The following is a 105819-nucleotide window of genomic DNA, read 5'->3' as shown; positions in this document are numbered from 1 at the left end:
AGATATATAGTTTTAGAAATTTAAGAATTGCTACTGCAGTTCTTTTTTTATTTTTATAAATTTTTATAGCAGGCTATTATAGTTAAGATAGTTGAAGAAACTGTGACGTAGAGAGAATAGTAAAATAAAAAGATAGGGTTTTAAATAAGAACCCTATCTTTTTATTGCTTTGTTACTTTCTTTCCATCAGATATTAAAACTACTGAACCATCGATATCTGTTCTATAAGTTTGTATATTTCTCTTTTTTAACTCTGCAGTAGTTTCCTTATGGGGATGTCCATAATCATTGTTTTTTCCTAAGCTTATAACTGCAATTTTTGGGGAAACTTTATCTAGAAAGGCCTTTGATGAAGAAGTTGAACTTCCGTGATGGCCAACTTTTAATACATCACTACGGATATCATAGTTCTTACTCAAGATTTCCTTTTCACTTAGTTTCTCAGCATCCCCTGTAAATAGGAATTTGGAATCTCCATAGGTTATCTTTATTACAGCAGAATAGTTATTTACGTCTTCGTAGTTTGTGCTATTAGGTGCAAGAATTTCGCACTTTGTATTTTCTCCTAAATCTAAGTTGATGCCAGCTTTAGCTGAATTTATCTTAAGGTTTTTAGATTTAAGAGCTGTAATCATACTTTCAAAGGTTTTAGTATTTGCTGTTTTCTTAGGAGCATAGAACTGGCCTATTTCATATTTTTTTATCACTACATCCATTCCACCTATATGATCTTCATGAGGGTGGGTTGCAACTACATAATCTAATTTTTTTATGTTTTGCTTATTTAAATAGGATATTAACTTATCGGTGCTGTCATTTGGACCTGCATCAATAAGTAGGTTTTTACCATTTACCTGAACTAATATGCTGTCACCTTGACCAACATCTATATAATTTACCTTCATTACATTCTTGTTCTCTATTTTATTTGTATTTTCACTAGAAGGTGAATTGCTGCAGCCTGTAATAAGGGATATTAATATCACTAGTGCTGCAAATATTTTTATATATTTTTTTCTAATCCTCAATTTATACATCTCCTTTTAAGATTTTTAATGTGAATTATGATATAATATACTATTGTAACACTTGTAATTATAATAGTAAACTTTATTACAAAGGAGCGAATGTAAAATGAAATCATTTTTATTTTATTTGAATTTTTTTACATATATCATTAAACTAAACATGAAGAAAAATGAGTTTGAGAAATTAAAGAAGCAAGGTAATAAAAGCGAAATTATTAGCTATTTAAATAATGTTGTTCTTGGCTGGGCATCCCATGTACTAAGCTATGTAAAAGCAGATATCAAAGTAGTGGGAAGAGAAAATATTCCAGAAGAAACCTGTCTTTACGTAGCCAACCACCAAGGATTTTTTGATATACCAATAATGATTCACAGTTTAGATAAAACAGTTGGATTTATTGCTAAAAAGGAACTACTAAAATTCAGGGTTTTAACTTATTGGATGGAGCAGATGCACTGTATATTTATGGACAGAAGCAACATGAGGGAATCTATAAAATCTATAAACGAAGGTGTTGAAAATCTTAAAAATGGACATAATCTAGTTATTTTTCCTGAAGGAACAAGAAGTAAAGGACCAAGTATTGGGGAATTCAAAAAAGGAAGTCTTAAACTTGCTTTAAAATCCGGGGTTCCTATAGTACCAGTAGCTATAGACGGAAGCTATAAACTTAGAGAAGGAAATGAAAAAAGTGCAATAAAGTCAGCAGAAGTTAAAGTGACTATATGCAAACCTATTTATATGGATGAGCTTTCAAAGGAAGAAAAGACAGACTTAGCAGAAAAGGTTAAGGAGATAATTGCAAGTAACATAACCATTGAATAAATAGCTATCTAGTATTTTTAACATATTATGAAAATATTGGATAGTAAAAAAGGCTTACAGCTAAAATAGCTGTAGGCCTTTTTTGGCTAAAAATAAGGGATGTAACTCTAATTGAGGCAAACTTAATCCTGTTAGGCTTTTCTATAATTAAAAAACTAATATGAAAAATATAAATTTTTAATATTAACAATAAAAAATTAAAATTATTTATATATTCTAAGTGATTTTTTCATGTAAATCTATCCTACAAAAGTAGACTAACCTATTCAGAAGATAGTAAAGTGCCAATTATCTTATAAAAAAATCCTATTTTATTATAAAAAGCTCAATTATGAAAAATGACGAAATAAAATTGCAATAATTTAAAGATTTTTATTTGCAAATACAAATCTTAAGTGTTAAAATATAACCGTAGATATGCTTTAAATATGCAATTTTAAGTAGCAAAATAAATATATATGCAATATAATAGAATAAATATAAAAAGGAAAAAGTAAATCTATCTAACATAGTTTTGAAATATATAGGTCTTAATCATGCAAAACTGTCTCGGGAGACATTGAGCCAATAATTGTTTATGATTGGGGGAGAATAAAATGAATAGTACAAAAAAGTTTAATTATGAATATCAATTGCAGAATATTGAAGCTCCAAATTTATATAAGAATATATTTCCTTACTCAGAGGTGCCTAAAGTAACTTTTAATCAAATTCAGCTTCCGATGGATTTGCCAGAAAACATATGGATTACAGACACTACCTTTAGAGATGGACAGCAGTCTATGCCGCCGTATAGTGCCGAGCAGATTATTAGAATTTATGATTATCTCCATAAGTTGGATAACAATTCGGGAATAATTAAGCAAACAGAATTTTTCCTATATACTGAGAAAGATAGAAAAGCAGCACAGGTTTGCATGGAAAGAGGATATAAGTTTCCTGAGGTTACATCATGGATAAGGGCCAATAAAGAAGATTTTAAATTAGTAAAAGAAATGGGGATAAAGGAAACAGGTATGCTTATGTCCTGTTCTGATTATCATATTTTTAAAAAGTTAAATAAGACAAGGGAACAAACTATGGAAATGTATCTTTCTATAGTTGAAGAAGCTTTAAATAATGGGATTCGCCCAAGATGCCATTTAGAAGATATAACAAGAGCAGATTTCTATGGTTTTGTAGTTCCTTTAGTAAATAATTTAATGGAGCTTTCGAAGAAATATAAGACTCCTGTGAAGATAAGAGTTTGTGACACTTTAGGACTAGGTATTCCTTATAGTGGAGCTTCTCTTCCAAGAAGTGTTCAGGGACTTATTCATGGACTGAGAACTAATTGTGGTGTACCATCAGAATGGATAGAGTGGCATGGACACAATGATTTTTATGCAGTGGTAAGTAACTCAACTACAGCATGGCTCTACGGAGCATCTTCAATAAATACCTCACTTTTAGGTATAGGAGAAAGAACAGGAAACTGCCCACTAGAAGCCATGATATTCGAATATATCCAACTAAAAGGTACTTCCAAGAATATGGATATGAGCGTTATAACAGAGCTTGCGGAATACTTTAAAAGAGAAATGAAATATAACATACCAGAAAGAACTCCTTTTGTTGGAAGTCAGTTTAATGTGACAAGAGCAGGTATACATGCAGATGGAATTCTTAAAGATGAAGAAATATATAATATTTTCGACACAGATAAAATACTAGGAAGACCAGTAGTAGTTGCTGTTAATGAGTACTCCGGTCTTGCTGGAATTGCAGCTTGGATTAATACTTATTATAGACTAAAGGATAGTGACAAAATTGATAAGAAGGATCCAAGAGTGGCTGAAATGAAAGAATGGGTAGATGAGCAATACGTAGATGGAAGAACAACAATTATCGGTAATAATGAACTAGAACTATTGGTAGAAAAGCTTATGCCTGAAGTTATAGAAAATAGAGAAGGAAGAGCTAGCTAAAAGGAGGAAAAGGGATGGGACTAAATGTTGCACAAAAAATAATAAAAAATCATATAGTTAAGGGAGAAATGGTAGCAGGGCAGGAAATTGCTATAAAGATAGACCAAACTTTAACACAGGATTCAACAGGAACTATGGCTTACCTTCAATTTGAAGCTTTAGGAATAGATAAGGTTAAAACAAAAAGGTCTGTTGCTTATATTGACCATAATATACTTCAATCAGGACCAGAAAATGCAGATGACCATCTTTATATTCAAACTGTAGCTAAGAAGCATGGAATATATTTTTCAAAACCTGGTAACGGAATATGTCATCAAGTGAATTTAGAAAGATTTGGAGTCCCAGGAGACACTCTCCTAGGCTCCGATAGTCACACACCTACTGGTGGTGGAATAGGGATGCTTGCCATAGGTGCTGGTGGATTAGATGTAGCAGTAGCTATGGGAGGCGGAGAATATTACATTAATATGCCTAAAATAGTTAAGGTAAACTTGAAGGGCAAACTAAAAGAGTGGATTTCTGCCAAAGATATAATTTTAGAGCTTTTAAGAAGACTTACCGTAAAGGGCGGCGTTGGAAGAATATTTGAATACTGCGGAGAAGGAGTTAAGACATTATCAGTACCACAGAGAGCTACTATAACAAATATGGGAGCAGAACTTGGAGCTACTACATCTATTTTCCCTAGTGATGAATTAACTTATGAGTTTCTAAAGGCTCAAGGCAGGGAAGAAGATTTTATAGAGCTTAAGGCTGATGACGATGCAGTATATGATGAGGAGGTAGAACTAGATCTGTCACAGTTAGAACCTATTGTTGCGTGTCCTCACAGTCCTGATAATGTTGTTGCTGTTTCTTTTTTAAAAGATATAAAAGTAGATCAGGTATGCATAGGAAGCTGCACAAACTCCTCCTATGCAGATATGATGAAGGTAGCAAAAATATTAGAAGGAAAAACTGTAAATGAAAAGGTGTCATTAGTTATTGCACCAGGATCAAAACAAGTTTTAAATATGCTTGCAAAGAATGGAGCCTTAGCTGCTATGATTGCAGCAGGAGCAAGAATTTTAGAATCAGCTTGTGGGCCATGTATAGGCATGGGACAATCGCCTGCTACAGATGCGGTATCTCTTAGAACCTTTAATAGAAACTTTGAAGGACGTTCCGGTACAACTTCTGCCAAGGTTTATATAGTAAGTCCGGAAATTGCAGCAGCTTCTGCACTAACTGGTTATATAACAGACCCTAGGGAGTTGAGAGAAGCCTTTGATATAGAAATGCCAAAGGACTTTCTTATAAATGATAACCTAATTGTTCCGCCAGCAGCAGATGGAGAAAAGGTTGAGGTAGTTAGAGGACCTAATATTAAGCCTTTCCCTAAAGCAAAGGCTTTGGAAAATGAGGTTACTGGAAAGGTGTTAACTAAGGTAGGGGATAACATAACTACAGACCATATTATGCCTTCCAATGCTAAGCTTTTACCTTATAGATCCAATATTCCTTATCTTTCTGAGTACTGTCTGACCCCTTCTGATAAGGATTTTCCTAGAAAGGCTAAGGAAAACAATGGAGGATTTATAGTTGGGGGAAGCAATTACGGCCAGGGTTCCAGCAGAGAACATGCTGCACTTGCACCGCTATATTTAGGAATAAAGGCAGTACTTGCTAAATCCTTTGCTAGAATTCATATGGCTAACTTGATAAATAATGGCATAATGCCTCTTGTTTTCAAAAATCTTGAGGATTATGACAAAATAGATATATTAGACGAACTTTTAATAGAAAATGCAGTAGAGCAGGTAGGTACAGGGGTTATTATAGTTAGAAACAAAAGTAAAAATGAAGAATATCAAATGATTTTAAATATTACTGATAGACAAAAGGATATGATAAAAGCTGGTGGACTGCTTAATATGTCCAAAGCCAATAACTAGATAACTTTTATAGCTGGCAATGGACAGTAAGAAAAACCAATTAAAAGCTGTCTGTTGCCAGAAGCCATTAGCTTTATCATAGTTAAATTATAAGTTTTGGAGGGGAAATTATGTTGCATAGAATTACACTTATTCCTGGAGATGGTATAGGACCAGAAGTTACTGCTTCTGCCAGAAAAATTGTAGATGCTTCAGGAGTTAAAATAGAGTGGGATATAGTACAAGCTGGAGCTGCTGTTATAGAAGAATACGGCACACCTCTTCCAGACTACGTGCTAGATAGCATAAAGAAAAACAAAACTGCTTTAAAGGGTCCTGTCACTACTCCTGTAGGAAAGGGTTTTAGAAGTGTAAATGTTACACTTAGACAGACTTTAAACCTTTATTCTAATATAAGGCCGGTAAAAACCTATGAGGGTGTAAAGTCTAGGTATGATAATGTTGATCTTGTTATATTTAGAGAAAATACAGAGGATCTATATGCTGGAATAGAACATATGGTTAGCGGGGATATCGCAGAAAGCATAAAGATTATATCTAAAAAGGCTAGTGACAGAATAGTAAGGGCTGCCTTTGACTATGCCAGAAAGCACAATAGAAAAAAAGTGACAGCGGTTCATAAAGCAAATATTATGAAACTCTCTGACGGTCTTTTCTTAAAATGTGCCAAAAACATAGCAGATGAATATAATGATATAGAATTTGAAGATGTTATAGTAGATGCTATGAGTATGAAACTTGTATTAAACCCAGAAAATTATGATGTTCTTGTAATGCCTAATTTATATGGTGACATTCTTTCAGATATGGCTTCTGGTCTTGTTGGCGGACTTGGACTAATGCCTGGAGCTAATATTGGAGAAGATGGTGCAGTTTTTGAACCAGCCCATGGCTCAGCACCGGATATAGCTGGCCAAAATAAAGCCAATCCATCAGCGGCTATTTTGACAGCAGTGATGATGCTTAACCACATTGGAGAGAGTGAGGCGGCAGAAAAAATTGAAAAGGCATTGGCAGAGACTATAAGAGAAGGGTTATGTTTAACAGAAGATTTAGGCGGCAGTGCTGGAACTACTGAATTTACTGAAGAGGTAATTAAAAAAATGAGTATATAAACAGAAAAAGCAGCATCAGTTAAGATGTTGCTTTTTCTGTTTGGTATTTTATGTATTAAGCATAATAAATATTCCAAATGTTATACCCTTTCATTAAATATAATTAATTTTATGTAGAATATTCCAAGTTCATGTAAAATAATATATAATTGATATAATAGATAGGTATAAGTTTAAGTAACGCATCAGCCCTTTATTATAATAGTAAATGGAGTGTTTATATTGAGAATTAGAACTAAAATTTTTAGTATTATGCTAATGTCCTTGATATTAATAATTATAGGTGTCTATATGGGGACACGGATATATATTATAAGAGATATAAAACATCAAGAAGAAGAAAGTGTGTTTAGCAGAGTTAAGCATGCAGAATATTTAATTGATAGTAGTAGCGAAGAATTAAATTCTATTAGTGCAGATTGGGCACCTTGGGATGACACTTTGGAATACATGAGAAAAAGTAATTCTGAATATATTCAATCTAATATAAACGAATATACCTTTAGCACTTTAAAGATTAATACAATTATTTTTCTGGACAAAAACAATGAAATAAAGTATTCTGCCTTCTTTGACTTGAAAAATAAAAGTGAAGAAGAATTACCAAAGGACTTGTTACAATATATTAAAGATAAAGGCAAGTTAATAACCAATCACAAAGATGTACATAGCGTAATATCTGATAAAATATCGGTAAATGGACAACCTATGATTATTTCCTCAAGACCTATAACAGATTCAAGGTTCAGTTCTCCATCAGAAGGAACTGTTATTATGGGAAAATATATAAATAGCTCTATTATAAATAAAATTGAAAATGTAACAGAATCTAAAATAAGAATAAATAAAATTAATGATTCTAACGGTATAATAAGTGCAGGAAACAAAAGAATTGATTTTAATAAACAAAATGTTTATGTTGAAAAAGTAGACAGGAATAAAATAGTATCCTACTCTATAATTAAGGGGACAGAGGGTAAACCGCTATTCCTTTTAGAAATGACATCTAAAAGAACTCTTTATAATAATAGTATCAGCTCTGTTCATTTCTTTGTTTTCGTTCTTATAGTTTGTACCATAAGTCTTTTTGCGTTAGCTATGATCTTATTAAAGGTGCTTGTAGTCAGACCTTTAGAGACTATAAGCAATGAAGTTAGTAAAATAGATTTAACAAACAGCTTGATTTCTAGAGTTAAGGCTAAAGGTAAAGATGAACTTGGGAAGTTATCCTTTGAAATAAATAATATGCTGGAGAAGATCGAATTAAATAATAAAAAGCTTTCAGAAAGTGAAAAGCAGCTTAAGTTAGTGTTAGAAGGTGCTAATGCAGGTTTTTGGGATTGGGATATGGAAAAGGACACCTTACAGCTTAACGAAAGGTTTTTGTCTATTACAGGTTATTCAAAGGAGGAGGCGCCTTTATCTATTAGAGGTTGGAAAAAAGTAATTCATAAGGATGACTATGAGTACGCTCAGAGTTTTTTCAAAAATAGTATGTGGAGAACTTTAGGTATAAACATTATGGAATTAAGGATTCTTACTAAGAAGGGTGACTATAAGTGGATATTAAATCAGTGCAGAGTTGTAGAGTATACTAAAGACGACAAGCCTAAAAGAATGGCAGGTATAATAACGGATATTGATGATAAAAAGAGGTATGAACAGCAGCTAAATTACCTAACCTACTATGATAAGCTTACAGGGATTTTTAATAGAGGATATTATGAATTTATGATTGAAAAGATAAACAGCAATGGAAGGCTGCCTCTTTCAATTATAATGGGGGATTTAAATGGATTAAAAATAACTAATGATACCTTTGGACATGAAGAAGGAGATATGTTATTGAAACAGTCTGCGGAGGTATTAAAAGAGGTTTGCGGCTCTAACGCAATTGTGTCCCGTTATGGTGGAGATGAATTTATAATAATATCAGAAAACACAAATAAAATGGAAGCAGAGGCAATGTGTTTAAAGATAAAGAACGAATGTCTAAAGAGAAAAGTAGGCTCGATTTATATAAACATAGCTCTAGGACATGCTACTAAAGAGAAAAGAGAACAGGATATAGCTGATATAATTAAGAAAGCGGAAGAAAAAATGTATAGGAACAAGTTGTTAGAGGACAAGAGTTCAAGAAACAGCATTATTTCTTCACTAAGCAAGACCCTATCGGAAAAAAGTTATGAAACAGAAGAACATGCTGAACGTATATATAACTATTGTGTAAAGATATGTGAACTCCTAAACTTAAGTACAAGCAAAGCGGATGAGCTATATTTGTTAGCTAAGCTTCATGATATAGGTAAGATTGCAATAGATGATAAAATCTTAAATAAGAAAGGCAAGTTAACTGAAGAGGAATGGGCTGTTATGAAGACTCACTCAGAAATAGGATACAGGATAGCTTCTTCTAACCCTGATTTAAGGCATATTGCCTATAAAATACTTACCCACCATGAAAGATATGATGGAACTGGATATCCTAAAGAGTTAAAGGGAGATGATATTCCGCTTCTTTCCAGAATAATGACTATAGTAGATGCCTTTGATGTTATGACTCATGAAAGACCTTATAAAAAAGCTGTGTCTGCTGAGGAGGCAATAAAAGAATTAAGGAGATGTTCTGGAACACAGTTTGATCCTAACTTAGTGGAGATATGCATAAAGGCTTTTATGGAAAAAGAGTCTTGCGAAAATTCAGAGGTGATTTAGTTTACTGAATGATAAAAACCCCACCTTGGCAATGCAGGTGGGGTTTTCTTAATTTTCTATAATAGAGAATCTTTTTATTTCATGTACATAAGGTAGCTCCAGTAGTTTGTTTATTTTAGAGCTTAGGAAATCTTCACTTTTACATTTAACTAGAGCAACAACTTCACCGGGATTAGTTGCGTATTTAGAAAATATATGGCAGTTTTCAAAGTCTCCGGCAATGCTGCACATAACCTCTATTCTAGCTTTGGTTTTTATTCTTACAAACCAGCTGGAACTATTATTCCAGTACTTTTGTACAGAGGCTTCCTTTTCGTTAAATCTAAGTACTTTTTTATTTTTGTTTTGAATGATATCGGTGATATCTCCAAATACGGAACTGGCAGTAGGAAGCATTCCGGCGCCTTTTCCTGTAAATAATACTTTTCCAACGGCATCGCCTTCTAATACAATAGCATTTAGTTCATTTTCTACCTTGCCTAGTTGAGAATTATTTTTTACCATAACAGGTTTTACAGCAGCATAAATTTTATCTTCTTCTCTGCTGCTGATAGCTAGAAGTTTTATGTTATATCCATGTGCTCTAGCATATTTAAAGTCTTCTTTATCTATTTGAGTTATGCCCTCTGTGACTATGTCCCTCCAGTTTAGCTTTTCATTATAAGCTATAGTTGAGAGAATAGAAAGCTTTCTAGCCGCATCGTAGCCTAAAACATCTGATTCAGGATTGGCCTCTGCAAAGCCTAGTTGCTGAGCTTCCTTAAGGGCATCTTCATAACTGAGGTCTTCCTTATCCATTTTCGTAAGTATAAAGTTTGTAGTACCGTTTAGGATTGCTTTAATGTTTTTAATTTCGTTTCCGATAAGACATTCCATTAAAGGTTTTAAAATAGGAATACCGCCACCTACACTTGCTTCAAAGTTAAGTGTTACTCCATTTTTGTCAGCTAAGTCTAAAAGTTCTTTGCCATGTTCAGCAATAAGATCTTTATTAGCTGTTACCACATGCTTTTTTAGTTTTAATGCTCTTTTTATATATTCATAAGCGGGATCAATTCCACCCATAACTTCTACTACTATATCCACAGATTTTCTGAAAATATCCTCTATATTATTTGTAAGTAAGTTAGAATAAACTTTTTCTCTATGTTTTTCTATATCTCTAACAAGAATGCTAGATATTTTTAATTCCTCACCGGTAATTTTTTTGAATCTTTCCCTATTCTTCGTTATAAGCTCAGTTATACCTGTACCAACTGTGCCGTAACCTAGGACTGCTATTGATGCCATAAACTCTACCTCCTAATTAGTATTATTGATAAAACTTTTATTTTGCCGAAAAACAAAGAAGTCTTATAGGCTCCCAGCATTATAGTCCGCGTTATTCCAATTACTTTTGATACTATCTAAAAACTCCTTTAAAAATTCTTCGTATTTTCCTGGTTCCAGTAAGAAAGAATCATGTCCGCAGTTTGACTGGACTTCATGGTACTCTAAATTTACACCGCTTAAGCTTAGTATATCTCTGCTTTTTCTAAGTTCACCTATGTGGAAGAGAGTATCAGAGGAGATTGAAGCTAGTAGAAACTTGGATTTTATTCTACGAAGGGCTGCTTCATAGGAACCGTATTCTCTTTTTAAATCAAATAAATCCATTGCTCTTGTTATATAAAGATAGGTGTTAGCATCAAATCTATTTACAAGCTTACTTCCTTGGTAGTTTAGGTAACTGTCTATTTCAAATTCTGCATCAAACCCTTGATAGAAATCTATTATATTACTTCTAGTTTTTCTTCCAAATTTTTTATTCATTAAATCCTTAGTTTGATAGGTGAGCATAGCAATCATTCTTGCTATAGATAAGCCATTGAAAGGAACTGCTGCCTGGTAGTAGTCTCCTTTATTCCAGTTAGGATCAGTTATTATGGCTCTTCTCATAATGTGATTTATTCCTATAGACTCTGTACTTAGGTTAAGAGGTGAAGCTAAGTCTATAACTCCGTCTATAAAATCAGGATAAGATACTGCCCACTGAAGTGCTTGTAGTCCACCCATAGAACCGCCTACTACAGCTAAAAGATGGTTTATATTAAAGTAATCTAGTATTTTCTTTTGGGCATTAACCATATCTTTTATTGTAACAATAGGGAAGGTTATTCCATAAGCTTTGCCTGTTTCAGGATTTATAGATGAGGGGCCTGTGGAACCGCTGCAGCCTCCTAGAATATTAGAGCAGATTATAAAATACTTGTTAGTATCGAATATCTTATCAGCACCTACAAAATCTTCCCACCAACCTTCAGTATCTTCTGGAGCATGCCTAGCTGGATGAGAATCACCAGTTAGAGCATGAGTTATAAGTATACAGTTACTCTTATCCTCATTCAGCTTTCCATAAGTTTCAAAGCATAGAGTTATTGGACCAAAATTTTTTTCGCTCTCAAGGAGAAAGTCTTTCTTTTTAGAAAAGGTAAGATACTCCTTAAAACCTTCCTTTCTATAATTAAATTCATTCAATAGATACACCTCCAAATTTATAAAAAGACAATTGGTAGTAAATATATTAAAGATACTATGCTATTAGGAGGAAACATGGGATACTACCAATTGTCTAGTGGGCTATATTAATTCAAAGTTATAATGTTATAAAGCATTAATTTTATAAAGTTAAGGCCTTATACTTGCTCTAATGCGTCTGAAAGATCTGCAATCAGGTCAGTCACATCTTCAATTCCTATAGAAATTCTTATAAGTTCAGGGCTAACTCCTGCTTCAGTTAACTGCTCTTCACTAAGTTGAGAGTGAGTTGTAGAAGCTGGGTGAATTATTAAGGATTTAGCATCTCCAACATTAGCAAGGTGTGAGAATATTTTCACGTTCTCTATTATCTTTTTACCAGCTTCAACTCCGCCATTTACCCCAAAAGTGAATATAGAACCGGCTCCTAGAGGAAGATACTTTTTAGATAAATCATAATATTTGTTACCCTCTAATTCTGGATAGTTAACCCACTGAACTTTAGGATGATTACTTAAGAATTCCACGATTTTTCTAGTGTTCTCTACGTGCTTTTGTACTCTAAGGGATAGAGTTTCAACTCCTAATATAAGTAAGAAAGAGTTGAATGGTGATATACAAGCTCCTAAATCTCTTAAAAGAGATACTCTTAACTTAGTAATATAAGCAGCAGCACCAACGGCTTCTACAAATTTTAGTCCGTGATAACTTTCGTCAGGCTCTACTAGACCAGGAAATTTTCCATTATCCCAGTTGAATTTTCCTGAATCTATAACTATACCACCTATAGATGTGCCGTGTCCGCCAATGAACTTTGTAAGAGAATGAACTATAATATCTGCGCCAAATTCGATTGGTCTGCAAAGATAAGGTGATGCAAAGGTATTATCTACTACTAGAGGAACACCATGGCTATGTGCAATATCTGCAACAGCTTGAATATCTACAAGGTTTATTCCTGGATTACCTATAGTTTCTATATACACTGCCTTAGTTTTTTCAGTTATAGCAGCTTCAAAGTTTGCTGGATCATCTGGATTTACAAGATTGACCTTAATTCCAAAGTTTTTAAAGGTATGAGTAAATAGTGTGTAAGTTCCACCGTAGAGGGTAGCAGCAGCGACTATTTCATCACCAGCACCTGCGATATTTGTTATAGCGTAAGTAATTGCAGCCATTCCTGAAGCAGTGGCCACAGCACCAACGCCGCCTTCTAGTTGAGCAACTCTTTCTTCTAAGACAGCAGTAGTTGGATTTGTTAATCTTGTATAAATGTTTCCTGACTCTGCAAGACCAAATAAGTTAGCAGCATGTTCTGCGCTGTCAAAAACATAAGAAGATGTTTGATAAATTGGAACTGCTCTTGATTTACTGCTTGCATCTGGTGTGTGTCCTCCGTGTGCTTGAATAGTATCAAATCTTAATTTTCTTGTCATAATAAATTCCTCCTCAAATAATTCATAATTTTGTACTCACACGGAACTTCTATATTTAGAGTTTAACTAAGCAAATTATTTTTACCTCTGCTTAAAAATTTTACGTAAAACAAAAAACTTCTCGTGTTGATGAGACACAAGAAGTTTAAATCCTCATGCTTCTCATCTCTCAGGTTTACTACCTGCTGGAATTAGCACCGTTGAATATACTGTTAATATATTCAGGTTGCCGGGCGTCATAGGGCCAGTCCCTCAGCCTCTCTTGATAAGAAGTTCCGTATTCGATTGAAACTATCATACCAGATATTAGAATGCACTGTCAATATATAAAAAACAAAAGTTTGAATATTAAACTGATGTGAATTTCATAAAGTGTTGATATTCCTTAATTTTCCGTTAAAAAACTTTTTTCTGCAAAAGAAGGGAGGAATAATTATTATATGATAATTATACAACAACTTTATGTGAATTGTTTTTAATCTATGTAATTATAGATCCTTAGAAACCTTATATATCAAGGTTTTATTCTGAAATATGAGCAGTTTCAATGGTTAGAGAAGCTCTAAAGTTTTTGTTGACAAATATAATGAAAAGTATTAATATTAGCATAAAATGTATATAATAAAATTTTCTTATCAAGAGTGGTGGAGGGACTGGCCCTATGAAACCCGACAACCGGCATTCAAAAGTGAATGTATCGGTGTCAATTCCTGCAGAATATTAGTTATTCTGACAGATAAGAATAGTAGTCTCATAATGTTAATTTAAGATTTTTAGAGCTGCTTTTCTTATGGAAAGGCAGCTTTTTTATTTTATAACAGCTGCAAAATCATTACCTAAATACGATAAATAAGGGGGTTTTAAAGTGTTTATAAAAGATTTATTTCTACATAAAAAGTTAACAATATCCTTTGAGTTATTTCCACCAAAACAGAGTGTATCCTTAGATGGAATATACAACACTATTGCAGAGTTAAAAGAGTTGAATCCGGATTTTATAAGTGTAACCTATGGTGCTGGAGGAAGCAGCAAAGACAGGAGTATAGAGCTAGCATCAGCAGTGAAAAATAAATTTGGAATAGAGACAGTAGCTCACTTAACCTGTATAACTTCTACCAAGAGAGAAGTTAAAAATACGTTGGATAAACTACAGGAAAATAATATAGACAATATACTGGCCTTAAGAGGGGATATACCCAAGGATTTTGTATTACCAGAGAACTTAGAGTACAATAGTTCCAAAGACTTAATTTGTGAATTAGCTCAGAGAAAGGGGTTTTGTATATCTGCAGCAGCCTATCCAGAGGGATATATGGGATCTATGGATATAGATAGGGAAATAAAAAGTCTTAGGGATAAAGTAGATTGTGGTGCAGAGGTATTAATTACCCAACTTTTCTTTAATAATAATAGTTTTTATGATTTTAAGGAGAAGTTATATAAGTATAATATTAATACTCCTGTTATTGCTGGGGTTATGCCTGCTGTAGATAGAGATTTAATAAACCGCATTTCATGGATTTCTGGTGCTTCTATTCCTGATAGACTGAAAAAACTTTTAGACAAATATCAGTATTCACCAGAATCTTTGTTAGAAGCAGGTACAGTTTATGCGTCGGAACAGGTCTCTGATTTAGTTGCCAGTGGAGTAGAAGGGATACATCTTTATACTATGAACAAATCAGAAATTGTAAAGAAAATCCTAAAAAGTGTAGAGGAAATTCGTAAGTCTGTAAATTATAAGTCAGTAAGCTCCTTCTAGATAGAACCGTTGCAAGAGGATATTTAGGAGAAAGCAAATCTAAATTAATATATAGGTTTATTAGACACAATTATGGGAAAGGAAGTGGGCAAGATGTCATTAAAAGATAGATTTATGTTTTTTGATGGAGCTATGGGAACTATGCTTCAAAGAGAAGGGCTTAAGGTAGGAGAACTACCGGAAAGTCTTAATATAACTAATCCAGATATTATAAGAAAGATACACCGTCAATATATAGAAGCAGGTTCTGATGTAGTAATTACTAATACTTTTGGTGCCAATGAATTAAAATATAGTAATTCTCAGTTTTTAATAGAAGAGGTCATAACTGCTGGAGTTAAGGTAGCTAGAGAAGCAGCGGCAGATAAGCTTGTAGCTTTAGATATAGGACCTATAGGTCAGATTATGGAGCCTACAGGAAGTTTAAGCTTTGAAGGAGCCTATGAGTTATTTAAAAAACAAGTAATTATAGGAGAGAAAGCAGGAGCAGATCTAATCTTAATAGAAACTATGTCAGATTTATATGAGACTAAAGCGGCAATACTTGCAGCTAAGGAAAATAGTTCTCTGCCAGTATTTTGTACTATGACTTTTCAAGAGAATGGAAGAACTCTAATGGGTACAGATCCTAAAACAATGGTTTTTGTACTAGAAGGACTTGGTGTTGATGCTCTAGGAGTTAACTGCTCACTGGGACCTAAGGAGCTTATGTCTATAGTAGAAGAAATTCTAAAATATTCTTCTATCCCTGTTATGGTTCAGCCAAACGCTGGATTGCCAAGGTATGACGGTGAAAAAACTATTTACGACATAGCACCGGAGCAGTTTGCAGAATATATAAAGACAATGGCAGAAAAAGGGGTAAGAATCTTTGGAGGCTGTTGTGGTACAAATCCGGATTACATTAAAGCAGCAGTGAAAAGTTTACAGGGATTAAAGCCTGCTGACACAAAACCTAAAAATTATACCTCAGTTTGCTCTGCTACTGAAACGGTAATCTTAGATGGTAGTGTTAAAATTATAGGGGAGAGAATTAACCCTACAGGAAAAGCAAGATATAAAGAAGAATTAAAAGAGAAAAGTGTAAAATATATTCAAGCTGAAGCAGTTAAGCAGAAGGAAGAGGGCGCTGATATACTAGGATTAAATGTAGGGCTTCCTGAAATTGACGAGAAGGAAATGATGACTAAGGCTGTGAAGGCAATACAAAAGGTTGTTCAGCTTCCGGTTACCATAGATAGTCCAACTCCAGAAGTATTAGAGGCAGGAGCTAGGGTTTATAATGGAAAGCCTATAATAAACTCTGTTAACGGAAAGGAAAGTACCATGGAAAAGGTGTTTCCTATAGTAAAAAAGTATGGCGGCGCTGTTATTGCTCTTACCATAGATGAAAAGGGAATACCAGCTACTGCAGAGGAAAGAGTAAAGATAGCAGAGAAAATCCTAAAGAGAGCTAAAGACTACGGTATAGATAAAAAGGATATAATCATAGATTGCCTTGCACTGACAGCATCTGCTCAACAGAAGGATGTTCTAGAAACAGTAAGGGCTATAAAGCTGGTAAAGGAAAAACTAGGTGTTAAAACTGTACTTGGAGTAAGTAATATATCCTATGGTCTTCCAAATAGAAAGCTTTTAAATAGAACTTTCCTCTCCATGGCTCTTTATGCAGGCCTTGATTTGCCTATAACCAATACAGGTGATGAAGAGATAAAAGCCACTATTAATGCCTTTGAAGTGCTTTCAAATATAGACAAGGAAAGTAAAAATTATATAAGCAAATATGGAAAGGCTGGTACAAAGGTCAATCAGCTAAATAAGGAAGAGTCTAATTTTGAGGTAAAGAACAATAATTTAGATAAGGACCTAAAAGAAATAATAATAGCTGGAATTGAAGAAGATTCTGTGCAGTGTACTAAGGAGCTTTTAAAGGTTAAAGAGCCTATAGAAATAGTAAACTCATATATTATTCCTGCATTGGACTTTGTTGGAGAAGAATATGAAAGCGGGGAAATTTTCTTACCTCAGCTTATTCAATCTGCAGAAACTGTTAAAAGGTCCTTTGAGGTTATAAAGAAAAGCATTCTAACCAGTGGAACTAGTAACATTGAAAAAGGAAAGATAGTAGTTGCAACAGTTAAAGGTGATATTCATGACATAGGCAAAAATATAGTAAAGGTACTTTTAGAAAACTATGGTTTTGAAGTTATAGACTTAGGTAAGGATGTACCAATTGAAGAGGTAGTTAGAGTGGTAAAGGAAAATAATATTAAGCTTGTAGGCTTAAGCGCCCTTATGACAACTACGGTGGCTAATATGAAAAAGACCATTGAAGCTTTAAAGGAAAGTGGTGATGATTGTAAGGTTATGGTTGGCGGAGCAGTTTTAAATAAGGAATATGCGGAAATGATAGGGGCAGATTTCTATGCTAGGGATGCTAGGGAAAGTGTCAAGATAGCGGAGGAGGTTTTGGGTAAATAGGATAAGTTTATTCATAATAAAATGCAAAGTGAATTTTGTAAACAGGGCTGTGTATTAAGAAAAAATATCTATAAAAGTTCTGATAAAATCCGTTGAACATCATGTAGATAAAAACGAGCAGTGGTATAACTAATTTTAATCTGTTATACCACTGCTCGTTTTTTAACCTAGTTAGAGTTTTTCACAGGGTATAAACCATATAGAAATAATTGAAGTATTAATTAACTTACTATTCTCCTGTATTTATAATTTATTCATTTTTAGAATAAACTAACAAAATTTATAGATAATATATAGCAAAGAATAAAATATGAAAGGATTCCAAGATTAAAGGGAACGGGGCGAGTATAATATGGATATTCAACAAGGTTGCATCCCTATTATGGAGAATATAGATAAAAACATAGATACTGTTAAAACGATTTTAAGCGACAATCAATCCTTGATATATAAAAGATTCGAAAGTGCGGCGGAGGAAAGTATACAATTTTGTTCTATATTTATAAAAAACTTATGTGATACTAAGGAAATAGTGGAGAGTATAATAAAGCCCATAATGTCAAAAGAAATTAGTAGTGCTATTGAAGCGGATAAAAGGATAAATTTTATTCTCCTAAAAGTAATGCTGACACATGATAACAACAAAATAGAAACCATTGATGATTGTATAAATAATCTTGTGAAAGGGAATGCAGTATTATTTATAGAAGGCTGCAAAGAAGCTGTTGTAGTAGATACTTCAAAAAGAAAAGAAAGGGCTATAGAAGAGCCAGAATCTAATAAGGTTTCAAGAGGTCCTAAATTAGGATTTACAGAGTCTATTGATACAAATGTAGCCCTAATTCAGCAAATAATACATAATCAGGATTTAAAGATAAGATATTTAACATTGGGAACACAAACAAAAACGCAAATATGCATAAGTTACATGGAAAATATTGCATCAGATAAGATAGTCGAAGAGGTATTTAAAAGAATAAGAGAAGTAGAACTGGATGGTATTTTGGACTCCTATTATATAGAAAGTTTTATTGAGGATTCACCTCTTTCAGTGTTTCCGACTATAGGATTCACTGATAGGCCTGATATTGCTTGTGCCAAACTTTTAGAGGGGAGAGTTGTAGTAATATGTGATGGAAGTCCACAGATTTTGACTCTTCCTCATTTACTTGTGGAGAATTTTCAAACCAATGAAGATTATTACAAGAGCTATACAATAGCAAGCTTTTACAGGATATTAAGATATATTTCCTTTGCTATAACCAGTTTGACTCCAGCTATTTATTTGGCTATGGTAAATTATCATCAGGAGCTTATCCCAACCAATTTACTTTTTAGCATTATGGCAGCAAGGAATTCCATACCTTTTCCAACAATTTTAGAGTTACTGTTAATGCTTCTAGTTTTTGAAACTCTTATTGAAGCTAGCAGAAGACTACCTCCTAATATAGGGCCAACTGTAAGTATTGTAGGAGGACTCATACTTGGCCAGGCGGCAATTAGTGCAAGATTAGTGAGTGCACCGATTATAATTATGACGGCAGTATCTGGAACAACCAGTTTTTTATTACCTTTTACTACTGGGCCTGTTGTCTTTATTAGATTATTTTGTCTTGCCTTTTCTGCAATGTTAGGATTTTATGGACTAGTTTTCTCACTTATACTGATAACAACATATATGCTTTCTCTTAAGTCCTTTGGAGTTCCCTATACAATGGGGCTTACAACCTTTAGCAGCTATGATGTACAGGATACAATTATCAGGCTGCCTTGGTGGTATATGAAGTACAGAATAAGGATAATTGCAGCTAAAAACCTTGTTCGTAATAGTAGTAAGAAAAAGTTTTCCACGAGGTGATACAATATAATGAAACATAGAAAAAGTATTTTTATATTATTAACTATTGTTTGCAGTGTATTGCTAAGCGGATGCTGGAGTTATAGTGAGATAGACGAGAGATTAGTGGTTGGGACTGTAGGCATAGACTATGCTAAAAAAAAGGATATGTATAGGATAACTATAAGAGCTATAAACGCAAAACCTACTGCCAGTGGTATTGAATTAGTTCCTGTAGTTATATCCACTGAAGGAAAAAGCGTATTTGAAGCAATAAGAAAATCTGCACCTTTATATGGAAGAAAAACTTATTGGAGCCACCTGCAGTCTATTATAATAAGCGATAAAGTAGCTCAAGAAGATGTATTTAAAACATTAGATTTTTTTTATAGAGATGCCGAAGTAAGGCAAGATAACATGCTCTACATCAGCTGTGGTTCATCGGCAGAAGAGGTAGTAAGATTAGAGGCTGTCTTACAGAAGGAAAGACAATTTACCTTAAGGTATGCCATGAGAACACAAAAGTTTGTGGGAACATTTCCTGAGCAGGATTTAGTGGAATTTGGGTCTAAAATTTTAGAGGAGACTATAAAGCCTATTGTACCGATTATTACAATTTATAAAGACCAAGGAAAAGATATGATTAGAATAGAAGGGTCTGCAGTATTCTTAAATCGCAGAATGGTAGGAAAACTTAGCCCCCATGAAACTTTAGTGGTAGTGCTTTTAAGAAATGAATTTAAGAACCCTTTGATGGTTAGTACAATTAATGAAGGGAAAGATCTAACAGAAGCTAAGTTAGCAACTATGGAGATTTTTGACTCAAGAACTAAAATTAAGAGCAGTAAAAAAAGCGATGGTGAAAATATAAGTGTATTAGTGTCTATAGAATTAAATGCAGGTGTTGGTGAGATGAATTACCCTATGAATTATGTGGATGAGAAGTCTATAAAAAATCTTAAAAATACTGTAGAGGCTGATATAAGAGACCGTATTCTTAAAACTGTTAAATTTGTTCAACAGGACTATAAATCAGATGTATTTGGTTTTGGAAAGGCTGTGGAAATTAGTAACCCTAAACTATGGAACAACTTAAAAAATGAATGGGATAAAGAGTTTAGTAAAGTGCCAGTAGAGGTGCAGGTAACGGTTAACATTGAAAATACGGGAAAAGTGGTAAGTACAGAATAGGGAGAGGGATTGTTTGGCTATTACATTTGTTATTATTGGATATGGAATTTTATTTATGATTGATGGTTATCCTGTATTGAAAGAGTATAAACTAAGGAAATTCTTACCCTATGCTATAATTTTCTTAATAGCTTTTATTTCTAGCTGCTTAATTGCACTAGAAATAAGGATACCTAGTCCTTCAGAGGGGATTAAAAAAGTTATAATGGTTATTACAGAGGAGTAAAAGAGTATTATGAGAGAGGAAATATCATCCAAACAGGCAGCAGCTTTAATTTTAGCTTTTATTTTAGATGGAGCAATAATATTTCCAACTGCAATAGAAGCACAAAGAAACTCATGGATTTCTGTAATTATTGCATTAGGAGCAGCATACATACTTTTCATGCTTTATTATAAAATACAATTAATTTATGAAGGTGAAGACCTATATTCAATAAATGAGAAGGTTATGGGGAGGATTCTAGGAAAGGTTATAAATATTCTGTATGTATGGTATTTCTTGCATTTAGGGGCACTTACATTAAGAGACTTCGGGGAGTTTATGAATACATTAACTATGCCTGAAACTCCTAGAATGGCAATTATAATTTTATCCGCATTAACAGCAGTATATATGGTAAAAAAGGGGTGTGAGATTATAGCAGAGTTTTCGTTATTTGCTACCGTAATTACTTTGCTTACTATGGGCATTCTTATTACTCTGCTTATATCAAAGATAAATATATATAATGTTCTCCCCATAATGGCACAAGGTATAAAGCCTGTTCTGCTAGGAACCTGGTCTACGCTTACCTTTCCCTTTGGAGAATGTATTTTGTTTATTACTGTGTTTTCTAAAATAAAGAACAAAAAAGCGTTAAAAAAGGGGTACTTTCTAGGATTAATTTTAGGTGGTGTACTGTTGGTGATAAATAGCTTTTTCCAAGTGTCTATATTAGGAGAAAAAATACTGGGTTTTTTATATTTCCCCTTTTACACATTACTTAGCAGAATTAAAGTAGGAGAGTTTATTCAAAGATTAGAGATAATTGGAGGAGTAATTTTAAATGTTTTCGGAATGATAAAAATTAGCTTATGTCTTTATGCTACTTCTCTAGGAATAAGCAATATGTTTAAAATAAATAACTATAAAATATTATGCCTTCCAGTAGGTTTAGTAATGCTTAATTTATCCAACATACTATATGAGGACATAATGAGTTTAGTTTCATGGACTGCCAAATATTATAAATACTATGCCCTTCCTTTTCAGCTTTTCTTTCCGTTATTAATATTTATAGTAAGTAAAATTAGAAACCGAGTTCCTTAAAAATGTGTAGGAAAAACTAAATAAAAAATGGGGGAGCATTTTTAAATAAGCAAGTTTTACTTAACAATTTTTATATAACAGGCTGTTTATCTATAGTTTTAGTTATTTTTTGTCTCTGGCAAAACGACCATGTTGTTATAACAAATTATGCCTATGAGAATTGAAAAATTCCGAGAAACTTTGAAAACTACAAAATTCCTCATATTTCAGATTTGCACAATAAAAATAATGCCGCCTGAACCTAGTAGGTTCTTGGCGGCAAATTTTTTTCTTGAAAAGAAATGATAGGACTTTCTAAAAAATCATTTCTCCTGCCTTATAGCCCTCAGGCAATTCTTCTTCACTTAAGAATTTGAAATTCTCATCACGTAGTATTGGTAAAAATACTTCGTATGGAATCCTGGAAAACTCACAGCCATAGCTACTAGCTCCGAACCACTTACCCTCTTTACTGCTCAAGTTTAAGTCTCTTGCAAATTTTGTATTGTTTGAGCAACTATGAACTGCTAAATCCCAGTTTTCTTCATCGGCTATTTTCATGAATTTAAGAGTTAATTCCTTACTCCAAATCGGAGATATATAGCCATGTCTTGTAATATACATGTTTTCACCATAATAATTATCTATGTTATTCTCATTTAAATGTAATTCTGCACAATTGATAAAATCAACTTTTGTTTCGAAGATTGCTTGTTTTTTCTTAAAAAATCCTTCGAAAAACTCAGGAGTCATTGGAGTTTCAATACCTACATTTTTAATATATTTTTTCGCTATTCCAATATTTTGAATAACCTTGTCTGAACAATTAGAGGCACCAAGATTGAAACGTATCTCGTCAAGACCAGCTTCACCTAATGCTTTCAATGTCTCTTCAGTAGCTAAAGTGCCATTTGTGTATAGATGTTGATAAATTTCAGCATCCTTAAATTTTCTTATAATGGAATAATATTTTTCAATTTCCATAAAGGGCTCTAAATAAACGTAGGAAACTCCAGTGGGTTTCTGGTGAATGGAAAGAAGTAAATCAATATCCTTTTCATAAAATTTTGTACCTCCTATTTCCCACATACCTTCGCCAACGGGAGAAATATTATCTAGTTCTCCATAATTATAACAGAACTTACACTCTAAGTTACATTTGTTCGTTTTCCTAATTGCATTCAAACCAGTTCCCAATAGGCAAGAACGACATCCCTTTGAGAATTTTCTTTCATTTCCCACAAAAAAAGTTCTATTCTCCAAAGTTTTTAAACTTTTAATTTCTGACATTAATGTATCATTTCTATGATCAACCGCTGCCTCAATTTGTGCAAAGGTAGAGTAAATGATTTCTTGTTGTTTTGTCATTAGTTCCTCATCTTCTGGCAATATTGAAAAAAATTCAAACCACATCAACGCATCTTTCTTTGAGATTTTCATAAAATGTCCTCCTCTAGTTAATCCGCCTAAAGACTTAATTTAAGTCTTCTTGCTATGCTTTTTCACATACTCTTCATCAAAAGACATACATGAAACAATATAATTATATAACAATTGTGTTGTTTTGTATCTAAATAAAGAGTTCAATTTTCAACATTATTCTTTAACATAACCTTGTATCAATTAAATCATCCTTTCTTAAGATTAAGTTTGCTGAAAGGATAGGGATAAAAACTATATTTTTCCTTAGAAAGCTAGTAGTTTTCCCATCTCTATTTTATAATAGATTAGTACTAAAATAGAGAGGAGCACAACTATGAATAATTCTATAACTTTAAAAATAAAGAAAGTAAACCCTGATGCAATAATCCCTCAATTTGCCCATGAAGGTGATGCAGGAATGGATTTGTTCTCAGTAGATGACCTAGACATAAATCCAGGTGAATGCAAGCTTATAAAGACAGGTATAACAATAGAGCTGCCTAGAAATACAGAAGCCCAAGTTAGGCCAAGAAGTGGGTTAGCTTTAAAACATCAAATTACAGTATTAAATACACCAGGAACTATAGATGAAGGTTATAGGGGAGAAATCGGTGTAATTTTAATCAATCATGGAAAAGAGAGTTTTTCAGTAAAGAAGGGTATGAAGATTGCACAAATGGTGATCAAACCTGTACTAACAGTTAAAATCCAGGAAGTCCAAGAGTTAACAGACTCTGAAAGAGGGACTGGGGGATTTGGATCTACGGGATTTTAACAGAAATTACAACATAAATAATTTGAACTCTAGCTCAATTTTTCTTGAAAGCTGAGCTAGAGTTTAAATTCATAACATAAGCAAATAGAATTTAAGGGCTATAATTTTAGTAAAACCTATAACAGTTGTTAATAAAAAATAAATTATATAAGCTAGATTACAGAGTATCTTATAAAGTTATTTTATCGTGGTGATTAACATCTAAAGTTACACTAGCTTCTTTAAAATCAATCTCGTAAAGAGTTAACATATCTCCAGCCTGTGCTATTAACATTTCATAACTTGGAAGCTTTTTAGTAAATTCATTTTTTAAATCAAATATAGTTAAGTTACTTTTTTCAACCTTGGCATTAGTCACTCTAACGTGTTCAGAGTTTTCATCTGGAACTTTTGGCACTGTTGTAAATGCTACCGTATTGTTTTCTAAGAATTCCGATGTTTTAGGATTAGTTTTAAAGGATGCAAAATAAACAACACCTTTGTTTTCTGGATTATAATAAAAGTTTACAATTCTAACATTTGGTATATTATTCACAGTAGTCGCTAGGGCTATATTATTAGTTTCTTCCATTATTCTATTAAATTCTTTTAAAAAGTTCATTTTCATTCTCCTTTGTAAGTTGTTTGAAACTACTATTAGAGTTTCTTATTTAATATAGGATTATTCTATCATATAACCTTGACAGCAGTATGTCAGGGTTATATGATAGAATATAAATTAACAAAGGATTGATATAATTGAAGATAGATAGAATAATCTCCATTATTATGATATTGCTTCAACGCAAAAAAATTAGCGCAGCTAAGCTTGCTGAAATGTTTGAAGTAACTCCCCGAACTATATATAGAGATATAGAAACAATAAATACAGCAGGTATACCTATAATTACTTACCCCGGAGTTAATGGTGGCATTGGAATTATGGAAGAATATAAAATCGATAAGAAACTTTTTACTACTTCCGATATCATAACTCTTTTAATGGGCCTTGGAAGTATCTCCGGAGCAATGACTAAAGACGAAATTACTAATACTCTTGTTAAAGTGAAAGCTTTAGTTCCAGATGAACAGATTAGAGATATTGAATTAAAATCAACACAAATTTCTATAGACCTTACCCCATGGATGGGAAACAAGAATTTGCAGCTCAACCTTGAAAAAATTAAAGAGGCACTTAATGAAAAAAGATTACTAACCTTTGAATATTACGACCGTGGTGGTAAAGGCAGCAACCGAAAAGTTGAGCCATATAGGCTGGTATTAAAGGAATCAAATTGGTATCTACAGGGTTACTGTGATTCCAGACAGGATTTCCGTATTTTTAAACTATCTCGTATTTCAGCCCTTAAGATTCTTGAGGATACATTTACGCCACGGGAATTTCATGGCAAGGCCTTAGGATCTTGGGACTATATAGAGAAAAACATTGTTACAATCAAGCTTTTAGTTGATGAATCCCTAAGAGATAGGATGATGGAATACTGCGGAGAAGAAAATATTCAGTCCTATGGAGATAGTAAATTAGTGGTGAACTTCCCCTTTGTGGAAGATGAATTTGGATATAATCTCTTGCTTAGTTTTGGTGATAAATGTAAATGTTTAGAGCCGACACGTGTACGAGAGGAGATTATTAGAAGGATTAAAGAGTTGTTAAGGATTTATAACTATCAGTAACATAAGAAGATTGCTGATTATATTGTTTTGATTTTTAGTAGATGCTCTACCATAAAAAATGCACCTCTAAATATTAGATTTCTATCTAACCCTGGAGGTGCACTTTATTTATTTTATAAGCTTTACAAAGCGCTTCTTTCCGATTTTCATCACATCGCTGCAAGTTAGTACTCTATCTGTATGACATGATGTCAGTTTTTCACCGTTTAACTGAACTCCATCCTGGGTTAACAATCTTATAAATTCACTTCTACTCTTTACAAAATCCATCTCCATCAGTTTAGGGATAACATCGAAAATAGTATCTTTTCCTGTTTCTATTAAGAGTTCTGGAATGTCATCAGGAATAGATTTTTTACTGAATGCTATATCATAATAGTTAACTGCTTTTGACACATCCTCTGGACTATGATAAAGTGATGTAATAATTTTAGCTAAGAGATATTTAATATCCTTAGGATTTGCACCATTATCTAGTTCTGTTTTGATTTTATCGATTTTATCAGGATGCTCATCAGTAGTTAACTCAAAATATTTAATAATAAGTTCATCAGGAACTTCCATAACCTTCTTAAACATTACCTCTGCAGGTTCGCCAACGCCGATATAATTACCAAGGCTTTTACTCATCTTTTCGACACCATCTAGGCCTTCAAGGATAGGCATAAAGATTGCAATTTGCTGCTCCTGACCTAATGTTTTCTGAAGGGTTCTGCCCATAAGAATATTAAAGGTTTGGTCTGTTCCACCTAATTCCATATCAGCTTTAAGTTCAACAGAATCATATGCCTGCATTAGAGGATAGAAAAATTCATGAATTCCTATTGGAATCTGATTTTCATATCTCTTTTGGAAATCATCTCGTTCTAAAATTCTGGCAACGGTAGTAGTAGCGGCTAACTTGATAACATCCTCAAAGTTAAGTTTAGAAAGCCATTCGCTATTAAAACGAACCTCTGTTTTTTCCGTATCAAGCACTTTAAAGATTTGCTGACAATAGGTTTTGGCATTTTCCTTTACCTGTTCATCAGTTAGAGCCACTCTGCCCTTAGACTTTCCTGTTGGATCACCAATTCTACCGGTGAAATCACCAATGATAATTACTGCACGGTGTCCTAAGTCCTGCATTTGTTTGATCTTACGGAGAACTACTGCATGCCCTAGATGAATATCCGGTGCCGAAGGGTCAAGTCCCAATTTGATAGTTAGAGGTTTGTTCTGCTCCAATGATTTTTCCAGTTTTGCAAGTAACTCTTCCTGGTTTACAAGGGTGTGTACCCCTTTGCAGATAATTCTCATCTGCTCCTTTGCTGTTAGCATATTTAACATCTCCCTGAAAATATTATTTTTAATATTAGCAAGGTCTATAAGAAGATAAAAGTAGGCAATAAAAAACTCGCCCCTTTAGAAAAAGGACGAGATAAAATTCGTGTTACCACCTTAAATTTATAAACAACTCACATTGCTTACCTTATCAAGTACGTCATCATAAGATGAGATACTTTATCACGATAACGGGTGAAGATGCTCCGTCGCAGCCTACTAAGAAAAACTATTCGGTGCGAAGCTCAAAGATGTATTCACAATCGCTAACCATGCACCTCTCATCATACGGTAACTTTCTGTTTGGTATACTGATTGCTACTAGTTCTTATCGCAGCTTTTATTTCTTATACTCCGAAATGTAGAATACCACAAATCTTCGTTATGCAGATATTAAATTATTGAAATTATACTCTATTGGTTGTAATAAGTCAATGGGGTAATAAAGAGATTCTACTAATTGATTTGGGTGTAAACTGTGACATAAATTTTTAAAAATAAATAAAAGTATGTTAGAATAAGCAGTATGAGTTTAAACTATTGAAAATCAATTGTAAGCAGGATTTTAAGAAAGGAACATTGGTAAAATATGAAACGAGAAAGACTAAATGAAATTGATATTTTGAGAGGAATAGCATTTATATTTGTTGTAGTACAGCATACCCTAGGGGGATTTTCTAATATTAAGGGACTTCCATACTCTAGCTATACAGTAATGAAGATTATGTATGTTATGGGTAAACCAGCAGTGCCTATGTTTTTGTTTATCAGTGCAGTAGCTCTTTTTTATGTAAGTTTCAACAACTTTGATTGGAAAAAGTATTATGCAAAAAGAATAAAATACATACTTATACCTTACGTTATATGGTCTGCAATAAATATGATTAAACTTGGGAATGAAGAGAGGTTTAAGGACTTTATAGTTCAGGTTATTGCAGGAAATGGAGCCTTTCATCTTTGGTATATGGGAATGGCCCTAGGACTATATCTTATATTTCCTATAATACTTTGGATTGCTAAAAGAATACATTCTTTAGATATTAAAATTAGGACAAGCATCTTTGTTCTATTACTATGTTTATATTATCAAATATCAAAGTATCAGTCAGTTATTTCTGATAACACAGCCAGGTTTATATTTGGAACGCCTACAGAAGTACAGCAGAGAATTATAAATATATCTATATTATTTTGGTTTATATACTTTGTATTAGGAGTGTACTTAGCTTTAAATTATGGGTATATTAAGAAAAAACTTGTAGAATTTAAGGTTGGTATATATGGAGCTTATGGACTGCTGTTTATATATGCTTATCTAAATGAGATAAATAAAGTGAAATATGTGAGAATACTATCCTTGTTATATATGATAGTTTCTATATTAGCATTTTACTTGATCTCGGTTAAACTTGTAGAAAAAGTTAAGGTTTATAAGTCAATGAAATTTATCGGTGATTATTCCTTTGCTTCATATATGGCACATGTTATTGTTATAAACTATGTTGCCAATGATATTATGATAAGATTCAATACTAGAAATTACCTTATAGTAGGAGTTTTAACCTTAATTATAACAGTAGTAGTAACCCCTGTTTTTATTAAGCTAATTAGTTTTATTCCTTTTTCAGAATATATAACCGGTAGCAAAGTGTCTCGTAAGAAATTCATTATAAAAGAAGAATACTCAAAAACAGCCTAGTGTTTACATAAGTTGTACATCATAATTAAAGGGAATGGATTATTAATTATTCAACTACCCTATAATAATATCTCAGGATTTGGAAAGAAAACTAATGAGAAATAATGGATATACATTCCGTTAATAATGTATAATATTAGTATAAGCTTAAAGATTATTCCAATTAGATAATAAGGGGTAGTAAAAGGCAGGTGAGATGGGATGGTTAATAGTAATATATCACTAGACTTAGGATCTGGTATTAAGATAAAGGGATTAAAATTTACTATAGATGGATACATAGTATTTAGAGATTCCGATGGTGCAACATGGACTGAATATAAACTGAAAAGTAAAGAAAATTTTCAAATACGATGGTTAATTGTTGACAAATTAAATAACCAGTATGCTGTTTATAGCGAAGAGCCCTACAGCAAAGGGTTTCTAGAAGAGAATATTAAAAGTAAGGAATATAAAGAAATAGAAAATAAGTCAGCGAAGGTAGAAGACTATAGAGGAAATGTAGATGTAGATTTAGGGGAAGAAGTATTTTACAAGGAGTACGAGGATATTACAGAAACACTGTTAATATCAGTAGAGAATTGGGGCGGACAGCAGGAGTTTTCAAAGGGGTATTATATAAAGGAAAGAGATATTGAGAAACTAGAAGAAGAACCTATTAATAAGTATAACCCGTCTATACTAAACAGTACTAAGAAAAACAAAATAGATGTAAAGCTTGTATTTATGACGATTTTTGCTCTTATAACAATAATATTAACTCTAAGGTCCTGTGTGTTAAACAACAAGGATAACAGACTATCTAAGTTTATAGCTTCAAACAGTGACTTTAAATATGAGACTTCTATAACTTCGGATTTAGACCAAAGTAAAAAGGCTGATGTGTACTCTGGAAATATGACAGTAGAGGAAGCAGCTAAGCTAATTATATCTGGTCTAGAAGGAAACATAGAGGACGTCCAAGAAAATCAAGAGGATGGTACAGTAGGGTTATTAACAAAGGATGAAATGGCATTAGTTTATACAAGTAAGGACTCAAAGACATTGATACAGGTTAGTTCAAGAGAATATGTTTATTCTAGTAGAACTACAGTGTATAGTGGGAGCAGCAGCACAAATAACTACTACAGAAGCTACTATTATAACAGAGGCTACAGCCAAGATCAAAGCAGGTATAAGGATTTAAAAAATGGCTATAGTGATTACAAGAGTGGTAATTCCTCACCAGATAACAGCAGTAGTAATTACAAGAGTGGTAATTTCTCACCAAGTAGTAGCAGTAGTGATTATAAGAGTGGTAATTTCTCACCAAGTAGTAGCAATAGTGATTACAAAAGCGGAAACTTTTCACCGAGCAGCAGCAATAAATATAAAATATATTCTGACAGCATAAGACAGAGCAGTGTAAACTCTAGGTCATCATCAGGTGATGGAATTAGTTCAGGTAAATAAAGAAAGGGGGGTTATAAATGCATGATATACTAAATACTATAATGTACTGTGGAATAGGAATAGTTTTAATGAGTTTGGGAACTTTTCTAGTGGATGTAGTTATACCTTGCCATTTCCCAACAGAAATAAAAAATAAAAATGTGGCAGTAGGCTATATAACAGCAGGCATATATATTGGAGTGGGAATAATTCTAAAGGGGGCAATAATGTCTCCGGTAATAGGAACTTCAACGGCTACTTTATTAGAAGGAATAATGGGTACAATGATATATTTCTTTCTTGGAATTGCTGCCTGTATCCTAGGATATTTAGCTATGCTGGCAATGAATAAGAAATACAACCTAAATAAGGAGATAGCAGATGGAAATCCTGCGGCAGGGTTGATGGTTATGGGATTGTTTATAGGGTTGTCAATAGTAATAAGTGGTGCTATTTATTAGAAAAATTATAGTGGTTTTAAAGAATTTCATATATAAATAGACATATAGAAATTTAAATTCTTAAAGCGCCTCTATATCCTAAAAACTCGGACATATTTAACTAAATATCAGAGGGTGCAGGTGATACAAGTGAATGAAGTTAAAAAGTTCAATTATAAATTACTAATGTTAACAACCTTAATAATTTCAGGCTGCTCCATTATTTATGAGTTATTGATTAGTTCCGTTAGTTCATTTTTAGTAGGAGACAGTATAAAACAATTTTCCATAACTATAGGTCTATACATGAGTGCCATGGGGCTTGGTTCGTATCTGTCTAAACATATTAAAAACAGACTTTTTGATTGGTTTGTTGTTGTAGAAATAGCTGTAGGAGTGTTGGGAGGGATAAGTACCTTGGTGCTATTCCTCTCAAATATTTATATTAAAAGCTATGAATTAATAATGTACCTAGAGATAATTGGTATAGGCACCTTGGTAGGACTTGAGATACCCTTGTTAACCAGAGTTATAGAAGATAACACAAAAAACTTGAGGGTGACCTTGTCTACTATATTTAGTTTCGACTATATAGGAGCATTAATAGGCTCCATAGCCTTTCCGTTAGTACTTCTTCCCAAGTTTGGATACTTTACTACTGCTTTTTTGATAGGAGCTTTAAATATAGTAGTTTCTCTTGTTATAATTTATGGCTATAAAGAATATATTAAAAACTTAAAAAGTTTTAAAATAATCTCTATAGTATTATTCATATTAATGTTTATCGGAACAATTTTTTCTGATAGTATAGCCAGCTCTATAGAAGGAAAGCTCTATAGAGACAAGATAATTTTATCCAAGCAAACGAAGTATCAAAATATTGTAGTTACAAAACACAAGGATGATTTGCGGTTGTTTATAAACGGCAATATACAGTTCTCCGCCAGTGATGAATATAGATATCACGAGACCTTGGTACATATACCAATGAATGTGGCTAAGAAAACAGAAAAGGTTCTTGTATTAGGCGGTGGAGATGGTCTTGCTGTTAGAGAGATATTGAAATATCCACAGGTTAAAAAAATCACCTTAGTGGATTTAGACAAGGAAATGGTACAGCTAAGCAGTACAAATCCCCATATTGTAAAACTAAATAACCAATCCTTAAGTGATAAAAAGGTAGAGCTTGTATATAATGATGCTTTTAAGTTTGTGGAAGGGAATAAAGAAATCTATGATGTAATAATAGTAGATTTACCAGATCCGAATAATGAAAGCTTAAACAAACTGTATACTAGTGTATTTTATAGATTATGTGGTAATAATTTAGCTAAGACAGGGGCTATGTCGGTACAATCAACAAGTCCATACTATGCAAGACAAGCGTATTGGTGTATAAATAAGACTATTGAAGAGGAAGGTTTTAATGTAATTCCTTACCACGTAGAGGTCCCAACCTTTGGGGATTGGGGCTTTCAGTTGGTAACAAAAGTACCCGTAGATGTTGAAAATATTAAATTAGGTGTAGAGACAAAGTTTTTGAATAGTGAAACTGTAGATAGATTATTTAAGTTTAGTAAGGATGAAATGGTGGATAAGAAAGATATAATGACAAATACCTTAGTAAGACCTCAGCTTTTAAGATATTATTTAGAGGCTGTAAATGTATGGAGATAAATAAAAAATAGTAGCATCCATTTGCGTTGGAGGAGCTACTATTTTTTTATAAGTGCCAGAATAAATGTTAACAATACTAGTAGAAACAAACCTGCTTATTAAATATATATAATATTTATGATTTTACAGATACTCCTCACTTAACTTCATAAACTTATTAATATCTTCTTCCATAATTCTTAAGGAACTTCTCCAGAACTCTATGTTCTTAATATTAATATTCATAAGCTTAGCCACATCTGCAAGGTTCATTTTCCCTGTAGCTTTTAAAAGCTTATCATAATCCGCTATAAAGGCCTCTCCTCTTTTTAAGTATTCTGCATACAGACCTTTAGCAAATAACAATCCAAAAGCATAAGGGAAGTTATAGAAATTATAGTCTGCATCATAGTAATGAGGCTTACATATCCACATATAAGGATGGAGATACTTTTCATCAAGACCATCACCATAAGTATATTTTTGAGCTTCTATCATAATTTCATTTAACTCTGAAGGAGATAAGGAACTGATTTCCCTTCTCTTAAATACTTCACTTTCAAAGTAGAATCGGCTGTATATATCTACAATTATTTGAGCGTAGTCACCTATTTCGCTTTCTAATATGGTAAAGGCTTCTTCTTTCGAAGCATTTTTAACTGCAGCCTTTTTAACTATAGTTTCACAAAAGGTTGAAGCAGTCTCTGCAATAGGCATTGGATAATCGCTGTTTAGAATAGCTTCATCCTTTAAGCATTCGCCGTGATATCCGTGTCCAAGCTCATGAGCAAGGGTAATTACATCATCAAATTTATCTCCATAGTTAAGCATAATTCTGCTTTCACCTATGCTGTGAAGATTAGAGCAGAAGGCACCGCCTACCTTACCTTCTTTAGGTTTTACATCAATCCAGTTATTATCAAAAGCTTTTTTAGCATAGTCAGCGAGCTTAGTGCTAAAGGTTTTAAAGTTTTCATAGACAAATTCCTTACCTTTTTCATAAGGGAATTCCATATTTGATTTACCTATTGGGGCAAAGATATCGTAGAAAGGAAGTCCGTTATTTTTCTGAAGCAGCTCCCCTTTTCTTTTAAAGTATTTTCTAAAGCTAGGAAGGCTCTCCTTCATAGCAGCAAGCATTGCGTCTAGAGTTTCTTCATCCATTTTGGAATTTATTAGTGCTTCTTCTAGGGGAGATTTATAGCCTCTAAGCTTTGATGTTGTTATGACTTCTCCCTTTATTCCATTTAAGCAGGCAGCTACAGCTTCTTCTATTTTTTTATAAGAATCTAGTTCTGCTTCATAAGCCTTCTTTCTTGTTTCCTCATCCTTTTCGTAGGCCATGTTTCTTATAACTGTAAGTGGCAGCTGTTTTTTCTCTCCATTAAGCTCTATATCAACTTTTACTGAGGAAGTTAGCAGGTCTCTTAGTTTTGCCCAAGAGCTAGAGCCGGTGTTTTTCATTTTAGCAATTACAGCCTCTTCTTTATCACTTAAAACATGTTTACTATTTAATTGTATTTCCTTTAAATAAAAGGAGTGTTCCTTAAGTAAAGTAGAATGTTCTATAAGGTTATTTAGGTTGTTTGTATTTCCAATCCACTTTTTAATTTTTGCATCAGCTTCTGCAAGAGAGGCGTACTTTTGCTCTAATATTTCAAGGTTTTTTAATGCTGCGTTGTTGTTAGTTTCAACACTTAAGTTCAGCTGACAAAAGGCAAAAAGCCTGCTAAATAAATCCTCCAGTTGGCTTTTTAGCCTTATAAATTCTTCAAGATTTTTTATAAAGTTATCACAGTCTTTAGTGGAAGTTTCTACCCACTGGATGAAATTTTGTATAGAATTATCACATTCCCTTAAGTCCTCTTTAAAATTTTTACTTTCAAAGGATTCGTAAAGTTCCTTTAAAGACCAATTTAAGTTCATAGAAGTACCTGATTTCTAAAACTATGACAAACTGAATTTTTCATAGTTTTTCGTTCTATTAATCAAATAGAACGGTAGTATCACAGGATTCAACTACTAGGATTAAGACAACCATCTTAAAATCTCGCTTTACATTAAAGTAATGCCTTAAGCCTTCTTTAAGGAAACTCCTTTTCGTTCCTCAAAGGAGTACTCGAAGAGCAAGCGACCACTATAAAATCTATGATTTTGAGTGTCTGCTTAACCGATTCGCACAAAATCATAGATTTTGGCTCTCTGCTTAAGTACTGCAAGATTATGGGTGTTACCCATTCCTCAAATATATTATTCCACCAGAGCCTTTCCTTCTAGGTGTACTCTGGCAGTTCTTATACCTTAAAGGTTGAGATTTATGCTATTCCTAATATTTGTTTCCTATTCACTATCCAAGAATCAGGATTTTCACCTACCTTTCTCTTTATAATTTTATTTATATAATTCCATTTACTCCATTCATTCTTTTGATTAAATAACTCAATGTTATCTATAAGTTTATCTTTTAATATCCTAGGTATTCTTTCTTTAAACTTATAACTTCGTCTAGCTATTACCATGGCAGCACCATTATGGACTTCCATTCCATATTGATGGCAATATTTATATAATCCTATTTTACTTGTATACTGTGGTTTTATTTTAAGTAATTCTATGCCCTCTTTATAACAAGATGTTTCAATCATTGTCAGCAGTTTTGAGTATATAAATCCATGCTTTACTCTTGCGAATTTACGTTGAACATCTTTATCATTTTTGAATTTTAAGTTCTCAATAACTAACCCACAATTATAAGCTTTAGCTATTAAAACAGCTTTCTTAACTAATTCACCACATAAGTTTAATCTTCTATTACTTCTAGCATATAATAGTTCATGTTGTTTCAAGTAAGTATGCCATTTGTAGTTACCTTTGTTATCTATCATAGTTAAGGCAATACTATCTGGATTGGTATCTATACCTATAAGGCCATTATGTCCTGTATATACTTCATCTGATTTTGCTAATCCAAAGGTTATATGGCAATAATATTTGTCTTTTTTCTTAATCATTTCTACTTGATAAGCTTCACCAGTAGCCAAATGATTTAAAAATAGGCTTCTATAATCAGTTCCATTTACCTTACCAGTTTTTTTAGACAACTTTTGTGGCAAATATATAGGAACTTCTATTTTTACTGCTCTATTATTTTTAATTTTTTCAAGGGTAGATATCTGTAGATAACTCATGCCATTATTTATTATTACTCTTAAATTTGGATTACCCTTTTTAGTTTTATCTCCTCTTGAGTATATACGATTATTTCTGCAAGCTTTCCATTCTTCATTAGATATTAGACCCTTGCACCTTTTTAAAAACATTTGTTTAGTTCCAAAAACTACAGGTGGAATAGCATTAGTATGGATGAATTCCTTAAAATAATTAGCTTTTCTTTGTCTTCTATCTAACTTTTTAAGCAAAGAAGTTCGTTTCTTTTCTGATAGACTTTTCTTCCTATCCTTTAAAATATTTTCGATTTTAGTAATCTTTTTAACGTAATTTTCATAATTCATTTTTACTAATTCTTTTTGTGAAACAATAGTTTGCCTTGCACTTTCTACTGCATCTTTTGCCTGTCTTATATTAAGATTAAATTTAAAGGCTACATCTTTTTCTAAATCTCCAATTTTATGACCTTGTAATATTCTCTTAAAAGAGTATCTTATAGCAGTAGAAAATACCAACATCATATTATCTATAATTTTAATTTGATTCTTTGTTTGATTTATCAACAGTGCTTTTATTGTTAGTTTCAATAATTTATCACTTACTTTCCTTTAAATCTCTAATATTCATTTTTATATATTATCAATACTAATGTAATTACTATTTTATCCATTTTAACATAATAATTATTCTGATTCCTAGCGGCATTAATACTGTTTTATTAGAAACATATTTTTAGAAATAAGGTTTTATAAGATACTTGTATTGTATGATTTTTAAAGAAGTACCACAAGAAATAGATTTGACACATGGCAGTTAACTGCTACGCAGCATTATTAAAGTCATCATCTTAAACTATATTAAACGAATAATAATATTAGGGTTAATCTATCAGCTTAAGTCATACTTTGTCATATTTATTAACAACTGTTGCTACCTCCTGATAAAATTAATATCTTTAGTATTAATAAATTCTGTGGCAAATAAATGAAAAAATATTGTTATATATTTTTCTATGGAATATTTTCGACAGTTAAGATAAAATAATATATAATAGATTTTTTTGGAGGAAAATATGAGCGAGAAGATAAGTAAATTTGTACCGGAAATAAAAGGAACTCTTAGAGACAAAATAATAGTTGTTCCAGAAGCTATAAGAGCTGCAAGCGGCATTAAGGTTTTTGGAAAGAGATTAAAGTCTTTTCTATTTACCACAGATGTTGCTGTTATAAAAAACACTAACGCAGATGCCATAATGGCTGTATACCCATTCACTCCGCAACCGGTAATTACAGAAGTTTTAGTAGCTGCTTCTGATGTACCTATTTTTTGTGGCGTAGGTGGTGGACTTACTATGGGAAAAAGAGTTGTTAACTTAGCTCTTGATGCTGAGTTCAAGGGTGCTATGGGAGTGGTAGTAAATGCACCTACATCTAATGAGGTTATAGAAGCAGTGAGGGATACTATAGATATTCCTATTATAGTTACAGTAGCATCTGAAAAAGAAGACTTTGAGAAAAGAATAAAGGCAGGAGCTACAATATTTAATGTATCTGCAGGTAGTAAAACTCCAGAGATTATCAGAAAGATAAGAAGGGATCATCCTAACTTTCCAATAATGGCTACTGGAGGAAAAACTGAAGAAAGTATAAAAGAAACAATTGAAGCAGGAGCTAATGCGATTTCATATACACCGCCAACAACTGCTGAGTTATTTAAAGAAATAATGATTAGATATAGAAGTAATGGATAATGGAGAATGAAGAGTTTAAACCTTCATTCTCCATTTTTTTAGAAGGCTGCTTGAATTAGCAGCATTACAGCTGAGAAGACTGCGATATAACCCATTAGCGGCATTATAAATTTCAGCCACTTGTCGTAAGTTACATCAACCATGGCTAAGGTAGCAAGGATAAGTCCAGTAGGAGTTATAAATGCTATTAATCCTTGTCCATATTGATATGCACTTACAATAACATCTCTATTCAAACCAACAGCGTCAGCAAGAGGAGCCATAATTGGCATAGATAGCACTGCAAGGCCTGATGAAGATGGAATAAAGAAGCCAAGAATTATGAATATTAATAGCATCACAATGACGAATATACTTTTGTTCATTCCTTGAACTGATCCTGATGCTGCGTTAAGGATTGAATCGGAGATTAAACCGTTTTCCATTATTAGGTTAATTGCTCTTGCAACTCCTACAACTAGTGCAACACTTACTAAATCAGCAGCACCGGCAACAAATTTATTGACAAATTCCTTTTCTCCTAGTCCAGAGAGTACTCCAAGGATTATTCCAACAGCTAAGAATAATGCAGTCATTTCAGTAAACCACCATTCTTGAGAGGAAACACCCCAAATCATCACTGCAAAGGCACCGCCAAATATTAAGAGCATTAGTTTACGTCTAAAAGTAAATTCAGGGATTTCCTTATTAGTATGATCTTGCAAAAATCTTTCTTCCAGTTCTTCCTTTTGATCATATATTAGTGATTTAGTTGGATCCTTCTTAATTTTCTTACCATAATTAACTATGTAGATAATAGTTATTATTGTTGCAATAACTAAGCCTATTGTTCTCATTGTAAGTCCTTCGGTAAAGGTTATTCCTGCCGCATTTGAACCGATAACTGATGAGAAAGGACTTACTGTAGCGAACATTGTACCTATGGAAGACCCCATATAAAGGGCAGCTATACAGACAATGGCATCATAGCCTGCTGCCATAAAGACAGGTACTAGTATTGGATAGAGGGCAATGGTTTCTTCTGCCAAGCCAAAGGTTGTACCTCCTAAAGCTATTAATACCGTTATAATAACGATTAATAGAAATTCCTTACCTTTTGTAGCACGGGAGAGGCTTGCAATACCAGCATCAAAAGCTCCGCTGTTATTTAATACACCAATACATCCACCTATAATAAATACAAACAAAATAATATCCACTGTGTCATAAACACCTTTTAGTGGAGCTTGTAGTACATCTATTGGGCCTTGAGGGTTTTGGGCTACCTTTTCATAGGTTCCTGGAATCGCTACAGGCTTACTGATGCTTCCGTCCTCAAATTTTTGCAAATCGACTTTAATTCCAAGTTTATCTAAAGTTCCTTGCTTGCTTGGCATTTCATCTACAGAACCATCTGGTTTTGTTACTGTGAAAACCTTTTTATCTGTATCATACTTTAATTTTGAATAGGAACCAGCTGGCACTATGTAGGTAAGAATAGCTGCCAAAATTAAAACTATAAATAGTACAGTAAAGGCTGTAGGAAAGCCTCTTTTCTTTTTACTCATAATAATTTTCCTCCTAAAATTTAATGATATTGTTTTACATTATATAACTTTTGTGGTTAATTTTCAATAATACTAATTTAAAATGCTAAAAAAGGCAAATAATTGTATTTTTATACAAAAAAATGATGAAAATTGAATATATTAAAATTGGTGATAACAACTTCAATATATATAATGGTTTTTTATGATATTTTTATATTTTTAACCATTATTGTTTAAACATATTTGCAATAATAATCTCATTTTTATACTTTTAAAAATTTTATATTTATACTAATTGATTAGTAAACTTTTTTAAGTAATATGCATAATAATGTATAGAAGACATTTAGAAGATTCCTTTCTGTGTCTAAGTGTAGCTCTCTGTCAGAAGTGATTGCATATCAGTTGATTCAATAACATGTTAAACTAACAGATAAAAAGGTGCATAAAAAAACGAATAAAAATTATAAAAATGTATTGAATAAATATAATATATGTTGTATAATTATTTACAACATAAGAATTAAATTTTGCACTTATTATTTTGAACTTTAAGGGGAAGGGTCGTGAGAATTGTGGAAATAGAAGTAGTTAAAAATACATTACCTATTCTGTTAAAAGGATGTGTAATGACCGTAGAGCTTACTGTTATTACTTTAATTATGGGAACCATATTAGGAGTGTTCCTTGCACTTTTAAAGCTTGCGAAGAATCCAGTATTAAGATGGATATCAAGCTTTTATACATGGATTTTTAGGGGAACACCACTGTTATTACAATTATTCTTTTTCTACTATGGACTACCTTTTATAGGAGTTAAGTTAACGCCCTTTCAGGCAGCAGTTATTGGACTAGGTTTAAATTGCGCTGCATATATGGGGGAGATAATAAGAGGTGGAATTCAGTCTATAGACAAAGGACAGTTTGAAGCAGCCAAGGCTTTAGGTTTTACTTATGGTGATACTATGAAGAGAATAATATTACCACAGACATTTAAGGTAATAATACCACCAGTAGGGAATGAGTTTATTGCAATGCTTAAGGATACCTCCTTGGTATCAACTATAGCTATGGTAGAACTGATGAGGTCTGCCCAACAAATGTATGCAACTACCTTTAAGCCTATAGAGGTATTTTTAACAGCTGGTTTATTATATCTTATTATGACAACAATATTTACAGCAGTTTTCTCATTCTTTGAAAGAAAATTGGCGGTCTACTAGAAATATATCTAATTATTATAGATAGCAAAGAGAATTTAAATATAGATAAGTGATACATCTTATTTTAATAAGGGGGAAGAGATTTATGGAAGGTGCATTACAAAATAATTGTATAGATTTTTCACCTAAGAGTTATATGATAGAGGCTACTAATTTAACTAAAAAATTTAATGATCTTACAGTTTTTGAAGGCTTAAACGTAAAGGTTAAAAAAGGTGAGGTTTTGGTTGTTATTGGACCATCAGGTTCAGGTAAGAGTACTTTCCTAAGATGTCTAAACCATCTAGAGGAAATTAGTGGTGGTAAGGTAGTTATTGAGGGAGAAGAACTTAATCCAAAGGATAAGAAATCAATAAGAAATATTACCACTAAGATGGGAATGGTTTTCCAAAACTTTAATCTGTTCCCTCACATGACAGCAATTCAAAATGTAGCAGAGGCGCCAGTTGTGGTTAAAAAAGAAAATAAAGGTGAGGTATTAGAAAGAGCTAAAAAGCTTTTAACTAAGGTTGGCCTTGAGGATAAAGTAGATTATTATCCATCAAAACTTTCTGGAGGACAAAAACAAAGAGTTGCTATAGCAAGAGCACTTGCTATGAATCCAGATATAATGCTCTTCGATGAACCTACATCAGCACTAGACCCTGAGCTTGTTGGAGAAGTTTTAAATGTAATGAAGGACCTAGCGAAAGAAGGAATGACTATGGTAGTTGTTACTCATGAAATGGGTTTTGCAAAAGAGGTAGCTGACAGAGTTATATTTATGGATGGAGGAAAGATTGTTGAACAAGGAAATCCTGAGCAAATTTTTTCCTATCCAAGAGAAGCAAGAACAAAGGCATTTTTAGAGAAGGTTTTATAATAAGAAGTTTATAACACTTACAAGTGAGTTATATTTGACAAATTAATTATAAAATAATTGGAATTAAGGAAGAGATACTCTTCCCCTTCCAATTAGAAATTGGGGGTAATAGTAATGAAAGATAAAGTTGTTTTAGCATACTCAGGAGGATTAGATACATCAATAATAATTCCGTGGCTAAAGGAAAATTATGATTTAGAGGTTATAGCAGCTTGCGTAAATGTAGGACAAGAAGACAACATGGAAGAGGTTAGAGCAAAGGCTTTAAAAACTGGGGCTTCTAAAATATATATAGAAGAAGTAGTAGAAGAATTTGTAACTGATTATATATTCAAAGGCATAAAAGCTGGTGCAGTCTATGAAGAAAAATATTTACTTGGAACTTCTTTTGCAAGACCATTAATTGCAAAAAAGTTAGTTGAAATAGCACATGCTGAAGGAGCTAAATACATAGCTCACGGAGCTACAGGAAAAGGAAACGACCAAGTACGTTTTGAACTTGGCATAGCAGCCTTTGACCCTACAATAAAGGTAATTGCACCTTGGAGAATATGGGACATAGAGTCAAGAGAAGATGCTATAGACTATGCTAAGGCTAAGGGAGTAGACATACCTGTAACTAAGGCAAAGATATATTCAAGAGATCAAAATTTATGGCATTTAAGTCATGAAGGTGGAGAACTTGAGTTGCCGCAAAATGAGCATAATCAGGGTATGTATCTTATGACAACTCCTCCTGAAAAAGCAAAGGATGAAGTTAGTTATGTAGAAGTATACTTTGAACAAGGAATTCCTACAAAGCTAAATGGAGAAAAGATAGCTCCAGTAGCATTAATAGAGAACTTGAATAAAATTGGCGGAGAAAATGGAATAGGAATAATTGATATAATAGAAAACAGACTAGTAGGAATGAAATCAAGAGGAGTTTATGAAACTCCAGGTGGAACAATTCTTTATGAGGCACACAGAAACCTTGAAAGACTAACTCTTGATAAGCAGACCTTCCACTTTAAACAAATAGTAGCACAGAAATATGGAGAATTAGTATATGATGGATTATGGTTTACACCATTAAAAGAAGCATTAGATGCTTTTGTAGATTCCACTCAGAAAAATGTAACTGGTTCAGTAAAATTAAAGCTATATAAAGGTAATGTAATGATAGCAGGTATAGACACACCATATGCTCTTTACGACGAACATATATCTTCCTTTGGTGCAAGCTCCTATAGTCACAAAGATGCAGAAGGTTTCATAAATCTATTTGGACTTCCATTAAAGATTAAAGCTATGATGGAAAGAAGTAAGGAAGATTAATCATGAAGCTTTGGGGCGGAAGATTTAAAAAGGCTGAAAATAAGCTTATGGAGGACTTTAATAGTTCTCTAAGCTTTGATAGCACTCTTTATTATGAAGATATACAAGGGAGTATAGCACATGTTAAGATGCTTACTAAGTGTAGTATTTTAACAGAGGAAGAATGTGAAACTATAATAAATGGCTTAAATTCAATACTTTCAGATATAGAAGAAGAAAATCTCTTAATAGAGGGAGATTATGAGGATATACACAGCTTTGTGGAAACAAATCTAATAGAAAGAATTGGTCAGGTGGGCAAAAAGCTTCATACAGCTAGAAGCAGAAATGATCAGGTAGCAGTAGATTTAAGGCTCTATGCTAAGAAGAAGGCCTTTGAAGTAGTGGATAATATAGAAAATCTACAACAGGTGATAGTAAAGCTTGGTGAAGAAAATAATTTTTTAATGCCGGGATACACTCATCTTCAAAGGGCACAGGTGGTAACCTTTAAACATCATATAATGGCTTATCATAATATGCTTTTAAGAGATAAAAAGAGAGTATTAAATGCCATAGAAATACTAGATGAAAGTCCACTAGGCTGCTGTGCACTAGCTGGAACAACCTATAATACAGATAGAAGTTTTACAGCCAAGGAATTAGGCTTTAAAAAACCTGTAGACAACTTTTTAGACGGAGTAAGTGATAGGGACTATGTTATAGAATTATTGTCCTGTTTTTCAATAATAATGATGCATTTAAGCCGCCTAAGCGAGGAGTTAATTCTTTGGAGTACAAAGGAATTTGATTTTATTCAAATAGATGATGAATTTTCAACAGGAAGCAGCATTATGCCTCAAAAGAAAAATCCAGATGCTGCAGAGCTTATAAGAGGTAAAACTGGGAGAGTATACGGGGGGCTCATGTCCCTGCTGACAACTATGAAAGGCATTCCCCTTGCCTACAACAAGGATATGCAGGAAGACAAAGAACAGTTCTTTAACTCTTTAGACACAGTTTTAAGCTGTTTGAAGATAATGAGTGGTATGCTCTCCTCTTTAAAAATAAAGAAAGAAAATACTTTCAATGCTGTTAAAAAAGGTTTCTTAAATGCTACAGAAGCGGCAGATTATTTAGTAAATAAAGGTATGCCTTTTAGGGATGCACATAAGGTAATAGGGGAAATAGTGCTTTATTGTGAGGAAAAGGATAAGGCTATAGAGGATATATCCTTAGATGAGCTGAAGAACTTTAGTGGGTTCTTTGGAGAAGATGTTTATGAATTTATTGATTATAACAATACCTTAGGGAGAGGAATAAAGAAAGAACTTAAGTAGCTGCTGGAAAAGAAAATTCAACTTCAGCAAAAAAGAGGAAAACCATCTTGGTGATTTTCCTCTTTTTATTTTCTAGTAAAAGACTATTTAACTTCGCCTCTATCATTATTTCTGTTTCTTCCAAAGAATGAAAGTGCGTATAATCCTGCTATACCAACAAGAGCATAAATAATTCTACTAAATGCTGACATTGTACCAAATATTGAATCCACTAAATTGAAATTAAAGAATCCTATTAGTCCCCAGTTGATAGCACCTATTACAACTAGTATTAGTGCGATAGCATCTAATGTTCTCATACAAACATCTCCTTTATTTTTTTATACAGAAATATTATTTGCATCTTTCAAAAAAATATAAGCAAAAAATAAAAAAAAAGGGAAAAAATTTCCCTAAATATTATTAAGTATCCAATATATTAATATCTATGTTTCTATCTATAGGTTGAAATAGAGATATAAAGGTATCTGTTCTTTGAATGCCATCTATAGATTGAATTTTATTCATAAGTAAATTTTGAAGGTCTGCTATATTTCTGCACACTACTTTTACAAATATGGAATATTCGCCAGTGGTATAGTGAAGTTCTACAATTTCTTTTACTAACTGTAATTGCTCTAAAGCTTCATTAAAGGATTTAGCCTTATCAAGATAAATACCTATAAAGCAGCATACATCATAACCTAGTTTTGAATTATCTATAATTAGTTTCGTTCCCTTTATGATTCCCATGTCCTCCATTTTTTTCATTCTAACATGGATAGTACCACCACTTACGTGGCATGTTCTAGCTATTTCAAGAAAGGGAATTCTTGAATCTTTAATAAGTATATCTAATATTTGAAGATCCAAATCATCTAAACCATGTACTTTTAAACCCATTTTATCACTCCTTGGTAACATTTGTAACATTTCTTTAATTAATATGCACGTATAATATAAATTTACTAATATTATACCAAAAATTTTTATTAATTTAATAAATTAAAACGTTATCAATAATATAGGATTGAACAAAAAACATTAAAAAGAGGTAAATATAAAGGATTTAACAATTATAATCAATATAATTTAATAATATTACAATAATATCGGTAAAAATATATATTTTAGAAAAATATCACCCATAAAAAGTGAAAGGAACTTAAAAATAGATAAATTTACAGGTATATCTTTATGCTGTGCAAACAGCTGATTCACATCGATTTAACAATTCAATTAAAAAGGTATTGATATAAAGGAAAAAGTATATAATAATAGAAGTAATATACATAATCTAAAGGGGGAAGACAAAATGCCATTGTGGTTAACGGTAGTTTTGCAAATTTTATTTTTTGTAGTGATCTTTTTGGTTGTATATAATCAACTAAAAATCCATCTTTTATCAAAGCTTCGTCCAAACAAGTGGTTGATACTAGCATTAGCTATAATATCCTTTTTCTTGCCAACGATAATAGCTTCTTACTATAATTACAATTTAAATGGTACAGTATGGCAGTACGTTCAATCTGCTGTATTTATAGTATTCTTTTTATGGTTCGTAGATTTAAGAAGTGGGGCTATATACAATACTGGAAACAGGAGAGCAAATAACAAACAAAAAGATATTAAAATAAAACCAAAGGCTAAACCAAACAGAGTAAAGAAGAAATAGGGATAATTCTTGGATAAGTAGAGCTTTAAATCTATATTATCCAAGTTTTTTAATTTTCTTGCTACTTTTTGAATCAAACTTTATTTTCATACAATAATGTCGAATAATAATTTTTAAAATAAAGATATTGACTAATTATGTTATAAATGATATTATTTTATTGTAGACGAAGTCGAAATTTATCTAAAACCAGAGCGAAGGGTTTTAGATAAATAAAATTTCTATTAAGCAAATATCCCCTATTAAGCCACATGCTCCCCCATGTTGGCTTTTTCCTTTTTATTATTGATAATTATCAATGGTGGTAAACATAACCATCTTTACGTGCATTAAAATAGACCTGGAAGAAGAACTTCTAGGTCTATTTTGAGGTTTAATAATCTTGAATTTCGTATTGAGTACTAGTCATATTTTGACAATTGTCTGAGCTGAAATCTGGTATAGGCCAGTTTATTTCAGCTGCGTGGAATACTCCATCATTATGTTCATTCTTTTCTACATATTGATCTTCATTACTTGTAATTGTTACAACCTTTGGAGCTGAATACATAACAGCTGCTGGTCCTTGTACAGTTTCTCCATTTTCTTGCTCAAACTTTCTATCCTTTGGGATAAAGAAACCCCGAAACTCTCCATTTCTAGGAGTAGTTTTACCAGGGTGTAAAATGTACCAAGACTTATCGAAGTTACCAGAGTCTGTTGCTCTCGTAGGACCGTACACTATAATATTTTCAGAGGTAGAATTTGTAATTACAGCGCCTTCACCGTCATTTCTCATTTGCTCACTATGTTCTTGCTCAGTCATTACACCTTGATTATGCATATCATAGCCTCCTTATAGAATTATTATTTTATCTTACTCAAATAATTTCTCCATAATTTCTATAAGTAATACTATCTTTAAGGCAAATTTAATTTATCAAATAAGTGATTTTATTAAATTAATGGCAAAAGCATTTATAATAAAAATTATATATTATTTATCTTAAACCTTTTCTTAATGGAATTTAATAAATCCTTAGCTTCAACCTTGCTGTCCTTCTTCATATTTAAGTTATAAATATCAGAAAGTGGAATAAGATAACTACTATTTGAATCTGAGGTTAACAGTCCAAATATTTCAAAGTCACGATCAATTATCAATTTTGTATCTTTAAGATTATTTTTAGATATTAGAGCCTCTAATTGTCCATTAGAGATACTATTAACTTGCCATTTACCTTCAGAATATTTAACATATGCTGTGCCAATGTTTTTATTATCTAGTTTTAATGGGAAAACATATCCCTCGCTTTTTAATAGATTGTCGGTTATTGTATCATTAGTTCCTTTTAAAAATGGTAGTGAAATTGAATAGTACTCTATAGGATCACCTAATGTTATACTATCAAAATTATCACTGGCTTTTAAACCATAAGAGTCTCTTTGTACCATAATGGCCTCTTTAAAATTTTCAATATTCTTCATTGAAATATCTTCTATATTATAAACTCCAGTATCTGTATTACCGGTGTATTTAATATCTATTTTCCTAGTATTACTACGAGATAAGTCGCCGCCAGTAAAAATACATTCTTTTAATGTAAAATCTGAGTTATCACAGAAAGAAGTATATTTTATTGTGTATTTTAAACCATCGGCGGGATCAATATATCCTATATAATTATTACCAGCAGATTCAGTATATGAAAATACTACAACATTACGAGAATGCCCTGTTTTCTTATGTTCCATAACGAATTCTATAGGTCTGCCAGCCTGTAATCTATCCTTAATTAAAGAAAAAGGAGGATATGAGTGATACTCACTACCTGTAACGCCGAAATACTGCAGTAACCTAATATCAATAGAATTTGATTTATATGGTACTGGTTTAGAAAAACTCTCTAAAATATCATCATCATAATAACGATGACCAGTATAATACTCAATAATAGATGCGTTAGCAGCAGCCCAATTGCTGTGATATTCATACCCCCTAGTGTAAACGCTCATACTGAGACTTGAAGAATCAGCATAAACTTGGGTCGCAGAAAAAATTGTTGTCAGCAATATAGTAGTAGAAAGCAATTTCTTTATTTTCATAATATTCCCCCTTAAGTTAATGACGATAGTTTATAGACAAATTGTAATTGTTATTATTTACCTATACTTTATATATTATCATAAATTAACCCACTATTACAAGTTGGTGGAAAATGAATTAAATTGTAGAAAGGTGCATAGTGGTTAATGCGTAAATGTAAAAATATTAATCTCTTGAATGTAGTATCTTGTTGTTTTTTTATTAATTTAATATATAATTAAGTTAACTAGTACAGGTAAAGGGGAGATAACTTTTGAAAGAAAGAATTCTAGAATCCTTCATGGATGTGTTGCCGCACTTAAAGGAGCTAATTCAGCAAGATATAATGACTTCAATAACTGATACTGAAAAGTTTTTAGGCTACTATCCTGGTGATAAAATGAGAATAAATATACGAGTAGGAGATCTAATACCAGATAATGACCCTTTAAGAAAGACTATAATGGAAAATAAAATAATATCTTCAATAGTGCCAAAGGAAGTCTATGGGTTCCCATTTAAATCTGTAACATATCCTATAAGGAATGAACAGGGAATCGCCATAGGAGCAGTAGGCTATGCGATAAATATTGAAAATGAAGTTAAAATCAGTAATGCATCAGAAACTATGTTTAGTGCTATTGAGGAAACAAGTGCAAATATTAATGAAGCTTCTATGGACATTCAAAAGCTGACTAGTATGATCAATGATATAAATGAATCAGCTAAGATTACAGAAAAAAAGATTGCAGATTCAGATAAGGTAATAGGCATGATCAAAAATGTAGCCCAACAAACTAATTTACTAGCTTTAAATGCTGCAATTGAAGCAGCAAGAGCTGGTGAGCATGGAAGAGGATTTTCTATTGTAGCATCAGAAATGAGAAAGCTTTCTCTAACTAGCAAAGAATCTAGTGAAAGCGTATATAAACAATTAAGTGAAATGAAAGAAGCGGTAGAATTTATTAAGAGACAGATAGATAGCATTTTAGAAATAGCAGATAACCAATCTACAAAGTTTAAAGATATTACAACGGCTGCAGAGGAAATAGCTGAGAATGCAGAAACACTTGTCCATTTTACAAGAATAAATGATTAGTTACTAGCAACATTTAATTTGAAAGTAAAGATCTCTTATCAAAAGGAGAGAAATATGAAAGTTGTTGTATTAATAGAAAATACAAAGAATGGCTCAAAGGATTTAATTTGCGAAGAAGGCCTATCTATTTATATAGAAACAAAGGATAGACGTATACTTTTTGATACAGGCAGAACTGGCAATTTTATAGTAAATGCTAAAAGAATGGGGATAGAATTACAGCAAGTTGATGCTGTAATTCTTTCACATGGTCATCATGACCATGGTGGAGGGCTTTCATCATTTTTTCAAATAAATGATAAAGCAAAAATATATGCTAAAAGAGGCGTAGAGAGAGACTTTTATTTCCGCACCATTTTATTCAGTAATAGTATTGGGATTAATAAAACAGTGTTTAATGAGTATTCAGACAGAATTAATTATGTTGATGGATTTACAGAAATAATGGATAATGTATATATTATTTCTGAGATAGAGAAACAATATAAAACTCCAGAAGGTAACAAGTACTTATTTGTTAAATATGGAAACGAAGTAACTAGAGATAAATTTGACCATGAATTAATTATGGTTATTAGAGAGAAGGATGAATTAACTATTTTTACAGGCTGTTCACATAATGGTACAGCTAATATTATTGAAACTGTTAGAAGTAGATTTCCAGGAGGAAAAATCAAGGCAATAGTAGGAGGGTTTCATTTAGTTAGAATTCCTTTAATAAAGATATTAGGTCCGTCACAAGAAGAAATTAATATACTTATAAAGAAAATTCGAGATGAAAATATAGAAAGAGTTTACACAGGTCATTGTACTGGAGAAAAGGCATTTAAGAAATTGAAGGATATTTTAGGTAGTAATATCTCATACATTAGTACTGGAACAGAATTAAACATTTAGTTTTAGGTGTGAATATATATAGATAGAACTCCCCTTGCACTGAACGGAGGGGGAGTTTTTTGCATACAATACCAGAAGTAATATATTTAATTACAAAAAAGAGTGAGTTTTGTATTGACTGTTACCTAAGGGAGTAGATTAACATAGAAAAGAGAGGTGATGATATGTTAATAAGTGAAGTTTGTAGTTTAACTGGTTTAACAAAGAAAGCTATATCTTATTATGAGGAACAAGGATTAATAAAATCTAAAAAGAATAGTAATGGATATAGAGAGTATTCAGTAGATGATATAGTATTATTAAATGAGATTTCTTTATATAGAAAATTAGATATAGCAATTAAAGATATTAAAACAGTGTTAATAAGTAAAGATAAAAAGAACATACTTAATAATATCATTCAGGAGAAGCAGAAAAAAGAAATTCAGATAAAAATGGAAAAAATATATTTGGAAAAAATTATAAATAATAATTTTGATGAAAAAACTATAAAGGAACTAAATGAGGAGATTATAGAAATTGAAAAAAATAATGGAGAGTTTATTAAGCGAGAATTAGCTAGAGTTTTTCCAAGTGGAATAGGAAAGTATTTAGCATATCATTTTGCACCATATTTGAATGGACCTTTAGATACAGCAGAAAAATATAAAGCATGGATTGAAATTGTTGAGTTTTTAGATAATGTTCCAGAACTGGAGATACCTAGAATAGTTGAGAGTGGATATGAAAATACAACAGATGAAATGGCAAAAAGAATAAGTGATGACACAAGAAATGAAATAAATAATATGTTAAATGCTAAAGGTGAGGAATTAAAGTCATATAAGAAAAAAATATTAGATAATATAGATAAGCAAAATGATGAATCATTATTAAAAGTAATGAATCCGTTTTATAAGTTTAAAAAGGAACTTAATGAGTTTTTTAATAGTAGTGGATACTATGATATATTTGTACCTAACATGAAGATATTAAGCAAGGAGTATAGAGAATATCACAAGCAGCTTATTAAGTTAAACGAATTAATGTCTAATGAACTAGGTATTAAATATGATGAAAATATGAGAATAATAAGAATTAAAAAATAGAAGGTTTATTTTCTATAAAAGTCCAGCCATTAAGGAAGCCGATGCTATCGTATTTGGGTCTCCAATATATTATTATACAATTACAGGACAATCAAAAGTTTGGTTTGATCATACATTCCCAATGCTTGGGAATGATTATAAGCCAAAGTATCCAGGTAAAAAGTTAATAACAATATTTACTCAAGGGAATCCTGATCCTAAGATAGGTGCGGAAGGCGTTAAGTTTGCCAATAATATGTTAGAAGAATTAGGCTGGAAGTGACAAAAATAGTTTTAACCTAGTTATATCAATGGTTAGGGCGTTTTTTACAAGTAAAAATACCCTATAGTAAGAATAATATATGTTTAAACAAATTCAACAAGAAGCAAATAAAACTCTCCACTATTTCACCAGACTTTGCATAAGTGTTATGATAATAACATGGAGGTGTAAATAGTATGGACAGGATATATAAAACTGCAGATGTAGCTAAAAGAGTTGGGGTACATTCCAACACTGTACGTTTGTACGAAAAGCTTAAATTAATACCAGAGGCAAGTAGATTGCCAAATGGTTATAGAGTATTTACTGATTATCATATAGAGCAGTTTAACCTTGCTAGAACAGCCTTTAAAGTAGAGGTTCTGCAAAATGGACTTAGAAAAAAGATAATCAATGTTGTTAAGTTATCTGCTAGGGGGGAGCTTCAAGAAGCAATTAACTGTACAAACGATTATATTAATCAGATAAAACAAGAGCAAAAAAATGCAGAAGAAGCCATAGAACTTTCAAGGAAGCTTTTATCAGGTATAGACGTTGAAGATAACAATATATTTTTCACAAGAAAGCAAACTGCAGACTATCTACAAGTTACAATGGATACATTGAGAAATTGGGAGATGAATGGTTTGCTTACTGTTAAAAGAAAGCGGAATGGATATCGAGTTTATACTGAAAGTGATATTAATAGATTAAAGATAATACGCACATTACGTTGTGCTAACTATTCTCTTTCAGCAATTTTAAGAATGATGAATGCCATATCAGAAAGTAAGGAAATCGATATTAGAGAGGTGATTAATAAACCCCAAAAGGATGAGGAGATTGTTACAGCATGCGACAAGCTTCTTACTTCATTAAGTGATGCAGAAAAAAATGCTCATAGTATATTGAAACAATTAGAATATATGAAAAATGAATTTAATATAAACTCTACACTTTAACACCAGACTTTGTGCTGGTGTTATTCTTTTATCGAAAGGAGGGAATAACACATGGAAGCAATAAAAGTTCAAAACCTTTATAAATCCTATGGAGATGTTCAAGTGGTGAAAGATGTTAGTTTAACAGTTAAGAGAGGAGAGGTATTTGGATTGCTTGGGGCCAATGGGGCAGGGAAGAGTACTACTATAGAGTGTATTTTAGGTACAAAGAGTTTTGATGATGGGCAGGTATCTATCCTAGGTATGAATCCTAAAAAAGAAAGAAAACAGCTGTTTCAGAAGGTTGGGGTACAGTTTCAAGAATCTAATTATCAAGATAAGATTACAGTGAAAGAGTTGTGTGAAATAACCCAAGTTCTCTATAGAAATCCATTAGATTACAATAAACTACTAAAGGAATTTAATCTTCAGGATAAGGTTAAAAATCTAGTAAGAGAACTATCTGGAGGAGAAAAACAACGATTATTTATTATACTAGCGTTAATTCCAAGCCCAGAGGTAGTATTCCTAGACGAGCTTACAACAGGACTAGATGTAAAGGCTAGAAGAGATGTTTGGAAATGCTTATTAAATTTAAAGAAGCAAGGTCTTACAATCTTCTTAACATCTCATTTTATGGATGAGGTTGAAGTTCTGTGCGATAAAATATGTATTTTAAAAAATGGAGTTATAGCTTTCCATGGAACTGTAGAAGAAGCAGTATCGCTAAGTCCATATGAAAAATTTGAGGATGCTTATTTATGGTTTGTAGATGAGGAGGAAGTGGAGGATGAAAGTATTTAGAGCAATGCTAAAAACTGAATTAAAGCTATCACTAAGAGGCATGGATATGTTTATCTTTGCAATCTGTATGCCAGTAGTGGTAACTGCTATTCTAGGTGTTATTTATGGTAGTAAGCCCGCATTTCCTGGAGCAGATTTTACATTCCTGGAGCAATCCTTTGCTGCTATATCAACCATTGCAATATGTGCAGGAGGGGTAATGGGGTTGCCATTAGTATTATCTGAATATCGTCAAAGAAAAATATTAAAAAGATTTAAAGTAACTCCAGTCAGCCCTTCTATGATTTTAGTAGCCGAAGGAGTGGTATATACTTTATATGCCAGTGTTTCATTAGTGCTTGTTTACTTAACAGCAAGAATATTTTTCGATTTTCAATTTAGAGGTTCATGGATAAATTTTTTAGGAGCATATGCACTAGTAATGATATCAATGTTCAGTATTGGATTTATGGTGGGAGGAATAGCGAAAAATACTAAAATTGCGGGTGTAATTGCAAGTGTGCTATATTTTCCTATGCTTATATTCTCAGGAGCAACATTACCATATGAGGTTATGCCAACAGTGCTTCAAAGGGTGGCAGATATCTTTCCTTTAACTCAGGGTATAAAGCTTTTAAAAAGTGCCTCACTTAATTTAAACATAAATGATTCAGTAATACCAATTTACATTACCATTATTATACTTACAGTGGTTTGTGGCGGGATATCTATTAAGTTTTTTAAATGGGAATAATTTTTAAGTTTCAGAAGTCCCTATAAGGAAAATCGATGAGAGTGTTTTGGTAAAAAACTAGAGAAGAGTCACTAAGTAGAAATATGCCATTGTTAAAATTAAATAAAAATAGTCATTTATACATCAGAAGCAGGTATGTTAAAGCAATTATATTAGCATATCTGTTTTTTGCTGCAAATATATTAAAAATATTAATTTATATATTTATATTTTTAATTATCATTAATATTTTAATTGATATTTTTAATTTATATATTGAATTTATTGTAATTTGGTATTACAATAAAAATATAGAAAAGGAGAGGATAATTGTGGCTTATAGAGTAATAAGCAAATGTCCAGTATGTAATTCAAAATTAAAAATTGCAAAACTCAGATGCAGCAAATGTAGTACAGTAATTGAGAATGACTTTGAGTTTTCAAAATTCGAATATTTAAATGAAGAATATCTTAATTTTATGGAAGTTTTTTTAAAGTGCAGAGGAAATATTAAGGATGTTGAAAAAGAGCTTGGCATATCCTATCCTACCGTGAGGGCCAAACTGGATGAAGTGGTTTCTGCTCTTGGATATTCTGTAGTAAAAAAGCCTACGGTAGGTAGTAAGGAAATACTTGATATGCTTGAAAAAGGTGAAATATCAGCTGAACAGGCTGTAAATATGATGAAAGAAGATTAAATTTTGAAAGGATGGGTTATAGATGAAGGAAGAAGTTAAGAGAATTTTAAAAATGTTTGAAGAAGGTAAAATTGATTTAGATAAGGCTGCGGAGCTAATTGAAGCTCTTAATAAGTCCGCTGATGTAAAGCAGTTGCCGGTAACAGGAAATTTAGATAAAATGCTTAAAGTTATAGTGCTGTCAGCTACAAAAGATACTGTAAATGTGAACGTACCGGTTAAGTTTTTAAAGGCCATAGGCAATGCTGTTAATAACATTAAGATACCAGGTGTTTCAGATCAAGATGGGATAGATATAAAAATGATTATGGAAGCCATTGATTCAGGCCTTGAAGGAAAGATAGTGGACGTAAAAAGCAGTAATGGAGATATAGTTGAGGTTTCCATTGAATGAGAATTTATGTAAGACTCAATACTAAAAGAAGTTTTAACATTCCAGCCCCAATAGGACTCGTGAAGGCTGTCCTCAGTTTGGGAGTGTCCATTGCAAGAAGGTATATTCCTGTAGAGCAAAGGAAATATATTGATTGCATTGACTTTCAGGAACTTAGAAAGGGCTTTGATGCATTAAAATCTTATAAAGGGTTAAAGCTTGTAGAAGTGAAGACAGAGGATGGTACTGAGGTAATAATAGTCGTTTAAATGTTTTGTCTCCAACTTTTTGTGCAACAAGTTAAGACGTAATCTTCTTTTTTACGGCTTAACTGTAAAAGCTAAATAATTTACTGGAACATTGACATAAAGGACTGCTTATGTGCAGTCCTTTATAAATACTAATATATCAACTTTTGATTTTTCATATTTCATAACATACAGATACTTGAGTATCGAGAACATTTCCTATAAATTTTGCAACTTCCAGGTGTGCAGGATGAGTAAGGTATGCATTCATATCTTCCATTGATGCAAATTTGGTAATTAGAATTATGTCATAAGCTGTTTGGCTGGGGCGAACATTTAACTCAGCTTGTATATCTAAAAGAACTTCTATTTTTCCTTTCATACCTAAGAGAACTTCCTGTGTTTTTTTAATATTTTCAGTATCTCTACTTTTTAATTTTAAAAGTAAGTTGTTTATAATCATTTTTTACCTCCTGTAATATTTAGTATAGTTTGAGCGGATTCTTTTCCGTTCACAAATAGTGTAATCAGGTGAATGCCTGGGTAATGATTACGTGTTGTAAGGTCTGCAAAGCTGTGAGTGCGTGTTCCTGACAAGTGTGCACTACCGGGTACAGTTTTATCCGATAAGAGAAATAGCTTGCGGGAAGAGCGACCATTGGATTTTATAAAGTCAATGCCATATTCTAAACGGATATGTGCAGGGGTGTTCCATGCTATATCTAGTGAATAATTCAATTCACAGCTGTCTCCAATCTTAAGTTCCTCCGGATTAACCGTCAGGGTTGCATTCTTAAACAAGGGGTTTTCATCAGAAAAATCTGTATAACCAAAGAGGCTCATTGCTGTAGAAAGCTCTGTATGAAGTAAGAAAAGCAACAAGTTCAGTTACTTCTTCAGGTTCCGCCAGTTACAAGTACCCGGTTACCCTCAAGTTCTTTGCTTATATCAAATAACGGTGAATTATTTCCCATAATAGAAATACCTCCTTGTTCTTAAGTTATATTACTTACTTAGTATAACTAATATAACTTGACCACAGTGTGTCAGGTTTTAAAACGATATTTATTTACCATGTTATCCAAGCGAGTTGAAATCTCCTTACGAACACTTTCAGGTTCTATCACCTCCAGCATTGTACCAAAAGAAAAAAGATAACTGTAAATCCATTCACCACCGGGCAGGGAAACAATCACAGTATAGGAGCCATCATTGTTTTTTATTATATTTTCTTCTTCAAAATCGTCATATACACGGTAGGCTCCTTCAGGTGATATTTTCAGAGTCAGCTTAACCTGCTCGCTACATGCTTCCTTTAGAGATTTAGTCATAAGCTCCTGTGAACTTTGGTGTGTACAAGACTCTTCAGTGATATGGATATCAGACATACGACTTATTTTAAATGTTCTGAGTGCCATTTTCTGCAGACAATATCCTTGTAGATACCAGGCTTTGTCTCTAAAGAGCAGTTTAAAAGGTTCAACTTTACGGTAGCTTTTTTCTCCATTTATATTGAAATAGGAAAAAGTAATTACCATATGTTCAAGTATGGTGTCTTTAAGAAGGCTGAAAACTTCATTCTGCTTTTTGTCCTTTCCCCAATTAGAAAAGTCTACTTCAATCCAGTTTATATTACTTTTCTTGAAAAGACTGTTCAATTTTGATAGCACATCATCAAGTTCGGGATATTGGACTGCCGACAAGCTTTGAAGAGCCAGCAGAATTTTATCCTGTTCTTTTTCTGAAAGCAGTGATTTATCAAGCACAAAATTATCAAGCAGAGAGATTCCTCCACCTTTACCTTGGCTTGCATATATAGGAATACCTGCTTGGCTAAGTGCATCAATATCCCTATATATAGTCCTCACAGATACTTCAAAATGTTTAGCCAGTTCGCCTGCTGTTACGGACTTCTTTTCAAGCAGAATATATATGATTTGAAATAATCTACTTATCTGCATAACATCACCTCACTTAAAAATATAAATCATATAACTTGACAACACTATGTCATATTATGTGATTTTATTGTGAAAGTATGTTTTAGTCTTCTCATCATTTCCTATAAACAACATAACTGTTTCTAAGATTTTATGTAATGCAGTACATTTCAAATAGTAGATACGTATGATAATTGAAATGTCACCTAAAAAGTTGGTCGTTTTTATAATTAAATCCGAAAAAAGAGCCAGTGATTAAGATTTGTTTGTTAATAATACATGGACAAAAAAGTTCACAAATAGTCCCTATGTAGTTCAAATTTGCTCCATAAAATAAAAACATACCCAACGAGATATTAACGTAATAACCTAGTATATTTTAAGGAGGAAATTTTTTATGAAAACAGGAACAAAAGCAGCTAAGTTTATTGGAAGGTCTTTAATGGCTCTTTCCATTGTTGCAGCATTGCCTGTAATGGCAAGCGCTCATTGTGATACTATGGAGGGACCTACTATTTCAGATGCAAAAAAGGCGTTGGAGAGTAATAACGTTAATTATGCATTAAAATGGGTTCAACCGGAAAATGAAAAAGAAATAACACAGGTGTTTGAACAAGCTATAAAAGCTAAGGAAGTAAGTGCTGAAGCAAAGGATCTTGCTGATAAGAAGTTCTTTGAAGAGCTAGTGAAAGTTCACAGAGCAGGAGAAGGTGCTCCTTTCACAGGTGTGAAACCTGTAGGGACTCCTATTGATGAAAAGGTAGCGGCAGCAGATAAAGCTATTGAAATTGGAGACTTATCGCCATTAGAAGGTATGGTACCTGAGGAAAAAATGCCCGAACTAATAGAGAGATTTGAAGAGGTAATGGCTTTAAAGAATTTTGATGTAAACAATGTTGATGCTGGAAGAGAATATATAGAAGCTTATGTAAGTTTCTTTAAATTTGCTGAAGGTGAAGAAGAAGGACATGCTGCTCATGGTGAAGCTAAAGAGAGTGCACATGCTGAAGCTGGAGAAAGCCAAAAAGTTAGCAATCCGAAAACTGCAGATATGGGAACAATACCATTTGTTGCTACCTCAGCAGTAACAGGACTTGCAGCTCTTGCTCTAGGATTAAAGAAAAAATCTAAATAAACATAACTGTATCAATTACATGAACCTATTCTAGTAGGATTTTGAAAACATAATCCTAATAAGTACTATAATATTTCCTTCCTCGATGTTTATTCGGTGAGGGAAATTTTTTTATAACTAGTAATACACAATAATAAGAGGTAAGGTTATGAATTTAAAATTAAAAATTTTTAAAAGAATACTTTTCATTACGCTGCTTATAGTATTTAGTTATTCTGCTATTATGACAGGGTATAGATTGGTAGATAAATACCGTAATGATAAATTAAATAAAAGCATAACTACAATTTATAATGAAAGCAAAGTAAGTAAGAATGAGGATAAAGGTCAACAGTTTATGGAGCCTCTTTTAAAAGTTAACAAAGATGCTGTAGGATGGCTTAATATAAATAACACTAGAATTAACTATCCTGTAGTTCAGGGTAAGGATAATGAGTATTACCTTAATCATAATTTTGAAAAAGAATCCAGTAATTATGGAAGTATTTTTGTGGATTACCGTAACAAGAATCTTGAAAACTTTGTTAACGGTGAAAAAAATATAATTATATATGGTCATCATATGAAAGATGGAACAATGTTTGGTGATTTAAAGCTGTATAAAGATGAAAAATTCTTTAAGGACAATCAGATTATCAGCTTTAACATATTAGGTGAACAATATAAATGGCAGGTTTTTTCTGCCTACGTAACAGGCACAGATTTTAATTACATAAAAACTGATTTTAAAGATGATGTTGAGGTCAATGAATTTTTAAAGAGTATAAAAGAGAAATCTTTGTATGTAAATGACACAACTCTAAATTCAAAGGATGTAATTCTTACATTGTCAACTTGCAGTTATGAGTTCGAAAATGCTAGATTTGTAGTACATTTCAAGTTGATTAAATAGGTTGAAACTAAACTGTAACATAAGTTACAGATATTTTTATGGAATATGATATTATAGTAAAGATAACAGATTGAAACTGTTATAGCAGTTAATCGTATAGAGAATAAAACATATATTTAATCGTGGAGGTTTTATATGGAAAATAAAAAAGTTCTTGTTGTAGATGATGAAGAAAATGTATCAGAACTTCTTAAGCTATACTTAGAGGCAGAGGGATTTGTAGTAGAGACAGCAGGTGATGGGTTAAAGGCTTTAGAGTTAGCTGGGAAATTCAAACCAGATTTAATTATATTAGATATTATGCTTCCTCTTAAGGATGGATGGCAGGTGGCTAAAGAACTAAGAAAAGATATGGATACACCTATAATAATGCTTTCTGCAAAGGGAGAAGAATCAGATAAAATTCTTGGACTTAATTTAGGTGGTGATGATTATGTAACTAAGCCTTTTTCACCAGGGGAAGTAGCAGCAAGAGTTAAGGCTATTTTAAGAAGAGTGAGGAACGAGGAACAAGAAAAAGATATTTTGAACTTTCCATATCTTATAATTGACTTTTCTAAATATGAAATTATTATTAATGGGGTTAAAATAGTAAGCACTCCAAAAGAAGTTGAAATGCTATGGTTATTGGCAAGCAATGTTGGTAGAGTTTTTACAAGAGATCAGCTACTAAATAAAATTTGGGGTTATGATTACCTAGGTGATTCACGAACTGTTGATACTCATGTAAAAAGGTTACGTCGAAAAATGGAAAACAATCATCCATACACCTATATACAAACAGTTTGGGGAGTAGGGTATAAATTTGAGGTAGTGAAAAATGAAGAGAAATCTATTTAGTAAACTTTTTTTAACTTATCTTTTATTAATATTACTTGCTATTGGAATAGTAAGTTCACTATTTTATGTTTTCTTTAATAACTATTACTATGGAATTAGAGAACAACAGCTTCTTACTCAAGGGAAAGAAATATCCAAAGTTGTAAGTACTAACATAAAAAATAAGGATTTTGCTCAAATTGATGAGACAATAAAGGTTTATAATAAAATCAATGTTTCACGTATGTGGATTGTTAACAAAGAAGGAAATATTATTAGTGGTCCAAGTAAGATTGATAATCCTGATAATGAATGTCCGGAAAGTGAGGAGATAAGAAGAGCACTTAATGGAGAAATAGTTATAAATCGTGGGAATATAAGATATTCAGCTGACCCAGTTCTGTCTGTAGCTTTGCCGATATATGTTGAAGGTAATATAGGAGGAGCGGTGTTTGTTTGTAATCCACTTTCAGACATTAATAATAGCATTTCTCAAGCTCTAAAAATTGTGATTCTTGCTGGTGTTATAGCAGTTATTGTTTTAGCTTCAGTAAGTTTTTTTATATCAAGAAACATTACAAAACCTATTAAAGAAATAACAGAAATATCTTTGGAAATGGCTAAAGGCAATTTTACTCAGAGAGTTAAATTTACTTCTAATGACGAAATAGGAAAATTAGCTGAAACATTTAACTATATGACAGTAAAGCTAGATAAAACCTTAAGAGACTTAGAACAGGAAAAAGATAAAATGATTGAAATGGAAAGGATGCAAAGAGAGTTTGTAGCAAATGCATCTCATGAACTTCGCACTCCCCTTACTTCAGTGAGAGGATATATTGAGGCAATTCTTGATGGAGTTATAAATAAAAAAGAACAGGAAAAGAAATATCTCAGGATTGTTCTTAAAGAAACATTAAGATTACACAAGCTAGTAAATAGTCTTTTAGATTTATCTAGGATGGAAGCTGGACATGTTAAGATAAATAAAAGACAGTTGTCTATTAATGAGGTTATTGAAAAAGCTGTTAATAGATTAAAACCATTAGCTGAGGAAAATGATCTTTCTTTAGAACTAGAGAAATCAGCGGATTTACCTAAAGTAATAGGAGATGAAGATTTAATAGAACAAGTAATTATTAATTATGTTACAAATGCTGTAAGATTTACTCCAAAGAGCGGAAGAATATTAGTTAAGTCAGATATAAGTGACGGTAAGGTTAATGTACATGTTATAGACACAGGCATAGGAATTTCTCCGGAAGAATTACCTAATGTTTGGAAAAGGTTTTATAAAATTAATGATGCAAGACCTTTATCTAAAGAAGGGTCAGGTTTAGGACTATCTTTAGTAAAAGAACTAATGGAACTTTTAGGAGGTAGGGCATGGGCAGAAAGTTTCCCAGGAAAAGGTTCTATTTTTAGTTTTAGTTTACCTGTTAAAGAAAGGCAGTGAACGAAAAAGTTCACAAATAGTCCCTATATAGTCCAAAATAAATCTTTAAAATAAAATCATACTTAATCAAGTACAAAACTAAAGCTTTGTGCTAAGGATTAAATTATATTTTTATGAAGGTTTAAGGCCAGTAAGAACTCCTATAGATGAAGTAGTATTGACAGCAGATAAAGCTATTGAAGTTGGAAACTTATCTCCATTGGAAGGAATGGTACCTGAAGAAAGAATGCCCGAACTAATAGAGAGATTTGAAGAGGTAATGAATCTAAAGAATTTTGATGTAAACAATGTTGATGCTGGAGATTTACAAAAAATCACTACTTAACTTTATATTTTTAAGTAGTGATTTTTTATTGAATTACTTGGATATTAATGGATAAGCATTCTCTTTTTAGTAAAGCTCCTAATTGTATCAGTAAAGGCTAATGCTTTTCCTCCTAGCTGCAGCCAGTAGTAGATCCACAGTCCAAGCATACCATGCAGGTTCCGTTTCTCACCATTCTAGTGCTGGAGCAGGTAGAGCAAGTAGAACCATAAACTCTTTCGCCATCTACCTTTTTAGTTTTAACCTCGCCGTCCTTGGAAGTTAAAGAATCTACTGCAGCCTCAGTATTTGAACCTATTGTATCTTCATTATAATTTTCAGGCTTAACCTGACACCTTGAGAAATCTCCAAGCTCAATGTCAATAACCTTACTTATTAAATCTGAAATGGATGATACATATTTTATATAAGGGTGCTTTTGTACAAAGCCATAAGGCTCATATTTTTGTCCTCTTAACATTCTAGCTATATCTTGAGGAGCTACATGATATTGAAGCATTACAGAAATTGACTTGGATAGTGAATTTAGAAGTCCTGTAATTATTGTACCTTCTCTATCCGTTGTTATATATATTTCTGATATTTCACCATTTTGGCGTCTATTCACTGTAGTATAAATCTTAACATCATCAATTTGAGCAGGATGAGTAGTACCCTGACGAATGCCTACAGGTTTATCCCGTCTTGAATACTTTACTCCCTTTTGCAGCTCTCTAGTTTTAGCAAGAAGCTGCTGATAAGTTAGATTCTCAAGTTTTGTATCATTGTTATCTCCTAAGCTGGTATTTAAAGGTTGAGCTGCCTTGGAGGAGTCTCTATATAAGGTTATTCCCTTTACCCCATGCTTCCAGGAAGATAAAATTACTTTTTTAAAGTCTTCTACTGTTGCAGTTTTAGGTAGGTTTACAGTTTTAGATATAGCACCAGATATTAATGGTGTTATTGCTGCTACCATAAGCACATGACCCATTGGTGCTATGTATCTTTCACCACTTCCACAACGATTTGATGTATCAAATATAGGAAGATGTTCTTCTTTTAAATGGGGAGCACCCTCTATTTTGCCATCTAAAATCTTTTCATAACTAAACCCATTTTCATTTACTGTTTCCTTTTCAAGAACGTAATTCAAAATGTCTTCTATTTGATCTTTAGTGTAGCCAAGCTTCTTTAGGGCTATAGTTATAACAGGATTTATAATTGTCATAAATCCACCGCCAGAAAGCTTCTTATATACGATATGGCTGAAAAATGGCTCTATAGATGTAGCACCGCAGTCCATAGCAAAGGATATAGTTCCTGTTGGAGCTATAACAGAAACTTGAGCGTTTCTAAATCCAGCTTCACTACCGGATTGAAGAGCCTTAACCCAAGAGTCTTTTAAAGCGGAACTTATATAATTCAATCCTTCTCTATTTAAGTTCTCATGGTCAACCTTTATAGGTTCGTAGTTTAAACCTTCAAATTCAGGGTTAAACCTAGCGTCCTTAGCCTTACTTAGGAAATCTAAGTTAACTCCAGCTGCCCTAGCATGATTTCTTATAACTCTCATCATGTGAGGCTTATTTATCTCGAATTTTGCAAAGGAGCCCACTTCTTTAGCCATAAGTGAGGATACATAGTAAGAATAACCGGTAAGAGTACCAATTAAAGCTGCAGCCAAAGTTCTAGCTTCCTCTGAGTCATAAGGGTAGCCCATAACCATGAATAAGGAAGCTATATTAGCAACTCCAAGTCCTGTTGCTCTAAACAGGTAGGTTTTTCTTGCAATATCAGCAGTCGGGAACTGCCCCCAGTGAATTGATGCTTCAAGAATTAACTGAGTAAGACCTATAACATGTAGGTATCCTTCTACATCAAATTTATTAGTATTTACATCATAAAATTTATATATGTTGATAGAAGCTAAGTTACAGGAGGAGTCATCTAAAAAGGCATATTCTCCACAAGGATTTGTAGAGTTAATTTTGTTATAATCTGCATTTACAACACCATCCTCTCCCGCTGGACAAGTATGCCAAGCATTAAAGGTATCATCAAACTGTGGAGCAGGGTCAGCACAGTTCCAAGCAGAGGAGTTAAAAGCTTCCCATATATCAGAAACCTTAGCAGTTTTATTTACCTTTGAATCAACTCTTCCTTTTAGATCTATTGTTTCATCGGATTTTTTTTCTAAGTCCTCAACCTTTTTCATAAAGTAATCTGAAAATCTTATAGAATTATTGCTGTTTTGTCCTGATACAGTTTCATATGCTTCTCCGTCTATATCAATATCATACCCCATCTTTCCAAGGGCTCTTACTTTATTTTCTTCTTTTGCTTTCCAGGTTATAAAATCCATGATTTCAGGATGATCTACATCAAGGCATACCATTTTTGCAGCTCTTCTTGTAGTGCCACCAGACTTTATAGCGCCTGCATTTCTATCAAGACCTTTTAAGAAACTCATAAGTCCTGAAGATACACCGCCGCCGGAAAGTTTTTCACCTTTTCCTCTTATACGAGAAAAGTTAGTACCAGTACCAGAACCGCCTTTAAAAAGCTTTGTTTCTGTTACATACTGCTCCGATATGGAATGAGGACCTAGAAGCTTATCCTCAATAGATAATATGAAGCAAGCTGAGGCTTGAGTTCTTGAATAGTTATCCGAACTTTCTACTACCTTTCCTTCCTTCTCATCAAAATAAAAATGACCTTGTTTAGTACCTTTTATACCATAGGATTGAGCAAGACCAGTGTTAAACCACTGAGGGGAATTAGGTGCATACATTTGGTTCAATAAAGTATAAACGGCTTCATCGTAAAAAATGGATGCTTCTTCTTCTGTTTTAATTATTCCCTCATCCTTTAGTGACTGACACCAAAAATTAACCATTCTATCTGCTATAGATCTCATACTGTTCTCATAGCCAGTTTCACTTGGAACTCCAGCCTTTCTGAAGTATTTTGAAGCTATAATATCGCAGGCATTTTGAGAATAATGTTCTGGAAACTCCAATTCTTTCATATCAACTAATACTTTATCTGTTTTATGGTCTTTTAAAAATACATCAACCTTTTTCCACTTAAATAAATCGTAAACTGTTTTATCGCTATGTATTTCTAATTCTTTTGTATAATATCTTTTAAATAAACTCTTTATAGAATCCAATAGAAGTCTACCTCCCTGTATGTAAGTATTTACAACAATCACTATATATAGTAGTGTAGTTAATTTCTGCACACTATATATAGTGTCTTTATTATTATAAAGCAGATTTAACAGAAATTCAATGAGAACTACTAATATACATTTTGAATATAGGCTTTAGAAATTATACGGCTTTTGATAAAAAATGTAAAAGGTATATTTACGACTTTATAAGGGAAATATTTTAATGTAATAATTAGAGGAAAAATACTGTATTGTTTTGCAATAAAATGTAGAAAAATTATTAACTCACTTAATGTGCTATGATAAAGTAACAACGTTGTTTAATTTTATACAAAGAGGAGGATTCAAATGCAAAAAGAGGCAGGTTTAAAGAAAGAGATGGGACTTCTAGTGGCCACTACTCTGGTAGCAGGCAACATGATAGGTTCCGGCATATTTATGCTTCCAGCAACCTTAGCTAATGCAGCTGGTCCAGGTTCTACTCTTTTGGCTTGGGCACTTACAGGGATAGGTTCTATATTTTTAGCACTTTCCTTTGGTAATTTAGGATCTAAAATACCTAAGACAGGAGGGCCTTATGAGTATTCAAAAATCGCTCTTGGCGGTTTTATGGGCTTTTTAAATGCATGGCTTTATTGGACAGCTTCTTGGATTGGTAATGCTGCAATAATTACCTCTATTGCAAGCTATACGGCGACGATGATTCCTGCTATACATAATAATGGTCTCTATGCATTTTTATACACAAGTGGTATCTTATGGATATTTACAATATTAAATATTGTAGGAGTTAGGCAAGCATCTTTTTTTCAAACAGTTATAACCATATTTAAGCTATTTTTATTTATGTTTTTCGTCGGTGTTACTGCTTATCATTTTAATCCAGAGTTTTTAACACCGGCATTTCCAGAAGGGAAAGGAATAAATACCCTTCCAGCAGCAGCAGCGGCAACTTTATGGGCATTTACAGGCTTTGAAACTGCCACAGTGACAGCAGGTGAGATAAAAAATCCTGAGAGAAACATAAAATTAAGTACGATTTTAGGAATTTCTATTGCTGTTATAACTTATATGCTAATAAGTTTCTTTGCTATGGGAGCTATGCCTCAAGAAACTTTAGCAAAGAGTACTTCGCCAATAATTGATATATTAGCTCAATATTTTGGAAATGGTATTACCAAAGCTTTATTATTAGCTTCTATAGTAAGTGTACTTGGTTCCGTTGTAGGCTGGCTTTTAACAACAGCGAGGATGTCCTATGCAGCTGGAGTAGACAGAGTTTTTCCAGAGATATTTGCTAAAGTTCACTCAAAGTACAAAACACCCCATGTTTCATTGATAATAAATGCAGTGCTTACAAATATACTTTTATTAATGAACTATACGCAGTCATTACTTTCCGCTTTTAATTTCATGATTTTATTAGCAACGCTATCCTATCTTCCAGTGTATGCAAGTACTGCTGCAGCAGAGATAATTCTTTTGGTAAAAAGGGAAAAAGGCTTTAATGTTTGGAAGTTCATAAAAAGTTCTATTGTACCACTAATAGGGTTTACTTATTCTGTATGGGCTATTTATGGTTCCGGTGCAGAAACAGTATTGTATGGTTTCTTGCTTATGTTATTTGGAGTTCCTTTCTACCTATATATGAGACTAAAGGATGAAGAGGGACTTAAGGATATAAGAAATTTTAACAATAAAAATGTAGCATAATTTGTAAGTAACATTTATGATATAAACCTAAAATAGAAATTTATAAAGGCTAGATGAATTTATTTTTCATCTAGCCTTTTAAACCTTTAAATTGAAAGAAGTCCTAATATAGTAGATTTATTATGAATTACTAATTGACCATTATTACTAGAGGCGATTTCACCTATGGACAAGGCTCCTTGAACAGTGTATTTAAATTTGCTTTGAATATTTGTGAGCTCTTCTTCAAAACGCTCCTCCAAAAACATTGCACGGGAAATACAGTCGAATAGTAGAGGAATATATTTTTCAGGTGCATTTGAAGCACAATTTGTTGCAATGTCTAGTGAGGAACTTAAAAGTGAATTAATATCTCCCTTAAGTATGTATAAGTCACTATCTTCAGGTATATCTGCCACACAAATAATTTCGTTATCTTCATTTAAGGCTATAGGATCTCTTACAACTAGGTTAGTTTGTCCTCTTTTTACAATTCCAAAGGGGTGATCCTTAGCGTAAATGAAAAAGTCTGATTTATAAAGAGTAATTTTTTCTTCATCTTCAATTATATCTCTATATACATCGAAGGCATTATAACTATCTAATTTGCAAAGTATATTAGATCTGGATTCGGTTATGTGAAAAGGTCCTTCAAGCTTATTCCAACCATGATTTACTGCAATTTTAACTGGGGATTTTATAATACAAACATAAAGTACATCTTGAAAGACTCCTTTATTATTGAATATGCAAGGTCTTTGTGTTAAATCATAGTATCCAGCTCCACCGCCAATATAACTAACATTATTCCCTAATTTATTATAAACAGTATTTGTTAGGTCTTTCATTTGACTTGATAAACCGTCTACTAAAACTAATGCCGTACAATCTTCTAGAGTATTCACATCTAATTTAAATCTCATTAAATAAGGAAGTACTATAGAAGAATAGAGAGGTTGATATTTTTCAATGATAAAACCATTCTGTAAACTTTTGTCTCCAACGAGAAGTCTTGGATATATGCCTCCAAAAAAGTTTATGTCTTCTTTATTTAGGTATTCTATTAATTCATTTACATAAATTGATGATTTTTCAGCAGTTAGTATCATTAGCTCTTCACCAGGTATTACAGATAAGTCTTTTACATACTTTTTTAGTTCATCTAACGATTTTAAATACAAGATATAACCCCTCCGATTTTAATATTTATTCTATAAATGCTAGCATATCTTACTAGTTTTTATTTTTAGTATTTTTACCAAAGTATACTAGTAAGTTATCATAAAAGCAGTATATAATCAATTACTATTGGTTTTATTTCACATAAAAATTAGTTATAATTTTAATAGTAGGTATAAAGTTTAGTTATTAATTTAATTTGGTTGAAAGGTGGGAAAGATATGATACGTAACTTTAAGGAAAATAAACCAGAAGTACATGAAAGCTCTTTTGTAGCAGATACTGCAGAGGTTATTGGAAAGGTTACTCTAGAAGCAGATGCTAGTGTTTGGTTTGGAGCAGTAGTGAGAGGGGACAGCAATTCTATTTATATAGGAAAGGGCTCCAACATACAGGATAACAGCACTGTTCATGCTAATATAAAAGGTACTCCTACAGTGGTAGGAGAATATGTAACTGTAGGACATAACGTAATTTTACACGGATGCAAAATCGGTAATTTTTCATTGATAGGTATGGGATCTATAATATTAGATGGAGCTGAGATAGGCGAAGAAGTTATGATTGGAGCAGGAAGTTTAGTAACTGCAAATAAAAAGATTCCTTCAGGAGTTTTATGTATGGGATCACCAGCCAAAGTTATTCGTGAGCTTACTGAAGAGGAAAGAATGTCTATTAGAGAAGCAGCACAGCATTATATAGATGAAGCTAAAGAGTATAAGTAAAATAGTTTTAATTTAAAGTAAACAGTTAGAAACCCAAAGTTCTAACTGTTTTTTATTTAAAATAATTAGGGATTTTCTACTCAGATAGTCACCTAAATGTAAGTGCTAGTATAACATAATATTGATAATTAATTTTTAGGTGGTTTATTATGCCGGTTTATAGATTAGGTTCTAGAGGAACAGAAGTAATGGAAATACAAGCAGTTTTAAGTAAGATTGGCTATAATCCAGGACCAATTGATGGGGTGTATGGAAGGCAAACGGAAGAAGCGGTAAGGCAGTTTCAAAGGGATAATGGGTTAACTGCTGATGGAATTGTAGGCCCAGCTACTTATAATGCTTTAGAGAGATTTATGCTTGGATATGATGTTTATACTATAAGACCTGGAGATACTTTGTATGATATTGCTAGAAGGTACTATACTCAGGTATATAAAATAATAGTAGCAAACCCAGGCATAGAGCCCTTTGCTCTTATTCCAGGCAGTACTATTATTGTTCCCTATGGTATTGATGTGGTAGATACAAACATTAATTATACCTATGAGATTTTAAGAAAAGATTTAGATGGACTTAAGGCTAGGTATCCATTTATCACTGTTGGAGTTGCAGGAAAAAGCGTACTTGGAAGAAACCTTTACTATATAAGACTTGGTACAGGACCAAATCAGGTTTTCTATAATGGGTCTCACCATGCATTAGAGTGGATTACTACTCCTCTGTTAATGAAGTTTACAGAAAACTTTGCTAAGGCTTATTCAGAGGGTCGTAGTATAGGCGGATACAACATAGCAGATATATGGAATAGAAGTAGTATATATATAATGCCAATGGTAAATCCAGATGGAATTGACTTGGTGCTGAACGGCTTGAAGAGAAGTAATCCTTTCTATAATGATTTGATAAAGTGGAATAAAGGCAGTACAGATTTTTCGCAAAATTGGCAGGCAAATACAAGAGGAGTAGATTTAAATCATAATTATAATGCATCCTGGGAGTTATCAAAGCAGGCAGAGGCAAGTTATGGTGTATTTGGACCGGGACCTACCAGATATTCTGGTCCTTTCCCTGAATCTGAACCAGAAACTAAAACTGTAGTAAACTTTACAAGAAGTCATAACTTTAGGCTGGTACTTGCATACCACAGCCAGGGAGAAGTTATATACTGGCAGTATGGGGCACTTACTCCTCCTGAAGCTAGAAGAATAGGAAACCTATTCTCACAGGTAAGCGGCTATGCCCTATCAGAAACAACAGGAATAACCTCTTATTCAGGATATAAGGATTGGTTTATTCAAGAGTATAGAAGACCAGGGTACACTATAGAAGTAGGCAGAGGAAGAAATCCACTTCCGATAAGTCAGTTTAATAAGATTTATAGGGATAATGAGGAGTTACTACTGTTAGCAGCAGTAATTTAGAGGTTAGAACTCTTTTAATATTTATTTTTAACTAGCCGGCGTTATTTTGCCGGCTTTTTGTGCTAGATTTGATTTGAAATCTCTATTTTAAGGTTTATAAACTATAGTAACTATGGCAATAATAGTATATAATAAGGAGCAGTAATTACGATAATGGTGAAATGTAAGGAGTGAAAAATAAATGATAAACATAGGAGAATTTAATACTGTAAAAGTATCTAGAAGAACAGACTTTGGATACTATTTAGATGCTGGTACTGGAAGACTTGGTGACGATGTACTTTTACCCAACAAAAGTGCATTAGGTAGGGACTTACAAGAAGGAGAAGAAGTTAGAGCATTTATATATAGAGATTCAAAGGATAGAATAATAGCAACCTTAGGAGAGCCTCTAGCTCAAGTTGGAGATATAGCTTATTTAAAGGTAGTAGCTAAGAGTAAGATTGGTTCCTTTGTAAGCATTGGGTTAGAAAGAGATGTTCTTATTCCTTTTAAAGAGCAGAAATATGACATAGAGGTTGGAAATGGTTATCTGTTTTACATATACCTAGATAAAACTGGAAGAATAGCTGCAACCACGGATATTGATAGATATTTAGATACTCTAGATACAGAAGATCCAGAAGGTATACAAAAGAATAAATACAGGGTTGGAGATGAAGTTACAGGTGTGGTCTATGGCTTTCAAACAAACGGTAGTGCAATGATAGCTGTAGATAGAAGTTATAAAGGAGTTATACTAGTTAATGAATACTTTTCAGAGCTAAAAGAAGGCCATGAATTAAAATTAAGAGTAAAAAAGATATACGACGATGGAAGGCTTGGTCTTACTCCTAGAAAAAGAGCTGTAGAGGAAAGAACAGAGCTTCAAGAGCAGATATTAAATTATTTGAAGAAGAATGGTGGATTTATGACTTTTAATGATAAAAGCTCTCCAGAAGATATAAAGAGGGTATTCCATCAAAGTAAAAACTACTTTAAAAATGCATTAGGTGGACTAATGAAACAAGGATTAATTGTACAGGATGAAGAAGGAACTAGATTAAAGTAGTAAAAAATATATAACTTAGGCAAGATACAGCAACAACATATACCATTCTTTTAGTGAGATAGATTACTTAAAATTGAATGGATATATGGAAAATTTTAAAAAGGATATAAGTTCTATATAATACAGAAAATAAATGTAATAGACTTTCTGGAGGTGAAAAAATGAGAAGGAAAGCAATTACATTTATTTTTTTTATTGTAATATTATTTACCGGCAGTACTGCCTTTGCAGGTCACCACGAATGTGAAGTGCATTTTATAGATACTGGGCAAAGTGACTGTATTTTAATAAGAAGTCCCAATAAAAATTATTTGATAGATACAGGTGCACCTTACTATAAAAATAGGGTAATAGAGTATCTAAACAAAAATGGAATAAATCATATTGAAGCAATTATACTTACCCATTATCATGATGATCATTATGGTGGATTGTTAAAAATAGTAGAAAGTAAAAAGGTAGCTAAGGTTTTTCTTCCTGTTCATCAAAATGAAATGCAATATGATTTGTATAAGAGCTTAGTGCAAAAAGGAGTAAAGGTAAAATATATAAGTAGAGACTTTAAACTAAAACAGGGTAAGGTTAACTTAAAAGCTATTGCACCTTTTAGGGAAGATAAAAAAATAGAGAATAATAATTCTTTAGTACTGCAGGGACAAATAGATGGTATAAAGTATTTATTTGCAGCAGATTGTGAAAAGGCAGAGGAAGAAGATATGATTAACAGCGGAGAGCTTAAAGAGTGTGATGTTTTAAAAGTACCTCATCATTCTTTAAATACCAGCAGCACCGATAAGTTTTTAAATAAAGTAAAGGCAAAAATTGCAGTAGTTACCTGCAATGGTGTAGGAACTCCTGATTTGAAGATTTTAAAAAGAATAAATAGCAAGGGTACTACCATATTTAGAACAGATTTTCATGGAAATGTAGTTGTAAAAAATGGACTTATAAGAGGCTCAAAGGATGGAATTAATGTGAGAATTGAATAAGTACAGTGGCCACCTACATAACAAAATTAAAATCTGTTTTGTTAAGTAGGTGGCAGTTTACAGTTATTTCGTATTTTCCATAAGAATATATTGCTATTGCATAAATTGTCTAATAAAATAGAATAGTGTCTAAAAAAGCATGTTGCAACTTTATCAGGGGGAACAAAGGATGAAACTAAAAGGTTTTCTAGGAAAAAATATTCGAAACAAAATTATAGCGGCTATTGTTACCTGTTCAACTATGGTAGCCATTATAGTTGGAGGAATTAGCATAGTAAAAAGTAGTAGGATTATAAAAGATCTAGCTAAAAAAAATCTTTCTTTAGTAGCAGAAAACAAAGAAACAGAGCTTAATGGAACCATTGAAAATGTGGAAAACTCCGTTGAAAACCTAGCAACAACTATAAGTTCTTCTGTTGATATAGAAAGGTTAGATTTAGACATAAACTATGGCAAGGAATATGAAAATAGTATAAAAAACATAGTAAAAGGTTTTGGACAAACTACCAACGGAGCACAAAGTGTGTATTTTTATATTAACCCAAAGCTTGCCAAAGGGGTATACGGTGCATGGTTTGTAAAAGACAATGACAATAGTGAATTTAAGGAACATCCACTGGAGTCCCTAGAAGAATTTTCACAGGATAACAATGACATGGAATGGTACTATAAGCCTATCAAAGAGAAAAAACCAATATGGATTGACCCTTACGTTGATTCAAAGCTTAACATATCAATAACATCATACATTATTCCAATATATAAGAATAATGTTTTAGTTGGTGTAGTAGGAATGGATATTAACTTTGATTACTTTCGAAAAGAAATAAAATCAACAAGTATATATGACAGCGGGTATATTGCTTTAGTAAATAAAAATTATGATTTTTTAGTAGAACCATCAATTAAAGAAGTAGAGAGGATTAGTTTGCTTAGTACAATAAAGGCTAAACTCTTAAAGAAAGAAGTAAATAAAGATGTGGATACTGTAACTAAAGCCTCAAAAAATCAAGAGGGAAATAATAATTTTGCTAAAATAGATAATGGAAGCCTAAAATTCCTAACAGAGGAAATTAATAAAAACAAATCAGGAATAGTTGATTATAAGTATCAAAATAATAATAAAATATTAGTTTATACACATCTAGTTAACGGATATATTATGTTAGTAGACGTTCCTCAAAGGGAAGTACTTAAGCAGATGAATATTGTAATTTTACTGGTTATCTTATTTATTATCATTGGTATAGTGGCAGCTGTAATAGTTGCTAGGATTGTAGGAAAGGTAATTGCTAATCCTATTATGGAGGTTACAGAACTTATAGATAAAACTGCAAAACTAGATTTAGTTTATGATGAAAGTTTTGAAAAATTGTCTTACAGGAAAGATGAGATAGGAGTAATTGCAAAATCAACAGGGAATATGAGAGCTTTTTTAAGAAATATAGTAGAGACTTTAGTAAATAACTCTTCTAAGGCAGCAGAGTATTCTAATAATTTAGCTTATGCAATGAATGAAACAACTAAATCATCTTCTGAAATATCAGTAGCTACAAATGAGTTAGCACAAGGTGCTTGTAAGCAGTCGCAGACAGCTCAGCAGGGATTAGGTAAATTAATGGACCTTGCAGAAGATATTGATAAGGTAGTAAATAGTTCCAATAAGGTAAGAGAGTATGTATATAAAACAGATAATATGACTAAAGAAATGTCAGAGTCCGTTGATAACTTAAAACATAAATTTCAAATCAATAATAATATTACTAAGGGTGTTTCATCCAGCATTGGGTTACTATCAAATAAATCCGGCTCCATAAGTAATGTAGTAAGCACCATAAAATATATTGCAGAACAGACCAATCTGTTAGCTTTAAATGCAGCAATAGAAGCAGCTCGTGCTGGAGAAATGGGGAGAGGATTTTCAGTTGTAGCAGAGGAAATAAGAAAGCTAGCAGAGCAAACCTCCCTATCGACAGAGGATATTGGAAAAATTATAGCTGAAATTCAACAGGATATAATAGATACTGAAAGTAAAATGAATAGGGCTAATATAATTTTAGGAGAATCTAATGAAGCTCTTGAGAATACAAGTGATTATTTTGAAACAATAGACAAGGAAATAAAAAATATCTTCGGCGAAATAAATTCTCTTGCAGAAAGTATAGAAAAAATAGATGAAAGTAAATGTAAAGTTGTAATCTCTGTTGAGGAAATATCATCAATAACAGAGGAAGCAGTTGCTGCGGCAGAGGAAGTTTTTGCAACTATAGAAAATCAGGGTATAGTAATTAGCAGTGTTTCGGAAACTGCAGAAGAATTAAAAGGTATTGCAGTAGATTTGCAGAGACTTACTGGAGAGTTTAAAATTAAATAAATAACTGCCCTTGTTTCTTTACAAAAGTGGGATGAAAAGTCGATAAAATAAGGCTTTTCATCCCACTTTTATACATTCTATAATTCATAGTATGCTCATGGAATAATGGGCAACGTATATAAGCTATATAAATAATTCACATGATTTATGAACTAGTGGACTTAACCTTATTTTTGCTTTTATACGTATAAACTGTGAGATATTTTATCTGTAGAGCAATATGCCTGCAATACCGGCAATCACAATAGTTAAAATAGGATGCACTTTTTTAGATAAAAGGATAGCCATTATGAAAATACCTATAATAATACTCTTTATATCATGATAAGATTCTTTAGCAAGAGATAAGAAGGCAGATATAATAAGACCTATTAGTGCAGGGCGCATTCCAAGGAGCACTGCTTTCATAGTTTTCGATTCCTTGAATTTAATTATATAGTGGGTAGCGATAGAAACAAGAATAAAGGAAAAAGCTGTTACTCCAATGGTTCCAGCGGCGCTGCCAAGAAATCCTGAAACTTTATACCCTACAAAGGTAGCAGAGTTTATGGCAATAGGGCCTGGTGTCATTTGAGAAATGCCTATTATATCGATAAAATCCTTATAACTAATCCATTGTCTATGAGTAACGATTTCCCTTTCTATTAAAGGAAGCATAGCATATCCACCACCAAAGCTAAAAGCACCTATCTTGAAAAATGACCAAAATATCTGCAACATAGTATGCATTTATTTCACCTTCTTCCTGAAGAATATGTAACCGTACAGACCAGATGCAACTATGACTAGTACTGGATGAATATCTATAATGGTAATACAGACAACGGTTATAATGACTATTAGTAAGTTTGTATAATTTTTATCCACTGATTTAGAAAGACTAACTACTGCGATTAAAACTAGCATTGGCACTGCAGCCCCTATACCTTTGAATACTAAATCCACATAGTAGTTAGTTCTAAACTGCATAAAAAAAGAAGCTACAAGCAGTATTATGAAAAAGGAAGGCAGAACAGTCCCTAGTAAGGCTAGTATAGCCCCTACTGCTCCCCCTATTTTATAACCTATAAATATAGAAGTATTAACTGCAAGAGCACCTGGAAAAGACTGAGCTATAACGAGAATATCTAAAAACTCATCCTTTTCAATCCATTTTTTGTTTTCTACTACTTCTGCTTGAATTAATGGAATCATTGCATAACCACCACCAAAGGTAAAAGCTCCTATTTTAAAGAAGCTGGAAAACATAGATAAAAGCTTTTTCAAGCAAATCACCTCATTTTATACTTTTAAATTATATATAACTAAGTTATAGAATTTTTTGCATAATATTACTTTATATCATAAGATTAAAAAAGTAAAGAAGACTGAGTTTTCATCAGTCTTCTTTACTTAGTCATTTTGAAATTTTGGAGGTTTTAAGAAAAAAGGTTGTTAACGCTGATCCTCTGGAAGTATTGAGCCTTTATAAAGAGTAAATTTGGCATCATATTCTTCCTTTTTTCTATAAAGCATTTCCTCATTAGATACTTGATTCTCTAGAGTCTTTCCTCCTGAAACATCCTGTTCAGTAGCAAATTCTTCATTATAATTATTTCTGTTGTTCTTTGTGTTTTCCATTAATACTCACCTCAATAAGTAGGGTGTACAAATTAAGAGAAAATATAGCAGTTATTTTTATACTAATTAAATAAAGACTTACATATTTACCTTCAATTAAAAGGAGTATTATTTCTCAAACTGTGCAAACTTATAACATAAAGTTAAGTTGTAAAAGCAACATTATAATTTGACTTTAGAAAAAATAGATTAAGATGGATTAAATAATAGGTGGATAAAAGGAGGAATGTTATTATGTCAAACAGAAGTAACAGAGTATTAGTACCAGAAGCTAAAGCAGGATTAGACAGATTTAAGATGGAATCAGCTAGAGAGGTTGGAGTAGACTTAAAGGAAGGATACAATGGAGATATAACTGCAAGAGAAGCTGGTTCAGTAGGTGGTAACATGGTTAAAAAGATGATAGAAGCTTATGAAAAAGGATTAGTATAGTTTGAATTTACAATAATAAGGTCAGATAGATTAAGTCTATCTGACCTTCATTTTTTAAGTTGTTTTTCAGAAGAAAAAATATTTAACTATAACTAATAATAATACGAATATTTATATATAGATATTTCATAAGAAAATTAGTACAATTTATATACATAATGAAGTATGGAGGTAGGGTTATGGAAATATCCAGAGTTGGAAGAAGTGCTTCTGTTCCTTCTGAGAAAAAGAATTTATCTGTAAAAAAAGACTTTTCTCAAAGCTTTAATTCACAGATGCAGAAAAAGTCAGAAGAGCAGCTTAAGGAGATGTTTGATAATATAAAAAAGAAAGGAAATAGATTAGCTATAACTAAATCCTATGTTGATGTAAAGGCCTATAAAAAAATGATAAAAGAGTATTTAGATTCTGTTCTAAGCTTTATGTATGGTGTTAAAAAAGATATAAGTTTCTGGCAGACACAGTATTTTATAACTGTAGATACCATTGATCAAAAGCTTGAAGAACTTACCCAAATGCTTGTAAATGAGCAAAAGGATAACCTAAACGTTGCAGCAACTATCGACGATATATCAGGGCTTTTAGTTGATATTTATAAGTAATAATGACTATGGAGGGAAGTGATTACTTCCCTCCATATCTAAAGTCCATTTTATCTGCAGAGCCTTCCACCTCCACATGCACTTCCAGTTCCAATTGGCTATTAAGCAGTACATTATCTATCTTTTTTTTAGGGTATTTTCTAGAAAATTCTTCTTCTATATTAAGGATATCTAAATTCTTCTTTTTATATTCTTCATATATTCTCGTACATTCTCTAGATATATTTTTTTCTGCATTATTACTTATTTTATTAAGTTTATCCTTTGAAAATATAAGTTTATCCTGAGCCTCTCCAATGCTGGTTCGTGTATTAATTATCTTTTTTAAATGGACTGTTTTACCATCATAATTTATCTTGGTAATTGTTTTACTATTTAATATTTCAAGAGTTATAAATTTGTTAGGAGCATCTGGATTAGTAACCTCCAGTGTGCCTCCCTTTATGTTATCCATTAAAAAGTTATAACCTTCTCCTTGACGTCTGTCTAACATATCTACTAGTTTACAATCACGGAGTATAGCTGCATCAGAAACCTCTATTTTATCCTCTGGCTGATCTTTTTTTATTGCTATAGTAGTAATAACTGCAATGTTATTACGGGTATACATTTTATTTAGGAAATCATTAAGTCTCAGAACAACTCCCCTAGATGAAGCAGATATATTATAAATTAAGTCATGTATAAATAAACCAATATACTCCTGTTCCTTTAGCTTAGAATTTAGCAGGCTTTTAGGATCACCTTTGAAAATTGCGATATCAGCTCTTATAACTAGCTCTTGGTCTCTATCAAAAAAGTCTATAAAGTTTTCTAAACCTTTTTCGGCAGCTTTTTCAGTAAAAATAATACCTCTATTTTGGGTATAGTTTAGTTTGTAGCTTGAAGATAGATTTATATCTCTTACTATTTCAAAGATAGTCTTACCTGTTCCTTCAAATAGCACTCTTTCTCCTTTTCCAGAAGAACCTTGACCACCTCTGCTTGGTTTGAAGGCTTCTATATAAAGTATAGGATCGCCATTACCATCTATATCTACGATAACAGCTGTTACGAAAAGGACCTTATCTATATCTCTATAATTAAAGCATCCACTAAATAAAACTGTGGTAAGTATAAGAAAGCATAAGAGAATTTTTTTCATTTTTTATCATCCTTATATAAAATATTTTTAGATATATTTTTAAGGTCTTTTCTCATAAATAAGTCTTTATACTTAAAGTCATTGGAGGTACCAAAAGGCATAAAGTAAGGATAACCACAGCTATCTAAGGAAGCAATGTGAGCAATTAACATAAAAAAGGATGCAAAGAACCCCATTAGCCCTAGCAATGAGGACAATATTGTTACAATAAAAATCCATAGGTACAATCCAGAGTAAAGTTTAGGTATTAAGAAGGAAGATATTGCAGAAAGAGCAACAACTATTACTGTACTCTGAGAGGCAAGGCCAGAACCAACTGCAGCGTCACCTAATATTAAAGCACCTACGATACTCATTGCCTGACCTATTGGTTGGGGAAGTCTTATACCAGCCTCTCTTAACAACTGAAAAAAGAAGGCCATTATGAAAACCTCTAGTACCAAGGGAAAAGGAACATCTGCTCTGGAAGAAGCCAGCCTAAATATAAATACTAGTGGAATTAGGGCAAAGTGATAGGAGTTTATTGCTATATAGAAGCCAGGCAATAATACTGCTAAACAGAAGGCTACTAACCTTATTAATCTTGTTGCATTAGTATAATATTTGTTTAAATAGTAGTCGTCTGCCATTTGAAAGTTTTCAAAGAAAAAATAAGGAACTGTTAAAGCAAAAGGACTTCCATCTACTAATATTACAACTCTGCCTTCAAATATCTTTGAAGCAGCAATATCAGGTTTTTCAGTATAGCCTACAGTATCAAAAAAAGTACCTTTCGCCTTAATACTTTCTTCTATATAATTTACATCTAATACAAAATCTATCTCTGTATTATTTATAGTTTCCTTTATATGTTTTACTAGAGTTTCTGGTGCAACATCCTTAAGATAAGCTATCATAACTATGGTATTGGATTTTTCTCCAACATATAGGCTTTCAATTTTTAAATCAGGGTTCTTAATTTTCCTTCTTATTAGTGAAATATTGTCAACTATGGCTTCGTTAAAACCTTCTCTAGGTCCTTTTATAACTGCTTCTGTTATTGGCGTAGTAATACTTCGTTTACTAAAACCTTTAGCTTCACAGTATATTACATCACATATAAAATCAAAGAGGATAACCACGTCACCAGATAGTATGTGAATTAATGCTTCATCCTTAGATTTTATCTCTCCAACAGAACTGCTGTATATTACATCCTTTTTTATAAAGTCAATATCTGCCTCTATATTTTCCTTTCTTATAAAAGGAGCAATTATAGTATCACTTATAAGTTTACCGTTACAGAGATTATCAATATAAAACATGTGTATAATCCCTTTATTACAAAGGACTTGTCTGTGGTTTAAGTCAATATTGTCTTTTAGCTTATCTAGTATATATTCTAAATATTCATCCATAACATCACCCATTTTAGTATTTGTTATTTTGAGGATAACATTCGCTATTTAGTAAATAATATGGCTATGACAATATTTAGCATAAGGAGTGAAGGTAGCCTATGGATAAAATCAGTCACAAGCACTTGCTCTTTATAATATGTGCTTCTGGTATCGTTTCACTAAAAACCTACCCAGGCATATTTATGAAAAATGCGGGAAGAGACAGCTGGTTGGTAGTGGCAGCAGCTGGATTAATTATAATTATCAGTTGCGATTATGTTATGAAGGTATGGTCAAAGAAAAAGTGTAGTAGTCTAAAGGAGGTATTTGAAGGGGCACTAGGTAAGAGAGTTGGAAATCTTTTTCTGTTTCTATTTGCAATCATGTTATTTATAACAATGGTAGAATGTGCTGCTGTAGAAACTAGTGTTATACATACTAATCTATTTATTGAAAGTCCACAATGGTACATATTATTTTTTGTATCTCTGCCAGGTTTATATATAATTAAAAAAGGTAAAAACGCCGCAATAGTTGTGATAATGATAGCTATAGTTATTTCTATAATAAACGGTATTAATTTATATTTTTTAACTGCACCCTTTAAGGATTATAGAAGGTTATTTCCAATTATGGAGAATGGAATCACCTATGGATTTATCTTAGCAGTAATTAAGGTTATAGGGCTTTACAGTTCTATTTTTATAGCTATAGCTTATTTAAAGGAAATAAAAAGCACCAAGAATTTAAGACGATGTGCCTTTATAAGTAGTGCTTTTGTAGTACAAATGATTATAGCATCTACAAATGGAATAATTACAACCTTTGCCATAGAGAGAGGAAATTTGCTTGTATACCCTAAACTAATTCAAACACAGTTAATATCTTATTTTGGCTTTATAGCCAGTGGTGAATTTTATGTAATATTTCAGGTTTTAGCGGGATGGTTTGCAAAGTATATTGTAACCTTTTTTGCTTTGATAAATGTACTGAAGGAGCTAAAAGCAGAAAAGTTATATAATATGGATTTTTTACCCTATAGCATTACCCTTGTGGTCTACGCTGTTGCCTATTATGAAAGTGAAAATTTAATTAGATTATTTAATTTTTTAAACTTCTATAGCTTTTTATGTTTAGTAGGCTATCTTATTATGCCTTTAGCCATATTTAGTATATTTGCATTAAGAAGGAAAAATAAAAGCTAAGGCATCATTAAAAAGTTTACAAAATGTTATTAAAAACTAAATAATTACTACATAAATTTACTGTAGCATAGTATTATGCGCTGAATGAACTTTATATAAAGTTCTCCCTTTTACAAAAGGCACTAGTGTTTCACTAGTGCCTTTACAATTATTGCCAAAGCTTATAACTTGCGTCTGACGGCATTCGCCAGTCTCCTCGAGGGGAGAGACTTACAGTACCAACCTTAGGACCATCAGGAATAGCTGAACGTTTAAATTGTTGAGTAAAAAATCTTTTTATGAAAATATCAAGCCATTTTTTAATGGTATCTTCATCATAGTCATTTTTAAAGGCTTCCTTTGCCAAAAATAGTATCTTCTCAGGTGTTTCACTTTGTCTTACGAAATGATACAAGAAAAAGTCATGAAGCTCATAAGGTCCTACTATGTCTTCTGTTTTTTGGGCAATATTTCCTTCTTTATCCTTTGGAAGAAGCTCAGGGCTTACAGGAGTATCTAATACATCCATAAGTATATCAGAAATATCTTTTTCCACTTCTTTTTGGGCTACATAGCGAACTAAGTATCTTACTAAAGTTTTAGGAATTGAACAATTTACACTGTACATGGACATGTGATCCCCATTATAAGTGCACCAGCCTAAGGCCAATTCTGACAAATCACCAGTTCCAATTAAAAGACCAGCTTCTTTGTTTGCTATATCCATAAGAATTTGGGTTCTTTCTCTAGCCTGAACATTTTCATAGGTTACATCATGTTTTTCCACAGGGTGGTTTATATCTTTAAAATGCTGAAGACAGGCATCCACTATATTAATTTCTCTAAATTCTGTGCCTAGGTGTTTACATAGACTTACTGCATTATTATAGGTTCTGTCGGTAGTTCCAAAGCCTGGCATAGTTACAGTGACAATATTTTCTCTAGGTATATTAAGCATATCAAAGGTCTTTACAATAACCAAAAGAGCTAAGGTGGAATCAAGACCACCGGAAATACCTATAACTGCTTTTCTTAAATTTGTATGAGTTATTCTCTTAGCAAGGGCTGCAGTCTGTATGTTAAATATCTCTCTACAGCGTACCTCTCTTTGAGCCTCATCAGAAGGTACAAAAGGATGTTTATCAACATACCTATCAAAGCTTGTAATTTTTGTATCGCTGAATTTAAAGTTTATTTCTAAAGCTTCAAAAGGAAGTAATTTTACACTATCTCTAAAGCTTACATTCTTTAATCTTTGATTATTTAGCCTGCTTACATCTATAACAGAAGTAATAATCTCATTTTTCCTTTGGAATCTATCATTATGTTTTAGAAGAACGCCATTTTCTCCTATAAGTAAATCTCCACTGAAAACTAAATCTGTAGAAGATTCAAAAACTCCAGAGGAAGCGTATATATAAGAGGAAATGCATCTGGCACTTTGGGATTTAACTAAATCCTTTCTGTAATCTGCCTTACTTACAATTTCGTTAGATGCAGAAAGATTTCCTATTATATTAGCACCTATCAAGCTTAAATAACTGCTTGGAGGAATTACAGTCCACAAATCTTCACATATTTCAAAACCGAATTTAAAAATTCCACTAGTGAAGATTAGATTTGTGCCAAAGGGAATATTTTCTTGGAAATATAAATCAGTTCTTTTGCTAATTATATTTATTCCATCGGTAAACCATCTTTTTTCGTAAAATTCAGTATAATTTGGTATGTAGCTTTTAGGAACTATTCCAAGAATTGTTCCTTTAAAAATTATATAAGCGCAATTATACAGGCAGTTTTTGTGCACAAGAGGAGCTCCCACTGCTATAAGTAAGTCCTTTTTTCTTGAATAAATGCATAAATCTTCAATAGCCTCTAAGGACTTATCTAATAAGAGCTTTTGAGTAAAAAGATCAGCACAAGTATAGGCAGTAACGGATAATTCTGGAAAAACTACTAATTTAGCTTCCTGCTCTAAAGCTCTATTTATACATTCTTTTATATTTTTTACATTGAATTCTATGTCCGCTACATTTACTACAGGACATGCAGCAGCCACTTTTATAAAGCCATCTGTTGACAAAATATCATCCCCTTAGTATGTAATATATATTAAACAACCATAATAGATTTTACTATTAATGTATCATTATTTAATTCAATTATCGAGTATAAAGTAGTAATTGTCAAATTATAGATTAATATAATAGAGACATCTATAGACTTTATTTTTGCAAGTAATATTATATGGTATACGCATTATTAAAAATAAAGTTCTTAATCAGTATTTAGTCATAACAGCATAGAAGATATATCTTATGCTATAAAAGTGGATGGGTTATAATGTAAATAACTATAAATGCAAGATAATAAAAGATAGTCCTTAAAAAAGTGTATAAATTCATGTTATATGGTATTAAATAACCTTTATTGTGATTAGTTACAACTTTATTTATTACAAGACATGCTGTATGATTATTATATAGATTAATCTATTAAGAAAAATTATATCAAGGTCTAAGAAGGAGAAGGAATCATGGAATACTTAAAAGATTTAGCTACTTCTATGCCATTTCAAGTCTTAGGAGGAATTGCACTTATATTACTTGCTGGGCATATAATGATTAACTATAATGATGCCTATTGGGGAAATAAGGATAGTGATGGAAATTATAAAAAGTAGTGATTTAGTTTTAGTATAGTGTAGTAATTAGTTAGTGGTGGAGTTCATAACTTATTTAATAAAGGAGGGGATCTTATGATTAGTTCTATAATTCTATGGCTCATTGTTGGAGGAGCAGCATTAGCTATAGATATTGCTACAAGTTCTTTTTTATTTGTATGGTTTACTGTGGGAGCTATAGCAGCAATTATTATGCAGACCCTTGATTTTTCTTTTATAGCACAGCTTATAACCTTTATAGTTGTCAGCGGAATATCAATGGCAGTGGGCTATCCTATAGCAAGAAGAACTATAAAGAGCTCAGTTAAAAGAACTCCAGTTAGAGAGGAAACTTATGTTGGAAAGATACTAACAGTAGATGAGGATATTTTAGAAGAGGGAAAGATAAGAGTTGACGGAGTTTACTGGCAGGCAGTAAATGATGGAGAGACAATAGAAAAGGGTGACCAAGTAAAAATTACCGAGGTTAAAGGAAACAGAATTATTATTAAAAAAATTTAAGGGGTGTTTAAGAATGGGAAAAATTCTTTTATTGGTTATTTTGATAATGGCAATTACTACGTTGATTTCATCCATTAAGATTGTAAATACTGGATATGTAAATATCGTTGAAAGGTTTGGTCAGTTTCACAGGGTGTTAGAACCAGGTTGGCATTTAATAATTCCTTTTGCAGACTTTGTCAGAAGGAAGGTTTCTACAAAACAGCAAATACTAGATATCGAACCACAAAGTGTTATAACCAAGGATAATGTAAAGATTTCGGTAGACAATGTTATATTCTATAAGGTAATGTCTCCAAGGGATGCTATATATAATATAGAAGATTATAAATCTGGTATAATCTATTCCGCTATAACTAATATGAGAAATATTGTAGGTAATATGAGTTTAGATGAAGTTTTATCCGGTAGAGATAAGATAAATTCAGAGCTTTTGAGAGTAGTTGATGACATAACAGATGCCTATGGAATTAAGATTCTATCCGTTGAAATTAAAAATATAATGCCTCCAGCAGAAATTCAAGAGGCTATGGAAAAACAAATGAAGGCTGAACGTGATAAGAGAGCAGCAATCCTTCAGGCGGAAGGACAAAAGCAAAGTGAAATTGCTAGAGCAGAAGGTGAAAAGCAGGCTAAAATCCTACAAGCAGAAGCAGAGAAGGAAGCTAATATAAGACGAGCAGAAGGTTTAAAGGAATCTCAGTTACTTGAGGCAGAAGGTAAGGCAAGAGCCATTGAAGAAGTGGCAAAGGCGCAGTCTAAGGCTATAGAAGTGGTGAATAAATCTATTATAGAATCTGGTACAAATGAAACAGTAATAGCCTTAAAACAGGTTGAAGCCCTTCAAGAAATGGCTAAAAATCCTGCAAACAAATTAATACTTCCAAATGAGGCAGTATCATCTCTAGGAAGTATTTCAGCAATAGCAGAGATGCTAAAGGGTAATAAGTAGAAGAAATTCTTCATATTATATAAAGTATTAATTTATATTTTAGGGGGTATTATGCCTGGAGATATTTCTAAACATACCAAATATAAGGCTGAAGGAAGTTATCCAGAACCAAAGGTAGAGGGAAAAAATATTTATTACGCTAATTTACTTCTTCAGGATTACGCTGGTGCAGTCAGTGAGTTTACAGCAGTTTCTCTTTATTCCTATCAACACTTTGTAAGTGATGATAGATATAAAGAATTTGCGGAAATTATAGGACAGATTTCTATAACTGAGATGAAGCATCTTGAGTTATTAGGGGAGACTATTAAGCTTTTAGGAGTTAAACCTGCATTTGTAAGCTCAGTTTGTCCTTGTGGTAAGGTATGGAATGCAGGCTATGTTAATTTTGCTGATAAGATTAAAGCTATGCTTATAGAGGACATTAAGGCTGAAACAGAAGCTATTAGGAACTACAGATATCATATGAGTGTAATTAAGGATAAATATATTAGAAAGCTGCTTGCAAGGATTATAGCTGATGAAGAAGTTCATCTAAGAATATTTAAAAAGCTATATGATAAGTTTAGTAGGTGCTAGCAGCAGAATAGCCATAGCAAAAAGAAAACTAAAAATAAGAATGAAAACTTAGTAGCCTGTGTATCTATCTAGATATACAGGCTATTAAGTTACTTCTCTAATTTATTATCTATGTTAGGTAAGTTATATAACTCTCCCATTAACAGCTCGTCCTATAAATAATACTAACATAATTACAGCAAATACGAGCTTTCTGAATAGAAATACATAAATGCAGAAAAATAAGGCTATCTATACTTTAATGGAGGGAATAACATGGAGGAAAATACAGTTTTATTAGCAAATAATTTAATGAAAATATTATCTATAACTATTGTTTCTGGCGTAATCTGTGCTAGGTTAAGTAAGTTGATAAAGCTTCCAGATGTAGTTTTATTCATAGTAGCTGGAATTCTTTTAGGACCTCAAGGGTTAAACTTAATAGGTTTTGAGAGTTATTCAGTAGAAAATCAACTAATACTAACTTTTGGAGCAGCATATATACTCTATGATGGAGGAAGAGAGGTACAACTTGGGATATTAAATAAAGTTAAGATATCTGTTTTGCTACTAGCAACCATAGGTGTATTGATATCAACATTTATTACTGGGTACTTTGCCTATAAGATATTGAAAATAGACCTTATCTATGCTTTATTACTGGGAGCAGTTATAGCATCTACAGATCCATCGGTGCTTGTCCCTCTTTTTAAAAACATGAATATAAGTAACAAGTTAAAACAGACCATAATTTCTGAATCAGCCTTTAATGATGCAGCAGGGGCTATTATGACCTTTACTATTTTAGGAATAATAGAAGGTGGTACTTTTTCTGTTGGCAGAAGTGCTTGGGAACTACTTTTAAAGGCAGGTGGAGGTGTAGTTATAGGATTAATAGTTGGTTATGCTGCTACATTTTTAGTAGGTGAAAAAAAACATAGTTTCTTAACTGGTTATCCAGGAGAGATTGCAGTAGCTGCAGTTTTAGGAGGATATATTATTGCAGAGCACTTTCATTTTAGTGGATTTATGGCAGTATTTATAATTGGGATAGTATGCGGAAATAAGGATATTTTTAGACTATCCATAAAAGGAGAAGAGGAGAACATCCACATTAGTTTTAAAGAAGTTTTAATTATGATAATCAGAATAATGATATTTGTAATTCTAGGAACCCAGATAAACTTTGCAGTCTTAGGAAGGTATTGGGCACAGGCACTTCTTGTAGTTGTATTATTTATATTTATAGCGAGACCAGTTAGTGTAATTTTTTCTGTTATTCTAGATAAAAAGGCAGAGTGGAGTTTTAGGGAGATACTGTATCTTATGTGGACTAGAGAAACAGGTGTAATTCCAGCAGCATTAGTTGGAATGCTGGCTAGTATGAAAGTTAATAACTCAGAAATTATATCTGCAGTAACTTTCATGGCTATAATCATAACCTTAGGAGTTCAAGCGAGTACTGCTAAATATGTTGCAAAAGTATTAAAGTTAGAAATTTAAGTATAAAGAGCAACCTTGATTATTATTTTAAGGGTGCTCTTTTAAAATTGTTATTTTCAATATAAGTAGTATAACTGGGAAAAGAATAAACATAGTATAGTTTAGTACCGAAACCTCAGTGTAAATGTAGTCTTTTGTAGTTTTCTTCAGTAGAATTATGGAATTATAACTGATAAAATGTAGGTATAGAATACATAAAATCTAAGGGGATGGGCAGTATGAAAAAAAACAAAAGAGGCTTTATTAGAATTGTATTAGGTATTATAATATTATTTTCATTATCTTCTGCTGCAGGTTTTAAATTTGCTGAGAGGTCTAAATCAAGTATTAACATAGTATCTACATCTAATAAGTCAGATGTAAGTTCTAATATCCAGGCTTCTAAGGATAATGGACAAACAGGCAAGACAAAAAATGAAAATAAGGGTGACAGTGATAAGAAAAGTGGACAAGATAAAACAGCTGAGGTTAAAGAGAATAAACCTCAAGATGCACCAGCAAAAGGCGATAAGATTGCTTATTTAACCTTTGATGACGGTCCAACTCAAAATATAACTCCCCATATATTAGATGTATTAAAAAATAACAATGTTAAGGCTACTTTTTTTGTTATTGGAAAAATGGCAGAACAGAGCCCAGAGCTTTTGAAAAGAGAAAAAGAAGAAGGACATGTTATTGCTAACCATACTTATTCTCATAACTATGGTTACATTTATTCATCACCGGAAATTTTTATAAAAGACTTAGAGAAGGGCACTGAAGTGGTGAATTCTATAATTGGAGAACATAATAAAACTCTAATTAGATTTCCAGGTGGATCATTTGGTAGACAAGCCTATAAAAGGGCAGCAGAGAATCATGGCTATCACTATGTAGATTGGAACGCTTTAAATGGAGATGCGGAAGTTCAATCAGCCTCTGTAGAAAGATTAATATCAAGGCTTAAGGAAACTACCCAGGGACAGAAAGAGTTAATTATTTTAATGCATGATGCTCCTGGTAAAAGGACAACTGTTGAAGCTCTGCCTCAAATTATAGAATATTTAAAAGCTAACGGTTATGTTTTTAAAACATTAGAATAAGGTATAATACTGAAAAGAAAGTGAAGGAAATATAAATTCCATCACTTTCTTTTTTATTTACAGTAAATATAACCATAAGAGCAACATAAGAAAATTAGCTGGAGTTTATAAAAGAACAGATTAGGAGAAACCAATATTCTATTATTTTGTGGTGGAAAACTTGCATTTCCTATTATAGATATAGTAGTCGAAAAAAGATAACTATAATCACAATATAAGATACACTGTATTATTTTTATATATTTCAAGCTAAATGATTATGTTTAGAAAATAAACTTTCATATTTCAGTATTTTTACATAACGTTTACAGGATAAAAAACTCTATTATATATCAATAAAAAACATAAAGTGCTAAAAAAAATAGTCATATATTGTAAATATACATCGGTATAAAAATGAGCAATTAAGAGAAAAATGAAGCAATTAAAATATATTAAGTCTTATTTAAGTATAAAAGTCTATTTTAAAGAAATATAAAAGAAAATATCGCAAAAATGGTTGATTTTGGGAATAAAATCTTTATAATTATGTATATGGCTATAAATAAATGGAAAATAATTCATAAAAAATAGTAGCATAAGGAGTGGTTATAAGAATGCAAAATAGTAATCCAAAGGTTGCATATTTTTCCATGGAATTTGGTTTGGATCCAAGCTTTAAGATTTATGCTGGAGGTCTTGGTATACTTGCAGGAGATTATCTAAAAGCTGCTAAAGAAAATAACTTACCAGTGGTAGGAGTAGGGATAAAGTGGAAGCAGGGTTATGTAGAACAACACATCGATAAAGATGGAAGGATTGTAGATTCTTTTTATAATAATGAGTATGATTTTTTGCAGGATACTGGCGTTAAAATAAAGGTTAATATAAGAGGTCGAGATGTCTGCTGTAAGGTATGGAAGGTTGATTGTTATGGAAATTCGGAACTATATCTTTTAGATACAGATTTGCCAGAAAATGCAGATAGGTGGATAACAGGTCAATTATATGGATGGTTTGAGGAAGAAAGAATAGCTCAGGAAATGATTCTTGGCATAGGGGGAATAAGAGCTTTAAGAGCGTTAAATAAAAATGTTGATATTTTTCATTTCAATGAAGGTCATGCAATTTTCGCAGGATTTGAGCTCATAAGAGAAAAAAGGGAAAGAGGATATAATCCTTATGACGCATGGAATGAATCAAGAAAGGAAATTGTTTTTACAACACACACACCGGTTTGGGAAGGAAATGAGTTTCACAGTCTTAATATATTAGAGTATATGGGAGCTTTTAACGGTCTTGATAAATATTTAGTTAAAGAAATAGGAGGAGAGCCCTTCAATATGACAGCTGCAGGACTTAGATTATCGAAAAAATCTAATGCAGTATCAATGCTTCATGGGAGAACTGCTAATGAAATGTGGAAATCTATTGATAGAAGAAGTGAAATAATTAGTATTACTAACGGAGTACACCTAGGAACCTGGGGAGATAAAGTACTAATTGATGCCTGCAGACGAGGAGAGAATCTTTGGAACTACCACATGGATAACAAAGAAAAACTTATAGATTTTATAGAAGAAGAAAAAGGTATAAAATTAGATAAAAACAAGTTATTAATTGGATTTGCAAGAAGAGCTGCTCCTTATAAAAGAGGAGATTTAATATTCACAGATGAAGAAAAAATAGCACCTCTATTAAGCACTGGAGATGTACAGATAATAATATCTACAAAGGCCCATCCTTTAGATTTTTCAGGTAAAGAAATAATAAAACACATTCTAAGTATAGAAAAAAAATACCCAAATTCCGTAGTGTTTTTAGATAACTATAATATGAATAAAGCTTTACTTCTTACTAGAGGAGTAGATGTGTGGCTTAATAATCCTAGGGTCACTAAGGAGGCCTGTGGAACTTCTGGTATGAAGGCTGCAATCAATGGTGTTCTGAACTTAAGTACCCTTGATGGTTGGTGGCCTGAAGCTTGCTGGGATGAAGTTACCGGTTGGCAGATAGGAGGAGGCTTTGTTTCTGACGACATAAAACTTCAAGATAAGCATGATGCAGAAAGTTTATATGATGTATTATTTAACAAGGTATTAAAGACCTACTATAATGACCGCAAAAGATGGACTGATATGATGGCAGCAGCTATAAATGGAATGGTTGATAGGTATTCAGCAGACAGAATGATAAAGGAATATTACGAAAAGTTATATAAATAATGTCACAAAAAATTCAATAAAGAATAGAATGCAAGAGGTAAGGGAAGAAAATAGTCTCTCCTTTCCTCTCATAAATAAGTTATTTAAAAAATATTATAAATTTAAACTAAAGTTTCAGGGGGATTTAGAAATGAAGATATTTATGCTTTCTTGGGAATACCCGCCAAAAAATGTAGGGGGATTATCTAACCATGTCTACTATTTATCTCATGCCTTAAGCAATATGGGACATGAAATACATGTTATTACCTGTGAGGAGGGAACAGCTCCTGTAGAGGAAAATGACAAGGGAGTTTTTGTGCATAGGGTTACACCTTATAAAATAGATACTAATGACTTTACAAAATGGGTTATGCAGCTTAATTTCGCAATGATAGAAGAGGCTACAAGACTTATCATGGCAAAGGGAAAATTCCATATGATACATGCTCATGATTGGCTATCAGCCTATAGTGCTAAAAGTTTAAAATGGTCCTTTAAAACTCCAATGGTATGTACTATTCATGCCACAGAATATGGCAGAAACGGTGGTATAAGAACAGATATGCAGAGATACATATCTTCCACTGAATGGCTTCTAACTTATGAGTCTTGGAAGACAGTAGCGTGCAGTAACTATATGAGACATCAAGTAAGTGACTTATTTGCAGTACCTTGGGAAAAAATTTGGGTTATTCCAAATGGAGTAGAACCAGAGAAGTTCAATTTTGATTTTGATTGGTTGAATTTTAGAAGGAACTATGCTAGAGATGAAGAAAAGATAGTTTTCTACATAGGAAGGCACGTATTTGAAAAAGGAATACATCTTCTTATAGAGGCCGCTCCTTTAATAATTAACAGGTATAATAACACCAAGATTGTTATAGCGGGAACAGGACCAATGACAGAAGAATTGAAAAGCAGGGTAGGACAGATGGGGATAGAGGATAAGGTTCTATTTACTGGATACATGAGTGATGAAGATCGAGATAAACTTTATAGGGTAGCTAATGCAGCAGTATTTCCATCTCTTTACGAACCCTTTGGCATAGTAGCGCTAGAGGCTATGGCAGCAGGCTGTCCAGTAGTGGTTTCTGATACCGGTGGTCTTGGGGAAATAGTACAGCATAGAATAAATGGATTAAAGACTATTAATGGATCTTCTGAAAGTATAGCAGATAATATAACTACACTTCTATATGATGAGGAAATTTCAAAGGATCTTAGAGAAAATGCTTTAAAAACAGTATATGAAAACTACACATGGAGCAAAGTAGCTGAAACTACAGCAGCTATGTATAACTGGGTTAGAGAGGAAACTAAAGGAACTGAATGGGAGATAAAAGGCACCAAAGAGAGAAAGGTATATACTATTCAGAAGCTAAGGGGAAACCTAAGAATTAAATCAAATGTTACGCTAGATGAGGTAGATAGTATACCTTCAAAGGCTATAGAAACAGAAGATAGTATTATTAATGCTAAGGATAAAATAGAGAATAAGATGAAGGAGACTACTGAGAAGAGTTTTGAGGCAGCTTTTGGAGCAAGAGACATAGATTTTAATTATGATGTTTAAGAGGGGATGAGAGTTTATGAAAGCTATTATAATGGCAGGAGGAGAAGGCACAAGATTAAGACCATTGACTTGCAATATACCAAAACCTATGATGCCTATTATGGATAAGCCTGTTATGGAATATGCTGTAGAACTTTTAAAGAATAGTGGAATAACTGATATAGGCGTAACACTTCAATATCTGCCAGATGAAATTATGAATTACTTTGGTGATGGAAGAGATTTTGGAGTAAATATAAAGTACTTTATAGAAGAAATGCCTTTAGGTACTGCAGGTAGTGTTAAAAATGCAGAATGCTTCCTAAATGACACCTTTATTGTTATAAGTGGGGATGCCTTAACAGATATAGATTTATCTAAGGCTATTGCTTTCCACAAACAAAATAATTCTATAGCTACTTTAGTATTAAAAGAAGTGGCGGTACCGCTTGAATTTGGTGTAGTTGTGACAGATAATAATGGAAGAATAAAGGGATTTCTTGAAAAACCAAGCTGGAGCGAAGTTTTTAGTGATAAAGCTAATACGGGGATATATATACTTGAACCAGAAATATTTAGTTATTTTGAACAAAATCAGAAGTTTGACTTTAGCAACGACCTATTTCCATTACTTTTAAATGATAAAAAGCCTATGTTTGGCTATGTAGCAGAGGGGTATTGGTGCGATATCGGTAATATTGAACAGTATATAAGATGCCATTTTGATATATTAAAAGGATTAGTAAAAGTAAAAATAAAAGGAGAAAAATATAAAGACGGCATATGGCGTGGTGAGAATTGCGAAATCAGTGAAGAAGCTGAAATATCTACACCAGTTTATATAGGCAGTGGAACAAAAATTTATAGTGGAGCAAAGATAGGACCTTATACCGTTCTAGGTAAAAATAACATAATATCTAGCAATGGAACTATTAAAAGAAGTGTGGTCTTTGATAATTGTTATGTAGGAGAAAATGCTCAGGTAAGAGGGGCTATTCTTTGCAAGAAGGTTCAATTAGAGGCAAAGGCTTCAGTTTTTGAAGAAGCAACGGTTGGAGATGATACTCTGGTAAAGGAAAGGGCTCTTATCAAACCAGGGATTAAAATATGGCCTAATAAAGTGATTGAAGCTAGTACTGTGGTTAAAGAAAATGTAATTTGGGGTGAAAAGTTATCAAGTTCTTTATTTGGTAAGAGAGGCATAACTGGAGAGGTTAACGTAGATATAACACCAGAATTTGTGTCAAAGCTTGGATCTGCCTATGGATCTTTGTTAAAAGCAGATTCAAAGGTTGCTATAGCTTGTTGTGATAATGGTGCTTCCCAGATGTTTAAGTATTCTCTTGCTACAGGACTGCAGTCTATGGGAATGGAGGTTCTTGATTTAAAGAGAATGCCGAGAGCTTTAACCAGGCAGGCTACTATGTTCTTTGGAGCACAAGGCGGCATTCATGTTTCAATAGATAGTGATAATGCTGAAAAGGTTCATATAGTATTTATGGACGGAAAAGGGCTTGATATAGATAAAAATTTAAAAAGAAAAATTGAAAATAGTTTTATAAGAGAAGATTTCAGAAGAGTGAAAACAGATACTTTTAAACAGATAAACCATATGTACAACTGCTTAGAGTACTATACAAGACAGCTTATAAATATATTAGGAGTTCACAATATAAGAAATCAAAAATATAAAGTTATTCTAAGTATTAAAAATCCTATGGTACTAGGAATAGTTAAAGACCTGCTCCAGGAGCTTAGGGTAAATGTTAAGGTTTATGATGAATATAATAATCTTTTAGGATTGAAAAGAGAAGTAGTTGAGAACAATGCTAATCTGGGAATAAAAATTGATGATCAGTGTGAAGAGGCAGTGTTAGTAGATGAGAAAGGTAATATAATAAAGGATGAGCTATTTGATGCAGTAAATGCCCTTGTTATGTTAAAGTCTTCAAATATTAAAACTTTAGTCGTGCCCGTTACCGCTTCGTCAACAATGGAGCAAGTAGCTGAAATGTGCGGGTGTAAGTTTATAAGAACTAAAACATCACAAAAATGTATCATTGATACTTTACTAAAGAATGAAAAAAATATAAGTAAAAGGGAAATAATTACTGCTTATTTAATGACCTTAGACAGCATAAGCGTATGTGCATTAATCCTTAATTTAATGGCTTCAAGTAATCTTCCTCTTTCAAGTATACTAGCACAAATTCCTAAGTACCATATAGCTAAAAAAGAAGTAAAATGTCCATGGAACATGAAGGGAAGATTAATGAGAAATCTGATAGAGGAGAATAATTCTAAGTCAGTAGATTTAATAGAAGGTGTTAAACTGAATTATGAAGGGGGATGGGCTCTAGTTTTACCAGATGCAGAGGAGCCGCTTTGCAGGGTTTATGCGGAGTCAAAGGATTCAGATGAATTGATGAAACTCACAGAAGAACTTTTAGAAAGAATAGAAATAATAACTGAAGAAGAGAAAAGTAGTGTTTAATGAAAAAAGCAGAGCAAAAATTACATGCTCTGCTTTTGTGCTTAACAAAAGAATGATGTTTTAGTTTACTTATAAATTAATAAAAGTGCTGTGGTGAATTTTAGAGTATAATATTATTAATACTTATAGAAACAAGATTGTTGGGAGGCAAAACAGGTGGGATTAAAATTTATATACGGAAGAGCAGGCAGTGGTAAAAGCCATTATTGTTTAAATAGTATAAAAAAGAGAATAGAAGAGGGGTGTGCTGATCCTCTAATACTCTTAGTGCCGGAGCAGTTCTCCTTTCAAGCTCAGAAAAACCTTATAAAGGCCGTTGGAGAAGAAGGAATGCTTAAAGCGCAGGTTCTGAGTTTTAAAAGAATGGCTCACATTGTCTTCAACGAGGTAGGAGGACTAACTAGACAGCATATAAACAATGCAGGGAAAAGTATGCTTATTCATAGAATAATGGAGCAAAACAATGATAAATTTAAAGTTTTTTCAAAGGCAGCTAAAAAGCAAGGGTTTATTACTACAGTTTCTGATATTATAACTGAATTTAAAAGATACAATATAACCACAGATACTCTAAAGAGCACTGCAGAGAGGATAGAAAATCAATATTTGAGAAATAAGCTTGAGGATATAACTTTAATCTTTAATCAGTTTGAAAAAACACTGCATGAAAAATACATAGATGAAGAAGACGAGTTAACCATGCTAATAGAGAAGTTGGATAAGTGTCCCATATTTGATGAAGCAGAAATTTGGGTAGATGAGTTTTCTAGCTTTACACCACAACAATATTGTATTTTGGAAAAACTTTTAAGGAAGGCTAAGAGAGTTAGCATAACTCTATGTGAAGATGATTTAACAAAGGATGGTGTAGTAGATAACACTGATGTATTTTCTCAAACTAAAATCACTGAAAAAAGGCTTTTAGAACTAGTGAAAAATAATAATGTAAAATATGAAAAACCCTTAGCTTTAAAATGTAGTCCTTGTTATAGATTTAAAGATAGCAATGAACTTCAGCATTTAGAAGCTCACCTATTTTCTTATCCTTATAAAGCTTGCAAAGGAGAAACTGCGGATATACATATCCTTAAAGCTTTAAATAAATATGTTGAGATAGAGGAAACAGCAAGGGATATAGTTACTCTTTGCAGGGATAAAGGATTTAGATTTAAAGACATTGCAGTGGTAAGTGGTGACCTAGATGGCTATGAGAGTTTAGTTAGAGCAGTATTTAGAGAATACAATATACCCTACTTTATAGATAAAAAAAGGGAAATAGACCATAACCCAATTGTAGTGCTAATAATATCAGCTGTAGAAATATTAGCTAGAAACTGGTCTTATGAATCTGTATTTAGGTACCTTAAAACTGGACTATTAAACTTAGAAAATGAAGAAATAGACATTTTGGAGAACTATGTGCTTTCCAATGGTATTAAAGGTAACAGATGGACCTTGGAGGAAAAATGGGATTTTAGATTGAATTATGGTTTTGAAGATGATGAACTATCTCAGTCTGAAGAGGAATTTTTAGCAAGAATAAATACTATAAGAGAAAAAGTAAGAGAGCCTCTTATAAATCTACGTCTCAGTATAAAGGGCAGAAAAAGAGGCAGAGAGAGTTGTGAAGGTTTATATAGATTTTTATGTAACCTAGGCATTCCGGAAAAGGTTCAAGGTTGGATTGAAGAATTTAAGGAAGCTGGAGAGCTTGATAAGGCAAATGAATATAACCAAATATGGGATATAGTAGTTGATATGCTGGATCAAATAGTGGAGATTGTTGGAGATGAAATTGTAAGTGTTGATCTATTTTCAAAAATTCTTTCTACAGGCTTTAAAGAATATGAGATAGGCGTAATTCCACCTGCTATTGATCAGGTTCTTGTAGGAAGTGTTACAAGGTTAAAAAGTCATGAGATAAATGCTCTTTATATAATTGGAGTAAATGATGGAGTTTTTCCAGCAGTAATTCCTGCAGAAGGAGTGCTTTCAGACAGTGATAGAGAGGGCTTAAGAGAAAGAGGATTGGAAATTGTAAAGGATACAAAAAGCAGAGCTTTTGAAGAACAATTTTTAGTTTATACCACATTAACAATGAGCAGTAAATATTTAAAGTTAAGTTATCCAATAGGAGACGAAGACGGTAAAACTAAAAGACCATCCATTGTAATATCAAGACTAAAAAAGATATTTCCAGACTTAAAAGAGGAAAGCAGCTTAATGGAAAAAAATGATGACTACGATATTATGAGAGCTATAGCTGGTCCGAAAGCTACCTTTAGTCAGTTTGTGTCAAGCCTTAGGAAGAATAGAGAGGGAAGTTATATAACCCCTCTATGGCTTGAGGTTTATAGATGGTATAGAAATCATGAGGAATGGAGTGATAACCTTCAAAGGGTATTAAGTGGCTTTAATTACAAAAACGAAGCAGAGATCTCAGATACTAAAAAGGTGAGAAAACTTTACGGCAAACATATGAATATAAGTGTTTCGAGACTTGAAAAATTTGTAGAATGTCCCTTTGAATATTTTATACAATACGGACTTAAGGCAAAGGAGAGAAAGGTCTATAGTTTAACGTCACCAGATTTAGGAAGTTTCATGCATAACATACTTCAGAATTTCTCATCTCAGCTTAAAGAAGAGGAATTAGACTGGAATGATATAAATAGGCAATGGTGTGAAGAGAAAGTTTCAGTAATTGTAGATGAAAGTTTAAGAAAAATTCCAGGGTCAATACTTAATAGTTCAAAAAGATACGGTCATGTTACTAATGGTTTAAAAAGAATACTTACTAGGTCAGTATGGCTTATTACAGAGCACATAAAAAGAGGAGGGTTTACACCTGTTGGCTATGAGCTATCCTTTGGTAACTCAGGGGACTTTCCTCCTATTTCTGTAGAACTTCACTCAGGAGAAGTTGTTAGTCTTATTGGTAGAGTGGATCGAGTTGATAATATGAAGGAAGAAGCCGCTACCTACTTAAGAATAATAGACTATAAATCAGGAGCTAAAGAATTTAAGCTATCTGATGTATACTATGGTTTCCAAATGCAACTCTTGATATATTTAGATGCTATACTTACAGAACTTGAAGAAAGAATAGATAAGGAAGCTCTACCAGGGGGGATTTTTTACTTTAAGCTAGATGATCCAATACTAAAAGTAAATGGGGAGTTATCAGATAATGAAATAGAAGAAAGAATAATGAAAAGTTTAAAGATGAACGGTCTTTTGCTAGATAACCTAGAGGTTATAAGAGAAATGGATAAGGAGCTAGAAAAAAGTTCAGATATTATACCGGTAACAGTAAAAAAAGATGGGACAATTTCAAAATCTAAATCTTCTGTGGCTACCTTAGAACAGTTTCAGCTTTTAAGAAAGTATGTTAAAGATACTATTGCTTCTCTTTGCGAAGAGATACTAGAAGGAAACATAGATTTAAGTCCTTGCAAGAGTAAAAATAGAGATTCTTGTAAGTACTGTGTATATTCAGCCATATGTCAGTTTGATACGTCCATCAGGGGTAATAAGTATAGGGTTCTGAATGAAAAAAGTGATGAAGAGATATGGCAGAAGATTGAAGAAAAAGTTAGTGATAAATAATAATTAAAAAACTTAGCCTGTATTCACTGGGGAGAGAATACAGGCTAAATTATTTAGAATAGGGTTTTAAGTACTATACAGTACTTAAAGCTTGGAGGTGATAGGGAAAATTAAGAAAAGCTATGTGGGGGTAATATATACAAAATAATAGAGTATTGCAAATAAAATATTAATGCTTAAGTTAGTCTTCCACTAATAACCTAAAATTATTTCTTTATATATTTAGTATATGAAAAATCAGATTTTTGGTGATTAAATTATTATAATAATTTTTTAAAAAGTTTTTTGATAATTTGAAATATTTTTAAAATAACTGGAGGAAAATTAAGTAATATATAGAATTTATAGTATATCTTAAGTATTATTCTGATTCCTTTAGAATATATATAATGGATTGAAAATAGGGGGGATTTTAATGAAAAAAAATCTATTAAAGGTGATTGCAGTTTTAGCAATCACAGGTTTGGCAAGCACTTTTGCAGGATGTTCAACTAGTACAAGTTCCTCAGCCGGTGGAGGAGGGGAGATAAAGATAGGAACCTTTGGGCCATACACCGGAGACGCTGCTACAGATGGTACCCAAGCACGGGATGGAGCAATGCTTGCAGTAGAACAAATAAATAAAAAAGGTGGAGTAATTGGAAAGCAAATCAAGCTAGTTGCAATGGATGATCAAGCTAAGGCGCCTGAGGCAATGAATGTGGTTACTAAGATGATACAGCAGGAAAAGGTATCTGCATTAGTAAGTGGTTCTTATAGCACTCCAAGTAAAACGGTGGCACCGGTAGTACAACAGAATAAAATACCTATGGTTGTTGCATATGCTGTAAATCCTGCAATAACTGAGGGCGGAAACTATATATTTAGAACTATATATGCAGGACCAGCACAGGGAGCTGCTATGGCAGAATATGCAGTTAAAGAAAAAAATCTAAAGAAAGTAGCAGTACTTAATGTAAATAATGACTACGGTAATACAAATGCAGAAGGTTTTACGAATCAGATTAAGAAACTTGGTGGAGAGGTAGTTATCAGCAGAAATTTTGTAGATGGAACAAAAGATTTTAAGGCATTGCTTACGGCAGTAAAGGAAAAGAACCCAGAAGCAATATATATAGGTTCCTATTATAATGAGGCTGCTCAAATTTGTACTCAGGCAAAGCAGTTAGGAATAGCAGTACCTATCTTTGGTTCTGATGGATTTGATTCTCCAAAGTTAACTGAACTTGGCGGAAAGAATGTAGAAGGTGTAGTATTTACAACTCCATTCTTTAGAGAAGAGCCAAGACCTATGGTACAGGATTTTATAAAGGCTTATAAGGAAAAGTTTGATAAAGAGCCAGATATGCTTTCAGCTCAAGCTTATGATTCAGTACTTGTGCTTGCAGATGCTATAAAGAGAGCAAATAGTACAGATAAAGAAGCTATAAGAAAAGCTCTTTCAGAAACAAAGGGTTTTGAAGGAGTTACAGGAAAAATTTCTTTTGATGAAAAGAACGAAGTTATCAAACCAGTTATACTTAGCAGAGTAGAAAATGGAAAATTTGTTTATGTAAAGAGTCAGGAATACACTAAATAGAGTACAGATATGATTTATGCTTAGAAATAAAGGTTGATTTTACAGGTATAGTTTAATGGGGAATGAAGGAGATTTTTCATACTTTATTCCCCATTAAAAAGGGGGGAGTATATGTTTTTTCAGCAGCTTTTTAATGGAATAACCGTTGGTAGTGTTTACGTACTGATAGCTATAGGTCTTACAATGATCTACGGGGTATTAGAATTGCTCCATTTTGCTCATGGTGTAGTTTACATGGCTGGAGCCTTTGCAGCAGTAAGCTGCATTACTTTATTTCACAGCAGCATATTTATTGCAGTAATTGCTGCTATGATTGTATCAGCCTTTTTTGGATGGCTAATAGAATTTTTTGCATATAAACCGGTAAGAAATTCACCTAAGATTACTGCATTAATAAGCGGCATTGGAATGGCTATAGTTTTGGAGAATGTATATAGAATTATTTATGGATCTCAAACAAGAGCCTTTCCACAAGAGGGGATAGCTCCCATAAAAACCTATAATATTTCACAGTGGGTTTCTATAACAAACTATCAAATATACATAATGGTAGTTGCAGCAGTACTTGTTATTATTCTTCATCTATACTTAAAAAAGACCAAAAGTGGAATGGCAATGAGGGCTGTATCCATGGATTTTGATGCTTCTAGCTTAATGGGCATAAGTGTAAATAAGGTCATATCTGTAACCTTTATAATAGGCTCTGCTTTAGCTGGAGTTGCTGGAACCTTAGTTGCTTTGTATTTTAATGCAGTGTATCCTTCCATGGGCTCTATGCCTGGAATGAAGGCTTTTGCTATCGTTGTACTAGGCGGACTTGGAAGTATACCAGGAACAATTATCGGTGGACTTTTTCTTGGTATAGTTGAATCCTTTGCAGATGGATATCTAGGAAACTTTATTGTAGGCAAGGATGCTTTTGCCTTCATTATTTTGATTCTAGTTCTTCTTATTAAACCATCAGGGATCTTTGGTAAGAAGATAGAGAAAGTGTAGGTGACAATTCATGGATATACTTAACTCTTACTTTATCAATGTATTAGTGGTAGCAGGAATATACGTAATACTATCATTAGGATTAAACCTAACCATAGGTTTTGCGGGACAAGTTTCTTTAGGACACGCAGCCTTTTATGCTATCGGTGCTTATACTGCAGCTATATTATCTTCTAAGTTTGGTTATTCCATATGGATGACTCTTCCTATTGCAGCAGTGGTTACCTGGGTTATTGGTGCATTATTAGGCTTGCCAAGTCTCAGAGTTAAAGAAGATTTTCTGGCAGTAGTAACAATGGGACTTGGTCTCATAATTCAATCTCTAGTGTTAAATTTAAAAATAACTGGAGGACCAATGGGAATTGGAAACATAAAGCCAGTGTCATTATTTAATCATAGCTTGGGAATGTTTGGATTTTTTGTTTTTGAAGTTGCTCTTATAGTAATTCTTATCTTTGTTATGAAGAGAATGGTTAACTCTAGATTTGGAAGGGCACTAATTGCTATAAGAGAGGATGAAACTGTAGCAGATACCCTTGGAATTAATACCACTAAATATAAGGTTTTAGCCTTTGCAATAGGTGCCATGTATGCAGGAATTGCAGGTACTCTTTTTGCTCATTATTTTACTTATGTAAGTCCAGATAGCTTTGGATTCATGGAGTCAGCAACAATATTGAGTATGGTGGTAATAGGTGGGTTAGGAAGTATAAAAGGTTCTGTAATTGGAGCAGTAATTTTAAGTATGGCACCAGAACTTTTGAGAGGACTTAAAGATTATAGAATACTTATTTATGGCTTGCTTATGGTTATGATGATGAGATATAGGCCTCAAGGACTTTTTGGAGATAATTCATTGTTTAAATTAAAGAGAAAAAAGGTTAGTAGCAATGTTAGTAAGGAAATGTAGAGTGCAATGAAGAAAGAAACTCTACTTTAAAGCCAGCTCAGAGTTCCTAATTAATATTTAGAGGTGATTTAATGGCTATATTAGAAACAAAAAATGTTACTAAGAGTTTTGGTGGTTTGTGTGCGGTATCAGAGGTAAATTTTCATATAGATGAAAAGGAAATTGTAGGCCTTATAGGACCTAATGGTGCAGGAAAGACCACTTTTTTTAATATTATTTCCGGCTTGTATACACCTACTTCTGGAGAAGTTTTTATCAATGGAGAAAAAACTACTGGTATTAAGCCCTATAAAATAGCCTATAAGGGTGTGGCTAGAACTTTTCAAAATATTAAGCTTTTTGGCAATGTATCTGTGCTTGATAACGTAAAGATGGCAAGATATACAAGATCAAAGGCCGGTGTTTGGAATTCTATATTAAAGCCTAAGTGGGTAATTAGGGAAGAGAAGGATATTACAGATAAGAGTATAGAACTTTTAAAATTTGTAGGACTTGAGCAGTATAAGGATGAAATATCAAAAAATCTTTCCTATGGAAACCAAAGAAAGCTTGAGATAGCAAGAGCATTAGCTAATGAACCTAGTCTTTTATTACTTGACGAGCCTACTGCTGGAATGAACATAGAAGAAACTAAGGGAATGATGAACTTAATTCGTGCTATAAGAAGTGGAGGTATTTCTGTATTAGTTATAGAGCACAATATGAATTTGGTTATGAATGTATCTGATAGGGTAGTGGTTTTAAATCACGGCATTAAGATTGCAGATGGAAAACCAGAAGAAGTAGCAGGTAATCCAGAAGTTATAGAAGCCTATCTAGGCAAGGAGGTAGATGAAAGTGCTTTTAGTTCAGAATGTTAAAACTTACTATGGGAATATACAGGCACTAAAGGAAGTATCTTTAGAAATTAGAGAGGGAGAAATTGTCACACTGATAGGTGGAAATGGAGCAGGGAAGACCACTACACTAAAGACTATAGCAGGATTATTAAGACCGAGAGAGGGAAAAATAATCTTTAATTCGAAGGATATAACAGGAATCCCTGCTCATAAGGTGGTTTCAGAATCAGTTGTTTTAGTACCAGAAGGAAGAAGAGTTTTTTCTAAGCTTACAGTAGAGGAAAATCTGCAGATAGGAGCTTACTGCAGAAAGGAAAAAAAGAACAAACTGGTAAGTGAAATAAAAGAAATATACAATATATTCCCTAGACTTGAAGAAAGAAAAAAACAGTATGCAGGAACCTTAAGTGGTGGGGAACAGCAGATGCTTGCAATAGGAAGAGGGCTTATGGCAAAGCCTAAGTTGCTGCTTTTAGATGAGCCTTCTATGGGGGTGGCACCTATAGTTGTAAAGGAGATATTTCAGGTTATTAAAAAAATAAATCAAGAATTAAGAACTACAGTTTTTCTAGTGGAGCAGAATGCAAAAATGGCATTAGCTATAGCGGATAGAGGATATGTTTTAGAGACTGGAAAAATTACGCTCCAGGGAACTACAGAAGAATTGAAGGAAAGTGAAGAGGTAAAAAGGGCATATTTAGGAGTATAAAGCAGAGAATATAACAACTAAAAAATAAATTAGGATGTATATTAAAAATGAGTTTAAAAAAGGTTGAAAATGCTCATGCTTAAAAGTGATCTAAGCATGAGCATTTTTTAGCCAATTCTAATAGTGTATCTATTCTTTTTTCCAGAACGTCATAAACATCCTCACATTCTTTATTAATATCATAAACTAGGTGTATAGTATCTTTAAGTTTTGACTCTTTACCATGTGTAATTATAGAGGTTGACAAATAATAAGAGCTAGTAGCCAGATTAACGGAAGTGCTGCTAAGCTGATTTAACACTGTTAGCAATGGATTAATGCAATTGTCAAAGTAAAGAGATTCTCTAGGATTTAAATCCAATTTAGCCAGTTGCTCTTTAATATTATTGATATTCTGAAGAGTCGAGGAGGCTTTATCAATGCTATCGCTAATAGAAGTATCAGAGGACTGAGCAGTTTGGTTTTCTGAAGTTCCTTGGGAAATTCCATTTTGAAGATTTTTTGCACTTTCGATACCAGATAATATGATAGTATTTATGTTTTGTAAATTTGTATTAGTATCTTTAACAGTGTTTTCATTGGAGATACTAGAAGGGCTATTATTGTTATTATTAGAATCATTATCTGGTGATCTCTGACAGGGCTTTGTATCATCACCAGTACATTTATCACTATTAGACGTATCGCTACTGTTATTATCTTCGCCACTATTATCGCTATTGCTACTGGTTTTTATGATGTTATTAATGTTTTGTATATTTTTATGAGTATTGTCAATGTTGTTATTGATTATATTTGAACTAGTATTACTATTACTTGAATTATTAATGTCTTCCATTGAACCACACCCTATTTATCTTTATATATTTAGTTTATCAATTTATCATTAGGCTGTGACAACAAATTGATTTATAATTTGTATAAAAAATTGAAGGATATTTTCTTAAAAAGGTTGAATAAAGTCAGGTGATGATAAACAATATACTTATAAGCAATGATGAGGTATTAAAAAATAGAATAAAAACTGCTTTTATAGAGATTGGGGGCAAGTTGATGTATAAATTAGATAATTTATTAGATATGGAAAAGTTACAAAAGCTTATGGATAAGTTCTACAATTTGACTAAGGTTCCATATGCAATATTAGATGCAAATGGCGATACCATCATAAGTTCAGGGCAAACTAGAATTTGCACTTGTTTTCATTCATCAAATCCAAAGGCTTTAATGAATTGTTTGAGAAATAAAAAAGCTGTAGATTGTAATTATAGTGAAGGCGGCTATACGGAATACATCTGTGGAAATGGACTAGTAGAAGCTTGTACCCCTATAATGATAAGGGGAGAGTATATAGGTAACTTAAGTTTTGGTCAGTTTCTTAAGTGTAAACCTGATTTAGAATATTTTGAAAGACAAGCTGATGAGTTAGGAGTTAATAAAAAAGATTATTTGGATGCTGTTAAGGAAATACCAATTGTAACTGAAGAAAAAGTTAAAGATTATCTGGATTACTTTAGGTGTTTAACAGAGCTAATGTCAGATATGGCAGTTAGCAGGCTTAAACAAATGGCTACAGAAGCAGCTCTTCAAAAAAATAATGAGTACTTAGAGTATATAGTTAGAAGCAGAACAAAGGAATTGACGGATATAAATAAAACTCTTATAAGGGATATGAATAAAAGGAGAGCAGTTGAAAATCAGCTGAGAGAAAGTGAACAAAAGTATAAAGGTCTTGTAGAACTTATTCCAGATTCAATATACATAAGAACTAGAGAGAAGTTTTTATACGCTAATCCGGCAGGGGCAAGGAGTTTAGGTGCAAGTAGTGTAGATGACTTAATAGGAAAGAGTGTTTCTGATTTTTTAGAAGTTCATCCAGATTATAAAGAAAAATTCGATAAAAAGTTTGATTTGATATATAAAAATGGAAGTATGCCTTTAACTGAAGAAAAGTTTATAAAAAAATATAATAATGAATTATTAGAGATAGAAACTACCGCTGCAATATACCCCTATGACGGAGAAGATTCTATACTAGTGGTATCAAGAGATATATCAGAAAGAAGAAAGGCGGAAGAGCTTAGTAGAGATATTGAAGAAAAGACTAAGCTATTAAAGGATGCTATTGAGTATGAGAGCTTAAGAACAGAATTTTTTGCTAATTTATCTCATGAATTTAGAACACCGCTAAATATAATATTTACTGCACTACAGATGTGCAAATTAGTTACTAGCAGCGATGAGAGCATGAATAGTTCCAAGTTAAAACACTACATATCATTAATGTATCAAAATGTGTATAGGCTAATAAGACTAGTAAATAATCTTATAGATATAACTAAAATTGATTCTGGTCACTTTGATGTGACTTTTGGAAACTATAACATTATAAGTATTGTTGAAGACATAACACTTTCTGTAGGTGAATATGTTCAAAATAAAGGAATAGAACTTATTTTTGATACTGATATTGAGGAAAAAGTTATAAGTTGTGATCCAAATAGTATAGAAAGAATAATGCTTAACCTACTTTCTAATGCAGTAAAATTTACTCAGGAGAAAGGGACTATTTATGTTGATATACATGATAAGGGGGATAAGATAGTTATTTTGGTAAGGGATACTGGGGTTGGCATACCGAAAGAAAAACAGGAATTAATATTTGAAAGGTTTGTTCAAGTGGATAAATCTTTTAAAAGAAATAGAGAAGGCAGTGGTATAGGACTCGCTTTAATTAAATCTTTAGTGGAACTACATAAGGGAAAGATGTGGGTGGAAAGTGAAGCTGGAAAAGGAAGTTGTTTTTACGTTGAACTCCCTGCTAAAGTTTTAGATCATAAAAATCAAAAAGAAAACAATATAGAAAATACTAGTAAAGTAGAAAGAATAAATATTGAGTTCTCTGATATATATATCTAGAGCTAACACTAGTTGCGAATAATAGGTAATGTAATAATGTGTCAGGAAATTAGAGAAAGCAACAGTAAACTTTAATAGTTTGCTTAAAAATGCTGCAGAATAAATCATGAGGGTTATAGCTGTTAGGCATTAGTGTTTTGCTTTAAATAGTATAGAGCGTTAACAATTTACAAATTAATTTAATAGTTTATTAAAAACAGAAAAGGAGAATGGCAGTTTACAGGAGTACTGCCTTCTTTTTATTAGAGTTACTTGCCAGAACAAAGCTTAAAATGTATTTTTCATCTTAATTGTAAGGAAAACTGAGTCTGGAGTGTCAATACAATAAAGTTAAAGTAATTATGAGAAAAACTTAATAATATAAGTATAATTTTAAATAAGAAAGCAAATTATATCTGTGTAGTAGAAATAATAGTGGTATGATAACACATGTCGCTGAGGCAAGCGGCAAAAGGTTGAAAACAGAATGTGTTGACAACCAATAATCATTTGTAGTAATATAATAAAGCTGTCAGGAACAATATAGTAAATAAAAAAACTTCTTGACAAACTTTAATGCAAATGTTAAACTGTAAAAGTCGCTAAGATAAGCGGAATGATCCTTGAAAATTAAACAGAGGTAAAAATAAGTAAAACTTGTTTTTAAAATAAGCCAGCAATTCTTTGAGTTACTCTTAGAGTAACAAAACAGTAATGAGTCACAAACTTTTAAATTGAGAGTTT

The 105819-nt window shown here is 32.5% G+C and carries 88 protein-coding genes, 1 pseudogene, 2 riboswitches and 1 other annotated feature; of the genes and pseudogenes, 63 read left to right on the top strand and 26 right to left on the bottom strand.

The window, feature by feature from the left end; genetic code table 11:
- Nucleotides 1–161: 161 nt before the first annotated feature.
- Nucleotides 162–1028, bottom strand: a complete 867-nt coding sequence (locus P8V03_RS13165; protein ID WP_318798455.1) for a ComEC/Rec2 family competence protein — start codon at nucleotides 1026–1028, stop codon at nucleotides 162–164.
- A gap of 106 nt (nucleotides 1029–1134) precedes the next feature.
- On the opposite strand from P8V03_RS13165, the gene P8V03_RS13160 reads away from it, so the two are divergent.
- The 5 genes from P8V03_RS13160 to P8V03_RS13140 all read left to right on the top strand — a co-directional run bounded on the left by P8V03_RS13160 (nucleotide 1135) and on the right by P8V03_RS13140 (nucleotide 9588).
- Complete coding sequence (locus P8V03_RS13160) at nucleotides 1135–1854, top strand: lysophospholipid acyltransferase family protein (RefSeq protein WP_318798454.1); 720 nt, start codon at nucleotides 1135–1137, stop codon at nucleotides 1852–1854.
- Between the two features lie 596 nt (nucleotides 1855–2450).
- Nucleotides 2451–3821, top strand: coding sequence for a beta/alpha barrel domain-containing protein (locus tag P8V03_RS13155; protein WP_261672688.1), 1371 nt, complete (start codon nucleotides 2451–2453; stop codon nucleotides 3819–3821).
- A 14-nt stretch (nucleotides 3822–3835) separates the two neighbouring features.
- Nucleotides 3836–5758 carry an aconitate hydratase gene (locus P8V03_RS13150; RefSeq protein WP_318798453.1) on the top strand — a complete coding sequence of 641 codons (1923 nt, stop codon included), beginning with the start codon at nucleotides 3836–3838 and terminating at the stop codon, nucleotides 5756–5758.
- Between the two features lie 110 nt (nucleotides 5759–5868).
- Nucleotides 5869–6873, top strand: a complete 1005-nt coding sequence (locus P8V03_RS13145) for an isocitrate/isopropylmalate dehydrogenase family protein (RefSeq protein WP_318798452.1) — start codon at nucleotides 5869–5871, stop codon at nucleotides 6871–6873.
- 222 nt (nucleotides 6874–7095) lie between these two features.
- A complete protein-coding gene (locus tag P8V03_RS13140; RefSeq protein WP_318798451.1) occupies nucleotides 7096–9588 on the top strand; it encodes an HD domain-containing phosphohydrolase in 2493 nt (830 codons plus the stop codon).
- A 48-nt stretch (nucleotides 9589–9636) separates the two neighbouring features.
- Here P8V03_RS13140 and P8V03_RS13135 read toward each other — a convergent pair whose 3' ends face one another.
- The 3 genes from P8V03_RS13135 to P8V03_RS13125 all read right to left on the bottom strand — a co-directional run bounded on the left by P8V03_RS13135 (nucleotide 9637) and on the right by P8V03_RS13125 (nucleotide 13541).
- Nucleotides 9637–10878, bottom strand: coding sequence for a homoserine dehydrogenase (locus P8V03_RS13135; protein WP_318798450.1), 1242 nt, complete (start codon nucleotides 10876–10878; stop codon nucleotides 9637–9639).
- 63 nt (nucleotides 10879–10941) lie between these two features.
- Nucleotides 10942–12105, bottom strand: a complete 1164-nt coding sequence (metX, locus tag P8V03_RS13130) for a homoserine O-acetyltransferase MetX (RefSeq protein WP_318798449.1) — start codon at nucleotides 12103–12105, stop codon at nucleotides 10942–10944.
- A gap of 158 nt (nucleotides 12106–12263) precedes the next feature.
- Nucleotides 12264–13541: an O-acetylhomoserine aminocarboxypropyltransferase/cysteine synthase family protein gene (locus P8V03_RS13125; protein WP_487286224.1), complete on the bottom strand. Its 1278-nt coding sequence runs from the start codon at nucleotides 13539–13541 to the stop codon at nucleotides 12264–12266.
- Nucleotides 13542–13700: 159 nt separating this feature from the next.
- Nucleotides 13701–13813, bottom strand: a riboswitch (SAM riboswitch).
- Between the two features lie 357 nt (nucleotides 13814–14170).
- Nucleotides 14171–14284, top strand: a riboswitch (SAM riboswitch).
- Nucleotides 14285–14406: 122 nt separating this feature from the next.
- Here P8V03_RS13125 and metF point away from each other — a divergent pair.
- The 6 genes from metF to P8V03_RS13095 all read left to right on the top strand — a co-directional run bounded on the left by metF (nucleotide 14407) and on the right by P8V03_RS13095 (nucleotide 22124).
- Nucleotides 14407–15303: a methylenetetrahydrofolate reductase [NAD(P)H] gene (gene metF, locus P8V03_RS13120; protein WP_318798448.1), complete on the top strand. Its 897-nt coding sequence runs from the start codon at nucleotides 14407–14409 to the stop codon at nucleotides 15301–15303.
- 93 nt (nucleotides 15304–15396) lie between these two features.
- Nucleotides 15397–17784, top strand: a complete 2388-nt coding sequence (locus P8V03_RS13115) for a homocysteine S-methyltransferase family protein (RefSeq protein ID WP_318798446.1) — start codon at nucleotides 15397–15399, stop codon at nucleotides 17782–17784.
- A 352-nt stretch (nucleotides 17785–18136) separates the two neighbouring features.
- Nucleotides 18137–19642, top strand: coding sequence for a spore germination protein (locus P8V03_RS13110; RefSeq protein ID WP_318798445.1), 1506 nt, complete (start codon nucleotides 18137–18139; stop codon nucleotides 19640–19642).
- A gap of 9 nt (nucleotides 19643–19651) precedes the next feature.
- Nucleotides 19652–20812 carry a Ger(x)C family spore germination protein gene (locus tag P8V03_RS13105; RefSeq protein ID WP_318798444.1) on the top strand — a complete coding sequence of 387 codons (1161 nt, stop codon included), beginning with the start codon at nucleotides 19652–19654 and terminating at the stop codon, nucleotides 20810–20812.
- 13 nt (nucleotides 20813–20825) lie between these two features.
- Complete coding sequence (locus P8V03_RS13100; protein ID WP_318798443.1) at nucleotides 20826–21038, top strand: hypothetical protein; 213 nt, start codon at nucleotides 20826–20828, stop codon at nucleotides 21036–21038.
- A gap of 9 nt (nucleotides 21039–21047) precedes the next feature.
- Nucleotides 21048–22124 carry a GerAB/ArcD/ProY family transporter gene (locus P8V03_RS13095; protein WP_318798442.1) on the top strand — a complete coding sequence of 359 codons (1077 nt, stop codon included), beginning with the start codon at nucleotides 21048–21050 and terminating at the stop codon, nucleotides 22122–22124.
- A 294-nt stretch (nucleotides 22125–22418) separates the two neighbouring features.
- On the opposite strand, the gene P8V03_RS13090 is transcribed toward P8V03_RS13095, so the two are convergent.
- Complete coding sequence (locus P8V03_RS13090) at nucleotides 22419–23543, bottom strand: radical SAM protein (RefSeq protein WP_318798441.1); 1125 nt, start codon at nucleotides 23541–23543, stop codon at nucleotides 22419–22421.
- A 316-nt stretch (nucleotides 23544–23859) separates the two neighbouring features.
- On the opposite strand from P8V03_RS13090, the gene dut reads away from it, so the two are divergent.
- On the top strand, nucleotides 23860–24300 hold the full coding sequence (dut, locus tag P8V03_RS13085; RefSeq protein ID WP_318798439.1) for a dUTP diphosphatase: 441 nt from the start codon (nucleotides 23860–23862) through the stop codon (nucleotides 24298–24300).
- A 169-nt stretch (nucleotides 24301–24469) separates the two neighbouring features.
- On the opposite strand, the gene P8V03_RS13080 is transcribed toward dut, so the two are convergent.
- Nucleotides 24470–24901 carry a pyridoxamine 5'-phosphate oxidase family protein gene (locus P8V03_RS13080; RefSeq protein WP_318798438.1) on the bottom strand — a complete coding sequence of 144 codons (432 nt, stop codon included), beginning with the start codon at nucleotides 24899–24901 and terminating at the stop codon, nucleotides 24470–24472.
- 137 nt (nucleotides 24902–25038) lie between these two features.
- Between P8V03_RS13080 and P8V03_RS13075 the strand changes: the two genes are divergently transcribed.
- Nucleotides 25039–25974: a helix-turn-helix transcriptional regulator gene (locus tag P8V03_RS13075; protein WP_318798436.1), complete on the top strand. Its 936-nt coding sequence runs from the start codon at nucleotides 25039–25041 to the stop codon at nucleotides 25972–25974.
- A gap of 108 nt (nucleotides 25975–26082) precedes the next feature.
- Here P8V03_RS13075 and tyrS read toward each other — a convergent pair whose 3' ends face one another.
- The gene (gene tyrS, locus P8V03_RS13070) at nucleotides 26083–27294 is read right to left on the bottom strand and encodes a tyrosine--tRNA ligase (protein ID WP_318798435.1); all 1212 of its coding nucleotides are present in this window, start codon (nucleotides 27292–27294) and stop codon (nucleotides 26083–26085) included.
- An 88-nt stretch (nucleotides 27295–27382) separates the two neighbouring features.
- Nucleotides 27383–27641, bottom strand: a binding site (T-box leader).
- A gap of 245 nt (nucleotides 27642–27886) precedes the next feature.
- On the opposite strand from tyrS, the gene P8V03_RS13065 reads away from it, so the two are divergent.
- The 4 genes from P8V03_RS13065 (at nucleotide 27887) to P8V03_RS13050 (ending at nucleotide 32544) form a co-directional block, all read left to right on the top strand.
- Nucleotides 27887–28996, top strand: coding sequence for an acyltransferase (locus P8V03_RS13065; protein ID WP_318798433.1), 1110 nt, complete (start codon nucleotides 27887–27889; stop codon nucleotides 28994–28996).
- A 201-nt stretch (nucleotides 28997–29197) separates the two neighbouring features.
- Entirely contained in the window at nucleotides 29198–30448 is a 1251-nt protein-coding gene (locus P8V03_RS13060; protein WP_318798431.1) for a DUF4178 domain-containing protein, read from the top strand.
- Nucleotides 30449–30465: 17 nt separating this feature from the next.
- Nucleotides 30466–30888: a DUF350 domain-containing protein gene (locus P8V03_RS13055; RefSeq protein ID WP_318798430.1), complete on the top strand. Its 423-nt coding sequence runs from the start codon at nucleotides 30466–30468 to the stop codon at nucleotides 30886–30888.
- A gap of 129 nt (nucleotides 30889–31017) precedes the next feature.
- Nucleotides 31018–32544, top strand: a complete 1527-nt coding sequence (locus P8V03_RS13050) for a polyamine aminopropyltransferase (protein ID WP_318798428.1) — start codon at nucleotides 31018–31020, stop codon at nucleotides 32542–32544.
- Nucleotides 32545–32667: 123 nt separating this feature from the next.
- Here the strand turns inward: P8V03_RS13050 and P8V03_RS13045 are convergent, their stop codons facing one another.
- Both P8V03_RS13045 and P8V03_RS13040 read right to left on the bottom strand, forming a co-directional pair.
- The gene (locus P8V03_RS13045) at nucleotides 32668–34449 is read right to left on the bottom strand and encodes a M3 family oligoendopeptidase (protein WP_318798427.1); all 1782 of its coding nucleotides are present in this window, start codon (nucleotides 34447–34449) and stop codon (nucleotides 32668–32670) included.
- 389 nt (nucleotides 34450–34838) lie between these two features.
- Nucleotides 34839–36278, bottom strand: a complete 1440-nt coding sequence (locus P8V03_RS13040; RefSeq protein WP_318798426.1) for an IS200/IS605 family accessory protein TnpB-related protein — start codon at nucleotides 36276–36278, stop codon at nucleotides 34839–34841.
- A gap of 485 nt (nucleotides 36279–36763) precedes the next feature.
- Between P8V03_RS13040 and P8V03_RS13035 the strand changes: the two genes are divergently transcribed.
- Nucleotides 36764–37441: a beta/alpha barrel domain-containing protein gene (locus P8V03_RS13035; RefSeq protein ID WP_318798425.1), complete on the top strand. Its 678-nt coding sequence runs from the start codon at nucleotides 36764–36766 to the stop codon at nucleotides 37439–37441.
- Nucleotides 37442–37479: 38 nt separating this feature from the next.
- On the opposite strand, the gene P8V03_RS13030 is transcribed toward P8V03_RS13035, so the two are convergent.
- A complete protein-coding gene (locus P8V03_RS13030) occupies nucleotides 37480–38988 on the bottom strand; it encodes a YfcC family protein (RefSeq protein ID WP_318798424.1) in 1509 nt (502 codons plus the stop codon).
- A gap of 557 nt (nucleotides 38989–39545) precedes the next feature.
- Between P8V03_RS13030 and P8V03_RS13025 the strand changes: the two genes are divergently transcribed.
- The 4 genes from P8V03_RS13025 (at nucleotide 39546) to argH (ending at nucleotide 43691) form a co-directional block, all read left to right on the top strand.
- Nucleotides 39546–40193: an amino acid ABC transporter permease gene (locus P8V03_RS13025; protein WP_261672778.1), complete on the top strand. Its 648-nt coding sequence runs from the start codon at nucleotides 39546–39548 to the stop codon at nucleotides 40191–40193.
- 85 nt (nucleotides 40194–40278) lie between these two features.
- Nucleotides 40279–41055 (top strand): amino acid ABC transporter ATP-binding protein, encoded by a 777-nt coding sequence (locus P8V03_RS13020; protein WP_315903177.1) that lies wholly within the window; start codon nucleotides 40279–40281, stop codon nucleotides 41053–41055.
- 114 nt (nucleotides 41056–41169) lie between these two features.
- Complete coding sequence (locus tag P8V03_RS13015) at nucleotides 41170–42372, top strand: argininosuccinate synthase (RefSeq protein ID WP_318798423.1); 1203 nt, start codon at nucleotides 41170–41172, stop codon at nucleotides 42370–42372.
- Between the two features lie 2 nt (nucleotides 42373–42374).
- Entirely contained in the window at nucleotides 42375–43691 is a 1317-nt protein-coding gene (gene argH, locus P8V03_RS13010) for an argininosuccinate lyase (protein WP_318798422.1), read from the top strand.
- 83 nt (nucleotides 43692–43774) lie between these two features.
- Here argH and P8V03_RS13005 read toward each other — a convergent pair whose 3' ends face one another.
- Complete coding sequence (locus P8V03_RS13005) at nucleotides 43775–43990, bottom strand: DUF378 domain-containing protein (RefSeq protein WP_261672718.1); 216 nt, start codon at nucleotides 43988–43990, stop codon at nucleotides 43775–43777.
- 103 nt (nucleotides 43991–44093) lie between these two features.
- Entirely contained in the window at nucleotides 44094–44573 is a 480-nt protein-coding gene (locus tag P8V03_RS13000) for an Lrp/AsnC ligand binding domain-containing protein (RefSeq protein WP_261672719.1), read from the bottom strand.
- A gap of 412 nt (nucleotides 44574–44985) precedes the next feature.
- On the opposite strand from P8V03_RS13000, the gene P8V03_RS12995 reads away from it, so the two are divergent.
- Entirely contained in the window at nucleotides 44986–45345 is a 360-nt protein-coding gene (locus P8V03_RS12995) for a hypothetical protein (RefSeq protein WP_318798421.1), read from the top strand.
- Between the two features lie 373 nt (nucleotides 45346–45718).
- Here the strand turns inward: P8V03_RS12995 and P8V03_RS12990 are convergent, their stop codons facing one another.
- Nucleotides 45719–46168 (bottom strand): hypothetical protein, encoded by a 450-nt coding sequence (locus tag P8V03_RS12990; protein ID WP_318798420.1) that lies wholly within the window; start codon nucleotides 46166–46168, stop codon nucleotides 45719–45721.
- A 146-nt stretch (nucleotides 46169–46314) separates the two neighbouring features.
- A complete protein-coding gene (locus P8V03_RS12985) occupies nucleotides 46315–47430 on the bottom strand; it encodes a hypothetical protein (protein WP_318798419.1) in 1116 nt (371 codons plus the stop codon).
- A 281-nt stretch (nucleotides 47431–47711) separates the two neighbouring features.
- Between P8V03_RS12985 and P8V03_RS12980 the strand changes: the two genes are divergently transcribed.
- From P8V03_RS12980 to P8V03_RS12935, 10 genes and pseudogenes are all read left to right on the top strand, one after another.
- Nucleotides 47712–48509 (top strand): methyl-accepting chemotaxis protein, encoded by a 798-nt coding sequence (locus P8V03_RS12980; protein ID WP_487286225.1) that lies wholly within the window; start codon nucleotides 47712–47714, stop codon nucleotides 48507–48509.
- A 54-nt stretch (nucleotides 48510–48563) separates the two neighbouring features.
- The gene (locus P8V03_RS12975) at nucleotides 48564–49406 is read left to right on the top strand and encodes an MBL fold metallo-hydrolase (protein ID WP_318798417.1); all 843 of its coding nucleotides are present in this window, start codon (nucleotides 48564–48566) and stop codon (nucleotides 49404–49406) included.
- Nucleotides 49407–49570: 164 nt separating this feature from the next.
- Nucleotides 49571–50494, top strand: a complete 924-nt coding sequence (locus tag P8V03_RS12970; RefSeq protein WP_318798416.1) for a MerR family transcriptional regulator — start codon at nucleotides 49571–49573, stop codon at nucleotides 50492–50494.
- A gap of 25 nt (nucleotides 50495–50519) precedes the next feature.
- Nucleotides 50520–50753, top strand: a pseudogene (locus P8V03_RS12965) (flavodoxin family protein); the annotation flags it as partial.
- Between the two features lie 179 nt (nucleotides 50754–50932).
- Complete coding sequence (locus tag P8V03_RS12960; protein ID WP_318798415.1) at nucleotides 50933–51697, top strand: MerR family transcriptional regulator; 765 nt, start codon at nucleotides 50933–50935, stop codon at nucleotides 51695–51697.
- A gap of 51 nt (nucleotides 51698–51748) precedes the next feature.
- The gene (locus P8V03_RS12955) at nucleotides 51749–52480 is read left to right on the top strand and encodes an ABC transporter ATP-binding protein (RefSeq protein WP_318798414.1); all 732 of its coding nucleotides are present in this window, start codon (nucleotides 51749–51751) and stop codon (nucleotides 52478–52480) included.
- A complete protein-coding gene (locus tag P8V03_RS12950) occupies nucleotides 52467–53213 on the top strand; it encodes an ABC transporter permease (RefSeq protein WP_318798413.1) in 747 nt (248 codons plus the stop codon). Before P8V03_RS12955 ends, P8V03_RS12950 begins: the two co-directional genes overlap by 14 nt.
- A 311-nt stretch (nucleotides 53214–53524) precedes the next feature.
- On the top strand, nucleotides 53525–53890 hold the full coding sequence (locus P8V03_RS19155; RefSeq protein ID WP_346432511.1) for a DUF2089 domain-containing protein: 366 nt from the start codon (nucleotides 53525–53527) through the stop codon (nucleotides 53888–53890).
- A 22-nt stretch (nucleotides 53891–53912) separates the two neighbouring features.
- Nucleotides 53913–54284 carry an SHOCT-like domain-containing protein gene (locus P8V03_RS12940; RefSeq protein WP_261672729.1) on the top strand — a complete coding sequence of 124 codons (372 nt, stop codon included), beginning with the start codon at nucleotides 53913–53915 and terminating at the stop codon, nucleotides 54282–54284.
- Entirely contained in the window at nucleotides 54281–54532 is a 252-nt protein-coding gene (locus P8V03_RS12935; protein WP_318798411.1) for a hypothetical protein, read from the top strand. Before P8V03_RS12940 ends, P8V03_RS12935 begins: the two co-directional genes overlap by 4 nt.
- A gap of 154 nt (nucleotides 54533–54686) precedes the next feature.
- Here P8V03_RS12935 and P8V03_RS12930 read toward each other — a convergent pair whose 3' ends face one another.
- The 3 genes from P8V03_RS12930 to P8V03_RS12920 form a co-directional block, all read right to left on the bottom strand.
- On the bottom strand, nucleotides 54687–54974 hold the full coding sequence (locus tag P8V03_RS12930) for a Dabb family protein (RefSeq protein WP_261672733.1): 288 nt from the start codon (nucleotides 54972–54974) through the stop codon (nucleotides 54687–54689).
- Nucleotides 54971–55393, bottom strand: coding sequence for a hypothetical protein (locus P8V03_RS12925; protein ID WP_318798410.1), 423 nt, complete (start codon nucleotides 55391–55393; stop codon nucleotides 54971–54973). Before P8V03_RS12925 ends, P8V03_RS12930 begins: the two co-directional genes overlap by 4 nt.
- 164 nt (nucleotides 55394–55557) lie before the next feature.
- Nucleotides 55558–56472 carry a helix-turn-helix transcriptional regulator gene (locus P8V03_RS12920; protein WP_318798409.1) on the bottom strand — a complete coding sequence of 305 codons (915 nt, stop codon included), beginning with the start codon at nucleotides 56470–56472 and terminating at the stop codon, nucleotides 55558–55560.
- A 376-nt stretch (nucleotides 56473–56848) separates the two neighbouring features.
- On the opposite strand from P8V03_RS12920, the gene P8V03_RS12915 reads away from it, so the two are divergent.
- The 5 genes from P8V03_RS12915 to P8V03_RS12895 all read left to right on the top strand — a co-directional run bounded on the left by P8V03_RS12915 (nucleotide 56849) and on the right by P8V03_RS12895 (nucleotide 61078).
- Nucleotides 56849–57586: a DUF6448 family protein gene (locus P8V03_RS12915; protein WP_318798408.1), complete on the top strand. Its 738-nt coding sequence runs from the start codon at nucleotides 56849–56851 to the stop codon at nucleotides 57584–57586.
- A gap of 148 nt (nucleotides 57587–57734) precedes the next feature.
- Complete coding sequence (gene srtB / locus P8V03_RS12910; RefSeq protein ID WP_318798407.1) at nucleotides 57735–58478, top strand: class B sortase; 744 nt, start codon at nucleotides 57735–57737, stop codon at nucleotides 58476–58478.
- A 135-nt stretch (nucleotides 58479–58613) separates the two neighbouring features.
- The gene (locus tag P8V03_RS12905; protein ID WP_261672739.1) at nucleotides 58614–59318 is read left to right on the top strand and encodes a response regulator transcription factor; all 705 of its coding nucleotides are present in this window, start codon (nucleotides 58614–58616) and stop codon (nucleotides 59316–59318) included.
- Nucleotides 59299–60753, top strand: a complete 1455-nt coding sequence (locus tag P8V03_RS12900) for a sensor histidine kinase (RefSeq protein ID WP_318798406.1) — start codon at nucleotides 59299–59301, stop codon at nucleotides 60751–60753. Before P8V03_RS12905 ends, P8V03_RS12900 begins: the two co-directional genes overlap by 20 nt.
- Before the next feature lie 88 nt (nucleotides 60754–60841).
- Nucleotides 60842–61078, top strand: coding sequence for a DUF6448 family protein (locus P8V03_RS12895; RefSeq protein WP_318798405.1), 237 nt, complete (start codon nucleotides 60842–60844; stop codon nucleotides 61076–61078).
- A 112-nt stretch (nucleotides 61079–61190) separates the two neighbouring features.
- Here P8V03_RS12895 and P8V03_RS12890 read toward each other — a convergent pair whose 3' ends face one another.
- Nucleotides 61191–64229, bottom strand: a complete 3039-nt coding sequence (locus P8V03_RS12890; RefSeq protein WP_318798404.1) for a vitamin B12-dependent ribonucleotide reductase — start codon at nucleotides 64227–64229, stop codon at nucleotides 61191–61193.
- 351 nt (nucleotides 64230–64580) lie between these two features.
- Between P8V03_RS12890 and P8V03_RS12885 the strand changes: the two genes are divergently transcribed.
- A complete protein-coding gene (locus P8V03_RS12885; RefSeq protein WP_318798403.1) occupies nucleotides 64581–65945 on the top strand; it encodes an APC family permease in 1365 nt (454 codons plus the stop codon).
- Nucleotides 65946–66031: 86 nt separating this feature from the next.
- Here P8V03_RS12885 and P8V03_RS12880 read toward each other — a convergent pair whose 3' ends face one another.
- The gene (locus P8V03_RS12880) at nucleotides 66032–67105 is read right to left on the bottom strand and encodes an FIST signal transduction protein (protein ID WP_318798402.1); all 1074 of its coding nucleotides are present in this window, start codon (nucleotides 67103–67105) and stop codon (nucleotides 66032–66034) included.
- A gap of 219 nt (nucleotides 67106–67324) precedes the next feature.
- Here P8V03_RS12880 and P8V03_RS12875 point away from each other — a divergent pair, with 219 nt between their 5' ends.
- From P8V03_RS12875 to P8V03_RS12855, 5 genes are all read left to right on the top strand, one after another.
- On the top strand, nucleotides 67325–67828 hold the full coding sequence (locus P8V03_RS12875; protein WP_261672745.1) for a gamma carbonic anhydrase family protein: 504 nt from the start codon (nucleotides 67325–67327) through the stop codon (nucleotides 67826–67828).
- A gap of 149 nt (nucleotides 67829–67977) precedes the next feature.
- Entirely contained in the window at nucleotides 67978–69249 is a 1272-nt protein-coding gene (locus tag P8V03_RS12870; protein WP_318798401.1) for a M14 family metallopeptidase, read from the top strand.
- Between the two features lie 181 nt (nucleotides 69250–69430).
- Nucleotides 69431–70300, top strand: a complete 870-nt coding sequence (locus P8V03_RS12865) for a CvfB family protein (protein ID WP_318798400.1) — start codon at nucleotides 69431–69433, stop codon at nucleotides 70298–70300.
- Nucleotides 70301–70461: 161 nt separating this feature from the next.
- Nucleotides 70462–71289 carry a ComEC/Rec2 family competence protein gene (locus tag P8V03_RS12860; protein ID WP_318798399.1) on the top strand — a complete coding sequence of 276 codons (828 nt, stop codon included), beginning with the start codon at nucleotides 70462–70464 and terminating at the stop codon, nucleotides 71287–71289.
- 169 nt (nucleotides 71290–71458) lie between these two features.
- On the top strand, nucleotides 71459–73663 hold the full coding sequence (locus P8V03_RS12855; protein ID WP_318798398.1) for a methyl-accepting chemotaxis protein: 2205 nt from the start codon (nucleotides 71459–71461) through the stop codon (nucleotides 73661–73663).
- A gap of 204 nt (nucleotides 73664–73867) precedes the next feature.
- Here P8V03_RS12855 and P8V03_RS12850 read toward each other — a convergent pair whose 3' ends face one another.
- From P8V03_RS12850 to P8V03_RS12840, 3 genes are all read right to left on the bottom strand, one after another.
- Entirely contained in the window at nucleotides 73868–74392 is a 525-nt protein-coding gene (locus tag P8V03_RS12850) for a chromate transporter (RefSeq protein ID WP_261672750.1), read from the bottom strand.
- On the bottom strand, nucleotides 74393–74929 hold the full coding sequence (locus P8V03_RS12845) for a chromate transporter (RefSeq protein WP_318798397.1): 537 nt from the start codon (nucleotides 74927–74929) through the stop codon (nucleotides 74393–74395).
- 168 nt (nucleotides 74930–75097) lie between these two features.
- Nucleotides 75098–75283: a hypothetical protein gene (locus tag P8V03_RS12840; protein ID WP_318798396.1), complete on the bottom strand. Its 186-nt coding sequence runs from the start codon at nucleotides 75281–75283 to the stop codon at nucleotides 75098–75100.
- 234 nt (nucleotides 75284–75517) lie between these two features.
- On the opposite strand from P8V03_RS12840, the gene P8V03_RS12835 reads away from it, so the two are divergent.
- Both P8V03_RS12835 and P8V03_RS12830 read left to right on the top strand, forming a co-directional pair.
- Entirely contained in the window at nucleotides 75518–75715 is a 198-nt protein-coding gene (locus P8V03_RS12835; protein ID WP_261672753.1) for an alpha/beta-type small acid-soluble spore protein, read from the top strand.
- Between the two features lie 179 nt (nucleotides 75716–75894).
- Complete coding sequence (locus tag P8V03_RS12830) at nucleotides 75895–76317, top strand: YaaR family protein (RefSeq protein WP_261672754.1); 423 nt, start codon at nucleotides 75895–75897, stop codon at nucleotides 76315–76317.
- A 22-nt stretch (nucleotides 76318–76339) separates the two neighbouring features.
- Here P8V03_RS12830 and P8V03_RS12825 read toward each other — a convergent pair whose 3' ends face one another.
- Nucleotides 76340–77461: a Ger(x)C family spore germination protein gene (locus P8V03_RS12825; protein ID WP_318798395.1), complete on the bottom strand. Its 1122-nt coding sequence runs from the start codon at nucleotides 77459–77461 to the stop codon at nucleotides 76340–76342.
- The gene (locus P8V03_RS12820; protein WP_318798394.1) at nucleotides 77458–78858 is read right to left on the bottom strand and encodes a spore germination protein; all 1401 of its coding nucleotides are present in this window, start codon (nucleotides 78856–78858) and stop codon (nucleotides 77458–77460) included. Before P8V03_RS12820 ends, P8V03_RS12825 begins: the two co-directional genes overlap by 4 nt.
- 101 nt (nucleotides 78859–78959) lie before the next feature.
- Here P8V03_RS12820 and P8V03_RS12815 point away from each other — a divergent pair, with 101 nt between their 5' ends.
- The gene (locus P8V03_RS12815) at nucleotides 78960–80045 is read left to right on the top strand and encodes an endospore germination permease (RefSeq protein WP_261672757.1); all 1086 of its coding nucleotides are present in this window, start codon (nucleotides 78960–78962) and stop codon (nucleotides 80043–80045) included.
- A 148-nt stretch (nucleotides 80046–80193) separates the two neighbouring features.
- On the opposite strand, the gene P8V03_RS12810 is transcribed toward P8V03_RS12815, so the two are convergent.
- Nucleotides 80194–82107, bottom strand: coding sequence for an NAD(+) synthase (locus P8V03_RS12810; protein ID WP_318798393.1), 1914 nt, complete (start codon nucleotides 82105–82107; stop codon nucleotides 80194–80196).
- A 453-nt stretch (nucleotides 82108–82560) separates the two neighbouring features.
- Between P8V03_RS12810 and P8V03_RS12805 the strand changes: the two genes are divergently transcribed.
- The 15 genes from P8V03_RS12805 (at nucleotide 82561) to P8V03_RS12735 (ending at nucleotide 102177) form a co-directional block, all read left to right on the top strand.
- Entirely contained in the window at nucleotides 82561–82707 is a 147-nt protein-coding gene (locus tag P8V03_RS12805) for a hypothetical protein (protein ID WP_318798392.1), read from the top strand.
- 75 nt (nucleotides 82708–82782) lie between these two features.
- On the top strand, nucleotides 82783–83208 hold the full coding sequence (locus tag P8V03_RS12800) for an NfeD family protein (protein ID WP_261672760.1): 426 nt from the start codon (nucleotides 82783–82785) through the stop codon (nucleotides 83206–83208).
- Nucleotides 83209–83221: 13 nt separating this feature from the next.
- Nucleotides 83222–84160 (top strand): SPFH domain-containing protein, encoded by a 939-nt coding sequence (locus P8V03_RS12795; protein ID WP_261672761.1) that lies wholly within the window; start codon nucleotides 83222–83224, stop codon nucleotides 84158–84160.
- Nucleotides 84161–84211: 51 nt separating this feature from the next.
- On the top strand, nucleotides 84212–84739 hold the full coding sequence (locus P8V03_RS12790) for a ferritin-like domain-containing protein (protein ID WP_261672762.1): 528 nt from the start codon (nucleotides 84212–84214) through the stop codon (nucleotides 84737–84739).
- A gap of 255 nt (nucleotides 84740–84994) precedes the next feature.
- Nucleotides 84995–86221: a cation:proton antiporter gene (locus P8V03_RS12785; protein ID WP_318798391.1), complete on the top strand. Its 1227-nt coding sequence runs from the start codon at nucleotides 84995–84997 to the stop codon at nucleotides 86219–86221.
- 218 nt (nucleotides 86222–86439) lie between these two features.
- Nucleotides 86440–87303, top strand: a complete 864-nt coding sequence (locus P8V03_RS12780; RefSeq protein WP_318798390.1) for a polysaccharide deacetylase family protein — start codon at nucleotides 86440–86442, stop codon at nucleotides 87301–87303.
- A gap of 596 nt (nucleotides 87304–87899) precedes the next feature.
- On the top strand, nucleotides 87900–89507 hold the full coding sequence (gene glgP / locus P8V03_RS12775) for an alpha-glucan family phosphorylase (protein ID WP_318798389.1): 1608 nt from the start codon (nucleotides 87900–87902) through the stop codon (nucleotides 89505–89507).
- Between the two features lie 130 nt (nucleotides 89508–89637).
- The gene (locus tag P8V03_RS12770; protein WP_318798388.1) at nucleotides 89638–91062 is read left to right on the top strand and encodes a glycosyltransferase family 4 protein; all 1425 of its coding nucleotides are present in this window, start codon (nucleotides 89638–89640) and stop codon (nucleotides 91060–91062) included.
- A gap of 16 nt (nucleotides 91063–91078) precedes the next feature.
- Nucleotides 91079–93535 (top strand): sugar phosphate nucleotidyltransferase, encoded by a 2457-nt coding sequence (locus P8V03_RS12765; RefSeq protein ID WP_318798387.1) that lies wholly within the window; start codon nucleotides 91079–91081, stop codon nucleotides 93533–93535.
- A gap of 156 nt (nucleotides 93536–93691) precedes the next feature.
- Nucleotides 93692–97144, top strand: coding sequence for a helicase-exonuclease AddAB subunit AddB (gene addB / locus P8V03_RS12760; protein ID WP_318798386.1), 3453 nt, complete (start codon nucleotides 93692–93694; stop codon nucleotides 97142–97144).
- A gap of 415 nt (nucleotides 97145–97559) precedes the next feature.
- On the top strand, nucleotides 97560–98723 hold the full coding sequence (locus P8V03_RS12755) for an ABC transporter substrate-binding protein (RefSeq protein WP_261672769.1): 1164 nt from the start codon (nucleotides 97560–97562) through the stop codon (nucleotides 98721–98723).
- Nucleotides 98724–98834: 111 nt separating this feature from the next.
- Nucleotides 98835–99719, top strand: coding sequence for a branched-chain amino acid ABC transporter permease (locus P8V03_RS12750; RefSeq protein WP_318798385.1), 885 nt, complete (start codon nucleotides 98835–98837; stop codon nucleotides 99717–99719).
- 10 nt (nucleotides 99720–99729) lie between these two features.
- Nucleotides 99730–100629, top strand: a complete 900-nt coding sequence (locus P8V03_RS12745; protein ID WP_318798384.1) for a branched-chain amino acid ABC transporter permease — start codon at nucleotides 99730–99732, stop codon at nucleotides 100627–100629.
- A 71-nt stretch (nucleotides 100630–100700) separates the two neighbouring features.
- On the top strand, nucleotides 100701–101489 hold the full coding sequence (locus tag P8V03_RS12740) for an ABC transporter ATP-binding protein (RefSeq protein ID WP_318798383.1): 789 nt from the start codon (nucleotides 100701–100703) through the stop codon (nucleotides 101487–101489).
- Entirely contained in the window at nucleotides 101467–102177 is a 711-nt protein-coding gene (locus tag P8V03_RS12735; RefSeq protein WP_346432510.1) for an ABC transporter ATP-binding protein, read from the top strand. Before P8V03_RS12740 ends, P8V03_RS12735 begins: the two co-directional genes overlap by 23 nt.
- A gap of 79 nt (nucleotides 102178–102256) precedes the next feature.
- Here the strand turns inward: P8V03_RS12735 and P8V03_RS12730 are convergent, their stop codons facing one another.
- The gene (locus tag P8V03_RS12730) at nucleotides 102257–103015 is read right to left on the bottom strand and encodes a hypothetical protein (RefSeq protein WP_318798381.1); all 759 of its coding nucleotides are present in this window, start codon (nucleotides 103013–103015) and stop codon (nucleotides 102257–102259) included.
- A 215-nt stretch (nucleotides 103016–103230) separates the two neighbouring features.
- On the opposite strand from P8V03_RS12730, the gene P8V03_RS12725 reads away from it, so the two are divergent.
- A complete protein-coding gene (locus P8V03_RS12725) occupies nucleotides 103231–105096 on the top strand; it encodes a PocR ligand-binding domain-containing protein (RefSeq protein WP_318798380.1) in 1866 nt (621 codons plus the stop codon).
- Nucleotides 105097–105819: the final 723 nt, after the last annotated feature.

It is taken from the genome of Clostridium tanneri (genome assembly GCF_033659955.1).
GTDB lineage: Bacteria > Bacillota > Clostridia > Clostridiales > Clostridiaceae > Clostridium_AM > Clostridium_AM tanneri.
The sequence above is the reverse complement of the archived record's forward strand: the minus strand, read 5'-3'. Positions and strand labels throughout refer to the sequence as shown.

Coding starts and splice junctions, on each gene's coding strand:
- P8V03_RS13160 (WP_318798454.1), top strand. CDS start 1,135: ATGAAATCATTTTTATTTTATTTGAATTTTTTTACATATATCATTAAA.
- P8V03_RS13155 (WP_261672688.1), top strand. CDS start 2,451: ATGAATAGTACAAAAAAGTTTAATTATGAATATCAATTGCAGAATATT.
- P8V03_RS13150 (WP_318798453.1), top strand. CDS start 3,836: ATGGGACTAAATGTTGCACAAAAAATAATAAAAAATCATATAGTTAAG.
- P8V03_RS13145 (WP_318798452.1), top strand. CDS start 5,869: ATGTTGCATAGAATTACACTTATTCCTGGAGATGGTATAGGACCAGAA.
- P8V03_RS13135 (WP_318798450.1), bottom strand. CDS start 10,878: ATGGCATCAATAGCAGTCCTAGGTTACGGCACAGTTGGTACAGGTATA.
- P8V03_RS13125 (WP_487286224.1), bottom strand. CDS start 13,541: ATGACAAGAAAATTAAGATTTGATACTATTCAAGCACACGGAGGACAC.
- P8V03_RS13115 (WP_318798446.1), top strand. CDS start 15,397: ATGTCATTAAAAGATAGATTTATGTTTTTTGATGGAGCTATGGGAACT.
- P8V03_RS13110 (WP_318798445.1), top strand. CDS start 18,137: ATGGATATTCAACAAGGTTGCATCCCTATTATGGAGAATATAGATAAA.
- P8V03_RS13105 (WP_318798444.1), top strand. CDS start 19,652: ATGAAACATAGAAAAAGTATTTTTATATTATTAACTATTGTTTGCAGT.
- P8V03_RS13095 (WP_318798442.1), top strand. CDS start 21,048: ATGAGAGAGGAAATATCATCCAAACAGGCAGCAGCTTTAATTTTAGCT.
- P8V03_RS13090 (WP_318798441.1), bottom strand. CDS start 23,543: ATGAAAATCTCAAAGAAAGATGCGTTGATGTGGTTTGAATTTTTTTCA.
- dut (WP_318798439.1), top strand. CDS start 23,860: ATGAATAATTCTATAACTTTAAAAATAAAGAAAGTAAACCCTGATGCA.
- P8V03_RS13080 (WP_318798438.1), bottom strand. CDS start 24,901: ATGAACTTTTTAAAAGAATTTAATAGAATAATGGAAGAAACTAATAAT.
- tyrS (WP_318798435.1), bottom strand. CDS start 27,294: ATGCTAACAGCAAAGGAGCAGATGAGAATTATCTGCAAAGGGGTACAC.
- P8V03_RS13065 (WP_318798433.1), top strand. CDS start 27,887: ATGAAACGAGAAAGACTAAATGAAATTGATATTTTGAGAGGAATAGCA.
- P8V03_RS13060 (WP_318798431.1), top strand. CDS start 29,198: ATGGTTAATAGTAATATATCACTAGACTTAGGATCTGGTATTAAGATA.
- P8V03_RS13055 (WP_318798430.1), top strand. CDS start 30,466: ATGCATGATATACTAAATACTATAATGTACTGTGGAATAGGAATAGTT.
- P8V03_RS13045 (WP_318798427.1), bottom strand. CDS start 34,449: ATGAACTTAAATTGGTCTTTAAAGGAACTTTACGAATCCTTTGAAAGT.
- P8V03_RS13035 (WP_318798425.1), top strand. CDS start 36,764: ATGAGCGAGAAGATAAGTAAATTTGTACCGGAAATAAAAGGAACTCTT.
- P8V03_RS13030 (WP_318798424.1), bottom strand. CDS start 38,988: ATGAGTAAAAAGAAAAGAGGCTTTCCTACAGCCTTTACTGTACTATTT.
- P8V03_RS13020 (WP_315903177.1), top strand. CDS start 40,279: ATGGAAGGTGCATTACAAAATAATTGTATAGATTTTTCACCTAAGAGT.
- P8V03_RS13015 (WP_318798423.1), top strand. CDS start 41,170: ATGAAAGATAAAGTTGTTTTAGCATACTCAGGAGGATTAGATACATCA.
- argH (WP_318798422.1), top strand. CDS start 42,375: ATGAAGCTTTGGGGCGGAAGATTTAAAAAGGCTGAAAATAAGCTTATG.
- P8V03_RS13005 (WP_261672718.1), bottom strand. CDS start 43,990: ATGAGAACATTAGATGCTATCGCACTAATACTAGTTGTAATAGGTGCT.
- P8V03_RS13000 (WP_261672719.1), bottom strand. CDS start 44,573: ATGGGTTTAAAAGTACATGGTTTAGATGATTTGGATCTTCAAATATTA.
- P8V03_RS12995 (WP_318798421.1), top strand. CDS start 44,986: ATGCCATTGTGGTTAACGGTAGTTTTGCAAATTTTATTTTTTGTAGTG.
- P8V03_RS12990 (WP_318798420.1), bottom strand. CDS start 46,168: ATGCATAATCAAGGTGTAATGACTGAGCAAGAACATAGTGAGCAAATG.
- P8V03_RS12985 (WP_318798419.1), bottom strand. CDS start 47,430: ATGAAAATAAAGAAATTGCTTTCTACTACTATATTGCTGACAACAATT.
- P8V03_RS12980 (WP_487286225.1), top strand. CDS start 47,712: ATGGATGTGTTGCCGCACTTAAAGGAGCTAATTCAGCAAGATATAATG.
- P8V03_RS12975 (WP_318798417.1), top strand. CDS start 48,564: ATGAAAGTTGTTGTATTAATAGAAAATACAAAGAATGGCTCAAAGGAT.
- P8V03_RS12970 (WP_318798416.1), top strand. CDS start 49,571: ATGTTAATAAGTGAAGTTTGTAGTTTAACTGGTTTAACAAAGAAAGCT.
- P8V03_RS12960 (WP_318798415.1), top strand. CDS start 50,933: ATGGACAGGATATATAAAACTGCAGATGTAGCTAAAAGAGTTGGGGTA.
- P8V03_RS12955 (WP_318798414.1), top strand. CDS start 51,749: ATGGAAGCAATAAAAGTTCAAAACCTTTATAAATCCTATGGAGATGTT.
- P8V03_RS12950 (WP_318798413.1), top strand. CDS start 52,467: ATGAAAGTATTTAGAGCAATGCTAAAAACTGAATTAAAGCTATCACTA.
- P8V03_RS12940 (WP_261672729.1), top strand. CDS start 53,913: ATGAAGGAAGAAGTTAAGAGAATTTTAAAAATGTTTGAAGAAGGTAAA.
- P8V03_RS12935 (WP_318798411.1), top strand. CDS start 54,281: ATGAGAATTTATGTAAGACTCAATACTAAAAGAAGTTTTAACATTCCA.
- P8V03_RS12930 (WP_261672733.1), bottom strand. CDS start 54,974: ATGATTATAAACAACTTACTTTTAAAATTAAAAAGTAGAGATACTGAA.
- P8V03_RS12920 (WP_318798409.1), bottom strand. CDS start 56,472: ATGCAGATAAGTAGATTATTTCAAATCATATATATTCTGCTTGAAAAG.
- P8V03_RS12915 (WP_318798408.1), top strand. CDS start 56,849: ATGAAAACAGGAACAAAAGCAGCTAAGTTTATTGGAAGGTCTTTAATG.
- srtB (WP_318798407.1), top strand. CDS start 57,735: ATGAATTTAAAATTAAAAATTTTTAAAAGAATACTTTTCATTACGCTG.
- P8V03_RS12905 (WP_261672739.1), top strand. CDS start 58,614: ATGGAAAATAAAAAAGTTCTTGTTGTAGATGATGAAGAAAATGTATCA.
- P8V03_RS12900 (WP_318798406.1), top strand. CDS start 59,299: ATGAAGAGAAATCTATTTAGTAAACTTTTTTTAACTTATCTTTTATTA.
- P8V03_RS12885 (WP_318798403.1), top strand. CDS start 64,581: ATGCAAAAAGAGGCAGGTTTAAAGAAAGAGATGGGACTTCTAGTGGCC.
- P8V03_RS12875 (WP_261672745.1), top strand. CDS start 67,325: ATGATACGTAACTTTAAGGAAAATAAACCAGAAGTACATGAAAGCTCT.
- P8V03_RS12870 (WP_318798401.1), top strand. CDS start 67,978: ATGCCGGTTTATAGATTAGGTTCTAGAGGAACAGAAGTAATGGAAATA.
- P8V03_RS12865 (WP_318798400.1), top strand. CDS start 69,431: ATGATAAACATAGGAGAATTTAATACTGTAAAAGTATCTAGAAGAACA.
- P8V03_RS12860 (WP_318798399.1), top strand. CDS start 70,462: ATGAGAAGGAAAGCAATTACATTTATTTTTTTTATTGTAATATTATTT.
- P8V03_RS12855 (WP_318798398.1), top strand. CDS start 71,459: ATGAAACTAAAAGGTTTTCTAGGAAAAAATATTCGAAACAAAATTATA.
- P8V03_RS12850 (WP_261672750.1), bottom strand. CDS start 74,392: ATGCATACTATGTTGCAGATATTTTGGTCATTTTTCAAGATAGGTGCT.
- P8V03_RS12840 (WP_318798396.1), bottom strand. CDS start 75,283: ATGGAAAACACAAAGAACAACAGAAATAATTATAATGAAGAATTTGCT.
- P8V03_RS12835 (WP_261672753.1), top strand. CDS start 75,518: ATGTCAAACAGAAGTAACAGAGTATTAGTACCAGAAGCTAAAGCAGGA.
- P8V03_RS12830 (WP_261672754.1), top strand. CDS start 75,895: ATGGAAATATCCAGAGTTGGAAGAAGTGCTTCTGTTCCTTCTGAGAAA.
- P8V03_RS12825 (WP_318798395.1), bottom strand. CDS start 77,461: ATGAAAAAAATTCTCTTATGCTTTCTTATACTTACCACAGTTTTATTT.
- P8V03_RS12820 (WP_318798394.1), bottom strand. CDS start 78,858: ATGGATGAATATTTAGAATATATACTAGATAAGCTAAAAGACAATATT.
- P8V03_RS12815 (WP_261672757.1), top strand. CDS start 78,960: ATGGATAAAATCAGTCACAAGCACTTGCTCTTTATAATATGTGCTTCT.
- P8V03_RS12805 (WP_318798392.1), top strand. CDS start 82,561: ATGGAATACTTAAAAGATTTAGCTACTTCTATGCCATTTCAAGTCTTA.
- P8V03_RS12800 (WP_261672760.1), top strand. CDS start 82,783: ATGATTAGTTCTATAATTCTATGGCTCATTGTTGGAGGAGCAGCATTA.
- P8V03_RS12795 (WP_261672761.1), top strand. CDS start 83,222: ATGGGAAAAATTCTTTTATTGGTTATTTTGATAATGGCAATTACTACG.
- P8V03_RS12790 (WP_261672762.1), top strand. CDS start 84,212: ATGCCTGGAGATATTTCTAAACATACCAAATATAAGGCTGAAGGAAGT.
- P8V03_RS12785 (WP_318798391.1), top strand. CDS start 84,995: ATGGAGGAAAATACAGTTTTATTAGCAAATAATTTAATGAAAATATTA.
- P8V03_RS12780 (WP_318798390.1), top strand. CDS start 86,440: ATGAAAAAAAACAAAAGAGGCTTTATTAGAATTGTATTAGGTATTATA.
- glgP (WP_318798389.1), top strand. CDS start 87,900: ATGCAAAATAGTAATCCAAAGGTTGCATATTTTTCCATGGAATTTGGT.
- P8V03_RS12770 (WP_318798388.1), top strand. CDS start 89,638: ATGAAGATATTTATGCTTTCTTGGGAATACCCGCCAAAAAATGTAGGG.
- P8V03_RS12765 (WP_318798387.1), top strand. CDS start 91,079: ATGAAAGCTATTATAATGGCAGGAGGAGAAGGCACAAGATTAAGACCA.
- P8V03_RS12755 (WP_261672769.1), top strand. CDS start 97,560: ATGAAAAAAAATCTATTAAAGGTGATTGCAGTTTTAGCAATCACAGGT.
- P8V03_RS12750 (WP_318798385.1), top strand. CDS start 98,835: ATGTTTTTTCAGCAGCTTTTTAATGGAATAACCGTTGGTAGTGTTTAC.
- P8V03_RS12745 (WP_318798384.1), top strand. CDS start 99,730: ATGGATATACTTAACTCTTACTTTATCAATGTATTAGTGGTAGCAGGA.
- P8V03_RS12740 (WP_318798383.1), top strand. CDS start 100,701: ATGGCTATATTAGAAACAAAAAATGTTACTAAGAGTTTTGGTGGTTTG.
- P8V03_RS12730 (WP_318798381.1), bottom strand. CDS start 103,015: ATGGAAGACATTAATAATTCAAGTAATAGTAATACTAGTTCAAATATA.
- P8V03_RS12725 (WP_318798380.1), top strand. CDS start 103,231: ATGTATAAATTAGATAATTTATTAGATATGGAAAAGTTACAAAAGCTT.